Origin of the sequence: Pandoraea sp. XJJ-1, assembly GCF_026802345.1 — a bacterium.
Taxonomy (GTDB): Bacteria; Pseudomonadota; Gammaproteobacteria; order Burkholderiales; family Burkholderiaceae; genus Pandoraea; species Pandoraea cepalis.
This window is the reverse complement of sequence record NZ_CP113827.1, coordinates 1202085-1317427: the sequence shown is the minus strand read 5'-3', so window position 1 is coordinate 1317427 and position 115343 is coordinate 1202085. Positions and strand designations below refer to the sequence as shown.

Below are 115343 nucleotides of genomic sequence, written 5' to 3'. Positions count from 1 at the left end.
CGCCTGAAGACGTTGCGCGCTTTGCGATTCTGAGCGGCCGCATTCTGCCTGAACTTGAGCCGCATCTCGCATCACGAGAGGCGCTCAAGCAAGCCGCGGGTTTCATCGCACACGGGGAGTATGACGACAAGCTGCGCGTGGCGTTCGCAAGTCATGCTGACGAGTGGCTAACAGAACTCGGCGTGCCACATGAAACGCACATCTATCCCATTAACCACACACTAAGTGCCGACGTTGTACGGGATTTTTCAAGCTGGATCAGCCGGCAAATCGAGAGTTAGCAACAGCAATTAGACTGATATGAATGACCTGTAATGCCTGACCTCCTCCTGAAAAACCGTAGCATCCAAAACTGGAGATTTCTGGCAAATTTGAAGCCCTGACGGGCAGGAGATTTGTATGAAGAAATCGAAGTTCACCGATGAGCAGATCACTTTCGCGCTGAAGCAAGCCGAGGTGGGTACCGGTCGATAACGGAAGCGAATTCATTTCGCATGCGCTAGATCACTGGGCGTATGAAAATGGCGTAACCTTGGATTTCTCTCGGCCAGGCAAACCCACGGACAATCCGTTCATCGAGTCGTTCAATGGCAGTTTCCGGGATGAATGCCTGAACGTGCATTGGTTCCTGTCATTGGACGACGCTCGTGAAAAGATCGAGGACTGGCGACGGGACTACAACGACTTCAGACCGCATAGCTCGCTAGGCGATTTGACTCCGGGCGAGTTCCGACTCGCACACCTTGACGCCGGAAATCTCTAGGTCAAGGTGCTCGGTTAAGCGGGGGGAGGTCACCTTGACGCCGGAAATCTCTAGGTCAAGGTGCTCGGTTAAGCGGGGGGAGGTCAGCGTGGTGAATTCCTTCAACCGAGCGCATTAGCTCTACAGAGAAATATCATGAAGATTTTTCTTACCGGTGCAACCGGATACATCGGCGGCACCCTCGCAAAGTATCTGCTCAGGAGCGGGCACTCGGTTCGCGGGCTCGTGCGAAATACCGAAAAGGCCCAGACGCTTAACAGGCTCGGCATAACGCCCGTACTGGGATCCTTGGAAGATACTGCGCTGCTGAGCCGAGAGGCAGCGGCGGCGGACGCCGTTATCAACACTGCAAACGCAGACGACGAGAAGCCTGTCAAAGCTTTCATCGAGGCGCTCCGCGACTCCGGCAAGGCATTTATACATACAAGCGGGTCGAGCGTCATTGCTGACAACGCGCGCGGCGCATCCGCTAGCGAGCGCGTTTTCGACGAAAATTCACCGTTCGTAGTAAATCCCTTCAAGCAGGCCCGATTTGATCTTGATCAATCGATTATCCAGTCCGCCAGTCTAGGCATTAGGTCGATCGTCATTTGTCCTAGCCTGATCTACGGTGTCGGATCGTCGTTGAATCCACGAAGCTTGCAAATTCCGACCCTTGTGGACAATGCCGTAAAAGAAGGGCGCGTCGAAATTGTCGGGGCGGGCGCAAATCGTTGGTCCAACGTACATATACAGGATTTGATCCAACTGTATCGTTTAGCACTTGAAGAATCGCCCGCTGGCGCCTTCTACTTTGCCGAGAACGGTGACGCATCCTTCATCGAACTAGGAAACGCGATTTCCAAGCGACTTGACCTCGATGCCGTTCACTCCTTGTCACCCGAAGCGGCAAAACAAAAGTGGGGAGAGAGAACTGCATTTTTCTCTCTCGGCAGCAACAGCCGAGTTCGTGCGAATCGAGCTAGGGTTTTGGGTTGGCGGCCGCTCCACAACTCAGCTGTCGAGTGGATTCTGAACGACATGCCCATGCCAAATTAAGTCGACGCTTTCATTAGAGGGCGGTCTTAAGAGTCAATTGAATCGCCCCGGCTTTCGAGGAGGCCGGTTGGTTTAAGTTAATGCAGGCGCTTCAGCAGTATTTCTGAGTTGCCCGTAGTAGTCTGCCTCAGCCTCGGCTGGCGGGATATAGCCCAGCGGTTCCATCAGCCGATGATGGTTGTACCAAGCGACCCATTCCAGAGTTGCAAGCTCGACGGATTCCCTTGTTTTCCAAGGCGCGCGCCGGTGAATCAGTTCCGTTTTGTACAGGCCGTTGATCGTTTCCGCCAGGGCGTTGTCATAACTGTCGCCGCGGCTGCCTACCGATGGCTCAATGCCCGCTTCGGCAAGTCGCTCGGTGTACCGAATGGAAACATATTGCGATCCCCTGTCGGAGTGATGGATCAGCGTCCCGTCGCCGCCCGGTTGGCGGGCGTACAGCGCCTGTTCAGGCGCATCAAGTACGAAGTCGGTGCGCATGGTACGACTCACTCGCCAGCCAACGATGCGCCGCGCAAACACGTCGATGACGAACGCCACGTACAGCCAGCCCTGCCATGTTGAAACGTAGGTGAAATCGGAAACCCAGAGCTGATTCGGCCGGTCGGCCTTGAATTGGCGATTGACCCGGTCCAGCGGGCGAGGGGCCGAGACATCGGGAATCGTCGTGCGAACCCGTTTGCCGCGAACCGCGCCGTGCAATCCCAGCCGCTGCATCAATCTCTCGACCGTGCAGCGGGCCACCCTAATTTGCTCCCGATTCATCTGCTTCCAGACCTTGTCTGCGCCGTAGACCCGCATGTTGGCGTGCCAGACACGCTGGATTTCCGGGCACAGCACGTCATCACGCTTTGCTCGGGCGCAGCGCTTCGATGGATCGCGAAGCTGGGCAGCATGGCGCCAGTAACCCGACGGGGCAATCCGCAAGACCTTGCAGATCGGCTCGACCCCGAAGGTGTCGCGATGCTGATCGATGAAGGCCTTCAGGACTTGAAACGGCGGTCGAGCTCCGCCTGGGCGAAAAACGCGCTGGCCAGTTTGAGAATCTCGTTCGTCTTGCGCAATTCCTTGTTCTCGCGCTCCAGCGCCTTCAGGCGCTCACGCTCGCTCGTGGTCAGGCCGGCACGTTCGCCATTATCGATCTCGCCGCGCTTGACCCAATCATTCAGTGTTTGCGGCGTGCAGCCGATCATCGGCGCAATCGACTCGATCGCCGCCCACAGCGAAGGATGCTCGCTACGCTGCTCGCGCACCAGGCGCACTGCGCGCTCCCGGACTTCCGGGGAAAACTTGCTCGATTTCTTGTTCATGGCTCCATTTTCTCAAGAGTTGGAGCCTCCTCCAAATCCGGGGCGGTTCATTCTTCCCGGCCTAGATGCTGCTCGGCTTCCCTCGTCACTGCAACGTTAATGTGGCATCCGCCCGATAACGTACTGCCGCACTGTCATTCTGAGAATGACGGGGCCAGACGCCAAAAAATCCGGACTTAACGTACTGCCGAGAAAGCAAAAACGACAAAGCCCCACCAGTGGCGGGGCTTTGCTCGAACTGGGCACTGTTTCATCAGTGTCCCAAAAGTACTGGCGGAGAGGGTGGGATTCGAACCCACGGTACGGTATAACCGTACACCGGATTTCGAGTCCGGCGCATTCGACCACTCTGCCACCTCTCCAAGCGTTCTTTCTGCTTTGGTTCGCTGCCTAAGTGGCCTCAAGCAGCGAGAAAGAGATTATAGCCGAATTTCTTCAGCCGCCAACCCCCTTTCCAAATTTTTTTACGCAGCCGGCGCAAGACGCTCGATGCCGCCCATGTACGGACGCAGCACATCGGGCACGGTCACCGAACCGTCGGCGTTCTGGTAATTCTCCAGCACCGCGACCAGCGCGCGTCCCACGGCCAACCCCGAACCGTTGAGCGTATGCACCAACTCCGGCTTGCCCTGCGCATTGCGAAAACGTGCCTGCATCCGCCGTGCCTGGAAGCTCTCCATGTTCGAACACGACGAAATCTCGCGGTATGTGTTCTGCGCCGGAATCCAGACTTCCATGTCGTACGTCTTTGCGCTGCCGAAGCCCATGTCGCCCGTACACAGCACAATCGTGCGGAACGGCAGTTCGAGCTTCTTCAGAATCGCTTCCGCATGCCCCACCAGGCTCTCCAGCGCGTCATACGACTCCTCCGGACGCACCACATGCACCAACTCGACCTTGTCGAACTGGTGCTGACGAATCATGCCGCGCGTGTCCTTGCCATAGCTGCCCGCTTCCGAGCGGAAACACGGCGTATGCGCCACCATGCGCAGCGGCAACGCATCGCCCGCCAGCAATTCGTCGCGCACAAGGTTCGTCAGCGACACTTCCGCCGTCGGAATCAAATAGAAGTTCTCGATCCGCTCGCCATCCTCACCGCCCACCTTGCGCGGCACCTTGAACAGGTCGTCCTCGAACTTCGGAAGCTGCCCCGTGCCACGCATCGACGCCGCATTCACGATGTACGGCACATACGTTTCCGTATAGCCATGCTCGCTCGTGTGCGTGTCGAGCATGAACTGCGCCAACGCACGATGCAGACGGGCAATGCCGCCCTTCATCACCGAAAAGCGCGCACCGGCGAGTTTCGCCGCCGCGTCGAAGTCCAGACCCAGCGCAGCGCCCAGATCGACGTGGTCGCGCGGCGTGAAGTCGAACGCGCGCGGCGTGCCCCAACGGCGCACTTCCACGTTCTGCGTCTCGTCGGAGCCCAGCGGCACGCTCTCGTGCGGCAAGTTCGGCACCCCCAGCAACACGTCCGACAGACGCGTCTGAATCTCCTCCAGACGCACCGACGACGCCTTGAGCGTGTCCGCAATGCCGCCGACTTCCGCGATTTCGGCCGAGGCGTCCTCGCCCTTGCCCTTCTTCATGCCGACCTGCTTCGAGAGCGCATTGCGGCGGGCCTGCAGCTCTTCGGTCTGCGTCTGAATCTGCTTGCGCTCCGCCTCGAGCGCAGCAAACGTCGCCACGTCCAGCGTATAGCCGCGCGCCTTGAGTCGCGCCGCAACGCCGTCGAGATCCTTGCGAAGTAGTTGAATGTCGAGCATGGTGGGGTGTCTGTCGTTAGCGGCCCATCGTCGTGGGCCAAAAAATTCGTTCTGGCTGCCCGCTTGCCCATCAAGGCACCGGAGGCAGCATCAAGCCAGGGATTTTACCAAACGCTCACGGCGATTTCGCCATTTGGCGCGTTTGCGACGGCAACTGCAGCCGCGTCAGGCTGATTCATCGTCGGAAGGCTCGACCGGCGCAGGCTTGCCGGAAGACGTCGCCCCCGCGCCCGATGGCTTGGCCGCGGCGTCGGCTTGACGCCCCTTGGTGTTCGCGCGCCGCCACTCGGCATCGAGCGACTTCAGCCAGTTAAGCTTCTCCCCAATCTTGCCCTCCAATCCCCGCGGCACCGGACGGTACCAATGTTGGGCGCGCAAATCGTCAGGGAAATACGTCTCGCCCGCCGCGTAGGCATCGGGCTCGTCATGCGCATAGCGGTACTCGTGGCCGTAGCCGAGTTCCTTCATCAGTTTTGTCGGCGCATTGCGCAGATGGATCGGCACCGCCCGCGACTTGTCCTTGCCGACGAATGCCCGCGCCTGGTTGTATGCGTTATAGCCCGCGTTCGACTTCGGCGCCGCCGCAAGATACAAGATGGCCTGCGCGAGGGCGAGTTCGCCTTCGGGCGTGCCGAGGCGCTCGTAAGTCTCCGCCGCATCGAGCGCGATGCGCGCCGCGCGCGGATCGGCCAGACCGATGTCCTCCCACGCCATGCGCACAATCCGGCGCGCGAGATAGCGCGGATCGGCGCCGCCATCGAGCATGCGGCAAAACCAGTAAAGCGCACCGTCCGGCGAGCTGCCTCGCACCGACTTGTGCAACGCGCTGATCTGGTCGTAGAACGCATCGCCGCCCTTGTCGAAGCGCCGCAGATTCTCGGCGAGCACGCTGGCGAGCAACGCTTCGTCAATCGTCGTGAGGTCCTGCATCGCCGCCGCCTGCGCGACGATCTCAACGTTGTTGAGCAGCTTGCGCCCGTCGCCGTCCGCCGAATCGATCAGGCCCTGGCGCGCTTCGTCGGTGAACCCGATGTCGCCCAGTTCATGCGCCGCGCGCACGATCATCTCGCCGAGTTCGTCGTCATTCAGGCTCTTGAGCACGTACACCGCCGCGCGCGAGAGCAACGCGCCATTCACCTCGAATGACGGATTCTCTGTCGTCGCCCCCACGAAAATGAAGAGCCCCGATTCGACGTGCGGCAGGAACGCGTCCTGCTGCGCCTTGTTGAAGCGATGCACCTCGTCGACGAACACGACGGTTTGCTTGCCCTGCCCGCGCTGGATCTGCGCGGCCTCGACGGCGTCGCGAATATCCTTGACGCCCGAGAGCACCGCTGACAGCGCGATGAAGTACGCCTTGAACGCATCCGCCATCAGGCGCGCCAGCGTGGTCTTGCCCACGCCCGGCGGCCCCCACAGAATCATCGAGTGCGGACGCCCCGCTTCGAACGCCACGCGCAATGGCTTCCCCTTGCCCAGCAAATGGCGCTGGCCAATCACGTCGTCGATGGTACGGGGGCGCAGGCGCTCGGCCAAAGGCACCGAAGCCGACAGAGGGGCGTCGTTGGACATGTTCTCAAGCAGCGCGGCCGGGGAGTCCCCGGCCGCTTTCGGATCGTCAGATGTCCCCATTATGCCAGCCCGGACACCGCCCCGCCGGCAAGTCACGCCACCGAGGACAGGCACAACATGGACTGATGCGGACGAAGCGCGTTCAACCCTTGATCAGATCGGCCCCCTTGGGCATCGTGAACTTGAAGTTGTCCGCCGACATCGGCGGATTCTTCTGGATCTTGTCGAACGTCAACAACGTGACGTTGCCGAAGGCGTCATAGAGCTCCATTGCCGCCAGGTTGCCGTCGCGAAACCCGATACCCACGCGCTGGAACTGCGTGTCTTTCGCCTTCGGTTTCAGTTCCACCCAGTCGATGCCGTTCTTCACGCCGGCGTCCTTGAGGGTGAAATTCTTCTCGATGTCGTTGCTGCCGAACAGGATCGCCGCCGGGCTCGCGCCCAACGAAGCGCCAAGCTTGCGCTCGGTCACCTGGTTCAGATCCTTGTCATAGATGTAGAGCGTCTCGCCGTCGGCCTGCAGCAGTTGGTCGTAAGGCTTGACGTAGCGCCAGATGAAGCGGCCCGGGCGCGCAAACTCGAAGGTTCCCGAGGCTGCGTTCGACACCTTCAAGGCTCCGTCCTGCTGGCCCTTGACCTGCTTCTGCTCAAACTCGCCACGCGCCGACTTCACTTGCGCGACAAACGCCTTGAGCTGCGCCGTGCCGCTGGCATAGGCGGGGGCGACCAGCGCCGCCAGCGTCACACCCACAGCACCCGCGATAAGCGGCAAGCCGCGCTTGAATCCCAACATATTCCTTACTCTCCTTCGCGATTCGGCACCAGAATATCCCGGTTGCCGTTGCTCGCCATCGCCGACACAACGCCGGACTGTTCCATCTGTTCAAGCAGTCGCGCCGCCCGGTTGTAGCCGATGCGCAGATGCCGCTGTACCAACGAAATCGACGCACGGCGCTGCTTGAGCACCACGGCCACGGCCTGATCGTACAGCGGGTCGGACTCGCCGCCGCCCTCGCCGGTTCCGCCGCCCGCGCCACCGGCACCGTCGATGCCGCCGTCTTCACCGTCGACAACGCCGTCCAGAATGCCCTCAACGTAATTCGCCTCACCCTGCTCCCGCAGGCGCTCGACCACGCGATGCACTTCGTCATCGGCCACGAACGCCCCGTGCACCCGCAATGGCAATCCCGTGCCCGGCGGCATGTAAAGCATGTCGCCCATCCCCAGCAACGTTTCGGCCCCTTGCTGGTCGAGAATGGTGCGCGAATCGATCTTCGACGACACCTGGAACGCCACGCGCGTCGGCACGTTCGCCTTGATCAACCCGGTAATGACATCGACCGACGGACGCTGCGTTGCCAGAATCAGGTGGATACCCGCCGCACGCGCCTTCTGCGCGATGCGCGCGATCAACTCTTCGACCTTCTTGCCGACGACCATCATCAGGTCGGCCAACTCGTCGATCACCACGACGATATACGGCAGGCGCTGCAGCGGCTCCGGCGCGTCGGGCGTAAGCGAGAACGGATTCGGGATGTGCTCTTCGCGCTTGGCGGCGTCGTCGATCTTGTTGTTGTAACCGGCGAGGTTGCGCACCCCGAGCTTGCTCATGAGCTTGTAGCGACGCTCCATCTCGGCCACGACCCAATTCAGCGCATGGCCCGCCTGACGCATGTCCGTGACCACCGGGCACAGCAGATGCTGGATGCCTTCGTACATGCTCATTTCGAGCATCTTCGGATCGATCAGGATCAGCCGCACCTGCTCGGCGGTCGCCTTGTAGAGCAGCGACAGGATCATCGCGTTGATCCCCACCGACTTGCCCGAGCCCGTAGTACCGGCCACCAGCAAGTGAGGCATCTTCGCCAGATCGGCCACCACCGGCTTGCCGCTGATGTCCTTGCCCAATGCGAGCGTGAGCAGCGATGCCGAGTCGTTGTAGATCTCGGAGCCGAGAATCTCCGTCAACCGCACCGTCTGACGACGCGGATTCGGCAGTTCCAGCCCCATGAAGTTCTTGCCGGGAATCGTTTCGACCACGCGGATCGACACGAGCGACAGCGAACGCGCCAGATCCTTTGCCAGGTTGACGATCTGGCTGCCCTTCACGCCCGTGGCCGGTTCGATTTCGTAGCGTGTGATGACCGGCCCCGGATACGCGGCCACAACGCTCACATCGACACCGAAATCCTTGAGCTTCTTTTCGATGAGGCGCGACGTGAATTCCAGCGTCTCCGCGGAGACGGTCTCCTGCGCGGCCGGGGCCGCATCGAGCAACGCCAGCGGCGGCAGGATGGAGTCGGGCAGATCGGCAAAGAGCGGCGCCTGCTTTTCCTTCTCGACACGCTCGCTCTTCGCGACGACCTTGACCGGCGGCACGATCTGCACCGGCTCATGCACTTCGGCGCGCACGCGGTTCTGCACGATGGCGCCTTCGCGTGCGATCGCGGCCTCCTCGCCCAGCCGACGGTCCTGACGCGCCTCGCGGCGCCGGCGGATCACGGTGCCGGTGTCGAGAATCAATGCGCCGAACTGCTCGGCAACGCTCAGCCACGAGAAATGGAACAGCAGCGACAGGCCGAAAACGAAGATGAGCAGCAATGCCAGCGTGCCGCCGGTAAAGCCGAGCGCGTGCTGGAAGAAGCCGCCTACGGTCTCGCCGATCACGCCCCCGGAGGCGCGCGGCAATTGGGCTTTGAGGCGATATAGGCGCAGCGATTCGATGCCGGCACTGGAGAGCAACAGCATCAGGGACGAAACGATCTCGACCCATCCGCCACTGGCCAGCCGTTCGCGCAGCGGGGGCGCTTCGCGCTTGGCCGAGATCCGGCGATAGCCGGAAATCACGCGCCGGGCGATGAAGACCACCAGCCAATACGCGGAAAGGCCCAGCATGAGCAGCAGCATGTCGGCCACCCAGGCACCCACGCGCCCCGCCCAATTGGCGATGCGCTCCACGTGCGCCGCATGCGTCCAGCTGGGGTCCAGACGGCTGTAGGACAGCAACGCCATCAACAGGAACACCATCAGCGCGACCTGCGCCATCCAGCGAATTTCATGGAAGAGGTGCGTCACCCGGTTGGGTAACGACGATCCGGCACCAGCAGAGTAGGAAGATTTCGTCGTCATCAAGCCATGCGGTTGGGCGGGCAGACGGGCGGCCTGCCGCGCGGCAAGGCTCCATTGTAAACAACTATTCCCCCACTTAATGCACGAATACGTGACAAGCCGTAACGCCGGGCCTCACCGCGGCCTTCGGCAGACGGCCGCGACCGGGCGCTCGCCCGCCCTGGTGGCGCGCGGGCTATCGCGTCGATTGCAAGAGTCGATCAACGAAACGACGTCGGCCCCTTATAATGGCGGTTTGCGCCAATCCCCGCGCCGCGCCATCGCGGTGCAGGATCGGATCGGGCGCCAGCCCCCATCCCTTTCCGGTGAGTTCTCGTTCATGTCCGTTGCCAAGCACGCCAAAGTCCTGATTCTCGGTTCCGGCCCCGCCGGTTACAGCGCCGCCGTCTATGCCGCGCGCGCCAACCTCAAGCCCGTGCTGATCACAGGCATCGCCCAGGGCGGCCAGTTGATGACCACGACGGACGTCGAGAACTGGCCCGGCGACCCGACCGGCGTGCAAGGCCCCGAGCTCATGGCCCGCATGCAGGCCCACGCCGAGCACTTCAATACCGAGATGATCTTCGATCACATTCACACGGTGCATCTGAATGAGCGTCCGCTGCGGCTGATCGGCGATTCCGGCGAATACACCGCCGATGCCCTGATCATCGCCACGGGTGCCTCGGCACAATATCTCGGCCTGCCGTCGGAAGACGCCTTCTCGGGCCGCGGCGTGTCCGCCTGCGCCACGTGCGACGGCTTCTTCTACAAGGGCAAGGAAGTCTGCGTGGTCGGCGGAGGCAACACGGCCGTCGAAGAAGCGCTGTACCTGTCCAACATCGCCAGCAAGGTCACCGTGATCCATCGTCGCGACAAGTTCCGCGCCGAGCCGATCCTGATCGACCGTCTGCTGGAAAAGGCCAAGCAAGGCGCAGTCGAACTCAAGTACGACACTGTGCTCGATGAAGTCACCGGCGACGACTCGGGCGTGACCGGCATCCGCATCAAGAACGTGAAGACCGGCGCCAGCGAAGCCATCGCGCTGCATGGCGTGTTCATCGCCATCGGCCACAAGCCGAACACCGACATCTTTGAAGGGCAGCTCGAGATGAAGAACGGCTACATCGTCACGCACAGCGGCCTGAACGGCAACGCCACGGCCACCAGCGTGCCGGGCGTGTTCGCGGCAGGCGACGTGCAGGATCACGTCTACCGTCAAGCCATTACCAGCGCCGGCACGGGCTGCATGGCCGCGCTCGACGCCCAGCGTTACCTCGAAAACCTCGACCAGTGACCGCTGAATGACCTGCGACGGCGCCCTCGCCACGTGAAATTTCATACGCTGGGGGCGCCGTTGTCGTTTGATCTCCCACCGACCTTGTTCGCACGACCATGAGCAAGAAGCCTCCCAGACTCGGCCTCGGCGATCTCGCCGGCCTGCGCGACGCGATCGCCAAGGATTCGGCCGCGCGCGAAGCTGAACGCCTGGCCGCAGCCAAACGCGCTGCGCAAGCCAAGCGCGACGCCAACGTGTTCCGCGACAGCGTGGGCGACATCGCCCCGATCGCTCGCAAGGGCGCGACCGATCGCGTGGAGCATCCGCGCCAGCCGCCCGAGCCGGTGGCCCGTCAGACGCAGGAAGACGAAGCGGCCGTTCTGCACGAATCGCTGTCGGACGAGTTCGACCCCGAAGCCCTGCTCGACACCGACGATCGCCTGTCCTATCGCCGCCCCGGCATCAGTCACGACGCCCTGCTCAAGCTGCAGCGCGGCGAATGGGTGGTGCAGGCGCAGATCGACCTGCATGGCATGCGTCGCGACGAAGCCCGCGAGGCGCTGTCCGCCTTCCTGAACGACGCCGTGAAGCGCGGCCTGCGCTGCGTGCGCGTAATCCACGGCAAGGGACTCGGCTCCGTGAACCGCGAACCCGTGCTCAAGGACAAGGTGCGAGGCTGGCTGGCGCAAAAGGACCAAGTGCTGGCCTGGGCGCAAGCCCAAGGACGCGACGGCGGCAGTGGCGCGTTGGTCGTTCTGCTCCAGGGCGCGCAGACGCGAGCACCGCGCGGCTAGTCCACGCGCCCCGGCGCGCGCCGAACACACCACGTCGCACGCCGCCGCACACGCCTCCGCCGTCGCAGGCGTGGCAAATGTCGCAAAGGTCATCGCCGCAACTTACGCGCCATCAACGCCAAAGGGCGACGCCGCCTGCGCAGTCGTCGCCCTCCTCCGTCCAGCCCTTTGCGTCTCGCCCCGCTCGCCGCCGCAACCTCGCGACGACGCCCGAGCCGGCGTCAGACCGCTTGCTCGCCCTCTTCTCCCGTACGAATGCGGATCACGCGCTCGACATCGGTCACAAAGATCTTGCCGTCACCGATCTTGCCGGTGCGCGCCGCGCTCAATACCGCGTCGATGACCTGATCGGCCTGTGCCGAGCCGACCACCACTTCGATCTTGATCTTCGGCAGGAAGTCGACCACGTACTCGGCGCCGCGATACAGTTCCGTGTGACCCTTTTGACGGCCGAAGCCCTTCACTTCCGTGACGGTCAGGCCGGTCACGCCGACTTCGGCCAGCGCTTCGCGGACTTCGTCGAGCTTGAAGGGTTTGATGATGGCAGTTACGCGTTTCATTGTCGCCTCGATATCTTGGTTGGATTGTTCTGAGAATTCGCCGGGCTATTGTACCGGTCCGCGCAAGGCGCGCCGATCACAGTATGCTCAGGCATGCGGGTCGTCGGGCACGGTGTCCAGGTCGGCGAGCCACACCACCGACTCCGAATCGCTCGGTGCCCGCCAGTCGCCGCGCGGTGAGAGCGACCCGCCCGTGCCGACCTTTGGCGCGTTCGGAATGCACGACCGCTTGAACTGACTGGTGCGGAAGAACCTGTCCAGAAAAATGCGCAGGTTTCGCTTGATCGCCACCAGATCGTACGCGTGATGCGCAACGTGTCCTTCGTCCGGCCAGCGTCCCGTCGACGCGTCGTGCCACGCGCTCCACGAGAGAAACGCCACCTTGCGCGGTGCGTAGCCGAAACGCAGCGTGTAGTAGAGGTTGAAGTCCTGCAACGCGTAAGGCCCGATGAAATGCTCGGTGCGCTGTTCCGGCGCGCCGTTGGCCTTGCCCGGTACGAGTTCCGGGCTGATTTCCGTCTCCAGGATATCGATGAGCACGTTGCGACGCGATTCGGCGTCCTTGCCTGCCTTGCTCGCGGGCTTGGCCGACGCCGCGCCGCCCAACTGCCCGGTTTCCGCCACCCATCGCACGAGGTGCATGATGAGCGTCTTGGGCACGCTGGCGTTCACGTTGTAGTGCGACATATGGTCGCCGACGCCGTACGTGCACCACCCCAGTGCCAGTTCGCTCAGATCGCCGGTGCCGATCACGATCGCACCCAGGTGATTCGCGAGCCGGAACAGATGATTGGTACGTTCACCGGCCTGCACGTTCTCGAACGTGATGTCGTAGACTTCATCCCCCCGCGAAAACGGATGGTCGAGGTCTGCCAGCATCTGCATGCAACTCGGGCGGATGTCGATCTCACGCGCCGTGCAGCCTACCGCCGCCATCAGCTCGCGCGCCTGTCGCAGCGTTCGCTCGCTCGTGGCGAAACCGGGCATGGTGTAGGCAAGGATGTTCGTGCGTGGCAGCCCGAGCCGATCCATGACCTTCGCGCACACGAGCAGCGCATGCGTCGAATCCAGGCCACCGGACACCCCGATCACGACCTTCTGAATCTTCGACGAGGCCAGACGCTGCATCAGCGCCTGCACCTGGATGTTGTAGACCTCGTGGCAGCGCTCGTCGCGACGACGCGGGTCGGACGGCACGTACGGGAAGCGTTCGATGGCGCGCGCGAGCGGCAGCTCGGCGTTGCGCGGCATCGCGACATCGACCTTGATGGTGCGAAAGCGCGCCACCTCGTCGGCATGGCGCCGCACCGACACGCCGAACGTCGTCTGATGCATGCGCTCGCGCGCGAGCCGCTCCAGATCGACGTCCGCATAAATCAGATGCGAGTCGCTGGCGAAGCGCGCCGACTCGGCCAGCAGGTCGCCGTTCTCGTAGATGAGCGCCTGGCCATCCCACGCGAGATCAGTCGTCGATTCGCCCTGCCCGGCCGACGTATACAGATAAGCGGCGAGGCATCGCGCCGACTGTTGCCCGACCAGTTGGTGGCGATAGGCCGACTTGCCGACGACCACGTTAGATGCCGACAGGTTCACGAGTACCGTCGCGCCCGCCAGCGCCGCGAACGACGACGGCGGCACGGGCACCCAGACGTCCTCGCAAATCTCGCAGTGAAAGCGCAGCAACGGCTGGTCGGCCGCCTCGAAGACGAGCGCACCGAACGGCACCTCGTCGCCAAGCAGTGTCACCGTGTCGACGCCCGCGTCATCGGCCGCGTTGAACTGACGCGCTTCGTAGAACTCGCTGTAGTTCGGCAGGTAGGTCTTGGGAACCACGCCATGCACGCGTCCGCGCGCGACGACCACTGCGCAGTTGAACAGGCGTTGCTGCACGCGCACCGGCATGCCCACGATCAGCGCGGCACCCAGTTCGCGGCTCGCCGCCACGATGTCGGCCAGCGCCACGTTGCAGGCGTCGAGCAATGCACGTTGCTGGAACAGGTCTTCGCAGCTATAGGCGGGAATGCCGAGTTCAGGGAAGGCGACGAGCACGGCGCCCGCGGCATCGGCCTGCTTCGCGAGCGCAATGGTCTGCGCGGCGTTGTAGGCAGGATCGGCGACACGGCATTGCGGCACTCCGACGGCCACACGCGCGAAATCGTGATTGTAGAGATTGAGAAATCGGTTGGTCATGTCGGCGGCTACGAGGCATCGTCCCTGTGCCGATACGATGGCAGACGAAGGCACCATGGGCCGTCGCCCGCCCGGCGCGAGCGGCGGACGTGAGGATCACCAGTATATTACGCGCGACGCCACCATGCCGGGCGACGGCGCCGGGTGCTACGGCGTCAGGATGCCGGGCGTTTGAACGGCGTGTGGGCCTCCAGCTCGCCGATATGCTCGTCCATCGCCGAGGTCTCCGCATCGAGAAACTCGGCAATGGCGTCGGCGAAGCGCGCATCTGCAATCCAGTGGGCCGACCAGGTAGGCGTGGGCAGGAGACCGCGCGACATCTTGTGCACCCCCTGCGCGCCGCCCTCGAAGCTGCGCAGCCCATGCGCGATGCAATATTCGATGCCCTGCGCGTAGCACGTCTCGAAGTGCATGCCGGACACGAATTCGGTCGTGCCCCAGTACCGTCCATACATCGTGTCGCCACTCACTACATTGAGCGCGCATGCCAACGGCTCGCCGTCGCGCTCCGCCATGACGAGCAACAGCGTGTCGGGCATCGCCGAATGCCACTGATCAAAAAAGGCGCGGGTCAGATACGGCGCATTCCAGTGTTCGCGATACGTGTTGTCGTAGCACTGATAAAAGAAATCGAGCGCGGCTTCGTCGATGTCGGCACCGCGCAGCCACCGGTACGTTACCCCGGCATCGCGCACGCGCCGGCGATCCTGTTTGAGCTTCTTGCGCTTTTCCTGATTCATCTGCGCGAGAAACTCGTCGAACGAGGCGACGCCCGGGTTCTCCCAATGAAACTGCACGCCTTCGCGCAGCGCATAGCCCGCCTCGGTGAGTGCCGCCAGATCGTCGTCATGCGCGAACAGCACATGAATCGACGACAACTCGAGCTGCTTCGCGAACGCGATCGCGCCGCGTGCGAGTGCGACCCGGTCGGCGTGGGTGCGCGCCAACAGACGCGGCCCCGTCACGGGCGAGAACGGCACCGCGCACAGTAGTTTCGGGTAGTAGTTCAGGCCATGACGCGCAAATGCCTCGGCCCATGCGTGATCGAACACGTACTCGCCGCGCGAATGCGATTTGACGTAGAGCGGCATGGCCCCCACGAGGCTATCGCCGGCCTGCATGAGCAGATAAGCCGGCTGCCAGCCGGTGCGTTTCGACGCGCATCCGCTCGTATGCATCGCATGCAGGAACGCGTGCTGCACGAACGGGTTGCCGCGCGCGAGCGCGTTCCACGCGTCGGGCGGCACGTCTTCAATCGATTGCACTACACGGATGACTACGTCGCTGCTCACCGCTCACCTCGTCTGCAAACCCGTGGGCCGACGTTGCGGCCGCCGGCATTGATCCATCGAACTGGCAGCCATTGTCGCCGAACTTGGTGCAGCTTTCAGCGGGCAACAAAAAAACCCGGCACACGGCCGGGCTTCTATAGCGTTGACGAGCGACGCCGCAGGCGAAAATCGCTTACTTCTTGGCGTTGGCCACGCCATCGACGATTTCCTTGTGGGCAGCTTCAACGCCTTCCCATCCCTCGATCTTGACCCACTTGCCCTTCTCGAGCGCCTTGTAGTTCTCGAAGAAGTGCTTGATCTGATCCTTCAGGTAACCCGGCACGTCGTCGATCGACTTCATGTGCGCCGTCATCGGGCAGATCTTGTCGACCGGCACGACCACCAGCTTGGCATCCACGCCCGACTCATCGGTCATGTTGAGCAGGCCCAGCGCGCGGCAGCGCACGATCGAGCCAGCCAGCAGCGGGAACGGCGTGACGACCAGCGCGTCGACGGGGTCACCGTCACCGGACAGCGTTTGCGGAATGAAACCGTAGTTGGCCGGGTAACGCATGCCCGTACCGATGAAGCGGTCGACGACCAGCAAGCCCAGTTCCTTGTCCGCCTCGTACTTCACCGGGTCGCTTTGCGCCGGGATCTCGATGATGACGTTGAAATCGTTGGGGATGTCCTTGCCGGCAGGCACGTGGTTGAAGCTCATGATGGCATTCCTGTGTATGAAAAAGGGCACGCCGCCGCACGGCGTTCGCGCCCGCCAGCCTGCCGGATGCCACGCCGCCCGACGGCAATCGGGCGCGGAACATTATAGCGGGTTTGCCTGATTCGCCTGTATTGACGGCAGCCGGACCAGCCGCTGCGACGTGAGGTCGCGCACGCTTGCACAGCCCAGCAGTTGCATCGTCGTGTGCAACTCGCCCAGCAACAGCGCGAGCACCCCGGCCACGCCCTTGCCGCCACAGGCCGCCACGCCATACAACGGCGCACGGCCAAGCAACACCCCCTTGGCCCCCAGCGCAACGGCCTTGGCCACGTCGGCGCCACGCCGCACGCCGCCATCGACAAACACCGCCATCGCGGACCCGCGAGCGCTCACCGCATCGACGATCGGCGGCAGCGCCTCGAGCGGCGCGAGCGTGCTGCCCAGTTGCCGCCCGCCGTGATTGGACACGACGATGCCATCCGCGCCGTGCGCCTGCGCCAGTCGGGCGTCCTCCACGGTCTGGATGCCCTTGACGAGCACTTCACCGGGCCAGTGACGGCGCACCCAGGCCAGATCGTCCCAGCCGAGCGACAGATCCATCTGACGGCTCAGCACCGCCGCATGTCGCGCCAGATCCGCACGCTCGCCCACACTCCTGGCGACGTTGCACAGTTGCGGCGCGCCATGGGCCAGCATCTGCCAGCTCCAGTGCGGATGCCGCATGCAGTCGGCAATGAGCCGCGGCGTCATGCGCAACGGCAGTTTGAAGCCGTTGCGCGTGTCGTGATCGCGCTTGCCATGCACCGGCGTGTCGACCGTCAACAGCAGCGTGCGGAAACCCGACTCACGCGCGCGGCCCATCATGCTTTCGGCAATGCGACGGTCCTGCTGCACATAGAGCTGGAGCCACATCTCGCCGTCGGGCACCGCCGCGCGAACGTCTTCCAGCAGCGACGTCGATGCCGTCGACAGCACGAACGGCAGCCCGGCATCGGCGGCCGCGCGGGCGAGCCGCTCATCCGCCTTCGGCCAGAACAGGCCGTTCAAGCCGGTCGGCCCCACGGCCATCGGGGCGGCGGCGTCACGTCCCCAGAACGTTGTCGCGCTCGAACATTGCGACGTATCGGTCATCACGCGCGGCGCAAAGCCCCACTGCGCGAACGCATCACGGTTGCGGCGCAGCGCGTCGCCGTCTTCCGCCCCACCCTCCAGGTAATCGAACGCCAGCTTCGCCAGACGCCGCCGAGCGGCCCGGCGGTAATCCTCCACGCAAGAAAACGCGTGCATTGCTCCCCCCTATCCTCAAATGCCCCCGTGGCAGCCGCCACGCGGTCTCAATGCGTGTCCCACAACGCGACGTGCCGGCAATTCGTCACTTGCACACAAACAATTGCATTACAATCACAATCGTTACAATCCGAACATATTGGTGCATTCCATGCCGCGCTTGCCCGCCCGGTCATCCGGCCGTACTGAAGACGCGCCGGCCGCCACGCCAGCCAAATCCGCCAGCGTGTCGGACGCTGCGCCGTCGACGCCCCGCTCGTCGCTCTTCGTCGGATCCACCGAAAAGACGTTTCAGGTGCTGCACGCCTTCGACGGCCCGGCGCGCTATATGACGCTTGGCGACATCGCCAAGGCGGCAGGGCTCGATCGCAGCGCCACACAGCGGCTCGTGCACACCCTCGAAGTGCTCGGCTACTTGTTTCGCGTGCCCGAGACCCGCACCTACGGTCTGACCACCAAGGTGCTTCAGTTCTCATACAACTACATTCGCGCGAACGATCTCGTCGAGAAAGCCGCGCCGTATCTCCTGGACATCTTCCGCCGCGTTGGCGAGACGACCAACCTGCAGGAGCTGGACGGCCATGAGATCGTGTACATCGCGCGCTTTCCCGGTCAGCATCTCGTGAATATCGGCATCGTCGTCGGCGCCCGTCTGCCGGCAATGTTCACCGCCTCCGGCATCGCCATGCTGTCGCGCCTGCCCGACGCACGCGTGCGGGAAATCCTCGCGAATACGTCGCTCGAACCGATGACGCCGTACACCACGACGGACGAGAAGAAGCTCCTCGAACGCATCCAGACGGCTGCGCGACGCGGCTACGCCATCGTCGAAAGCGAAACCGTGATGGGGGACATCTCGGTCGCCGCCCCCATCACCGATCACGATGGATACGCCGTCGCGGCCATCAACATCTCGGTGCCGACCTCGCGCTGGACACGCGAGCGCGTTGAGGCCGAACTCGCGCCGCACGTGCAGGTCGCCGCCACCTCGATCTCGAAGTCTCGAATCTCGACCTTCCGCCGCTGAATCTCGCCAGCGGCGGAAGGTCAAGACCGCGTCCGGCCTCAGCGGCCCTCGAAGATCGCCAGTTGCTTGGCCAGTTCCTCGCGCAATTGGGCCGACAGCGCCGGTGCGGGCGGCACCAGCGGAGCGAGCATCGCCGGCGCGTCGACGCCGATCAGGTCCATCACCGACTTCATCGGCCCCGGGTTGGTCTCGGCAAACGCCAGGTTCATCAGCGGAATCAGCGAGCGGTGCAATTCAAGCGCGTCGGCCGTCCGGCCTTCCGACGCGAGCATGAAGATGCGCTGCCATGCGCTCGGCAATAGCGATGCGGTCACCACGATGCCGCCGCGAGCGCCCGCCGCCACATGCAACGGGAACAACGTGTCTTCGCCACTCAGCACGGCGAACGACGCATCGATGCCCGCGATCGTGCGCAGGAAATGCCACATGTCGGTGTTGCAGGCCTTCATGCCGATGATGTTCTCGTGGCGCGACAGCTCGTGCAGCACTTCCGGGGCAATCGCGATGCGCGTGCGATACGGAATCTCGTAGATCAGGATGGGCACCGGCGACTCGTCGGCATAGCGCAGGAAGTAGTCGCGGATACCGGCTTGCGTCGGGTTGGTGTAGTACGGCGTGAGCACGAGCAGGCCGTCGGCACCCGCTGCCGCGAAGTCGCGACCGGCTTCGATGGCGTCGTGATAGCCCGGGTCGAGCACGCCCGCGATCACCGGCACGTCGCGGCCGTGCGCCTTCACTTCCTGTGCCGTGAGTTCGGCCATGCGCACGCGCTCGGCGCGCGAGAGCGCCCCATACTCGCCGGTGCCGCCGAGCGGCACCACGCCGTCGATGCCCTGCCCCAGCAGATACCGCATCAGCGCGCGCGCCGCATCGGTGTGAATCGTGTCGTCGGCGTTCACCGGCGTGGGAATCGCCGGCAGAATGCCCTTCAGTTGTGCAGAGCGAAGCATGTGTTAAACGTCCGTGAATCGTGAGTTCGGTGAAATCGGATACCGCATCAGGTCGCGAGGCTGCGCCGGCGCAAGCGCTCGGCCACCCAGATGAGTGCGGCGATAAATAGGAACAGGCACGTGGAGACCGCGGCGATCACCGGCGAGATCTGCATCGTGATCTCGTCCCAGAACTGCTTGGGCAGGGTGGTCGACAGGCCGCCCGACGTGAACAGCGCAATCGTGAGTTCGTCGAACGACGTGGCGAACGCGAACAGGAACGACGAAAGCAGGCCCGCGCCGAGAATCGGGAACGTCACGCGGCGCAGCGTCGCCCACGGACGCGCCCCCAGGCTGTAGGCCGCCAGGTCGAGGCGCGTGTCGTAGTTGCGCAGTACCGCCATCATCGTGATGACGACGTACGGCACGGCCACGACGGTATGCGCGAGGGTCAGCCCGACGCTGGAGCCCACCAGACCGATCTTGGCAAAGAAATAGAACACGCCCACGGCCAGGATCATGCGCGGCACCACGATGGGGGCGAGCACGAACGCGAGCATCGCCGACTTGCCGCGCATGCCACCGCGCACCAGCAAGAACGCGGCCGGCGTGCCGATCAGCATCGACAACAGCCCCGCACCGATCCCGACGAGCATCGAGCGCGTGACCGCCTGCATCCACAACGGGGAATCCCAGATCTGCTGATACCACTGCAGCGAGAAACCCTTCGGCGGCCAGGCCAGGCCGGACGCCGAGTCGAACGACATCGGAATCATCAGCAGCGCCGGTGCGGCAAGAAACACCACCAGCAGGACCACAATCGCACGCAGCACGCGCCCGTCGCCCTGCTCGCCCTTGTGACGCGGCATCGCACGCAACAGCAGATCGGTGGCACGGCCCAGCGCCGAGAGCACCGTCTCGCCCAGCGCCCGGCTCCATCCGCCGCGCCGCTTGCCGGTCTTGACGTCGCCCGCGCCGCCGGCCATCGTCGACAGCCCGACCAGGCGGTCGTAGACGAAGAACACCACCAGCACCACGGCGAGCAGCAGCACCGAGATCGCGCCCGCGAAGCCCCAGTTCAATGCCTGCATCACCTGATCGATGATGAGCTGCGTAATCATCGTGTCGTGACGACCGCCGAGCAGCGTCGGCGTAATGAAGAAGCCGATCGACGTGACGAACACCATCAGCGCGCCGGCGGCTACGCCCGGCAGCGACAAGGGGAAATACACCCGCCAGAACACGGTGCCGGGGCGCGCGCCCAGCGTCGATGCCGCGCTCGGCAAACGACGGTCGATGTTCTCCATGACGGAGAGCATCGTGAGCACCGCCAGCGGCATGAGTGCATGCACCATGCCCAGCAACACGGCCGGAAAACTGTAGAGCAGCGAGAGCGGCGCATCGATCAGACCCAGATCGAGCAACGTTCGATTGATCACGCCGTTGCGGCCGAGCAGCACCACCCAGGCAAACGTACGCACGAGAAAACTCGTCCAGAACGACAGCAGGAGCCAGAACAACAACCGCTGCTTGCGCGCGCCGCTCAGTGTCGAGAGCCGATATGCAATCGGATAGCCCGTGAGCACCGCGAAGAAGGTCGTGTATAGCGAGACCTTGAGTGTGATGAGCAACACCTCGACGTACACCGACGAGGCGAACAAGCGCTGATATTCGGCGAGCGTGAAGCCGCTCTCGCCGCGAATGCTCAGTAGCAGCAGTTGACCGACCGGATAAATCAGCATGACCGCCAGCAGAATGACGATGGGCGCGGCCATGAGCAGCGGGCGCAGGCGCGCACGCCAGCGGGCCCGGCGCGGCGCCGGCTGAGCGGGACGGGACGACGAAGGACGAACCACGGCGGATGCACTCATCGCTTACCCCGCGATCGCCACGGCGTCATCGGCACGCCATGCGAGGCCGAGCGTCTGCCCGATCTCGAAACGTTTGCCACGACGATGTGTCGGGAACGACGCCACGAGCGACTTGCCTACGCCGCCCCCCTCGCCCACCGCCCCGCCCATCACCGACGACTGCAGGTACAGCTTCGTCATGCCGCCCGTGACCATGATGTCGGTGAGCTTCGCCGAGATCGTCGCCACGCCATCGCGGTGCGCGCCATCGCCGCCGACGGCGCCATCGTGGATGTGCAGGTTCTGCGGACGCAGCAGCAGCTTGACCGCACGGCCCGGCTCGACCATGGGGTCATAGACCATCGCGCTGGCGCCCTGCGCACCTTCCACGCCCGGCATCGCCACGCGCACCTGATCGCCCGCACGCTCAAGCACGGTGGCGTCGAGCAGGTTGGACTCCCCGAGGAAATCGGCCACGAACACGCTCGACGGACGGAAATACAGGTCGTCCGGCGTGCCCAGTTGCGCAATTTCCCCGGCGTTCATCAGGCAGATGCGATCGGACATCGTCATCGCTTCTTCCTGATCGTGCGTCACGTACACGATGGTGGTGCCGAGTTCGCGGTGAATACGCTTGATCTCGAGCTGCATGTGATCGCGCAATTTCTTGTCGAGCGCGCCCAGCGGCTCGTCCATCAAAATGATCGACGGCCGGTAGACCATGCAACGCGCGAGGGCGATGCGCTGCTGCTGCCCCCCCGAGAGTTCGCGCGGATAGCGCTCTGCCACATGCGGCAGATGCACCATCTCCAGCGCGTTCATGACCATCTTGCGAGCGGCCTGTGCGTCGGTGCGACGCATTTGCAACGGGAATGCGATGTTCTCCGCCACGGTCATGTGCGGGAACAGCGCGTAGTTCTGAAACACCATACCGATGTCGCGCTCGTACGGCGCGCCGTACGTGACATCGGTCCCATTGATGCGGATGGCGCCCGCATCGGGCTGCGACAGACCCGCGATGAGCGAGAGCAAGGTGGTCTTGCCCGAGCCGCTTGGGCCGAGCAAGGTCAGGAATTCGCCCTGGGCGACATCGAGATCGGTCGGGGCAAGCGCGACGAAATCGCCGTAGCGCTTGGACAGACCCGACACTTGGAGATTGGCAACGGTCATGAGATCAGCACCCTAGAATGCATGAAACGGAACGGCAGGTGAGGATCAGGTCAGGATCCAACGGTTGAAACGCTCGAGCGCCACGCTCTGGTTCTGCTGCCAGAACTTCGCGTTGATCTGCACGCCACTCTTCATGTTCTCGGGGAACGTCGGGCAGTGCTTTGCAATCTCGGGCTTGACGTAATTGAACGCCTCGGGCTGCGTCAAACCGGCCGGGAAGAACTTGGTCAGTTCGGCCTGACGCTTCGGATCGCTCACGAACTTGATGAACTCGCGGCAAGCACCGGCATTCGGCGTGCCCTTGAGGATCGACCAGTTGTCACACCCCCAGATGTTCTGGTTCCACACGATCTCCACGGGCGCGCCGTTGGCCTGCGCCGACTGCGCGCGCGAAGCCCACGTGGCCACCATGTCGACTTCGCCCGAGCCCAGCATCTGTTCGAGTTGTGCGCCAGTGGTCCACCACACGTCCACATGCTTCGCAATCTTGTCCAGGCTCTTGAATGCACGGTCGAAGTCGCACGGATAGACCGACGCAGGCGCCACGCCATCGGCCAGCAGCGCTTCTTCGATCGTGTCGAACGGGTACTTGCGGATGGCGCGACGGCCCGGAAAATCCTTCACGTTCCACAGATCGGCCCACGACGCCGGCGCCTTGCGGCCCTTGAACGCATCGGTGCGATAAGCGAGCACCGTCGAGTAAATGTTGGTCCCCACGCCAAACGGCGACATGTACTGCGAGGGAATCTTCGCGATGACGGGGTCCGACTCGAGACCGTGACGCTCCAGGTACTCCTTGCCGCCCCCGGTCAGCAGCAGAATCGCGGGCTGGCTGATCTTGGCCATGTCCCACGTGTAGCTGCCCGCCTCGACCATGCTCTTGATCTGCGCGGTCGGCTCCGCGTTGGCCTGCACGCCCACGACCTCGATGCCCGTCGCCTTGGCGAACGGCTTGTAGAACACGGCGTCGTACGCCTTGTTGTAGATGCCGCCATCGTCGCGCACGACGATGCGCTTGGTGGCGGCGCGCGAGGACGTCCACACGAACGGGAACGCCACGGCGGCGGCACCTACGAGCGCCGTCTTCATGGCCGTGCGGCGGCCCGGCTGTGCGAGCGACGCAGCGTCGTTGTCGGCGTGGGTGTCAGCGAGGTCAACGGTATCGAGCGGGCTTGCGAAGGGCTTGCGTTTCATCTTGGTCTCCGGTCTTGACTGGGAGGGTGGGCGCGGTGGCGGTGTGCGACTTCGGCACAGCCGCCGCGCGCGCGGTTATGGCAAAACAAACAGCAATGCGTGAAATGACTCAGGGAACGAGACGTCCCGGATTGAACAACTGCTGGGGGTCGAGCGCCGCCTTCACGGTGCGCATGAGGGCGAGTTCGGCCGGCGCCTTGTAGCGCTGCATGAGCGGCAAGCCCGTCTGCCCGACGCCGTGTTCGGCACTGAACGTACCGGAGAGCCGTGCGGCCACGTCGTTCACACAGGCGCGCAGGGTGTCGGCCATCGACGCACTGTCGGCAAGCGCCGCCCACGCGGCAAACGAGAACATCGGGATGAAGTGCACGTTGCCGTCGCCCATATGGCCGACGATGGCGATGTCGAGCCCCGGCACGACGGCGTGCACGGCGCGCGTGGCGGCATCGATGAATTCGGACACGCTCGACACTGGCACGGCGCAATCCGTCGTGAGCCCGACGGTGGTCTTTTTGTTGGCTTCGCTCACGCTGTGGCGCACTTCCCAGAGATCGGCGCGCTGCGTGTCGTTCGCCGCGATGACGGCGTCTTCGACCAGCCCTTGCTCGATGGCCTCGCCCAGCGTCTGCGTCAGCACGGCTTCGAGCCCTTCGGCGTCGCGCGTGTCGCTCAGCTCGACCAGCACATGCCAGGCATGCGCGTGCGCGAGCGGATTGCGGCGATTCGGCACGTTGGCCAGCACCAGATCGAGCTGGTGACGATTCATGATTTCAAAGGCCGACAGGCGTGAGCCGCAAGCGCTCTGGAACCTACCGAGAATCTGTTGCGCGGCGGCGGGATCGCGCGGCGCAAACCACGCGAGTGCATGCTGCGTGGGCAACGGATGCAGCTTGAGCGCGGCGGCCGTGATGATGCCCAGCGTGCCCTCCGCGCCGATGAACAGATGCTTGAGATCGATACCGGTGTTGTCCTTGCGAAGCGCGCGCAGTCCCTCCCATACCGTGCCGTCCGCCAGCACGACTTCCAACCCCAGCACGTTCTCGCGCGTGTTGCCATAGCGCAGCACGCTCGTGCCGCCCGCATTGGTCGAGAGCGTGCCGCCAATCTGACACGACCCTTCGGCGCCGAGGCTCACCGGATACAGGCGTCCGACGCCAGCCGCCGTCTCCTGCACAGTTTTCAGGATGCACCCGGCTTCGACGACCATCGACCCGTTGGCCGCATCGACCTGCCGAACGCGACGCATGCGCGCCAGGTTCAGAATGACAGGCGCCGGGCCGTCGGTTGGCGGCACCGCCCCGCCGCACAGGCTCGTGTTGCCGCCCTGCGGCAGAATCGGCACGCCCGCGGCGGCACACAACCTGACGACGTCGCTCACCTGCGCGGTGGTCGAGGGCAGCACGACACACAGCGCCTCGCCCCGGTAACGGCCCCGCCAGTCCTCCGTGTAACCGGCGGTATCGGGCGCATCGCTGAGCACGGCCTGGGCACCCAGCGCGTCTCGCAACCGAGGGATCAGTGTTTCTCGCGTCACTGCGTCGTTCATTGCCTGCGGACTCCTGAATACTTCCGTTCGACGTTGTCGCCACGGCGCGCAGAAGCGCAGGCGGCGAGCGATGGGGGCACGCCAGATGTCCGTCTGGCGATTCATTACGATCAAGGATAGGTGATAAAAAATTGCAATAAAATCTCTTTAATTACAATGCGATCAATTTAGGTGTTTGTGCGGATGTGACGCATGCGACGGTCAACGCCCTCGCGAGTTAAGTGATAATGAGGGCCACCCCCACACGAGGTGACGTTGTCATGCCCGAAGCTACACACTTCATCGGCAACCAATGGGTCGCTCCCGCGAAGAGCCCGACGATTCCCGTTGTTGATCCTTCCGACGGACAAGTCTTTAGCCAGATCGCCCGCGGCGACGCCGAGGACATCGACCGCGCCGTGAGAGCGGCGCGCTCGGCCTTCGACGGCGACTGGGGCCGCACCAGCGCCGCCGAGCGGGGCCGCGTACTCTACGCAATGGCGAACGTGCTGGCCCAACATCACGAGGCATTGGCACAGCTCGAAGCGCGCGACACCGGCAAGCCGCTCAAGCAGGCGCGCGCCGATGCCGCCGCCATCGTGCGCTACTTCGAGTTCTACGCCGGGGCCGCCGACAAGCTGCACGGCGAGTCGATCCCCTACCAGCCCGGCTTCACCGTGTTCACTGTGCGCGAGCCGCACGGCGTGACCGGTCACATCATTCCGTGGAACTACCCGCTGCAGATCTTCGGACGCAGCGTGGCGGCGGCCCTCGCGACCGGCAACGCCTGCGTTGTCAAGCCGGCCGAAGACGCCTGCCTGTCATTGCTGCGCGTCGCCGAGCTGTCGATCGACGCCGGGCTGCCGCCGGGCGCGCTCAATATCGTGACCGGATACGGCGCCGAGGCGGGTGCGTCGCTCGCGCGGCATCCGGGCATCGATCACATCTCGTTTACCGGCTCGCCAGCGACCGGCACGCTGATCTCGCAGATGGCCGCGGAAAACCATACGCCCGTCACGCTCGAACTCGGCGGCAAATCGCCGCAGATCGTTTTCGCCGACGCCGACATGGACGCCGTGCTGCCCGTCGTGGTCAATGCCATCGTGCAGAACGCCGGACAAACGTGCTCCGCCGGCAGCCGTCTGCTCATCGAGCGCGACGCCTACGAGCGCCTGCTCGCGCGTCTGGCCGAGGCGTTCGCACATCTGCGCGTGGGACCGTCTCGGGACGATCTCGATCTCGGCCCGCTGATCAGTGCGCGCCAGCAGCAACGCGTGTGGGACTTCCTGTCCGAAGCGCAGCACGATGGCATTGCGGTGATGTCGCAGGGTGAAGTCGTCGGCAGTGCACCGGAAACCGGGTTCTATCAGGCCCCCACGCTCCTGCGCGACGTTCCCGCCGCCCATCGCCTCGCCCGCGAGGAAGTGTTCGGTCCGGTGCTCGCCGCCATGCCGTTTGTTGACGAGGCCGACGCCGTGCGGCTGGCCAACGGCACGCCCTACGGTCTGGCCGCCGGGGTCTGGACGCGCGATGGCGCACGCCAGATGCGCCTGGCACGCGACATTCGCGCGGGACAGGTCTTCATCAACAACTACGGCGCGGGCGGCGGCGTGGAGCTGCCGTTCGGTGGGCGGAAGCACTCCGGCCACGGACGTGAAAAGGGCTTCGAAGCCCTCTATGGCTTCACGACACTCAAGACCGTGGCCATCCGGCACGGTTGATTCGCAGGACCGGTTGCACACTCCCTGATCTAGATCGCGGCGAAGCATCGAGCGCACGCCCTGTGTCCGACGCTTCGCCATCCCCAGGCACTTCGGGAGACAAGGCATGCGTTTGCAAGAGAAAGTGGCCATCGTCACGGGCGCCGGTTCCGGCTTCGGCGAGGGCATTGCCAAGACGTTTGCGCGCGAAGGCGCCGCCGTCATCGTGAACGATCTGAACCGCGAGGCCGGCGAACGCGTGGCCGCGGACATCGCCAAGGCCGGTGGGCGCGCGGCGTTCGTATGCGGCGATGTGTCCCGAGAGGACGATCACGTCACCCTGCTGGGCGAAGCCGTCACGCGCTTCGGCCATCTCGACATCGTGGTCAATAATGCGGGCACCACGCATCGCAACAAGCCACTGCTCGAAGTCACCGAAGCCGAGTTCGATCGCGTCTATGCCGTGAACGTCAAGAGCATTTTCTGGAGTGCGCGCGCGGTCATGCCGTACTTCCTGCAGCGCGGCGCCGGTGTGATGATCAACATCGCGTCGACGGCGGGTGTGCGACCACGTCCGGGACTCGTCTGGTACAACGGCAGCAAAGGGGCCGTGATTACCGCGAGCAAGGCCATGGCCGCCGAGTTCGGCCCGAAGAACATCCGCGTGAACTGCGTCAACCCCGTCATCGGCGATACCGGATTGACCGCCGAATTCATGGGCGTGCCGAACACCCCCGAGAACCGCGCCAAATTCCTCGCCGGGATTCCGCTCGGGCGCTTCTCCACGCCGCAGGACATTGCCAACGCCTGTCTCTACCTCGCCAGCGACGACGCCGCATTCATCACCGGCGTGTGCCTGGAGGTCGACGGCGGACGCTGCATCTGATCGACCCATCGTTTTTGCAGTCGGTAATCCCGTAGTTGTCGCACTCACACCATAACGACAGACAACACCACGTCAAACCGGAGGAGCTTCCGTATGAACAGCGTTCCCACGCCCCCCTCGCCCATGACCGATGCGTCGTCGGCCGACTTTGAAGCGGCCACCTACCGCAAGGTCGGCTGGCGGCTGATTCCGTTTCTACTGCTGTGCTATGTGGTCGCGTATCTCGACCGGGTCAACGTCGGCTTCGCCAAGCTGCAGATGGTCGGCGACCTGCAATTCTCCGAGACCGTGTTCGGTCTCGGCGCGGGTATCTTCTTCTTCGGCTACTTCCTCTTCGAAGTGCCAAGCAACGTGATCCTGCATCGCGTAGGCGCCCGCGTGTGGATCGCGCGCATCATGATCTCGTGGGGCATCATCTCGGGCGCGACGATGTACGTCACCTCGCCACAGATGTTCTACATCATGCGATTCCTGCTCGGCGTGGCCGAGGCGGGCTTCTTCCCCGGCATCATCCTGTACATCACCTACTGGTATCCGGCCTCGCGGCGCGGACGCATGACCGCCTGGTTCATGACGGCCGTGGCGTTGTCCGGCCTGATCGGCGGACCGCTCTCGGGCTGGATCCTCAAGGACATGAGCGGCGTGAATGGCCTTGCCGGTTGGCAATGGATGTTCCTGATCGAAGCGATCCCGTCGGTGGTGATCGGGCTGATCGTGCTGGTCGTGCTCGACGACCGCATTCGCGACGCCAAATGGCTCAACGATGCCGAGAAGTCCATGCTCGAGCGCAACATCGCCAGCGATGTGCTCAGCAAGGAAGACCTGCCGCTGCGCCGGGTGTTCTCCAGCCCCCGCGTGTGGATGATGAGCCTGATCTACTTCTCGTTCGTGATCGGCCTGTACGGTGTGGGCTTCTGGCTGCCGACGATCATCAAGGGCACGGGCGTGACCGATCCGCTGCAAATCGGCCTGCTTACGGCCATTCCGTATTTCTTCTCGGTGATCGCGATGGTCGTGGTCGGGCGTCGCTCCGATCTGCGCGGCGAGCGTCGCTGGCACATTGCAATTCCGGCGTTCGTTGGCGCTATCGGCCTGTTCCTGTCGACGACCTGGAGCCACAACACCCAGCTCGCCATGGTCGCCCTGACGCTGGCAACGATGGGCATCATGATCGTGCTGCCGCTGTTCTGGAGCCTGCCCACGGCCTTTCTGGGCGGCACCGCCGCCGCGGCCGGTATCGCGATGATCAACTCGCTGGGCAATCTGGCCGGTTTCGTGGGCCCGTACCTGATCGGCTTTCTCAAGGACGCCACGCACAGCACCAACAGCGGCATGTTCCTGCTTACGATCTTCATGATTCTGGGCGGACTGCTTACGCTGGCCGTGCCCGCGCGGCTCGTCAACCAATGACGGGTACGGCGGGATCGGCTGACGAAACCGCATCTCGCCGGGCAAGACCACCCCGCCACGGGGCCGCTGGCCGGGTCGCCACCGTGGCCATCCGTTGGGAGTAATATATTTCGCATCGAAAAGGCCGTCCTTGCCGGGACGGCCTGTTTTTTGCTCCCAAAGATCCGCATGCCCGCCAACGACTCTCAGACGACGCCGGCCGGCGTCTCGCTCACCCCCACCGAGGTCAAGTCGATCCTCTCCGGCCTGCTGCTCATCATGTTTTTGGGCTCGCTCGACCAGACCATCGTCGCGCCCGCCCTGCCGACCATCGCCCGAGACCTCGGTAGCTTCGACGCCGTGTCGTGGGTCGTCACCGCTTATCTGCTCTCATCCACGGCCATCACCCCGATCGTCGGCAAGCTCTCCGATCTGTTCGGACGACGCGTCGTCATCGCCGTGAGCGTGGCCGTTTTCCTCGTGGGGTCGGTGCTGTGCGCGCTGGCGCCGAGCATGCTCGCGCTGATCGTGGCGCGCGGCGTGCAGGGGCTGGGCGGGGGCGGCCTCATCGCGCTGTCCAATACCGTGATCGCGGATATCGTCTCGCCGCGCGAGCGCGGCCGATATCAGGGATATATCTCCGGCATGTTCGCCGTCTCCGGCGTGGCGGGTCCCATCACCGGCGGGGTATTCGCTCAGTACCTGAACTGGACGCTCATCTTCTGGATCAATCTCCCGCTCGGCCTGCTCGCCATCTACCTGAGCGACCGCGCACTGCGCCACCTGCCCCGTCGCGAGGGCAAACCCAGCATCGACTATCTCGGGTCGGCGCTGCTCATCGCCGCGACCGTCTGCCTGCTGCTGGCGCTCACGTGGGGCGGACATCGCTACGCCTGGGTGTCGATGCCCATTGCAAGCCTGCTCGCTGCGAGCGTGATCGTGGGGGCGATCTTTCTGCGCCACCAGCGGGCGGTGCGCGAGCCATTGCTACCGGTGGCGTTGCTTGCCAATCCGGTGTTCCGGATGACATCGACGATGGCCGTGCTTGTGATGATGGTCAACATCAGTATCGGAATCTACGTGCCGCTTTATCTTCAGTTGCAGCGCGGCGAATCGGCCAGCCGTTCGGGGCTGATGCTGATCCTGCCGTTGCTGGGCATCGTGGTGGGGGCGCTCAGCGCGGGACATTACATGCGCGCGACGGGGCATTACAAGCGTCCGCCACAGATCGGCCTGCCCGTGGCGTTGCTGGGACTGACGACGATTGCGCTCGGCGTGCAGTCGCTGCCGCTCTGGGTCGTGGGGCTGTGTCTCGGACTGGTGGGGATCGGCTTCGGCTCGGCCATGCCGGTGATGACCGTGGCGACGCAAAATGCCGTTGCACCGCGCGACATCGGCATTGCGACGGCCGCACACGCGTTCTTCCGGGCGCTCGGCGGGATGATCGGCGTCGCGATGTTCGGCGCGCTCATCGTCGGGCTGTTGGTCTCGGCAGACGGCGGCGCACCGCGCGAACTGACCGACTTCCTTCGCCCAGGCGGCGCACCGCCCGGGATGGAAGATCATGTCCGGCTCGCCTTCGGCGCCTTCTTCGGTGGTAGCGCCCTCATTGCCGCGCTGGCCATCGTCGCGCTCGGCCGCTTGCCGGAACTGCCGTTGCGTCAGAGTTCGGGGAACGAAGCAACGGCCATCGAATGACGATGCGAGCCTGACGGCTCGCTCGCCAGCCATTTACGCGCTCGCGCAGGCCCGATAGTGGCGGTTGGCCAGTTCCATCTGCTCGAGCCCCTCGAAGAGTTGCGCCAGCGCCAGATGCACGCGCTGTTGCAGATGCCGGTCGTCGGTATGACGCAGTGCCCCTTCGAGGAACGTCTGCGCCTTGCCCCACAGCCGCTGGTGCTGGCACAGCTTGCCCAGTGCGAAGAGCAGATCGGGATCGTTCGGATGTCGCTGCTGCCACGCCTCGGCCTTCTGGATGAGCGGCAGGGCATCGCCGCCGGCACAATCGGCATAGCGGCGCAGCAGACGCGGGTCCCAGTGCTCGGCCAGCGCGGCCTCGACGATATCGCGCGCCTCGCGCAGGCGGTCGAGCGAAATCAGCAACTCCGCCGCGACATCGGCGATGCGCGCCGACGTGCGCGCATCGGCCGGCAATTCATTCCAGCACTTGAGCAGCGCGTCGGCATCGTGGCGGTGATCGCGCAGAATGCCCTCGCTGGCCGTCTGCTTGAGCTTGGCCGCCAGCGCCGGATGCAGCGCTTCGCGCTTTTCCAGCACCTTGAGCAGCGCCAGGACCTCGGGCCAATGCTTCAGGTGTTGATGTGCTCGCAGGGCGACCAACTGCGCCTGCATGCGGCGCGCGCCCTGCGCCCGCATCTCGGTCAGGGCTTCGAGCGCCCCTTCCGCATCACGGGTATCGACGCGCAACTCCGCCGTCTGCAACAGACGCGCCTCTTCGAGGTTCGCCCCCTGCGCCTCGGCCAGCCAGCTGTCGCGACGCGCAAACTCGCGCATACGATGCGCCGCGCGCGCCCCGATGATCGCCGCCACGCCGCGATTGTCGTCCTGCTCGGCAGCTTCGCGCGCCGCTTTCTCCGCCCGCGTGTAGCGACCGGCGAAGAGATTCGCCACGGCATCGCGCAACGCGATGTTCGCGCGACGGCTGCGTTGGCGATTGCGGTAAGCGGCCACGCGCTCCGGCATCTTGTAGATGTTGCGCAGAATACGAATGACGACGTACAGCGCAACGAACAAGGCCAGCAACGCCAGCACAAAAAGGTTCAGCGATACGTCCACACGGTACGGTGGCACGAGCATCACCACCTGTCCGTGATTGAATGTCGCCAGCACGGCAAAGCCGGCGGCGACGGCGAACAGGAGCGTTAACCAGATCAGTCCTCGCATGCCCGGCTCCTTACGGCTTGTCCTTGACGTCCTTGACCTGACCGATGGCGGTCAGGCTGGCGTCAAGGGTCGGCAGTTCGATCGTGCGCGAACCCGCGTCGACCTGGTCGAGCAACGTTTTCACGGCGGCGATGCGACGCGACTTGGCGTCGAAATACTTATCGAGCGCGGCCTCCGCGACCACCACGTCGCTATGCACAGCAGACGCGTTGCGCGCAAGCAGCGCCAGTCGCGCATTGAGCAGGCGCAGCTTGAGATTCGCCCGCAGGAACGCGCCCTGCTCCGGCGCCACGAGCATGACGTCCGGGTCGTCCAACCGGCGGACCTGCACCAGTTGCTTGAGGCTGCCCAGCATCTCCGAGGACAGGCGATGCCACGTCGCGATCCAGCCCGCTTCGCTCACGCCGCCCGCACCGGCCGCGCCCCCCGCCGCCGACGTCGGGTCGACGCGCCGCTCCTCGGCCTGCAACGGCAACGTGTCGACCATGGCAATCGCCTGATCGAGCTTGCCGGTCAGTTGCGGCAAATCGGCCGCCGGCACGGCCTTGAGCCGGTCGATGTCCTTCTTCAACGCGTCGCGCACGCCCGCGAGCTGCGGTGCGCCGGAGCGTGCCAGGCGAGCATCGGCACCCTCCAGCGCAATCAGCGCGCCGCGAACGTTGCCGGTGAGCTGCAATTGTTGATTCGCACTCGTGACGATCTGCTCGGTCTCGGCGAGCACCCATTCGTCTCGGTTGTGCGCCAGATCCTGATAGAGCTGTTCGAGTGCGGCCTGCTGGCTGCGCGAATCGGACACCCGCCCTTCGAGCGCCGTGAGCCGGTTTTGCAGATCGCGCTGATTGTCGAGTGCCTGCGCCGTTCGCACCTGCGCCTGCATGACCTGTGCGTCGCCCGTCTGCTGACGGCGCGCCATTTCCTGCTGCACGCGGTCGAGCTTCTGGTTCAGCGACCAGCCGCCGATGCCGGCCCCGGCCGACACGAGCACGAAGAGCAGCCAGGGCAGCGCGGCCCCCGACCCTCGACGCCGAGGCGGCGGCTCGGGCGGCTGCCATGCGGGCGGACTACCCGTCGTGCCATAGGGGGCACCGCCGGCCGTGGTTGCATTCGACGCCGCCGGGCCGGTCGACGCCGACGGGTTCTGGGAAGACTCGGGAACGCGATTATCTGTCGTCATGCTTTGACTTGAATGGGATCCGCCCATGTTTTGAGTGCCGCCAACAAGTTCTCGTCGCCGGGCGTGCATTGCGTAATCCTATCAAACCCCGCAGCCCGCGCGGCATCTGCGATGCGTACATGCGACGTAAAGCACCGCGCCGCCAGGATTTGCGCCAGCACCTGCGGGGTGCCCGGCGTGTGGATGCCATCGCGCGTGCCGTAGCGCGCAGCGAGCTGCGTGGCCAGATGACGCACCGCCTCGGAGCTGGTCAGCACCCAGGCGCAACGCTCCGGCGAAGCCAGCCGGGCTTCCAGCGCGGCCCACGCGGCGGCGTCCGGCGCGGGCGCCCGACGCGTGTAGGCGCTGACGAGGTCCACCTGCGCGCCACGGGCGCGCAAGGTGTCAGCCAGCAGTTCGCGACCGCCGTCGCCCCGCACGATCAGCACGCGGCGCCCTGCCAGCGAAGCGAGGTCGAGTTGCGCGAGGAGCGCTTCCGAGTCGAACCGTGCCGCCGGACCGCCCGGCGGCACGATCACCCGATGTCGTGGCGCGGCGATGCCGGCGTCGGCCAGCGCCTGCGCACTCCCTGGGCCGACCACCGCCACCGGCAATGCCGCGGGCCACAAGTCGCCCACGTGGATACCGACATCGGTGCGGTCGTCGCTCGTTCGATGATCGAGGGATGCCAGAAGCGCCAGCCGAGCCAGGCCATGCGTCACGGCGTTGGGCGAGACGAACACCGCCAGCGCGTAGGACGCCAGCGAGCGCAATGCGCGATCAAGCGCCGCCAATGTGTCCGGGTCGGCCTGCGCGGCAATGTGCAGCAGCGGGAATGCGAGCGTGTCGATGCCTTCTGCGCGCAACGCGCGGGCAAGCGCATGGGCTTGTCCGTCGGGGCGCGTCAGGATGGCGCACGGCGAGCGAGGCGACATTGCCCCACCGGCAAGGCGCCCGCAGACGGACGCTGGCGCAACGCCAGCGGCGGGCGGCAAGGCCGGCGCGCGCGGGCTCAAGCGGGAGGATCCTTGGGCTCGGGCGGCGGCACCAGCGCCAAGCCTCCCGCATCGATCAGTTCCTGCGCGACCCGCTTCCCGAGCGCCTCGGCGCCGGCCACATCGCCGTCGGCGACATTGGCCGTGCCCTGAGCGCGCAGCACCGTCGCGCCGTCCGTCGACGCAATGAAAGCGCGCAGTGCCAGGTCGCCCTGCTGCGTAAATTCGGCAAACGCGCCCAGCGGCACCTGGCACGAGCCCCCCAGCGCACGCGACACGGCGCGCTCGGCGCTCACGGCCAGCGTGGTGTGGCCATGGTGAAGTGCGGCGAGCCATTGCAGGATTTCGGGACGTCCTGCGCGCACTTCGATGCCCAGCGCGCCCTGCCCGGCGGCCGGCAGGCTCACCTCCGGCGCGAGCGTGGCGCGAATGCGCTCGCCCAATCCCAGGCGTTTGAGACCGGCCGCCGCAAGAATGATCGCGGCGAAATCGCCCCGGTCGAGCTTGCCCAGACGCGTATCGAGGTTGCCCCGCAACGGCGCCACCAACAGGTGCGGATACCGGGCACGCAGACTCACTTCACGGCGCAGGCTCGACGTGCCGACCACCGCCCCGGCGGGCAGTGCATCGAGACTGTGGTAATCGTTGCTAACGAAAGCGTCGCAGGGATCCTCGCGCTCTAGCACCGCGGCCAGCGTGAAGCCTTCGGGCAGTTGCATCGGCACGTCCTTGAGCGAATGGACGGCGAGATCGGCCCGTCCATCGGCCAGGGCAAGTTCGAGTTCCTTGACGAATAGCCCCTTGCCGCCGACCTTCGCGAGCGAGCGATCGAGAATTTGGTCACCGCGAGTGGTCATTCCGAGGATACTCACGCGACACTGCGGATATAATTTGTGCAGCGCGTCACGCACGTGTTCGGCTTGCCACATGGCGAGCCGGCTCTCGCGCGAAGCGATCACCAGGGTTTCAGGAGCAGCGAAGTTCATTCAGCAACCGCGTGAAGACCAAAAGAAAAAATGGTAACACGCTTGACCGGCCCGAACGGCGGGTCGTGAGAGGAGCGACATGAAGAGCAGCGCAAAGGTAAAAGCCCCGCAAGAGGGCCTCGCCAAGTCGGTCGGCAAGACTTCCCCCGCGAAGGCAGCAGCCGCGGCCCCATCCACTTCCCGCCTGACGGCAGATGGGCCGGCCAAGGGCAAGGCCCGCCGCTCGCGTGAAGACAAGGACGCCCCGCTGCGCGAGGACATCCGCTTCCTCGGCCGCCTGTTGGGCGACGTGCTGCGCGAGCAACAAGGCAGCGACGCGTTCGATCTGGTCGAGACCATTCGCCAGAATGCGGTGCGCTTTCACCGCGAGGGCGACCGCAGCGCCGCCCGCGCGCTGGGCGCATTGCTCAACGGTCTGACCAACGAGCAAGCCATCGAGGTGGTGCGCGCGTTCAGCTACTTCTCGCATCTGGCCAACATCGCCGAGGACCGCCATCACAACCGCCGCCGTCGCGTGCACGCGCTCGCCGGCAGCCGGGCCCAGCCGGGCAGCCTGCGCGCCGCGCTGCAAAGCCTGAAAGACGCCGGCCTTGCCGATCCCGCCACGCTGCAGGCGTTCTTCGCGAGCGCGCTCATCGTGCCGGTGCTCACCGCCCACCCGACCGAAGTCCAGCGCAAGAGCATTCTCGACGCCGAGCGCGAAATTGCCCGTCTACTCGCGCATCGCGACGACGCCCTCACCGAGCGTGAGGCCTCGCGCAACACCGAATCCATGCGTGCCTACGTCACCACGCTCTGGCAGACGCGCATGCTGCGCAGTTCGCGCCTGACCGTGGCCGATGAAATCGAGAACGCGCTGTCGTACTACCGGAGCACGTTCCTCTCCGAGATTCCCGCCCTGTACGACGACGTGAGCGCCGAACTACACGACGCCGTGCCCGCCGTGCGCGCCGAAGGCCTCGGCCGCTTCCTGCAGATGGGTAGCTGGATCGGCGGCGATCGCGACGGCAACCCGAACGTCACGGCGCAAACGCTGCAACTGGCGATCACGAGCCAGGCCACCGAAATCTTCGCGCACTACCTCGAACAGGTGCACTTGCTGGGCGCGGAGTTGTCCGTCTCGCAACTGCTCGCCGGCGCCAGCGACGCGCTGCTCACGCTCGCGCGCCGCTCGCCCGACGATTCGCCGCACCGCACCGACGAGCCCTATCGACGCGCGCTCATCGGCGTGTACGCGCGTCTGGCCGCTACGGCGCGCGAATGGGTCGGCCATGTGCCGCATCGCGTCGCGGTCGGTCGCGCCAGCCCGTATCTCGACGCGAGCGAATTCATCTCGGATCTGAATACGGTGGTCGCGTCGCTCATGGCGCATCATGGCGGCGCTCTGGTCGCGCAACGCCTCGGCCCGCTCGTACGCGCCGCCGAGGTGTTCGGCTTCCATCTGGCCAGCATCGACCTGCGCCAGAGTTCGGACATTCACGAAGCCGTCATCGCCGAGTTGTTCGCCAAGGCGGGCATCGAAGCGAATTACGCGAAGCTCGACGAAGACCAGAAGCTCGCCCTGCTGCTGCGCGAACTGCGCGAGCCGCGCCCGTTGTTCTCGCCCTATCTCGACTACTCGCAGCGCACGCGCGACGAGCTGGCCGTGTTTGCCGCGGCGCGCGACATCCGCGCCCGCTTCGGCCCCCGCGCGGTGCGCAACTACATCATTTCGCATACGGAAACCGTGAGCGATCTGGTGGAAGTCATGCTGCTGCAAAAGGAGACCGGCCTCTTCCAGGGGGCGCTGGGTGGCAACGGCGCGAAGGCCATCGAGCCCAAGGTCGGTGCGATGGTCATCCCGCTGTTCGAAACGATTGCCGACTTGCGCAATGCGCCGGTCATCATGCGCGCGTTCTTCGACATCCCCGGCATGTCCGAGGTGGTCACGCAGCAAGGCGGCGAGCAGGAAGTCATGCTCGGCTACTCCGACAGCAACAAGGACGGCGGCTTCCTCACGTCGAACTGGGAGTTGTACAAGGCCGAACTCGCACTGGTCCATCTGTTCGAAGAGAAAGGCATTCGCCTGCGCCTGTTCCACGGCCGCGGCGGCACCGTGGGGCGTGGCGGCGGCCCGACCTACCAGGCCATCCTGTCGCAACCGCCGGGCACGGTGAAGGGGCAGATTCGTCTGACCGAGCAAGGCGAGATCATTGCGAGCAAGTTCGCCAACCCGGAGATCGGGCGGCGCAACCTGGAGACCATCGTGGCGGCCACGCTCGAAGCCACGCTGCTGCCGAGCCGCAACCAGCCGCCGCGTCTGGCCGCGTACGAACAGGTCATGCAGACGCTCTCGGACACGGCCTTCGCCGCGTATCGCGACCTCGTCTACGAGACGCCGGGCTTCACCGACTACTTCTTCTCGGCCACCCCGATCGCGGAAATCGCCGAGCTCAACATCGGCTCGCGTCCCGCCTCGCGCAAGTTCTCGGATCCGAAGAACCGTCGTATCGAAGACCTGCGCGCGATTCCGTGGGGCTTCTCGTGGGGCCAGTGCCGTCTGCTCATCACCGGCTGGTACGGCTTCGGCAGCGCCGTGCAGGCATTTCTCGACGGCGGGCAAGGTAAAGCCGCGAAGGCCGACGCCGAAGGTCGCGAAAAGCGTCTCGATACCTTGCGTCAGATGGTCAAGCGCTGGCCGTTCTTCGCGACGCTGCTCTCGAACATGGACATGGTGCTCGCCAAGACCGATCTGGCCGTGGCGTCGCGTTATGCCGAACTGGTGCCGGACGAAAAGCTGCACAAGCGCGTGTTCAATCGCATCGTTGCCGAATGGCAGAGCACGTCGCAGGCGCTCGCGCTCATCACCGGTCACGAGGAGCGACTGGCGGACAACCCGCTGCTCGCCCGCTCGATCAAGAACCGCTTCCCCTACCTCGATCCGCTCAACCACTTGCAAGTCGAGTTGTTGCGCCGGCATCGTGCGGGGGAATCGGACGAGCGCGCGCGTCGCGGCATCCACCTGTCCATCAACGGCATTGCCGCCGGGCTGCGCAACACGGGCTGACGTCCTCGCGGCGTGACCCGGCGCCGGCTCCGCAGTCCGCGGGGCCGGCGCACAACGTCGATGGGCCGAAAACGCCATGTTGGCCGCGCGGTACTCCGCTTGAGATTCTCCCCAACGACAGTGGGCCGATAGAACGGTATATTTCGGGAATTCGATTCGATGGCTGCCGGGGGGCCCATCCATCATGCAATCCGATTCCAACGCAGTCTCCGCGCGAGGTACGCGCTTACGACGGGTCTCCAGACGCTTCACGGCCACCGCGCTTGGCCTGATTTGCGCAGGTGCACAGGCGGGTTCGGCCGTCCAGATGTCACCACACAACGCCAGCACCGGCCTTTCATCTTCCGCATCCTCGCCCCCGCCCGCGCCCGTCTCGCATGCACTCGCTGCGGCGCCGCACGGCGTGCGCGGTTTGGCCGTACGCCTTGTCTCGCAAACGCTCGCGTCGTCGCCCGCGAGTCCACCCAAGCCGCGGCCGATCGTCGATCCCGTGCTCGACCCGCTGATGCACGGGATTCTGGAGCGACTGGCGATCAGCGAAGCGGTTGCGCGGACCAAATACACGTCGGGCAAGCCGGTGCAGGACACCCCACGCGAGCAGGCGTTGCTTGACAGCATGGGAGACCGGGCCACCCAGTACGGCCTGACGCCCGCGCAGGTGCGCACGTTCTTCCGTCTGCAGATCGAGGCGGGCAAGCTGGTGCAGACCGCCTTGCTGGCCCGCTGGAAGCGCGAAGGCAGCGCGCCCGGGGAGCCGGTCGATCTGGCCACGCGTTTGCGTCCGGCGCTCGACCGGCTCGGCACTTCGCTCATGCGCGATCTCGGCCGCCTGTGCGCGTTGCCCGACGATCCATCGCGCATGGCGCGCATTCACCAGGCCCGCGAGCGGATCGCCAAGACGGCGAAGCTCGAAGCGCTGCAACGGGCGGCGTTCGACGAGGCAACGTCGGGTCTGTGCCTGTCGGCGCCGCCGCGCGTCTGGACGCTGTCGATGACGCACTGACCGGCACGCCCTGGCCCGGCCGCGCTCGACGCTGCGCCGACCGAGGCACCCTGCCCTGAGCGCTGGCGATGTTGCGCCGGCTGGGGCGCGCTGGACCCGCCGTCGGCCGAGTCGATGGGCCAACGCCGGGGTTGTATAATCCCGGTTTGCCGTGCTCCGCCACGGTCCGCTTCCATCTGCCCCCGATGGGCCTCGATTAGCCAAGCTACGACAATGACCTCCCAACTCCACAAGAAAGGCGAAGCCTGGTCGGCCCGCTTTTCCGAACCCGTTTCCGAACTCGTCAAGCGCTATACGGCGTCGGTCTTCTTCGACAAGCGCCTGGCGCTGTTCGACATCGAAGGGTCGCTCGCCCATGCGGATATGCTGTCGGCGCAAGGCATCATCAGCGCCCAGGATCTGGCCGACATCCAGCGCGGCATGACGCAGATTCGCGGCGAGATCGAACGTGGCGAGCTCGAGTGGCAACTGGATCTCGAAGACGTTCACCTGAACATCGAAGCGCGCCTGACCGCCCTCATCGGCGATGCGGGCAAGCGCCTGCACACCGGCCGCTCGCGTAACGATCAGGTGGCGACCGACATCCGACTGTGGCTGCGCAGCGAAATCGATCGCATCGGCAATCACCTCGGCGACCTGCGCCGGGCATTGCTGGATCTGGCCGATCAGCACAGCGCCACGATTCTGCCGGGCTTCACTCACCTGCAAGTCGCACAACCGGTGACGTTCGGTCATCACCTGCTGGCTTACTTCGAGATGTTCAGCCGCGACGCGGAACGCATGCTCGACGTGCGCCGCCGCGTGAACCGGCTGCCGCTGGGCGCTGCGGCGCTCGCCGGCACGAGCTATCCGATCGATCGGGAACGGGTCGCGGCGACGCTTGGCTTCGAAGAAGTCTGCGCGAACTCACTCGACGCCGTGTCGGATCGCGACTTCGCGATCGAATTCACGGCCGCCGCCGCGCTCGTGATGACGCACGTCTCGCGCTTCTCGGAAGAGTTGGTGCTGTGGATGAGCCCGCGCGTGGGCTTCATCGATCTGGCCGACCGCTTCTGTACCGGCAGCTCGATCATGCCGCAGAAGAAGAACCCGGACGTGCCCGAACTCGCGCGCGGCAAGACCGGTCGCGTCAACGGCCACCTGATCGCGCTGCTCACGCTGATGAAGGGCCAGCCGCTCGCCTACAACAAGGACAATCAGGAAGACAAGGAACCGCTGTTCGACACGGTCGACACCGTGATCGACACGCTGCGCATCTTCGCGGACATGGTGCCGGGCATCAAGGTACGCGAAGCCAATATGCGCAACGCCGCGCTGCAAGGCTTCTCGACCGCCACCGATCTGGCCGACTACCTCGTCAAGAAGGGTCTGCCGTTCCGCGACGCCCACGAAATCGTGGCGCATGCCGTGAAGATCTGCTCGGATCGCGATATCGATCTGGCCGACCTGTCGCTCGCCGAGTTGCAGAAGTTCTCGCCGCTCGTCGGTGAGGATGTCTTCGATTGCCTCACGCTCGAAGGCTCGGTCGCCAGCCGCAACCACATCGGCGGCACCGCGCCCGCCCAAGTGCAACGCGCCATCGCCGCCGCACGCGCGAAGCTCGCCAAGTAAGTGGCCCTGGCCAGGTCATTCGACTTGGCGGGCGCCAACGAAAATGCCACCCGGATGGGTGGCATTTTTCATGCGCGCGAGATGGACGTACGCGCGGGATCATGTCCCTCGCATCAGAACAGCGGCAGCGACAGGAACCCCTTGATGATGATCGCGTTGAGGATGTCGATGAAGAACGCCCCCACCATCGGCACGATCAGGAATGCGATGTGCGACGGGCCGAAACGCTCGGTCACCGCCTGCATGTTGGCGATGGCCGTCGGCGTCGCACCCAGCCCGAATCCGCAGTGGCCCGCCGCGAGCACGGCCGCATCGTAGTTGCGTCCCATGACGCGGAACGTGACGAAGATCGCATACGCCGCCATCGCGACCGCCTGCACAACGAGAATCACGATCATCGGCAGCGCCAGCGTCGAGAGATCCCACAGACGCAAGGTCATGAGCGCCATCGCCAGAAAGAGCGAGAGACTCACATTGCCAAGCACCGACAGCGAGCGCTCAAACACCTCGTAGCCCACGAGCGACAGCAAATTGCGCACAACGACACCGGTAAACAGCACGCACACGAACGTCGGCAATTCGAAGGCCGTGCCTGCCAGCCAGCGCGCAATGACCTCGCCGCCCAGCAAACAGATGGCAATCATCGCCACCGTTTCGATCAGCGCCTGCGCGGTGATCAACCGCACCGTGTGCGGCTGCTCGAAGCCCTCCGGCGTGGTCTGTTGCGCCGCGGCGGCGCCCGGCACGTTGGTGCCCAGACGCCCCACCAGGTAACGCGCGACCGGCCCGCCCAGCAGCCCGCCAAACACCAGCCCGAAGGTGGCGCAAGCCATCGCGATTTCCAGTGCCGACTGCACACCATAGCGCGCGGTCAGCGTGTCACCCCATGCCGCGCCCGTGCCGTGTCCGCCCGCCAGCGTAATCGACCCGCCCAACAAGCCGACGCCCGGCGCCAGCCCCATCATGGACGCAAGTCCCACGCCGATCGCGTTCTGTACGATCAACATGCCCGCCACCACGCCAAGGAACAACACCAGGCGACGCCCGCCGGCCTTCAGGCTGGCTAGATTGGCCGACAGCCCGATGGTCGCGAAAAAGGCAAGCATGAGCGGCGTTTGCAACGACGTGTCGAACTTCAGCTCAACCTGCCCAAACTGGCGCAGCGCCAACGCGCCCACGGCCACCAGCAAGCCAGCCGCCACGGGTTCAGGAATGCTGTAGGTGCGCAGCGGCCCAATCCATTCGACCAGCTTGCGCCCAAGCAACAACACCAACGTGGCACAGACGAGCGTGCCGTAGGTGCTGAACTCCAGTTGTCCGGTTTCCATGAATTCTCCCGCTCGAAAAAAGTGCGTCGAGTGTAGCAACCGAATCGGCCCAAATTAACGGGAAATCACCCAAATTGGCGCAGTTCGAGCCAAACCACAAATCGGGTACGCCCCGCCGCATCTCGACGATCGTCAGGCATCTTCCGCCATTTAATGGCCAATTTCACGAATTCGGCTACGCATTTTCGTCCGACAACGCTTCGCAACGCGCGATACGTGAAATGCGTCCAGCAAAAACGGGCGTATAAGGCGCGCCGCCACACGCTGGGCATCCGCATGCCGACTTCGTTGAAACAAAAAAAGCCCCGTGCTTTCACACGGGGCCGGATGTCGCCACAGGCGCGCTCGCGTAGCTTACTGGCGCACACAATCCACAAAATACTCGGGGCGTCCGTCCACTTCCTCGACGACCAGACCGTGGATATCGGTATGGAAGCCCGGGAAGCGTTCGTTGAAGTCGCGCGCGAAACGCAGATACTCGATGATCGCGGCGTTGAAGCGTTCGCCGGGAATCAACAACGGAATACCCGGCGGATACGGCGTGAGCAACACGCTCGTCACGCGCCCTTCGAGTTCGTCGATGGGCACGCGGTCGATCTGGCGGTGCGCCAGTTTCGAGAACGCGTCGGTCGGCTTCATCGCGGGCTGCATGTCCGAGAGGTACATCTCGGTCGTCACGCGCGCCACGTCGTTCGCCTTGTACACGCTGTGGATCTGATCGCACAGATCGCGCAGTCCGATGCGCTCGTAGCGCGGGAACTGCGCCACGAACTCCGGCAGTACGCGCCAGAGCGGGCGGTTGTGATCGTAATCGTCCTTGAACTGCTGCAGCTCGGTCACCATCGAATTCCAGCGGCCCTTGGTGATGCCGATGGTAAACATGATGAAGAACGAATAAAGCCCGGTCTTCTCGACGATGATGCCGTGTTCGGCAAGGTACTTGGTAACGATGGCTGCGGGAATGCCGCTCTCGCCGAACTCGCCGTCCACGTCCAACCCCGGCGTGATGATCGTCGCCTTGATCGGATCGAGCATGTTGAAGCCTTCGGCCAGATCGCCAAAGCCGTGCCAGCGCTCGTTGGCACGCAGCACCCAGTCGTCGCGCTGAATCGTGCCCTCGTCGCCCAGATGCTCCGGGCCCCAGACCGAGAACCACCACGAATCGCCGTACTCGGCCGCCACCTTGCGCATGGCACGGCGGAAGTCGAGCGCCTCGACGATCGACTCTTCGACCAGCGCCGTGCCGCCCGGCGGCTCCATCATCGCGGCCGCCACGTCGCACGACGCGATGATCGCGTACTGCGGCGAGGTCGACGTGTGCATCAGGTACGCCTCGTTGAAGCGATACGTGTCGAAGGTTCGCGCTTCCGATTCCTGCACCACGATCTGCGACGCTTGCGAAATACCGGCGAGCAACTTGTGCGTAGAGTGCGTGGCGTAGACCGTGGCCTCCGCCGAGCGCGGGCGCCCTTCGCCGATCGCGTGCATGTCGCGATAGAACTCGTGGAACGCCGCGTGCGGCAGCCAGGCTTCATCGAAGTGCAACGTGTCGATGTTGTTGCCCAGCAATTCCTTGATCATCTCGACGTTGTAGATGACGCCGTCATAGGTGCTCTGCGTAATCGTGAGAATACGCGGCTTGGCGTTCGGATCGCGTTCCAGCACTTCGCGCGCGAACGGGTTCGCTTCGATCTTGGCGCGAATGACTTCCGGCTCGAACTCCGACTTCGGAATCGGGCCGATGATGCCGAGGTGGTTGCGCGTCGGCGTAAGAAACACCGGCACGGCGCCCGTCATCGTGATCGCGTGCAGGATCGACTTGTGGCAGTTGCGGTCGACTACGACGATGTCGCCCGGCGCCACGGTGGCATGCCACACGATCTTGTTCGAGGTCGACGTGCCGTTCGTCACGAAGAACAGATGATCCGCGTTGAAAATGCGCGCCGCATTGCGCTCCGACGCACCCACCGGGCCGTTGTGGTCAAGCAACTGACCCAATTCTTCCACGGCGTTGCACACGTCCGCGCGCAGCATGTTCTCACCGAAGAACTGGTGGAACATCTGGCCCACCGGGCTCTTGAGGAACGCCACGCCGCCCGAGTGGCCCGGGCAGTGCCACGAATATGAACCGTCGGCCGCATAGTGCGTGAGCGAGCGGAAGAACGGCGGCGGCAGCGAGTCGAGGTACGACCTGGCTTCACGGATGATGTGACGCGCCACGAACTCCGGCGTGTCTTCGAACATGTGAATGAAGCCGTGCAGCTCGCGCAGGATGTCGTTCGGGATGTGGCGCGACGTGCGCGTCTCGCCGTACAGGAAAATCGGAATGTCCGGGTTGCGACGGCGCACTTCCTGCACGAACGCGCGCAGGTTGATGATGGCCAGCGCCAGCTCGCCCTCGCCTTCACCGCCCGCTTCGCTCGAAAACGTGCCGAACTCGTCGTCGTCGATGGACAGGATGAAACTCGATGCGCGGCTCGCCTGTTGCGCAAACGAAGTCAGGTCACCGTAGCTCGTGAGACCGTTGACCTCCATGCCCTCGGCTTCGATGGCCTCCGCCAAGGAGCGAATCCCGGATCCGGAGATGTTTTCGGAGCGGAAGTCTTCGTCGATGATGACGATCGGAAAACGGAATTTCATTGGCGTTCCTTCGACAAAAGAACGAGCCACGGTCCGACATGGCCGTGGCTCTTGGGCAGTGCGACGTTGCGGGTGCTCACCGGTGGCGAGTCAAGCCTGCGCAGGCTAGGTTTTCGGCAGCGTGACGCCACGCTGTCCCTGGTACTTCCCGCCGCGATCCTTGTACGACGTCTCGCAGACTTCGTCGGATTCGAAGAACAGCACCTGAGCCACGCCCTCATTGGCGTAGATCTTGGCCGGCAGCGGCGTGGTGTTCGAGAATTCCAGCGTCACATAGCCCTCCCATTCGGGCTCGAACGGCGTCACGTTCACGATGATGCCGCAACGGGCATACGTCGATTTGCCGAGACATACGGTGAGCACGTTGCGCGGAATACGGAAGTACTCGACGGTGCGCGCGAGCGCGAACGAGTTCGGCGGAATGATGCAGACATCGCCGGAGAAGTCGACGAACGACTTTTCGTCGAAGTTCTTCGGGTCGACAATCGTCGAGTTGATGTTCGTGAAGATCTTGAATTCAGCCGCACAGCGAATATCGTAGCCGTAACTCGACGTGCCATAGCTGACGATCTTCTGCCCGTCCTGGGATTGCCGGACCTGCGACGGCTCGAAGGGCTCGATCATGCCGTGCGCCTCGGCCATACGCCGGATCCATTTGTCGGACTTGATGCTCATGTGTGGGCCTGAATGGGCGTGGTACGTGAAAAATTGGGCGTATTTTACGCGATTGTTGCGGTGCGGTGAGGTTTTCGCGCGCACCGCGCTGCACGGGGCTCCCCGGGCCCCTGTGCGCCGTCCTTACGTGTTCTGAACGACGATCGACGGGAACTTGCTCGTCATGTCCTTCTGACGCGCCGCGATCTTCACCGCCATCTTGCGGGCAATGGCCTTGTAGAGCGCCGCGACCCGGCCGTCCGGGTCGCCCACCACGCTCGGCATGCCGGCGTCGGCGTGCACGCGGATACTCATCTCCAACGGCAGCTTGCCCAGCAGCTCGACGTCGAAATCGTGGCTCATGCGTTCGCCACCGCCCACGCCGAAAATCGGCTCCTCGTGTCCACAGTTCGAGCAGATGTGCAGACTCATGTTCTCGATGAGACCGAGGATCGGCACGCCGACCTTCTCGAACATCTTGAGACCCTTGCGGGCGTCGAGCAGCGCCAGGTCCTGCGGCGTGGTGACGATGACCGCGCCCGTGACGGGCACCTTCTGCGCGAGCGTGAGCTGGATGTCGCCCGTGCCCGGCGGCATGTCGACGATCAGGTAGTCAAGGTCGTGCCAATTCGTCTGGTTGAGCAGCTGTTCGAGCGCCTGCGTGACCATCGGGCCGCGCCAGACCATCGGATTGTCCGGCTCGATCAGGAAGCCGATCGAGCTGGCTTGCAGGCCGTGCGCCGTCATCGGTTCGAGCGTCTTGCCGTCTTTCGACTCGGGTTTGCCGTGAATGCCCAGCAGCGTGGGTAGGGACGGGCCGTAGATGTCGGCGTCGAGAATGCCGACGGTGGCTCCCTCGGCCACCAGCGCCAGCGCCAGGTTCACGGCCGTGGTGCTCTTGCCCACGCCGCCCTTGCCCGACGCCACCGCCACGATGTTCTTCACGTTCGGCAGGAGCTTCACCCCGCGCTGCACCGCATGCGCCACGATTTTCTGACTGATGTCGACCGCCACGCGTTCGACACCGGGCAGCTTGCCCACGGCATCGGTGATGCGCGTGCGCATCGCCTCGAACTGGCTCTTCGCCGGATAGCCGAATTCGATCTGGATACCGACGTGACCATGCTCGGCCACGACCTGCTTCACATACTTTCCGGCAATCAGGTCGAGCCCCGTGTCGGGATCGACGATGCCACGCAGCACTTCATTGATTTGGGCGACTTCCATGTGGGTCTCTCGCTCTGTCGAGGCGCGCCGGGAAAGCCCCGGCAAGCGCTAACAACTTGTAACATCCGTGGCGCACGCTCTCGATTAGCATGCGAGGCGCGCGTGTTATGGGGAACCCGCCGGCATGGCAATCTGTCCTTGCCTGCGGTTGACACTCAGCGCTATTGTAAAAGACCGCGCGCCGGCAGGTTCAAAACCCCTGCGACGCACGCGTGCTTCGGCGAAGTGCTCACGCGTTGTTTCACGACTGCTAGCTAATCGATAAGGAGCCTCACATGAATAAGAACTCTCTGCGCGCTTGCGCGCTCGTCCTGACCGCCGCCGCCATGCTGGCCGGTTGCCAGACGCCGCAGGGCACGAACACGGCGGTCGGTACCGGTGTGGGTGCGGCAGTGGGCGCAGGACTGGGCAACCTCATCGGGGGCAACACGACAGGCACGCTGATCGGCGCCGCCGTGGGTGCCGCCGCTGGCGGCGCGACGGGGTATAACTGGAGCGCGATCAAGAACACCTTGGGCGGTCACACGGCCGGCACGGGCACCACCATCTCCGAGCAGCCGGACGGCTCGCTCAAGGTCGCCGTCCCGAGCGACGTGACGTTCGACACCGGCCGCGCCGATATCAAACCGAACTTCCGCGCCGTGCTCGACGACGTCGCCGCGTCGCTCAACCAGAATCCGGGGATTACCGCCAACATCGTGGGCCATACCGACAGCACGGGCGGCGATCGCATCAACATCCCGCTGTCGCAAAACCGCGCGTCCAACGTGATCCAGTATCTGAACAGCCGCGGTATCGCGATGAACCGCATGAGCGGCACGGGCGTCGGGTCGAGCCAGCCGGTCGCCTCGGATGCCACCGCCGCCGGCCGTGCGCAGAACCGTCGCGTCGAAATCCTGCTGCACGCACCGCGCGGCTGATCGCCTCGCGCTTCGCTTTCTGCCCCCGCTTTCTGCCTGACGGGGCATTGGGATTTCGTCGCACAATCGCGGGTCCGGTCCGCCGGACCTGCGTTCTGCCGACGCGCCCGAGCAACATGCTGCGATGCACCATCGAAAGTCGGCACCTCAGTTGAACTAAACCCGCGTCACATCGCTCAGACCTTTCGGAAGTGCTTACTGTGGGCGCTTCCATCTCCTCTTTGTTATTGACGTTACGTGTGCCTAGTTAAGCCGGAACCTGGTTCCGGCTTTTTTTTGGTTCATCGTGGATTGCCGCCCACAGACGTCGCCGGCGCCATCGGCAACGGCCTGCCATTGCCCCGCTCTCGCTCCTCCCTCGCCGTGCCGGATTCATTGACCGAGTCGGGCGGTTGGGCGTCAACTGGCCTCGCCTGCTAGAATCGACCTTTCCCGGTTCCCTCAACGCACAGTCGATCCTCATGTCCCGCCGCATTCTTGTCACCTCCGCCCTGCCGTACGCCAATGGCCAGATTCACATCGGCCATTTGGTCGAATACATCCAGACCGACATCTGGGTACGGTTCATGCGGATGCAGGGCCATGAGGTCTACTACGTCGGCGCGGACGACACGCACGGCACGCCCGTCATGCTGCGCGCCGAGAAGGAAGGCCTCACCCCCAAGCAATTGATCGAGCGCGTCTGGAAGGAACACAAGCGCGACTTCGACAGCTTCGGCGTCTCGTTCGATAACTACTATTCGACGGATTCCGAGGAAAACCGCGAATTGTCCGAAGGCGTCTATCTCGCCCTCAAGGAACAGGGTCTGATCGAAGCCCGCGATATCGAACAGGCGTATGACCCGGTCAAGGAAATGTTCCTGCCGGATCGCTTCATCAAGGGCGAGTGTCCGAAATGCGGCGCCAAGGACCAGTACGGCGATTCGTGCGAAGTCTGTGGTTCGACCTATGCGCCGACCGATCTGCTCAACCCGTACTCGGTGGTCTCGGGCGCCACGCCGGTGCGCAAGACATCCACGCATTACTTCTTCAAGCTCTCGGACAAGCGCTGCGAGCAATTCCTGCGTAAATGGGTGGCCGGACTCGCGCAACCCGAAGCCGCCAACAAGATGAAGGAATGGCTCGGCGAAGACGGCGAGTCCACGCTGGCCGATTGGGACATCTCGCGCGACGCACCCTACTTCGGCTTTGAGATCCCTGGCGCCCCGGGCAAGTATTTCTACGTGTGGCTCGACGCGCCGGTCGGCTACTACGCCAGTTTCAAGAACCTGTGCGCGCAGCGCGGCCTGAACTTCGACGAATGGGTCAAGCCGGGGTCGACAACCGAGCAGTACCACTTTATCGGCAAGGACATCCTGTACTTCCACACGTTGTTCTGGCCGGCGATGCTCGAGTTCTCGGGCCATCGCACGCCGACCAACGTGTTCGCCCACGGCTTCCTGACGGTGGACGGCCAGAAGATGTCGAAGTCGCGCGGCACGTTCATCACGGCACAAAGCTTCATCGACACCGGCCTCAATCCGGAATGGCTGCGTTACTACATCGGCGCCAAGCTGGGCAACACGATGGAAGACCTCGACCTGAACCTCGACGATTTCATCGCCCGCGTGAACAGCGACCTGGTGGGCAAGTACGTGAACATCGCCAGCCGCGCGGCGGGCTTCCTTCTCAAGCGCTTTGACGGTCGCGTGTCGCCGGACGCCATGCAGGCGCCGCTGCTGGGCCAGTTGCGCGCCGTTGCCCCGCAAATCGCTGCACACTACGAAGCGCGCGAGTTCGGCAAGGCGCTGCGTCTGGTGATGGAACAGGCCGACGCCGTGAACGGTTACGTCGACACGGTCAAGCCGTGGGATCTGGCGAAGGATCCGGCGCAGGCCGGCGCCCTGCACGAGGCCTGCTCGGTCTGCCTCGAGGCGTTCCGTTTGCTCACGCTGTACCTCAAGCCCGTGCTGCCCGTGACGGCCGAGGCCGTGGAGCGCTTCCTGACCATCGCGCCGCAAGCGTGGCAGGACGTGAGCCGCCCGCTCACCGCCGACACGGCGATCTCCGCCTACAAGCATTTGATGACGCGCGTCGAAGGCAAGCAGGTTGAAGCGTTGCTCGCGGCCAACCGCGACTCGCTGCAAGCGGCCGCACCGGTGGCCGAGGCGGCAGCGGCGAAGGGCAAGCACAAAGCCGCCGGGGCGTCGGAGAAGGCCGAGAACGGCGCGGAAGACGGCATCATCAACATCGACGACTTCGCCAAGATCGATCTGCGCATCGCGCGCATCGTCGATTGCAAGGCAGTCGACGGGTCGGACAAGCTGCTGCAACTCACGCTCGACGTGGGCGAAGCGCAAACGCGTAACGTCTTCTCCGGGATCAAGTCCGCCTATCCGCAGCCCGAAGCGCTGGTGGGCAAGCTCACAGTGATGGTCGCCAACCTCGCGCCGCGCAAGATGAAGTTTGGTCTGTCCGAAGGCATGGTGCTCGCCGCCTCGGCCGCCGACGAGAAAGCTGAACCGGGCCTCTACATCCTCGAGCCGCACGACGGCGCGAAGCCGGGCATGCGGGTGAAGTAAGGCGCCGACGTCCCCCATCGGGAACACCGGCCGCATCTCGCGACAACGCCTGCGCTTCCCACGAAAAACACCCCGAATGCCAGACATCTCGTCCGGCACTCGGGGTGTTTTTTTATGCTGGCGTCCCGCAACCCGGCGGCCGAGGGTAGCGATGAAACGCCGACAGGCTAACGCAAATGATCCACCGGCAACGCGGTGGTGAATTTCACCGTTTCCATCGAGAAACTCGCGCTGATGTCTTGCAGATCGGCCACGCGAATGAGCTTCTTATAGAAACGGTCGTAGGCAGCGATGTCCGGCAGATACACCTTGAGCAGATAGTCGATCTCGCCCGCCATCCGGTGCATCTCCACAATTTCAGGCAATTCCCGTGCCCCCGCCACGAAGCGGACCATCCAGTCCTCGCTGTGCGCTGCCGCCTTGATGAACACGAACGCGGTGACGCGCAGATCGAGCTGCTGAGGATCGCACAGCGTGACCTGCCCCGTGATGACGCCGTTTTCGCGCAGGCGCTGCACGCGCCGCCAGCAGGGCGTCGGCGACAGATGCACGGCTTCGGCCAGTTCGCCCAGCGAGCGCGAGGCATCGGCTTGCAGATTTTCGAGAATTGCGAGATCGGTTTTGTCCACGACAGCCACCTGAGAGGAAAATTCTTCCAAATCCTACGTCATTCGGCAGAAAATTTGAAACCCTTTACCTCTCATTGGCACGTAAACTTCAGAAACATTCCGAAAACGGGCGGCATCATGAAAATCTTCACTCAGCATCCGGCCTCTGTCGGTGAAAATTACCTCCAACACATGGGATCGGCACTGTCCTTCGCGCTGCCCTTGCTGGGAGCATGTCTGGCGTGTCTCGTGCACGCACTGCTGCCATTTCTGTTCGAGAAGACGGGCAGCCGAATCATCGTTCGCCTGCACGACCGCATGGTGACGCATCGCAACCGCCACGCCGCGCCCGCGACGCCGTCCGAGCAGGCCGAGGGCCAACCATCGCGGGCGATGCCATAAAGCCGAGTCGCCGCGGCCGAGCGACCGGCCGTCGCCTCGCCCCCGGGTCAGGGACGCTCCGACGCCGGATCCGCCGAGCGCGACGTGACCGTTACCCGGCCGTCGGGGCCGAAGTGCGCGTTGAACATGCCCGCCGTGTTGACGCCGTCCTCAAGCCAGCGCCAGCTCCACACCGTTTCCTTCTTCAGTCGGTACTCCGCCACGCTCGTCGGCTTGCCGAGCAGACGCCGCACGTCGTCCTGTGACATGCCCGGGCGTACCTGTTCGAAGTTCTCCGGCGAGAGCGCCTGGCTGACGCCACGCAGCTTCCCGTCGGGCGCGATGTCAACCATGTAGGTCCGCAAGCCGCCCGGCGCACGCGGATACTCCAGCCGCCGCGAGCCGTCGTCGTTCTCCCAGACGATTTCCGGCTTGCCCATCTGCTCGCGCACCTGGGCCTCGGTCGTGACGCCCGGGGTGAGGTTGCGCAACAGCATGTCATCCGGCTTGATCGCATTGACCGTATCGCGCGCTTTTTGACGCACCTTGTCGATCTGCTGCTGATCGCAGCCGAACAAGCCCAACAGACTCGCGAACAATCCCATGGCGACTCCCCAGCGAAGACCCCGGCGCAGCCCCTGCGCCGGGTGAACGAAACTGCGCAACGTTGTCATCGACAACACCTCCTCTTCCCGTATTTTTTCCACGCATTTGGCGCGCCGTGGCGTCCCCGCATCGATCAGTCGAAGCGACGGTTGAACAGCACGTCGAAGCCGGACAGCGAACCGGTGCGCAGCACCAATTGCCAGCGACGCGACACCTGCCAGGTAATCTTCACGATACTCGCGGCGCTGGTCAGACTTTGCTCGTATCCCAGGGCGAAGTTGTCCGAGATTGCCTTGCCCACCTTCACCACCTGCTCGTCGTCCGACAGGCCCGAATCGCTGGTGCCGATGCTGAACTCGTCGATCCCGAGATCCTTGATGATGCGTCTGCCGCCCGTGGCCCCGAGCAGCGCCGTAGCCGCCCCCGCCATCGCCTGACGCTGGCCGAGCCCCGCGCCATCGGGGCCGTGGCCGAACATCAGCCATGAGAGCTTCTCCTCGTCCGACACGTTCGGCTCGGAGACGAGCGACACACGCGGCTGGCGCACCGTGCCCGTCACCAGCACCCCGGCGGCGACTTCCTGATTGCGGCGCATCGCCTGAATGTAGATGTCCGGATTGTCGAGCGGGCCGACGAAGTTGATCTGACCGCGCTCGATCGCGAGCTTCCGGTCGAACGCCTCGTACGTGCCCTCCGCCACCGTGATGGTGCCGGTTGCGCGCATCGTCGTGAGCGGGTCACTCTGCAAGCGCACGCTGCCGCGCAACAGCAGGTCGGCCCCGGCACCGACGAAACGGAAGTCCCGCCCCAGATCCACGTCCACGTTGATGTGCGGCGAGAAGCGGCTGGCCGGCTTCGCGCTGATGCGGGCAGCCTCTTCCTTCGCATCGAGCGGCCGGGTGCGGGCCTGCGCGCCGCCGCGCACCACCACGACATCGTCGCCAAGCTTCGGCGCGCTGGTCGGCGGCAGCGCAAAACGGGCCCGGTCGATGGTGAACTTGCCAGTCACGGCCGTCGCGTCGCCACTGCCCATCGCCTTCGCCTCGCCGGTAAGGGATAACTGCCGGTCCGGCGCGGCGAACAATTGCAGCTTGTCGGCCGTGAGCGTAACGCCAAGCGTCGGCTCGGGCGTGTCGAGCCGGATGTTGCCCGTCGCCCGCGCCGTGCCCCCGCCACCGCCCGTAACGACCACGTCGCGCAGCACGATCTCGGTCGGGGTGAGCGCAATGCGCACCCGCCCGTTCTTGACGCGCACGCCCGTGTCGAACATCTGCATCGACAGATCGTCGGCGGTCAGCTCGCCGGTGGGACGTGGCTTGCCTACCGTGCCCGCGAGCGTCACTTGCAGGTTCGCACGCCCCTTGAAGGCAAATTGCGCCCCGGCCAGACGCTCGAAATTCGAGAGATCGGGAATGGCAATGGCGAGGCGTCCGGCGAGCGGCGCGGTGTCCTGCACCTCGGGAATGCCGCCCTGCACATGCAGGCCCGCCTGTATGTCGGCGTCCAACGTGCCGACCAGCGACGAGACGGCCTTTAGCGTGACGTGCGCTGTCTGCCCCGCCAGGTCGACGCGCGCGCGCAGCGCCGAGATCCCGAGCGGCACGCGCGCCCCCACGCCGCCCTTCTCCGCCGTCAGGCCGGGAACGCCTGTCACCGTCACGTTCACGCTCTCGTTCAACCCGCCGCGGCGCAACGTGACGTCACCACTGCGCCGCACGACTTCGACAAAGCCGTCGGCACGCTGACCGGTGTGCACGTCCCATTTGCCGTCGAGCACGAGGTCGCTGGCGACCGACGGCGACTCGCCCGTGAACGCGTGCATGACGCGCAGCACCTGCGCGACGTCGAGCGTGTCGAGGGTGCCCGCCGTCTTCAGTTGCCCATCGCCGTAGTCGAGGTTTGCCAGCAACGCCGTCCCTGCATCCGTCACGAGTTTGGCCGCGCCAAGATGTACGCGATCGGCACTCACCTGGACCTGCCACGGGGACGCAAGGGTGAGCTTCGGCACGCCCCGGTTCTCGAGCGTCTGGATCGTGCCGCGCCAGCCTGGCTTGCCGCGCGTATCGGTCACAGCGCCGGCGGCATCGAGATTCATGTCGAGCGGCGCTTCGCGAAGCTTGCCGGCCGCCTTCAGATGCAATGTGTGTGCGCCGCGCGTGCCCGCCAGCGCGAGCGAGAGCCGGTCGAGCCGCGCGATGTCGCTGGTCAGGCCCTGGCCCTCGAGCGTCACGTTCAGCCGGTCGCCCGCCGCGCCCGGCAGGCCGCCGCTGACGTCCACCTTCCCGCTCAGATGCTGGAGCTTTTGCGCCCCGAAGACAAGCTTGTCGGCCGCGAGCGTCGCGACCACGACCGGACGCTCGATCGTGCCCGACACCTGCCCGTCCACTTGCAGGCGACCGGCAAGGCCGAAGCCCAGCTTGTCGAGCGACGGCGCGTCGATCTTCACCGCCATCTTGTCGCCCGCGGTGCCGAAGCTGCCGCGCAGTTGCACCTGATTGCCTGCCACGAGCAGGTTGGCGTCACTGGGCAGCAGGCGCGTGCCCGCCAGCCTCACCGTGCCCGACCCGCTCATCGGCAAGTCGGCGTAGACGCTGTCCTGCAATGCAAACTTGAGCGCGAGTCCGAACGCCGGACGCAGCGCCCCCTGCGCATCGACCTGCCCCGTGACGCTCGCCGCCGGTGGCTTGGCACCCCGTTTTTGCGGGCCGTAAAGGTCGTACCAGTCGGCGGGATCGAAGCGCGTGAGCTTGATCTGGGTCCGATAGGCGCCCGCGTCGTCGTTTTCGAGAACGCCGGTGGCCGCAACCTTGCGATCGCCGGCCTCCAGCGAGAGCGCGTTGACGGTGGTGCCCTTAGCATCGAGACCGATGTCGGCCAGCACACGTCGGGCCGCGTCGCGCCAATCGAGGACGATTTGTTGCCCGGTGGCGTCGAGCTTGATGTCGAGCGGCCCGCCGAGCGTCGTCGCAGGCAGCTTGCGGTACAACGCGCGCAGATCGAGATCGCGCATCGTCAAAGCGAAGCCGCCGACGGTCGCCTCGGCATCCGGCGACGTCGGCGGCGCCGCCTTTGCGGCGCTGGCCGCATTCGCCCCCTTCGCCCCCTTTGCCGCCGACGCGACAGGCGCCGTTGTCGCCGCCACCGACACGCCCCCCCTCTCCCGACGCAGCTCGCCACTGCCGGTGAGCCGGCCACCGCCCACAAGCTTCAGCTCGATATCGGTCAGCGCCTGATGCGTCGCATCGAGCAGCACCTGCGTGCGCAGGCTTTCGACCGGCAGCCCGCCGGCATCGATGGCCCCTGGCTTGGCGTTCGTCACGGACACCGGCCCCAGCACGCGGAATGTTTTGGCCCCCGGCGCCGGTCGCAAATCGGCCTGCACCGCGAGATCTGCCTGCGGCGCCGTGGGATCGAAGTCGCGCGGATTGAGGTGATCGAGCGACACCTGCGCGCGCGAGAGCGGCACGGCGCTGAACGGCGACGCGGCAATGTGCGCCGTACCGTTCAGCGTCTTTCCGGTCGCCGTCAAGTCGACGACGAGCGCGTCGAGCGAGCCGGACAGGTCGGCCTGCAGGGCGACCGGAATATCGCCCGCCTTCGCTTGCAAGCCGACGTTGCCGCCCAGCGCGAACGGACGCCGGCCGTTCAACTGCACATTCGCCCGCACGTCGCCGTAGGGCGTGCCGAGATGTTCGACCTGAATCGTGTGTTGCGTGCCGTCGCTGCGCGCGGCGACGCGAACATCTTCCAGCACCAGCGCAGGCGAATGCAGTGTGAGCTTCGCCACACGCACGTCGTTCAGCGTGAGGCCTAGCGGCAGACGCAGGCTCGACGGCATCGTCGCGGGCGTGCTCGACGGTGGCGACGGCGCAAACGCCATCTCCACATCCCCCACCTGCAACTTGTCGACGGTGAAATGCAGCGGGCGCAAGCGCAAGTCCCAACGGCTTTCGAGTCGGCTCACGGTGATGCGCGTCGCACCGTCGAGATAGCGCAGGTCGTTCACGGTGAAGCCGTGCGCGAGGCTTCCGCTGCGCCATTCCCCCGAGAGTTTGCCGCCGAGCGTCGACACGGCTGTCTGCCACAGCCAGCGGCTGCCGCGTTCGCTCGACATCGCCCAGAGCAGCGCGCCAATGACCAACACGACAATGAGCAGGACGGCGAGTACGACGCCCGCCAGCGCTCGCCCCCATCGCCGGCGATGCGCAGGCGGTGATGGGGGCGTTGGAGGCGGCTCGGATGGACGCGGCGGCAGTGAGGTATCGAGCGGCATCGTCATCAGAAAGCCACCCCTAACGAGATGGCCGGACGGAACTGCTTGTTGCGCACGCCGTAGCCCAGATCGAGGTTCACCGGCCCGACCGGGCTGCGCCAGCGCACACCGACCCCCACGCCGTGATACAGCGGCGTGGGATGGCGATAGTCGTCGGTAGCCGTGCCGACGTCCCAGAACACGGCCCCGCCCCAGTCACGCGTGACCCAGCGCTGATATTCGAGACTTGCCGTGCCAAGGTACTTCGTGGGGAACGTGGTGCCGTTCTGCTGACGGCCAATGCTCTGATACGTGTACCCGCGAATCGACGACGTGCCACCCGCGAAGAACAGCAGCGACGACGGAATCCGGTTGCTGTTGCCATTGGTGAGCACGGCGCCAAGCTCCAGGCGCGCGATCACGATGTCACGTTGGCCCACGGGAAAGTACTGACGGATACGGCCATAGAGACGCCCGAAACTCTGATCGGTGAGGACCGGCTTCGCCGCGACGCCGATCTGCGTGTTCACAATGTTGCCCTTGCGCGGAAAGATCAAATCGTCGACATCGCGACGGTTCCACGAAAACGCCGCCACGAGCGCCTTGTTGAGGAAAGGCTGGCCGCCGTCGGGACGTTCGTCCGCGCGGTAAAAGTCGAGCGTATAGGCCCAGTCGTAGCGATCGCGCGAGCGGGCGCGCTTGATGCCGATCTGGGTCGAGCGTTGATCGAGACCATTCAGATAAGTGCGCTCGAACGATCCGCGAAGGCTGTTGGTGTACGCGCTGGTGTCGGGCGGCATGGCGATTTCGGCGTACCCGCCCTGTCGATACTGCTCCAGACGCGCCTGCGTGTCGAACGTCCACGCGCGGCCAAACAGGTTGTAGTACGAATAACGCCCGTTGACGCTCGCGCCGGTATCGGTCGTATAGCCGACCCCGCTTCGCACGCGCTGCGTGGGGAATTCGCGCACCTTGACTTCGACCGGTGCGTTTTCGGCACGCGCCGGGTCCTCCGTGACCGAGATGATGACGTTCGAGAAGTATGGCGTGGCCTGAATCTGACGCTGCAGTTCCCGCAAGCGCTCGGCGTCGAACGGCTCGCCCTCGGACAGCGGATTGACATTGCGGATGATCTGCGCCGGATAGCGCCGCGTACCGGAGATGATGAGCGGACCGAGGGTGAAGGGCGGACCGCTCTCGTACGTCGCGACGAGCGAGGCGGCGTCGTTATCGGCATCGACCACGGCGCGCGCGAAGGCCATTTTCGCCGCGTGATAGCGCTTCTGCCCCAGTTGGAACAGGGTGTCGTCCTTGGCCTTGTCCCAGTCAGCCTGACGGAACGGCGCATCCACCGGCAACGCCCAGGCATTGCGCAACTGCGCGACACGCTGTGGATCTTGCTCGATCACCGGGCCGGTGAACGTGAGATCGACGTTCTTGATATGCGTCCGCGGGCCGGAAGCCACTGCGACGTGAACGTCGCGCTTGCCGTTGATGGTGGCCACGTCCACACGCGTGACGGGCGAGAAATAACCTTCCGTCGACGTGAGTTCCTGCACCTGCTCGCCCACGGTCGCGATCAGATGTTCGAACTGGGCCTCGCCAATGTCGTCGCGCGCGGCGTAGCGCACGAGATCGAGGTTGTCCGTCAGGAGCTTGGCCAGACCGTTGGGGGCGTCGACACGAACGCGATAGTCGGCTTGCGCCGCACCGGGCATTCCCAGGCCCAATGTCAAGCCGGCCAGCGTGATCAGCATGGCCGGTAGCGTGCGCAAAGGGGGCACGACTGGGCAACGACAAACGTCGTCACCGGGTGGGATCTGCGAGACGGTCAAAACCTTCCTTGGCGTGTTGAATATTGCCGCCGGTCGTGCGGCATGCGGTCAATGGCGCTCAATCGCACCCTGGGTGCAAGCATGGCACAGCATTGGCGCGGGCGATGCGCACGTAAGGCGTATATGGGACGTATTTGACCATAACCCTTCCGCCCGTTCACCCGCTTGGCCCAAAACAGCCAAAACGGTGGGCCAGGGACGGGTTTGCGGTAGAATCTGCGTCGATTGGCGCCGCCCCGATGGCGCCGCTGCTGCCTATTTTTCGAGCAATCGACCATGTACGAATCCGACATCACCCAATTCATCAAGCAACTGAAGACCGAGAAGCCGACGCTGGAAGCCGAACAACGTCAAGGTCGCGCCCTGCTGTGGGACAAGCAGCCGATCGATTTGGATGAGCGCCGCCAGGCCCAGCAGTCGCGCGTGGCCCAGCAGCCCTACGTCTATCAGGGCGAGTAAGTCGCCGCTGCCCGGCCGAGTCCCGTCTTGAATCCGAGTCCGCCCGACGATCCGTCGCACACGCCCGAGCCGATCCCCGACGTCGCGCCCGCGTCGGCGCACGTCGATGCGACGGCGTCAGAGGCATCGTACACACCGGAGATCTCGGACCAACCGGAAGCCCCGGACGCGCCGGGGCCAGCATCGCCCCAGCCGCGCCCGGCCGGCAGCGCGACGACGGAGCTGCCCGCGCCGCACAGCGGACAGGACTCCACGCCCGACACGGTTGACGGCGTGGCGCGTGCGCGCCTGTATGGCGAGCCGCTCTTCGCCCTGCCGAACGATCTGTATATCCCGCCGGACGCGCTCGAGATCTTCCTCGAAGCTTTCGAAGGCCCGCTCGACTTGCTGCTGTATCTGATCCGCAAGCAGAACTTCAACGTGCTCGACATCCCGATGGCGCAGGTCACGAAGCAGTACCTGCTCTACGTCGACCAGATCCGCCGGACCAATCTCGAGCTCGCGTCCGAGTATCTGCTCATGGCCGCGATGCTCATCGAGATCAAGTCGCGCATGCTGCTGCCGGTCAAGAAGGCCGACACCGGTGAAGACGCCGAGGACCCGCGCGCGGAACTCGTGCGCAGGCTGCTCGAGTATGAACAGATGAAGCTCGCCGCGCAGAAGCTTGACACGCTGCCGGTGCTCGGCCGCGACTTTCTGCGCTCGCAGGTCTATATCGAGCAAAGCCTGCAGCCGCGCTTCCCCGATGTCGACGCCGAGGACCTGCGCGCCGCGTGGGCCGAAGTGCTGCGCCGGGCCAAGCTCGTGCAGCATCACAAGATCTCGCGTGAAGAGTTGTCCGTGCGCGAGCACATGAGCCAGATTCTGCGACGCTTGCAAGGCGCACGCTTCATGGAGTTCACCGAACTGTTCGACGTCACGCGCGGCGTGCCGGTCGTGGTGGTCAACTTCATCGCCATGCTCGAACTCTCGCGCGAGTCGTTGCTGGAGATCACCCAGGCCGAGCCGTTTGCGCCGATCTATGTCCGCCTGACCTACTCGCCCAACTGAGCGCCCAACGAAGCGCCCAGGAAAACTCGGGGCGGCGCGAGTCCGCCATGCCAGCGCGGTTTTGCGCACGCCCATTGAGATTTCCTCTACAATCGCCCGGACGTTTTGGCGGCCACGCCCTTGCCAGACAAGGCACGCGCCACGCCTGGACGTAACACACACGTACGCCACGCACGGAACCTCAATGAAAGTCATCCCTTCGATTCATGAACTGCGCGACCAACTGCGCGGACAGAATCGCGTCGCCTTCGTGCCCACGATGGGCAATCTGCATGACGGGCATCTGTCGCTCATGCGGCTGGCGCGCCAGCACGGCGACCCGGTCGTTGCCAGCATCTTCGTGAACCGCCTGCAATTCGGACCGAACGAAGACTTCGACAAGTATCCCCGCACCATGGCGGACGACGTCGAGAAGCTCACGCGCGAGAACGTCTACGTGCTGTTCTCGCCGGACGAAAGGGAGATGTATCCGGAGCCGCAGGAATACCGCGTCGAGCCGCCGCACGATCTGGGCGACATTCTCGAAGGCGAGTTCCGCCCGGGCTTCTTCAAGGGCGTGTGTACGGTCGTCACCAAGCTCTTCTCGTGCGTGCAGCCGCGCGTGGCCGTGTTCGGCAAGAAAGATTACCAGCAACTGATGATCGTGCGCAGCATGTGTCGTCAGTTCGCGCTGCCCATTGAAATCATCGCCGCCGAGACCGTGCGTGCCGACGACGGCCTGGCGCTGTCCTCGCGCAACCGCTACCTGTCGGACGCCGAGCGAGCGGAAGCGCCGCAGCTCTATCGTCTGCTGGGCCAGGTCCGCGACGACGTCAACGGGGGCAAAACCGACTATGCGGCGCTCGAAGCCGCAGCCATGCAAACGCTGGCCGAGCGCGGCTGGAAGCCGGATTACGTGGCGATTCGCCAACGCGCCAACCTGCGCGTGCCGGCCCCTGGCGCCGCACCGGCCGAGAGCCTGGTGGTGCTTGCGGCCGCCAAGCTCGGCGCGACACGACTGATCGACAATCTCGAAATCTGAGCGCCGGGCACGCCGCATACGGTCGAACGACCGTTGCCGTGTGCTCCCGACGCAAGCCGCGCGTGCCGGTTGCACGCGCATCTTTCGTCGCGCCGCTCGCGCGACACCGTAATACTAGAGGCAAGCCATGTACCGCACCATGCTCAAGTCGAAGATCCACCGCGCCACCGTGACGCATTGCGAATTGCATTACGAAGGCTCGTGTGCGATCGACGAGAATCTGCTCGAAGCCTCGGGCCTTGTCGAAAATGAGCAAATCGACATCTTCAACGTCAACAACGGCGAACGCTTCACGACCTATGCCATTCGCGGCGAGCGCGGTAGCGGCATGATCTCGCTCAATGGCGCCGCGGCCCGCCGCGCGCAACTGGGCGACGTCGTCATCATCGTGTCGTACGCACAGGTCGAGGAAAAGGAAGTACTGGCCGGGTTCAAGCCCAAGCTGGTGTTCGTCGACGAGAAGAACGTGCAGAAGGGCGAACGCGATCACGTGCCGCTGCAAGCGTGGGAAGAGACACGCGCCTTCGAGGCGGCGCAAGCGGCCAAGTAAGGCCGCGCGTCAACGCCAACGACAAGTGTCGAATGACCAAGGGGCCTGCGGGCCCCTTGGTCATTGTCGTCGCGCCGGCGCATTAACCGCCGCGCAGACGATCACTTCGCGACGAAGGCCGTAATGCCCTCCCACTGCGGCAGATCGCGCTCAACGCGTCCCGGCGCCACGTCCCACAGCGTGAGGCCGTGCGCGGCGAGCTGCACATAGTTCTGCGTGTTGCGCAGCATGCCGAGCACCGGCAAGCCGGCCTCCTCGCAGTAGCGCGAGAGCTGATCGGCCGCGCGAGTGCGGGCATCGACCCGCATGCCGACCACGCCGATACGCACATCGCCCTGACGCACCGCCCGCTCCTCGCCCAGCTTTTGCAGGAAATCGCGTGTGGCGAGAATATCGAAGATCGACGGCTGCAGCGGCACCAGCACGTAGTCGGCGAGTTTGAGGATCGACTCGAGCCGCTTGCCGTGCAAACCCGCGGGGGTGTCGAGCACCGCATGGGTCGTGCCCTTGGGTGGACGGGCGACATCGTTGTGATCGACATCCCAGGTGGCGATCGGACGCAGTCCAGGCGGGCGCAAGCCCAACCAGGCCCGCGACGACTGCTGCCGATCCGTGTCACCGAGCATCACCGCATGCCCCTGCGCGGCCAGATAGCCGGCCAGATTCGTCGCCAGCGTACTCTTGCCCACTCCCCCCTTCGGATTCGCCACCACAATCACCGGCATTGCAGACTCCCCTAGGTCGATTTGCCGTTCATCTTACAACGGCGGGATGGCGGCCTCGCGTCAGTCCACCTTCGCTGTGCACTCATGCAGACATGCCCAGACCCGCGATAGATCCAGATGCGCCGCCAGCGAATCAGCCAACCGGTCGAGCGACGCCTCGCGTAGCGCGTTGTAGTCCTGCGCTTCGACATCACCGGCGCCGGCCCACGTGAGCAGCGCTTGCAGGGACTGTGGCGTATCGAACAGGCCATGCAGGTAGGTGCCCATCACCTGATCGTCGGCCGAGCGGGCGCCGTCGGCGCGGGCGGCCGCTTCACTCGATTGCGCCGCGTGGCTCGCGTCGCCCGCCAACCAGACAGCCGGCCGCTCGAGCGCCGCCCCGTGCGTCACGCCCATGTGGATCTCATAGCCGCTCACGGGGGCATCGCCGACGGCGAGGTGTCCCGTCACGACACGGAGCTGCTTTTGCGGCTGCATCGTGGTCTCGAGGTCGAGCCATCCGAGGCCGGCGGTCGTCCCCGCCTCGCCTTCCAGCCCGAGCGGATCGTGAATCGACGTCCCGAGCATCTGCAAGCCCCCGCAGATACCTAGCACCTTGCCGCCGTAGCGCAGATGCCGTGCGATGGCCGGCGCCCAACCCTGCCCCCGCAGCCATGCCAGATCGGCACGCACATGCTTGCTGCCGGGCAGAATCACGAGATCGCTGTCGGGCCACGACTCGCCCGCACCGACATAGCGGAAATCGACCTGCGGGTGCGCCCGCAAGGCGTCGAAGTCGGTGTGATTGCTGATGCGTGGCAAAGCGGGTACCGCGACGCGCAGGCGCGTCTCGCTGCGCGCGGCCGAGTGGCGCTCGTCGGGCAGCATGTCTTCGCCATCCAGGTGCAGGGCGTGAAGATAGGGCAACACGCCCAGCACCGGGATGCCGGTGCGCGCCTCCAACCAATCGAGGCCACTGGTCAACAGCGACGGATCGCCTCGAAACCGGTTGATGACGAAACCCTTGATGCGTGCACGCTCGCTCTCGGACAGACACGCGAGCGTGCCGAGCAATTGCGCGAACACACCGCCCCGGTCGATATCGGCGACGAGCAACACTGGCGCGTCGACCGCCTCGGCGAAGCCCATGTTCGCGATGTCGCGCGCGCGCAGGTTCACCTCGGCCGGGCTGCCGGCCCCTTCGACGAGCACCGCATCGTAGCCGGTGCGCAAGCGCTGGTAAGCGGCCAGCACGGCGGCCATCGCACGGGGCTTGTACTCGTGATACGCACGCGCATCGAGATCGGCCATGACCTTGCCGCCGATGATGACCTGCGCGCCGCGGTCGCTGCTCGGTTTGAGCAGCACGGGATTGAAGTCGGTGTGCGGCGCGATGCCGGCCGCCTGCGCCTGCAAGGCCTGCGCCCGACCGATCTCGCCGCCGTCGGCCGTCACGGCACTGTTGAGCGCCATGTTCTGCGGCTTGAAGGGTGCCACGCGCACGCCTTCACGATGGAGCAAACGGCACAGACCGGCGACCAAAGTGCTCTTGCCGGCATCGGACGACGTGCCCTGAATCATCAGGGTGCCCCGATAGGCGCGTGCGGGCGCCGCGAAATTGACAGGGAATTCACTCATGACGCGAATTATCGCATCGGCCGCTCGTACAATATTGCCCATGAGTGCCCTCGACCTGACTTTCGTGCTGGGTGGCGCGCGCTCCGGCAAGAGTGCGTTCGCCGAACGTCTCGCCGGACAAAGCGGCCTGCCGGTCACCTACGTCGCTACCGCCGCGGTAAGCGACGAGCCCGAGATGCGCGCGCGCATCGCCCACCATCGCGCCAGCCGTCCGGCGCACTGGCGCACCGTGGAAGTCGGACGCGATCTCACGGGAACACTGCGCGACGTCGCCCGTGACGGCCATTGCGTACTGGTCGACTGTCTGCCGCTGTGGCTGGCCGGTTGGCTCTGCCCGCCCGACGATCATCCCGACGGGCCCGCCAGCGATACGCAGTGGCACGGTGTCGTCGAATCGCTCGACCGGACGCTGGAATCGCTGCCCGGCAAGATCGTTGTCGTCAGCAACGAAATCGGACTCGGCGTGATTCCGATGGGCTCGCTGACGCGCCGCTACGTCGATGAGCTGGGCCGTCTGAACCAGCGTGTCGCGGCACGCGCCCCGCAAGTGCGTTTTGTCGTCGCCGGATTGCCGATGACCGTCAAAGGATAATCGCCAATGCTCACTGCCATCGCCCCCGAATCGCTCTGGCTCGCCGCCCTGATCGGCGTACTGCTCGACGCCTGGCTCGGCGAGCCGCGCCGGTGGCATCCGCTGGCCGGGTTCGGCTACATCGCCAACGGCGTCGAAGCCTGGCTCAACGCGCCCGGCATCCAGGACAAGCCGTTCAGCGCCATGGTGCGCGGCGCCTGGGCGTGGGCGATCATGCTGGTACTGCCCGTCGCGATCGCCTGGGCGCTGACGTTCCTGCCCGGTTGGGGCGGCATTGTCTGGCAGGCGCTCGCGTTGTACGCCGCCCTGGGGGCGCGCAGCCTGCGCGAGCATGTGATGCCCATCGCCCAGGCACTGCGCGACGGCGACTTGGCGCAAGCGCGCGCGCTCACCGCTCGCATCGTCTCGCGCGACACTGAAGACGCGAGTGCCTCCGATCTCGCGCGCGCAGCGGTGGAGTCAACGCTGGAGAACGGCAACGATGCCATCTTCGGCGCGCTGTTCTGGTTCGCCATCGCAGGTGCGCCCGGCGTCGTGCTGTTCCGACTCGCGAACACGCTCGACGCCATGTGGGGCTATCGCACCGACAAGTTTCTGTACTTCGGCCGGCCGGCCGCTCGCATCGACGACGCCCTCAACTGGATTCCCGCGCGGCTGACCGCTGCGAGCTACGCCATCTTCGGCGACGTCGCCCGGGCCATCGACTGCTGGCGCACGCAGGCGAGCGCCTGGTCCAGCCCGAACGCCGGGCCGGTGATGGCCGCTGGTGCCGGCAGTCTCGGTGTCCAATTGGGCGGCCCCGCCCGCTATCACGGCGAGTGGGAAGCACGTCCGGCGCTGGGTTGTGGCATGACGCCGTCGCCGCAGCACATCGAGGCCGCGTGGCGGCTCATCTCTCGCTCGATGTGGATGTGGCTGATCGTCGGCGGCGCGCTGGCGCTTTTCGCGGCCTCACAGGCCGATAGCGTGCCGACGGGAATGTTGTGAACGAGACGGCATTCCCCGCGTTGTACGCGTCACCAGCGCCTCGCCATGGCGGCAATCTCGGCGAAGCCATTGTGCGGTATCAACGGCCGCGCGAAGACTGGCTCGACCTGTCCACAGGCATCAATCCGAACGGCTATCCCGTGCCGATGCCGCCTGCGAGCGTCTGGCGCGACTTGCCCGATGCCTTCGACGATCTGCGCGACGTGGCGGCGCAGTACTACGGCGCGCCTGTCCAGGCCGTGGTGCCGTGCGCCGGATCGCAGGCCGTCATTCGCGCGTTACCCGCGCTGCTGCCGCCGGGACGCGTCGCCGTCGCCTCGCTCACCTACAGCGAGTACGCGCCGGCCTTCGCCCAAGCCGGACACACCCTTGTGCCATGGCTGGGGCCCGAGGCCGGCTTGCCCGACGTCGACTACCTCGTGTGGGTCAATCCCGACAATCCGACGACACGGTGCGTTTCACGCCAGACCCTCTCCCGATGGCAAGGTTTGCTTGTTGAGCGCGGTGGCATGTTGATCGTCGACGAGGCTTTTGCCGACGTGTCGCCCCACGCGTCGATGACATGCCACGCGGGCGAGGATGGCCTCGTCCTGCTGCGCTCGGTCGGCAAGTTCTTCGGGTTGGCGGGCATTCGCGCGGGCTTTGCGCTTTGTCCGCAAGGGGTGGCGACGCGCTTGGCCGAGCGACTTGGCGCGTGGACGGTCAGCGGCCCGGCAAGGTTCGCGGTGCGAACCGCCCTGCGCGATACGGCCTGGCAAGCGGCGACGCGCGTGCGTTTGGAGAAGGACGGCGAGCGCCTGCTCGCGCTGTTGCGAGGGCGGGGCTGGCCCGCGCAAGGCACGCCCCTTTTCGCGTGGACACCGCATGCGATGGCGCCGCGATGGCACGCCCAGTTGGCGGCGCAGGGCATCTGGACACGTCTCTTCGAGGCACGTCCGATCGCCGTGGCGAAAGGGGAAACGCGGACCTTGCCGAGTCTGCGGCTCGGCCTGCCGTCGACCGAGGGCGAATGGCAGCGATTGCAGTTGGCACTCGACGGCTCGCGCCCCGAATGACATTTTAGGGAACTGCGGAAGTGAGGGGCCGTCCAATTTCCTCGTAACGCGCCCGAAGGGTCGCCTCATTTGCGCTTACCTCGTATCAAACGACGTGAGACGCGAGCCCTTTTTCGTTACAAATTGAAGCATTTCTGCAACAAATGCATACAGTCATCGCCGAAGGGCGCCGTTAGACTGAAGGTTCTTTCGCAAGGGCTTTCCCCGATAAAAGGACGACCAAATGAAAAAACTGCCTCTGTTGCTCGCGACCCTCCTGACCGCCGCTGTCGTGACGGTCGGTTGCACCAAGAAGGAAGACCAAACGGCCGCGCCGGCCGCCGACACGTCGGCATCGGCACCGGCGGCAGACACGGCCGCACCGGCCAGCGATGCAGGCGCTGCCATGAGCGCGCCGGCGTCGGACGCAGGTGCTGCCGCCCCGGCCCCGGCGTCCAACTAAGGTCGCCAACCGGTTGGCCGGACACTGCCGCGCAAGCGGTTCTGTTACACGGTGCGCCATCCACCGGTCGCCGGAGTCTCGCTTCAGTAACGCTATAGTCAGGATGTAGTCACGCTTTAGTCACGCCCTGACAACGCGTTAGCGATCGCGCCCCCTGAACTCTCCGGAGTCCGGGGGGCGCGGTCGTTTTCACTTGAGGCGCGATCGCCAGCGTTTTGTCCCGCGAGGCTTCGCACCCTGCGTCTATCGACACGTCCCACTATTTGACCACCGTTACGCCACCGTCGATCACGCCGTAGGCTTGCACCTTGCTCGTGCCGTTCGCGGCGCTCGCACCACCATGTCCGTCCGGCGCCGCACACGCACCGAGCATCATCACCAGTGCGAGCGTCAACGCGCGCCTCATTCCGATATTTCGCTTCACGACTTCCACTCCCAGAATCCCCCGCACGGGCCGTAAGTATTGTCTGCCGATGTCCCGACGCGCTCCAGCCTATCGCGTCACGCATCGTTCGACCTCTCATGCATGACATCGGTTCGCGGGGATCAGCACGCCAGCCCCTTGTCGCGACGACACAACCCGCAGAGAATGGCGAGTCGGCCGGCGGGCCGGTGCGTTTTCGCGACGCTCCACCGTGCCAACCCACGTCCTTCAACCCCAAGCCCGCCCAGATGCCGCTCAATCTTCCGGCCATGCCCCTGCTTTGCCGTCTCCGCGGAATTCGCCGCTATGGAATCGCCCTGGCCGCTGCCTGGCTCGCCACGCTCAGTGCCCACGCCGCCATCTCCGTCAAAGATGACGCCGGTGCCACGGTCACCCTCCCGGCGCCGGCCCAACGCGTGGTGAGCCTCTCGCCGCACGCGACCGAGCTGCTGTTTGCGGCCGGCGCGGGCGACAAGGTGGTGGGCGTGGTCGCTTACTCAGACTACCCCGAGGCCGCGCGTCGCCTGCCGCGCGTTGGCGACAACAGCGCGCTTGATCTCGAACGCATTCTCTCGCTCAAACCCGACCTGCTCGTCGTGTGGATGCATGGCAACTCGCAGCGTCAGGTCGAAGCATTGAGACAGTTGAAAATACCGATTTTCTATTCCGAGCCGAAGCATCTGACGGATCTGCCCGCGGCAATCGAGACGCTGGGCACGTTGACGGGAACACCTGCCAAAGCGCAAGCGTCGGCGCAAGCGTTTCGCGCGCGCTACGAAGCGCTGCGCAAGCAGTACGCATCGCGCTCGCCTGTCGAGGTCTTCTATCAGGTGTGGACGCAACCGCTCATGACACTCAACGGCAACGCCATGGTGAGCGACGTGATCCGGCTGTGCGGCGGTGTGAACGCCTTCGCCGACGAAGCGCCGCTCGTGCCGCGCGTGTCCGTCGAAGCGGTACTGGCCAAACGACCGGAAGCGATGTTCACGGCGACGTCTGGCGCAACGGCGTCCGTCAAGCCGCTCGCCACGCTCGACGCCTGGCGCAAGTGGCCGCAGTTGCCTGCCGTGGCCCACAACAACCTGTTCGGCATCGACGGCGACCTCATCAGCCGGCCCGGCCCGCGCATTCTCGACGGCGCACGCGCGATGTGTGAAGACCTCGATATCGCTCGCGCACGTCGCCAACCTGCCGTGCAGTAATGCCGTCGCGGGGCGGCGCCCGGCCGCTCACGCGTTCCAGCGAATCAATCGCGCATGGCCGTCGTCGGCAACGTGAAGGTGACAGAGCGCGCCGAAGTCGAGCGCCCATGACAGGCATGCCGTGGTCGGCATGCGCAACGCCGTTGCGGTGTGCAGACGAATCGGTCCAGCGTGGGCGACGGCCACATGCACGTCGTTCGCGCCGGCACGCAACGCCCTCGCCCACGCGTGCATGCGCAACACGACGTCGCGCGCGGATTCACCGCCGGGAGGCGAGAATCCATGGATGTCGCGTGCCCACGCATCGAGATCGCGCCGGTCGAGGGTGTCCCACGGCCGCATTTCCCACGCGCCGAAGTCCATCTCCGCAAGACGCGCATCTTCTGTGACCGGCACGCCGAACGACGTCGCCAAGGCGTCGGCGGCGAGACGTGCGCGCAGCAAGGGACTGCTGTGAATCGCCGTCGGCGTGCGGCCATCGAGTTGCGCCGCGAGTCCGGCCCGCATCGCGGCGACACACGCGTCGAAGCGCGCCGCATCGACCGGCAGGTCGGTCTGGCCGTAACAGACGGAAGACGCGACATCGGGCGGCGGATGCCGCATCAGGATCAGATCCATGCGCACACCGTGAGATACAGCGCGAGTTCGCCGAGTTGTTGGGCAAAACCGAGCGTGTCGCCGGTGTAGCCGCCGAGACGGCGGCGCAGATACCGGATGAAGCCCGCGCGCAATGCGATCAGCACCACCGCGCCCGTCACGCCGGCGCGCCAGTCGGGCCACCCCCACCACGGCACGCTGCACGCCACGCCAAACAGCAGCTCGCGCAGATGCAAACGTTGCGCGACCGGCTTGGCCTTGCCTTCCGGGCGCACGTAATCGAGCGAGCGCAACAGACTGATCGCCATACTGCGGCTGGCGGCGTGCGCGCCGATCAGCACGACGGCAAAGCCGCCCCACCCCGTCGCCGCCTGTATGTCGACGAGGGCCTGCCATTTGACGGCAAGCGCCAGCCACAACGCCACCGCGCCGTAGGTGCCGATGCGCGAGTCGTGCATGATCTCCAGCACGCGCTCGCGCGTGAACGCGCCGCCGAATGCGTCGACCGAATCGGCCAACCCGTCCTCATGAAAAGCCCCGGTGAGCAGCACACTGATGCCCAACCCCAATGCGATCGCGAGGTGCGGCGACCACAACCGGCCCATCGCCACCGTCAACAACGCGACGAGCGCGCCGACGAACACGCCGACGAGCGGGAAATAACGCGTCGCGGCATTCAGTTGCTCGGGCGAATGACCGACCCATGGCGGAATCGGCACCCGGGTGAAAAACCCGAGCGCGGTCAGGAAAAGCCGCACCTGTCCCTTGATGCCCCCGAACGCCCCTGCGCAAGCTCCTTCGCGCGCCGGGCGATCCTGCGTTGCCAACGCGCTCGACGGCGCATCGGCATCGCCCGCGGGGCGCGAGGGATCGGGGGACGAGGGGGTCATTGGTCCGACGCCTCGCGCTCACTCACGCCCGCCCCTTCGAACGTTGCCATCTCGCGCAGAAACGCGGCGGCCGCCTGAATGAGCGGCATCGCGAGCGCAGCGCCCGTGCCCTCGCCGAGACGCAGGCCCAGTTGCAGTAACGGCGTCGCCGTGAGGATCTCGAGCATGGCACGATGGCCGGTTTCGTCCGACGCGTGCGCGAAGACGCAATAGTCGAGCACCGCTGGCGACACGCGCGCGGCGACCAACAGCGCCGATGTGCTGATGAAGCCGTCCACCACGATGACGAGTCCCAACTTCGCGGCCGCGAGATATGCACCGGTCATCATTGCGATCTCGAAGCCGCCAAAGGTGGCGAGCGTCTCCAGCGGATCCGGCATCCCATTCCCCACGTGCGGATGCGCCGCCAGCGCACGCTCGAGTATGGCGGTCTTTCGCACGAGACCGGCGTCGTCGACACCGGTGCCGCGCCCGACACATGCCGCGAGCGGCAGGCCGGTCAGCCGCTGCATCAGACATGCCGCCGACGACGTGTTGCCGATGCCCATCTCGCCAAAGCCAATCATGCGCGTGCCGAGCGAGGCGTGCGCCACAACGCGCGCGGCCCCGCCGGCCAACGCCGTTTCGAGTTGCTCGCGGGTCATGGCGGGCGCTTCGAGGAAGTTCTGCGTGCCGCGCGCCACGGGAATGTCGACGAGCGATGCATGCGACGGAAAATCAGCCGCAACGCCCGCGTTGACGACCTCCAGCCCAATGCCGTGAGTGCGGCAGAACACATTGATGGCCGCACCGCCGCGCAGGAAGTTATGCACCATCTGCGCGGTGACGGCTTGTGGATATGGACTCACGCCCGCAGCGACGATGCCGTGATCGCCCGCGAACACCAGCATGGCCGGACGCGCGAGATCGGGCGTCGCGCTCTGCTGAATCCGGCCGACCTGATGGGCCACGCGCTCGAGCGCGCCCAGGCTGCCGGGCGGCTTCGTCTTGATGTCAATGGCGTGCCTGAGCGAGGCGTCCATCGCCGCGGCAGGCGCGGCGATATCGAAAAGCTCGGCGAGCGAGGGGCTGAAAGCATTCATACGGTGACGTCCTGAAACAATGAGGCAGTGGTTACATTTCCACGCCGGCCTGCGCACGGATGCCCTGGGCAAACGCATGCTTGACCGGCGTCATATCGGTCACGGTGTGAGCCACATCGATCAGCGCTTGCGGGGCGCCGCGTCCGGTGATCACCACGTGCTGCATCTCCGGTCGTGCCTGCAAATCGGCGATCACTGTGTCGACGTCGAGATAGTCGAGCTTGAGGGCAATGTTCAACTCGTCGAACAACACCAGACCGAACGACGGGTCGCGCAACATTCGGCGCGCTTGCTCCCAGGCCGCTTCGGCCTTCGCGATGTCGCGCGTGCGGTCCTGCGTCTCCCAGGTGTAGCCCTCGCCCATCACAAAAAACTCGCACTCCGAAGGAAAGCGGCGCAGGAAGGTCTCCTCACCCGTCGGGATCGCGCCCTTGATGAACTGCACGACGCCCGTCTTCATGCCGTGCCCCATCGCGCGCACGACCATGCCGAAGCCGGAGCTCGATTTGCCCTTGCCATTGCCGGTCGTGACGACGATCACGCCACAGTCGCGCTGGGCCTGCGCGATCTTGTCGTCGATCACCTCCTTCTTGCGCGCCATGCGCGTGCGATGGCGCGCGTTGCGCCCGTCGTCGGCTTCCGATTGGGATGGGGATTGCGGGGTTTCTTGTGTCATGAACAGCACCTGTCAAAAGCAGGCGTACGGCGCGAGACGGCCGCACGCGGATGAGAGTGTACGCCCGCCCGTCGGGGCATCATGCGCGCCATTTACAGGCGACGCACGGGCACGAGGGCCTCGTCGTCGCCATCGCGAATGAGGCGCAGCGGATACCCGAAGGCGTGGCTGCAATGCTCGGCGCAGAGCACGTCGTTCACCGGGCCGGCGCGCCATCCGCCACGGCCGTCGAGCAGCAGCGCGTGCGTGGCGAAACGTCGCGCCAGATTCAAATCGTGGCAAGAGAAGATGACGGCGGCATCAATGCCTTCGGCGTGGCGGGCGAGTCGCTCAAGCGCGTCGATCTGGTGATGAAGATCGAGATGCGAGACCGGTTCGTCGAGCAACAGCAACGGCGTGGCCTGCGCCAGCACGGCGGCCAGCGATACGCGCTGGCGCTCGCCCCCCGAGAGCGTGGTGACGTCGCGCGCGGCGAAGCGCTCCAGACCAACCTGCGCAAGGGCGGCCATGGCGGCGGCGATGTCGTCGTCCGACTCCCATGCCCCCCAGCGGCCTCGCGCCAGATAGGGATGACGGCCCGTCAGCACCACTTCGAGCGCGGTGGCGCCGAACGCGTCGCGCGTCTGTTGCTGCATCAGCGCGCGCACCTTGGCGAGCGACGCCGGTCGCCACTGCGCCAACGCCTTGCCGCCAAGCATCACGCGGCCACTGGCGCTGAGCGGGGCGCCGCGCGCCGGTGTCTCGTCCACCTGACGCAGTCCGGCGAGCGTGCCGAGCAATGTCGTCTTGCCCGCGCCGTTGGGGCCGGCCAGACACCAGCACTCGCCCGGCGCGATCACGAGATCGAGCTGGTCCACGAGCACCCGCTCTGCGGCGCGCAGCGTCAGCGCGTGTGTTTGCAGCAGCGGTGCGCTCATTGGATGGCCCGTCGGGAAAGCAGCCACAGGAAAACGGGCACGCCAATCATCGCCGTGATGACGCCAACGGGCAATTGCGTCGGCGCAATGACTGTGCGCGCCACAAGATCGGCGAACATCAGCAACGCCCCACCCCCGAGCGCGGCGGCCGGGAGCAGCATGCGCTGATCGTTGCCGAAGCGCAGACGCAGGATGTGCGGCACGACGAGACCGACGAAGCCGATGCTGCCCGCGGTGGTCACGGCCACGGCGGTTGCCAGCGACGCCGCCAGATAGATGCGGGCGCGCAGGGGGCCGACGGCCACGCCCACGCCATGCGCCACCGCTTCGCCGCGCAGCAGCACATTCAGGCGATGCGCGACCGGACACACGATGAGCAGCGTCGCCGCGAGCGCGATCAGCGGCAACCAGGCGCGGTCGACGCCGTTCAGATCGCCCGTGAGCCAGAACAGCATGCCGCGCAGGCTGGCGTCGGGTGCGAGGGTGAGAATGAGCGTGGCGAGCGCGCCAAAGCCGGCGGCCATCATCACGCCGGTCAACAACAATTGGGTACTGCTGTCGTGATCGTCATGGCGTAGAAAGCTTCGGCGAGACAGCGCCATCACGAGGGCAATGGCCGCAAGCGCGCCAGCGAAGGCGCTCGTCTGCACCCAGAAAAAAGGCAGCATGAGTGCCAGCGACGCCAGCGCGGCAACCCCCGCACCGCCGGAAATGCCCAGCACGTAAGGGTCAGCGAGCGGGTTGCGCAACAGCGTTTGCATCAACGTGCCCGCGACCGCGAGCAGGCCGCCACAGGCGAACGCGGCGAGTGCACGCGGCAGACGCAGACGCCAGACCACGTCGCCGGCAAGACCGGCGTCATGGCCGAGCAGCAACGTGCCGATTTCGCGCAGCGAGACCGGCACGCTCCCTAGCATGAGCGACGCCACGAGAACGGCCAGTGCCACACCGGCCAGTCCCGTCCAGATGGCGAGGGCGCGACGCAGCGTCATGCGACGTCTCGCCCTGCCGGGACGTCGTTAGAACTGCTTCCAGCCGAGCGAGACGTAAATCGCGCGTCCGAGGGTGTTGTAGCCATAGACCGTCTGGTAGTTCTTGTTGAAGACGTTGTCGAGGTGCGCCGAGACGTACCAGGATTTGTCGATATCGTAGCGTGTCTGAAGGTTCACGAGCGTGTAGGCACCGAGATGCTGACCGCCCGTATCGTAACGCTCGCCGCTGTAGAAGACATCGCCGCCGACGGTGAATTTGCCGAACGTCTTCGACAGACCGACCGACCCGAACTGCCGGGCGCGACGCGCCAGTTGCCTGTCGGCATCCAGATCGGTTGGGTTCTGCCGCGTGAACGACGCGCGCACGTCCATGCCGAGGAACGGACGGCCCGCGTAGGTCAACTCCAGGCCCTCGACGCGCGCGTTTGCGACGTTCGCAGCCGTGTACGGAAACACCGTGAGCGACTGGATCAGGTTGGTGTAGTCGGTCCGGAACCCCGTCAACTTGACCAGGCCGAGGCGCTCGCCGCCGTTGAACTGCACGGCGAGTTCCTTCGAAATAGAGCGTTCCGGTTGCAGGTTCGGATTGCCGAACCCCGGATAGAACAGCTCGTTGAAGGTCGGTGCGCGAAAGCCGTCCGACGCATTGGCCATGACCTTCCACTGCGGCGTGAGCGAGTAGCCGTAGCCGGCCCAGTAGCTGTTCGCGCCGCCGAAATCGGAATACACGTCGCGTCGCACGTTGGCCTGAATCTGATGCTTGCCGAATCGTCCCTCATATCCGACGTAGCCCGAATCGAGATGGCGGTTGTTGCGGTCGTAGTTCGTACTGCTCTCGACCGTTTGCTCCAGACGCGTGTAGCCGGCGATCAGCTTCTGATCCGGCATGAACGCATATTCGTTGGCCCAGTCGATCTGGTTGCTCGACGTATGGAAGTTGCCGTTACCGCTGCCGTTCAGATAGTTATAGCTGTAGTCGTCGCCCTGCGTGACGGTAATCCGGGTCTTCCACTTGTCCGTGAGGTTGCCCTTCGCATAACCAGAGATCTGGCGAACGCGGGCGTCGCTGTCGTTCAGGTCGCTGGGCTTGCCGTAGGCATTGTCGTAGCTGCTGCTGCCGTCGCTCTGAAACAGACGCGCACCGACCTCCCACGTGTCGCCGACCTTGCGCGACAGCGATGCGCTCACGCTCGTGTTGTCGTCGCCGTTGCGGTTGGGGTTGACCTTCGGCGCGAAGCGCGGGTCCTGCGCCGAGATGCCGTTGGTGTGAAACCGCGAGACGTCCAGGGAGAAGCGGGTCTTGCCGTCGTCGAACGCGCCGGCAATGCCGGCGTTGGCCTGCGTGGTGTTGTTCGTGCCGTAGCCCACTTCGGCATAGGCGCGGGGCGGGCCGCCGTTGCCCTTGCGCGTGAAGATCTGGATCACGCCACCGACGGCCTGCGAACCATACAGGGCCGAGACGTTGCCGCGCACGATCTCGATGTGGTCGATCTGCGACACCGGGATCTGAGCGATGTTGGTCGTACCGGTCGTGGCTGCGTTGACGGGCACCCCGTCGATGAGCACGAGCGCAGCGTTCGATGCCGCGCCGCGCATGAAGACGCTGGCCGACGTGCCGAAACCGCCGTTCTGCACGATTTCCACGCCAGCCTGTCCGCGCAGCAGCGTCGGCAAATCCTGCGTCTGGCTGCGTTCAATGTCTTCGCGCGTGATGACCGAGGTGGCCGCCAGCGTGTCTGTGAGCGTCTGCTCGGTGCGCGAGGCTGTCACCACGGTCGCCTTGAGTTGCACGGCGGTGGGGCTGTCGGTCGCGGGGTTGTCGGGCGGATTGGCGGCGAGCACTGCCGGCACGGACGACGCCGTCGATGCGGCATCGGCGGACTGGGCCGACTGGGCATGGGCGCCGATGCTGGCGGCCAACAGGGCCGCCGCGATGGCAAGACGGTGCGGGGCGGCAACCGACGTGGCCGGTGAAGACGTAATGCGGGTAGTGCAGGTAGGACGTGGCAAGACAGGCGCGTGCAGCGCCATCGCGCGAACGTGGGTGCGCATGATCGGGTGTGACTTCCGTAGTTTTTTTATTGCCTAGGCCCGTTCCCCCGCAGGCCGCTGGCGCAAGGGGAGCGCCGGTGACACGTCACGGATGCGAAGCACCGACACATGAAAACGACGACTGCCCGCCACCGGCTGCGCCGGATGGCATGGCGTTTCCCCACTCACTCCGGCCGGTATCCGGGCTGGTCATTGTGGCGCCTGACCGGCCTTCCCGCGAGCGGATAGCTCACAGTGGCGATGAAGGTGAAGCGCGTTTTCGGAAACCTTTCGGGCCGAAAGAATGACTTACCGTTGCGGGGGCAGCACAGGTTGACCAGCCCGTGTGGGGGCGCGGCTCCCTGTTTCCCGTTTAACTGCGCATGCCGGGAGGGCGTGCGCGAGCACCGAAGTGCCGCAAGTGTAGGGGCCATTCGAATGAGCGTCAATGCTCGTTCGTCGGGCATTGGCCGCCGATTCCGTTAGAATGTAGGGCAATTAAGAGGACGCAGCCCGATGCTCACCGATCTCGACAATCTCACCGACAAAATTGAACAGTTGGTTGTGATCAGCCAACGTTTTCATCAACACAACCAAGCGCTGCTCGCCGAACTCGATCGCGCGCGTGCTGAATGCGACGACACACGCACCGCCATCGAGCAGTTGCGCGTCGAGCGCGACGCCCTGCGTCTGCAGCGCGATCAGCTTGCTGCCAAGATCGACGAAGCGCAGGTTCGCCTGAATGCCATTCTGGAAAAGCTCCCGACGCAGAACCCCGCTGAAGGTCAAATGGATCTGCTCGGCACCCCCGGTGGAGAAAACGCATGACGATCAAGCAGCTCGAAGTCAATATTCTGGAACAGTCGTACCGGCTCGCCTGCCCGCCGGAACACGAGGCCGACTTGCTGTCTGCGGTGTCGCGCGTCGATGCCGAGATGAGCAAGGTGCGTGCGCAAAGCAACGTGCGCGGCACCGACCGGATTGCCGTCATGGCAGCCTTGAGTCTGGCATCCGAATTGCTTGCGCTGGAAAAAAGTATTGCTGCTGGACAAGCATTCCCCGCGGAAGAAATTCAGAGTAGAATGAATCGCATGAACGAACGACTGAGTGCTGTGATCGATCAGTATCAAAGCTGAAAATTCACTGGCTGCCGTTCGATTCAAAAAGTTAGTTTTCCCTGCCTGGTTCGCGAAAGTCATAGATTCCTTGAACCAATGATCTGTTGCAGGTTGCGGAAGTTTGTAGTGCTGGTGTGATCGTCACTCTGTCTGATGAACCCGAAGCGTTACTAACCGCGACCACCTTGAACCTCACGGTTCAGGATGCCGGCTTAGCGGCTGAGGCGGGGACCCAATACACGGCACTGCGCATGCAGTGCCGTTTTTTTTCGTCCGTTGTGTCCGTTGTGTCCGTTGTGTCGCGTCCATCCGCTGCACTCGCACAAAAAAAAGGCGGCCCGTAGGCCGCCTTCCCATCGATCGCGTCACGCCAGCGTGACAGGCCGATCAGAACTGTGCTTCGCTCAACGACAGGGTCGACGCCGCGCCCTCGGTAATCGCCAGGGCAAGACCCGGCGCTCGCGTGAGAAAGTGATCCGCGAAGAAGCGCGCGGTACCGATCTTGGCATCGTAGAACGACGGGTCCTGATCGCGCAACGTCTGTGCGGCCAGCAACGCGCGGCCCATCTGCCATCCCCCCAGCACGATACCGGCAAGCGTCAGGTACGGCACGCTGCCTGCAAACACTGCATTCGCATTGTCCTGCGTGTTCGCGAGCACATAGTCGACGGCGATCGAGAGCGCTTCGCGCCCCTTCGCCAGACGGTCTGCCACGCCCGGCCCCACGCCGCCCAGCGCACGCAGTTCGTTTTCCGTCACCCTGATCTGCTCGCACAGGGCGCGGGCCACGGCACCGCCGTCGCGCAGCGTCTTGCGGCCGATCAGATCGTTCGCCTGAATCGCCGTCGTGCCTTCGTAGATCGGCAGGATGCGCGCGTCGCGGTAGTACTGCGCCGCGCCCGTTTCCTCGATAAAGCCCATGCCGCCGTGCACCTGCACGCCGAGGCTCGTCACCTCCAGCGACATCTCGGTGCTCCAGCCCTTGACGATCGGCACGAGAAATTCATAGACGGCCTGTGCACGTTTGCGTTCGGCCGCGTCTGCTGCGTGGTGACCGATATCGGCGTGTGCTGCCGCCACGTAAGCGAGCGCACGCGCGCCTTCGGTCAGCGCACGCATCGTCATTAGCATGCGCTTGACGTCCGGGTGATGAATGATGGCTACGGCGTCACGCGACGAGCCATCGACCGGACGGCTTTGCAAACGATCGCGGGCGTACGCCACGGCATGCTGATACGCACGCTCGGCGATAGCCACACCTTGCATGCCGACCGCGAAGCGCGCGGCGTTCATCATAATGAACATGTATTCGAGGCCGCGATTCTCCTCGCCGACCAGGTAGCCCGTTGCCCCGCCGTTGTCGCCGAACTGCAGCACCGCCGTCGGGCTCGCCTTGATGCCGAGTTTGTGCTCGATCGACACACAATGCACATCGTTGCGCGCCCCGAGATTGCCCTCGGCGTCGACGTTGAACTTCGGGACGATGAACAGTGAAATGCCCTTCACGCCGGCGGGCGCATCGGGGGTGCGTGCGAGCACGAGATGCACGATGTTCTCGGCCATGTCGTGTTCGCCGAACGTAATGAAAATCTTCGTGCCGAAGATGCGATACGTCCCGTCGGCCTCGCGTTCGGCGCGCGTGCGCACCATCGCGAGATCGGAACCCGCTTGCGGCTCGGTCAGGTTCATCGTGCCGGTCCACTCGCCCGAAAGCAGTTTCGGGACGTAGAGCGCGCGTTGTGCATCAGTGCCCGCGGTGAGCAACGCCTCGACAGCGCCGTCGGTCAGCAACGGACACAGCGCGAACGACAGGTTCGCGGCATTGAGCATTTCCGTGCACGGCGTGGCCACCAGCTTCGGCAGCCCCTGCCCGCCAAACGCCTGCGGATGCACGACCCCCTGCCAGCCCGCCTCGGAGAACTGACGAAACGCCTCCTTGAAGCCCGGCGTGGTTGTGACGGCGCCATCCTTCCACGTGCTCGGCTGCTGGTCGCCAATGACGTTCAGCGGGGCCAGCACTTCCTGATTGAAGCGCGCCGCCTCCTCGAGCACCGCCTGCGCGAGTTCGGGCGAGGCGTCCTCATAGCCCGGCAGCGCCGAGATGCTCGTCAGATCCGCCAGTTCGTTCATCACGAACTGCATGTCCTTGATCGGGGCCTGATAACTCATGTCGTTCCTCCAACGAATTCCGAGATGCTTGGGATGTTTTTATGTTTTTGTTCGACCGATTCGCATGAAGACGCCACACCATCGCAGGCCAGCCTCCTCATGCGGATCGGCTGCGGGAGACGAGCCCGCAGCCTCACCTCCGAACTCGCTTACAGCGCGCCCGTCAGCTCCGGCACCACCGTGAACAGATCACCCACCAGACCGTAATCCGCCACCGAGAAGATCGGCGCTTCCGGATCCTTGTTGATCGCCACGATCACCTTCGAATCCTTCATCCCCGCCAAGTGCTGGATCGCCCCCGAAATGCCCACCGCCACATACAACTGCGGTGCCACGATCTTGCCCGTCTGACCGACCTGATAGTCGTTGGGCACGTAACCGGCATCGACCGCCGCGCGCGAGGCGCCCAGTGCCGCGCCCAGCTTGTCCGCCAGCGGCTCGAGCACTTTCGTGTAGTTCTCCCCGCTGCCCAGACCCCGGCCGCCCGAGACGATGATCTTCGCGCTCGTGAGTTCCGGACGGTCCAGCTTCGTCACCTCACGACCCACGAACTGCGACACGCCCGCGTCCGGCGTCGCCGCCACGGTTTCCACCGCAGCACTGCCACCGCTTGCCGCGACCGGATCGAACCCCGTCGAGCGCACCGTGATCACCTTCACCTTGTCCGCGCTTTGCACCGTCGCAATCGCGTTGCCCGCGTAGATCGGACGCTCGAACGTGTCGGCACTGTCGACCTTCGTGATGTCCGAAATCTGCGCAACGTCCAGCAGTGCCGCCACGCGCGGTGCGATGTTCTTGCCATACGCCGTGGCCGGCGCCAGGATGTGCGAATACGCCCCTGCGATCGACACCACCTCGTCGGCGATGTTCTCGGCCAGGCCGTCACCGAAGTACGGCGCGTCGGCCAGCAGCACCTTCTTCACACCGGCGATCTGCGCGGCCGCGTCAGCCGCCGCCTTCGCGTTGTTGCCCGCGACCAGCACGTGCACGTCGTCGCCGCATTGCAGCGCGGCGGCCACCGTGTTCAGGGTCGCAGCCTTGATCGATTGATTGTCGTGTTCGGCAATTACAAGAATGCTCATCTCGTCGTCTCCCCTTAGATGACCTTGGCCTCAAGCTTCAGCTTCTCGACGAGCGCTGCCACGTCCGCCACCTTCACCCCCGCGCTGCGCTTGGGCGGCTCCACCACCTTGAGCGTCTTCAGGCGCGGGCTCACGTCCACCCCCAGATCCGCCGGCTTGACCGTCTCCAGCGGCTTCTTCTTCGCCTTCATGATGTTGGGCAGCGTCACGTAACGCGGCTCGTTCAGGCGCAGGTCCGTCGTGATCACCGCCGGCAGCGACAGCGACACCGTCTCCAGACCGCCATCCACTTCGCGCGTGACTTGCGCACGGTTGTCCGCCACCGTCACCTTCGAGGCGAACGTCGCCTGCGGCAGCTTCGCCAGCGCCGCGAGCATCTGCCCGGTTTGATTGGAGTCGTCGTCGATGGCCTGCTTGCCCAGGATCACCAGTTGCGGCTGTTCCTTGTCCACGACAGCCTTGAGCAGCTTGGCCACCGCCAACGGTTGCAGCTCGTCGTCCGACTCGATCAGGATCGCGCGGTCCGCGCCGATCGCCAACGCCGTGCGCAGCGTCTCCTGAGCTTGCGCCACGCCCGCCGACACCGCGATCACTTCGGTCGCCACGCCCGCTTCCTTCAGGCGCACCGCCTCCTCCACCGCGATTTCGTCGAACGGATTCATCGACATCTTCACGTTCGCGATGTCGACGCCACTGCCGTCGCTCTTCACGCGAACTTTTACGTTGTAATCCACTACCCGTTTGACCGGTACCAGGATCTTCATGAACTCGCTCCAAAGTTACGTTAACGTCAATCCGCTGTCATTATAACCACACAGCGAATGACGCATTTGTTGTCGATTCAATGCATTTTGTGGCGTTAATTCGTGATGCCCGTCTGAATTGCCGCAAATGCACAATCCGCAAGTCAGCGACGCCATAACGCGACCGGTACGCGCTGTCACGCAACCGATCTACCCCGAACGATCGTGCTATTTTTATGGAAATCTCGACGGGCAGCCAGTCCCCGTGTGGTGCATTTCCTCTAGAGAAATCACCCCGTCGCTCAGGCGCCTATGATCGAATGGCGCACCCGATAATCGCTGTGCCATCGCACGCGTGACGGCCACTCGGCCAACGCGTCAGGAGGAGACATGACTACGTATTCCGAATCGCGCCTGCACGCGAGCGACGGCCTTTCACTGCACGTCCATTGCTGGACGCCCGATACCGGGGGGGCGCGCTTGCGCGCGGTGGTGGCCATCATCCACGGGATGGGCGAGCACGGCGGGCGTTACGCACGCCTGGCGGAGCACTTCGCCGCGCAAGGCCTCGCCACCGTCACTTACGACCTTCGCGGGCACGGCCGCTCGGACGGCGCGCGCGTCTTTGTGAAGCATTTCGACGAGTACCTCGACGACACTGAAATCTTCCTCACGCACGTGCGCACCCAGTTCGGTCCGGCACCGTTGTTCCTGCTCGGCCACAGCATGGGGGGCGCCATTGCGGCCTTGTACACCATCACCCGGGCACCGGCGAACGTGCGCGCGCTGATGCTGAGCAGCCCGGCGCTCGCGCCCGGTGAGCCCGTCGCCCCATGGATGGTGAAAGCCGGGCGCTGGGTGTCGCGCTGGCTGCCCAAGGTGCCCGTCTTCAAGATCGATCCTGCCATGATCGCGCGCGACAAGGCCGTGGTGGCCGCCGCGAAGCAAGATCCACTCAACGCCTATCGCGGCACGCCGGCGCGCACCGCCGCCGAGCTGCTCGACGCGATGGCGCGCATTCACGCCAACGCCGACGCGCTACGTCTGCCGCTGTACGTCTTCCACGGCACCGCCGACCGGCTCACCGCCCCATGGGCAAGCGAGCAATTCCACGGCAACGCGGGCTCGCAGGACAAGACACTGCGCCTCTATCCCGGGCACTTTCACGAAACGCTCAACGATCTCGATCGCGAAAAGGTCATCGACGAACTGACACAGTGGCTGATGCAACACCTGCCCGACACGCCAGCGGCGCAGCCGACGCAACCGACCGTCGGGGCACACGATAGCGTCTGAGCAATGGCGTCGGCCAGGCACTCGACGCACGCCCGGAACCCCGCACGCGAGCAGGGTCTCGTCACGTGCTGCCCTGCTGCGCGCTACACTGAAGACGTGTGGAACTGCGAGGAGCCTCCGGCATGCAAGCGCAGACGAAATACTCGCCGCAAACGGTCACCGGCATGCATTTCTGGACGCCGACGATCTTCAGTATCAAGACCACGCGACCGCCCGGCCTGCAATTTACAGCGGGACAGTTCGTGCGGCTCGGACTTCCCGACGACGACAGCGAAAGCGGCGAGATGATCTGGCGCCCCTATTCATTGGTGAACTCGCCCAATGAAGATACATTGGAGTTCTACCTGATTACGATTCCCGAGGGGAAACTTACGCCCCGTCTGGCGCAACTCAAGGTCGGCGACACGCTCTTCGTCGATCACATCGCCTATGGCTTCCTGACGCTCGACCGATTCACCGGCGGCGAAGACCTCTGGCTGCTCGCCACCGGTACTGGCCTGGCACCCTTTGTGTCGATCCTGCGCGACCCCGCGGTATGGCACCGCTTCAAACGCCTCTTCGTCGTGCACAGTGTGCGATGGGCGCACGACCTCGCTTATTACGACGAGCTGAAGCATTTCTCGCACCCCGACGTCGATCCGTCGCTGGTCGATAAACTGCATTACGCCGCGTGCGTGACGCGCGAGCAAACGCCAGGCGCGCTGAACGGACGTGTGACGTCGCTGCTGGCGTCAGGCGAGCTGGAGAAGGCGATGGGGGCGACGCTCGACCCGGCCACGTCGCGCATCATGGTTTGCGGTAATCCGGACATGATCAAGGCGCTGCGCGCCTGGTTCACCGACAAGGGATACGCCGTAAGCCGTACGGCGATGCCCGGGCCGCTCGTGCTGGAAAAGCAGTGGTAAGGCGCGAGAACCGCAAAACGATTCGATAAGCACGTTCGGCGCCCAAAACGCATCGGGCGCTTCGGGGCGCCGTCCTCGTCAGTCGGGCCGCTTCGCCCAGTCGGGGGCGCGCTTCTCGATGAACGCTTGCACCCCTTCCAGCGCACAGTCGTCCATCATGTTGCAGGCCATCGTCTGCCCCGCCATCTGATAAGCGGCCTCGATGCCGGTCTCGACCTGCCGGTAGAACAACCCCTTGCCCGCTGCCACCGCCGCGGCGGGCTTCGCCAGGATCGAACGGCATAGCGCCGCCACTTCCGCGTCAAGCCGCTCCATTGCCACCACACGATTGACGAGACCGCGCTCGCGGGCCGTCTGCGCGTCGATGAAATCGCCCGTGAGCAGCATCTCCATCGCCTGCTTGCGCGAGAGATTGCGCGAGAGGGCCACACCCGGCGTCGCGCAGAAAAGGCCGACGTTGATGCCGGAGACAGCGAAGCGCGCCGCCGACGTCGCCACCGCCAGATCGCACATCGCAACCAGTTGACATCCCGCCGCCGTTGCAATGCCATGCACGCGGGCAATGACCGGCTGCGGCATGCGCTGCATCGTCAGCATCACACGCGTGCATTGATTGAACAGCGCGCGGTAGCTGTCGAGCGACGGTTCGGCGCGCATTTCCTTGAGATCGTGTCCGGCACAGAACGCCGGACCGGCGGCCGCCAGCACAACCACGCGCGCGCTGGCATCGCGCTGCGTGTCGTCGAGCGCACGTTGCAGCGCGTCGAGCATCGCTATCGAGAGGGCGTTGAATTGACGCGGGCGATTCAGCGTCAGCGTGACCACACCGGCCAGCTCGCCTTCACCTCGTGTGACGAGAACAAGCGGCTCAGGCGTCGCTGTCGTCGCTTCGGATGCGGTCATGGTCTCTCTCCCGTACCGCGTCGTTTCGCGCGGCATCGCACAGTCGTCAAGCGCGAATTATCAAACGTCGGCGAGCACTTTCAGGTGCGCCACGACACTGCGTCCGAGCGCCGAAAGGTTGTAGCCGCCCTCCAGGCAGCTCACAATGCGCCCCTTCGCATGACGATCCGCCACCGCTTTCACGCGTTCGGTGATCCACGCGAAGTCCGCCTCGGTCAGACCGAGATTGCCGAGGTCATCTTCGCGGTGCGCGTCGAAGCCCGCCGAGAAGAAGATCATCTCCGGACGGAACGCGTCGAGTTGACCCAGCCAGCCGTAGTCGATCGCCTCACGGACCTGCATGCCCGAGGTACGCGCGGCGATCGGAATGTTGAGCATGTTCGGTGCCGGATCGACCGCGCCCGAAAACGGGTAGAAAGGGTGCTGAAAAATGCCGCACATCAGCACGCGTTCATCGTTGCCGAACGCGGCTTCCGTTCCGTTGCCGTGATGCACGTCGAAGTCGACGATCGCCACCCGCGAGAGTCCGTGCACTTCGAGCGCGTGCGCCGCAGCGATCGCCACGTTATTGAACAGACAAAAACCCATGGCGCGCGTAGGCGTGGCGTGATGGCCCGGCGGGCGAACGCTGCAAAACGCGTTGTCGAGCTCGCCGCGCAGCACGGCATCGGTCGCCGCAATCGCCGCACCGGCCGCACGCGTGGCCGCACGCCACGAGTACGGGTTGAGCAACGTGTCGGGATCGATCGGGAAATAGCCGGACTCGGGGATGTTGTCGCGAATGAAGTCGATGTGATCCTGCGTGTGCACGAGCCGCAGGCTGGCCTCGTCGGCGGCTGGGGCTTCACGGCGCTCGAGCAGGCCGTCGATGCGTCCTGCGATCAATTGGTCCTCGATGGCACGCAGCCGTTCGGGACATTCCGGATGCCACTCGCCCATTTCGTGACGGATGCAATCGGGGTGCGTATAAAACCCGGTAGCCATTCGGTGTGTCGCCTATCGCTTCGAATCGTTATGGTGGGACGGGTGGGGGACGCCCGCCGTGCCGTGCGCCTCGCGTCCGGTAGCGGCCGGGCGGAGCGCGTGGCATGCGATGCCGCACTACACTGGCGCTCGCTTGCCGATGGCCGGCATCCCCCATGAGTCCTGTCACGGACAGTGCTCAGGCCTTAAGGTATCACAGCTGCACTCGGTTATACTGCCAAGCAGTCTCCCAGCAGACCCGTGTCAGCCGGCAAGGGCCGTTCACCTGAATTTCGGGACGGCGGGAACCGGCATGAATGGTTGATGCTCTCGTTATCGGCGCGTCTCGGATCACTGACGCACGCCCTGACGAACGCGTCAACGCGACTAACGCGACGGCGGCCAAGGTGGCTGCGTTGCCTTCGGACTTCATACAGGCCTGACAGACAGCATGACATCACCGGTACGGATGTACGATTCGCTCTCGCCGGCGCACACGCGCCCGCCCCATCGACCGGACACTGACCGCCCTCGCGCGGCTGCCCTGCGCAAACGTGCCGACACCCCCTCCCTCTCGCCACTGTTGCGGCTCGCGCAGGCGTTCCGCGTGGCGCTTTGCGTCGGCACGTTCGCGTTGACGTCTGCCGGCGTGCACGCGCAAACACGCGCCAAGCCGATCGCAAAGGCGGAATTCGAGGAAGAGGTCGTACCGCAACGCTATGCGGCGAACCCCGAGGTCGACGCGTTCATCAACGACCTCGTGGCGCGCGACGGATTCGATCGCGCCGAGCTGCAAAATGTCTTCTCGCGCGTGGTGTTCTCGCAGACGGCGGCGCGTCTGGCGGCACCGCCCGCCACGCCCGGCCAGAAGAACTGGACACGGTACGAGCGGAATTTTCTCGATAACACGCGCATCAACGGCGGCGTGCGTTTCTGGAACCAGAATGCGGCGGCACTCGCGCGCGCGGCGAAACAATATGGGGTGCCCGAGGAGATCATCGTCGCGATCATCGGCGTCGAGACCATTTACGGGCGCAACATGGGCAACTTCCGCACCATCGATGCGCTCACCACGCTGGCGTTCGACTATCCGCCCGCCCGCAACCGGTCGGAGCGCATGGCGCTGTTTCGCAACGAGCTGGAAAACCTGTTGCTCTACGCGCGCGAGCGCGGGGTCGATCCGTTCGGCATCTACGGTTCGTACGCGGGCGCCATCGGCATTCCGCAGTTCATGCCGTCATCGATCCGCAACTACGCCGTCGATTACACCGGCGACGGCAAGATCAACCTCACGAACGATGTGGCCGACGCCATCGGCAGCGTCGCCAATTTTCTCAAGCAGCACGGCTGGCAGGCGAAACAACCGGTCGTCTGGAATATCGCCGGGGATCGCGGCAGTCAGGGGTTGGCCGAAGCCGGGGCAGACGGGCAACCTGAGCCGCATTGGAAGCTCGGCGACTTCATCAAGGCAGGCATGCTGATGAACGAGCCGCGGCTCGATGTCGGGGCATCGCTCGACACGCCGGTGCTCATCGTCGATCTGCCTACGCCGGGACAAGCCACCGAATACCGCATGGGTCTGACGAACTTCTACGTGCTCACGCGTTACAACCGTAGCTTCTTCTACGCGATGTCGGTGTACGATCTTGCCGACGCGATCAAGGCAGCGCGCGCTCCGTAAGACAGGATGCCGAGCCGCACTCGCCATGCAAAACGGGACCCACTGGGTCCCGTTGTTCATGATGCGAGGCATCCCGTCACGTGCGCGTGACCGGCACCGCGGCGCATTACGCCGGGAACACCCCGGTCGACAAATAACGATCGCCGCGATCGCACACCACGAACACGATCGTGGCATTCTCGACTTCATGCGCCAGATTCAATGCAATCTGGCAGGCGCCCGCAGCTGAGATGCCGCAGAAAATTCCCTCTTCCGCCGCAAGACGGCGCGCCATGATTTCCGCTTCCGCCTGCGTCACGGGGATGGTGCGATCCACACGTGCCCGATCGAAGATCTTCGGCAGGTAGGCTTCCGGCCACTTTCGAATGCCCGGGATGCGCGAGCCTTCGGCGGGTTCGGCGCCGATGATCTGCACCGCGTCGCTCTGCTCTTTCAGATACTGCGATACGCCCATGATCGTGCCCGTCGTACCCATTGCGGAGACAAAGTGGGTGACGCGCCCTTCGGTATCGCGCCAGATCTCCGGACCGGTGCTCTCGTAGTGCGCGAGCGGGTTGTCCGGGTTGGCGAACTGGTCGAGGATGATGCCGCGTCCGTCGCGCTGCATCTGCTCGGCGAGATCGCGGGCGTATTCCATGCCCCCCTTGACTGGTGTCAGGATGATCTCAGCGCCATACGCACCCATGCTCTGACGGCGCTCGATGGAGAGATCTTCCGGCATGACGAGGACCATCTTGTAGCCGCGAACGGCCGCAGCCATCGCCAGCGCAATGCCGGTATTGCCGGACGTGGCTTCAATCAGCGTATCGCCGGGCTTGATGCGGCCGCGCAATTCGGCGTGCTTGATCATCGACAGCGCCGGACGGTCTTTCACCGACCCCGCCGGGTTGTTGCCCTCGAGCTTGCCGAGAATCACGTTGTTGCGGCGACGGATTTCGTCGTCGGGCAAACGCATCAGTTGTACCAGCGGCGTATTGCCGATGGTGTCTTCGATAGTCTTGTAGGCCATTGCGCTAAGCTGTTTCGGTCGGGAATCGGAACATTCTAATCCACCGGCCATGTCCGCGCTCAGGGGAGGGATTTCGGCCGGACATCGCAATGGCGATGCCCGGCCGCCCGTCGGGGCGTCAGAGCTTCGGTGCGCTAGCCGCCGACGGAGCCTTGGCCTTCTTGGATTTGGAGGGCTTTGCCGGGGCTGCGGCGGGCGCGGCCGCCGGCGCCGATGCCGCGGCAGGGGCCGCGCCCGCCTTGGCCGCCTTGGCATCCTTCGACTTCTTCGACCGGGTCGCCTTCGCGTCCGATGCGCCTGCGGCCGATGCCGCCACCGGAGCCGGCGTCGAGCGCTTGGCCGACATAGTCGCCGCACCTGGCGCCGCAGGCTTCATCGTCGAACCGGCGGCAGGCGTCGGCACAGGCGTCTTTTGAGTCGTCGTCGATGGGACAGGCGCCGCCGGCGTCATGGGCTTGGCGGTCGTCGCAGGTGCCACAGGCGTTTGCGCGGCAGGCGGCATCGGTTTGGCCGGTGCCGCAGGCGCCGCGGCCCCACCCTGCCCGTTGATCGTCATGCCTTCGGACTGAAGCGTGGTCACGGACTTGGCGCCCAGCCCCTTGACGCGTTTGGCAACGTCCGCCGCATCCTTGTAAGGGCCGTGGGCGTTACGCTCGTCGACGATGGCTTTGGATTTGACCGGCCCAATGCCCTTGAGCGATTCGAGCTGCGCCTGGTCGGCGGTATTGATGTCGACGGCAGCCATGGCCAGGCCGCACAGGGTGAAAAAGGCAACAACCGCCAGCAAGAACTTGCGAAGCATGATCTGTTCCTTATGAAGTCACTCGGGCCGATATCGCGGATATCGTGGACATCCTCGACACCCCGATTATGGCTTAACGTCCAGGAACGGCTACGGATGACATCGCACGCCCACAACATCAAACAAAACGGGGAGCCAGTGGGCTCCCCGTCCGTCTTGCGCTGTGACTCGCCATTTACTGCGCGAGCAACCAGCGCACGTACCGCGAGACGCCCTCACCCACCGTGTAGAAAGGCTGCTGATAACCACCCGATTGACGAAGATGATCAATGTTCGCCTGCGTAAAGCATTGGTACTTGCCGCGCAGCGCGTCGGGGAACGGGATGTACTCCACGAGTCCCTGCTTGACCAGTTCGTCGAGCGACAGCGCCGACTCCCCCGCTTCGGCGCGAAGCGTGTTGATCACGGCAACGGCGATATCGTTGAACGGCTGGGCACGGCCCGTGCCGAGGTTGAAGATGCCGCTTCGCTCAGGATGGTCGAAAAAGTGCAGGTTCACCTTCACCACGTCTTCCACCGACACAAAGTCGCGGCTTTGCGTACCGGCAGCGTAGCCGTTGTATTCACCGAAGAGCTTCACCCGACCATTGGCGCGGAATTCGTTGAAGTTGTGGAACGCGACCGAGGCCATACGCCCCTTGTGCGCCTCACGCGCGCCATAGACGTTGAAGTAGCGAAAACCGGCCACCTGACTCGGAAGCTTGCCGCCGGCCTCGCGCATCGCCCGACGCACGATCTGGTCGAACAGAAACTTCGAGTAACCGTAGACGTTGAGCGGTTTCTCGAATTCCCGTGCTTCCACAAACGTTTCCGACGCACCGTACGTCGCCGCAGACGAGGCGTAGAGGAACGGCACGGTCTGCGCCTGGCACGCTTCGAACAACGCACGCGTATAACGGAAGTTGTTCTCCATCATGTAGCGGCCGTCGGTCTCCATGGTGTCGGAGCAGGCGCCTTCGTGGAAAATCGCGCGCACACGGCCGAATTCACGACGCTGGAAGCGCGCGACGAAGTCGGTCTTGTCGAGGTAATCGCTGATCTCACAGTCGACCAGGTTGCGGAACTTGTCGGCGCGCGTGAGGTTGTCGACTGCCACGATGTTGGTTTCGCCGCGCTCGTTGAGGGCTTTGACGAGGTTGGCGCCAATGAATCCCGCGGCACCGGTCACGATGATGGTCATGTCAGTTCGGAAAAGAGTTCGGTGTAGTCCACAGTCGCCGTACCCAGCTTGCCGACGACAATACTGCCCGCGCGATTGGCGAGCACAACGGCCTGCGCGAGCGGCAGACCCGCAGAAAGCGATGCGGCGAGCGTTGCGATCACAGTGTCGCCCGCGCCTGAAACATCATACACTTCGCGTGCCTGCGCCGGCACGTGCAGCGCGCCGCTCGCGGTGAAGAGCGTCATGCCTTCTTCCGAACGCGTGAGCAACAGCGCCTCGAGATCAAGCGACTCACGCAGCGTCTGCGCGCGGGCTGTCAGGTCGTCTTCCGAGCGCCATTCGCCCACGACTTGCTGCAATTCAGAGCGGTTCGGCGTCAGGATGCTGGCGCCGCGATATCGCTCGTAATCACTGCCCTTCGGGTCCACGAGTACCATTTTGCCTGCGGCGCGCGCCGCTTCGATCATCGGCTGCACATGCGTCAGGCCGCCCTTGGCGTAATCCGAGAGCAGCACGACGTCGTAGCTGTCGAGCAGTTGACGATACTGATCAAGCACCGCCAGCAGCACTTCCCGGGCCGGCTGGTTCTCGAAATCGATGCGCAGCAATTGCTGCTGACGCGACACGATGCGCAGCTTGATCGTCGTCGCCAGATCGGCGTCGCGGGTCACAAAGGCCGTCACACCGCTCTCGTCGAGCAGGTCGACGACGCGCTCGCCCGGTTCGTCTTCCCCCAGCACGCAAAGCAGCCCGGCCTGCGCCCCCAGCGACGCGGCGTTGAGCGCCACGTTCGCCGCACCGCCCAGCCGTTCTTCGTTGCGCTTGACGTGCACCACCGGCACCGGCGCTTCCGGGGAAATGCGATTGACGTCGCCGAACCAGTAGCGATCGAGCATCACGTCGCCGACGATCAGCACGCGCGCGCGACCGAACGCCGCGCGAGGCACGGTGGGCACGCCGGGTGCCTGCACCGTGCGCGTGAGCGAAGTTGCCGTCAAAGTCATCTGACGCTCCTCGTGACTCAGGCCGACTCGTGCAACCCACGGCCGATGCCGTGGTACTCGATGCCCAGCTCCTTCATGGCGTCCGGTTCGTACAGATTCCGGCCGTCGAAAATCAGCGGCAGCGAAAGCGCCGCCTTCACCCGCGCGAAGTCCGGGCTGCGGAACGCCTTCCATTCCGTGACGATGACGAGCGCGTCGGCGCCCGTCAGCGTGTCGTTCTGCGTCGCACAGAATTCGATGCGGGCGTGCGCCTCGGCATCGTCTGCAAAGTCGAGCGCGACCACGCGGCGCGCTTCGTCGAGCGCCACCGGATCGTAAGCGCGCACCCGGGCGCCACGACGCACCAGCTCGGCGATGACGCGGCGGCTCGGGGCTTCGCGCATGTCGTCGGTATTCGGCTTGAACGCCAGCCCCCACAAGGCGAACGTCTTGTTCGACAGATCGTCGCCGAGGCGGTTGACAATCTTGTCGATCAGCACGGCCTTTTGCGTTTCATTGACGGCTTCCACTGCGTTGAGAATGCGCAACGGCAGGCCATAGTCCTCGGCGGTGCGCACGAGCGCCTGGACGTCCTTCGGGAAGCACGAGCCACCGTAGCCGCAGCCGGAGTACAGGAAGTGGTAGCCGATACGCGGGTCCGAACCAATGCCCTTGCGCACGTCTTCGATATCCACGCCGACGCGATCGGCCAGATTGGCCATCTCGTTCATAAACGAGATGCGCGTGGCGAGCATGGCGTTTGCCGCGTACTTGGTAAATTCCGCCGAGCGCACGTCCATGTACAGGGTGCGCTCGTGGTTGCGGTTGAACGGTGAATACAGGCGCTTCATCATCGCGCGCGCCTGTTGGCCGTCGGTGTCGCCGTCCACACCGATCACGATACGATCCGGGCGCATGAAATCGTCAACGGCCGCCCCTTCCTTCAGGAATTCGGGGTTCGAAACGACGGAGAACGACACGTTTTCGCCACGCTTGCCGAGTTCGTCAGCCACCGCAGCACGCACCTTGTCGGCCGTACCGACCGGCACGGTCGATTTATCGACGATGACCTTGAAGCTCTTGGCGTAGCGGCCGATGTTGCGCGCCGCGGCCACGACATATTGAAGGTCGGCCGAGCCATCTTCGTCCGGGGGCGTGCCCACCGCGATGAACTGAACGTCGCCATGGGCGACCGAGGCTTCGACATCGGTCGAAAATTGAAGGCGGCCAGCGGCGCGATTGCGCGCGATGACTTCCTGCAGGCCGGGTTCGTGAATCGGCACGCCGCCGTTGTTCAGGATTTCGATCTTGCGCGGATCGACGTCGAGGCAGAACACGTCGTTGCCGACGTCCGCCAGGCACGCCCCAGTGACGAGGCCGACGTATCCGGAGCCGATGATAGTGATCTTCATAATTTGCGAGTTGAGAAAAATTAGGAGGCCGCCGGCACGTCGACACGTCGCGGCGTATAGGTCTCCCAGCCGTTACAGCCGGGGCATTGCCAATAAAACAATCGCGCTCGGAAGCCGCACTGGTCGCAGACATACCGGGGCAACGACTTGGTACGCTGCGTGATGAGCTTGCCCATGAGTTGCAGGTCCGACTGCGTGTCGCCGTGCGCCGTGGCGGCATGGGCTTCGAGCAGGCGCACCATGCCGGGCGCGCTCGGCGCGCGGTGCATCTGTTCGCGCATGAGCTTGAGCGCCGCTTCCGGGCCTTCGAGGGCAATCGACTGCTCGTAGACGATCTCCAGCAGATCGTCCGACGGATTCTTGCGCAGCCCATCGCTCAGCACGGCGAGCCCTTCTTTCGCCCGGCCCAATGCCTCATACGCCCGCATCAGGCGCTTGGCCGCCAGGCCGAGGTACACCGGATTCTGCTGCTCGATGGTGCGAAGCACGCGCAACGCGCCTTCGGCGTCGCCCGCAGCGAGCAGCATGTCGCCGCGCAGCAGCGGCGCACGCACGTTGGCGGGATTGACCGCGAGCGCAGCGTCCAGCGCTTGCGTAACGGCGTCGGCGTCCTTGCGTTGCAGCGCTTCCTGCGCCAGCTCGCAGTGGAACTGCGCGATCTCCTTGCGGTACGACACGGCAGGGTCGAGGTCACTCAGCGCCTCGGCCTCGGTCAGCGCCTTATGCCATTCCTTCTCGATCTGATAGATCGTGAGCTTTGCATGTTGCGCTGCCTTGGCATAAGCCCCAGTGTGCAGTCGGCCGAACGCCTCTTCGGCACGGTCTAGCAACCCCGCCTTGAGAAAATCGTGGCCGAGTTCGTAGAGCGCGTGCTCATGATCGGCTGACGGCAGGTCATGGCGCGAGAGCAGGTTCTGGTGCACACGAATGGCGCGCTCCGTCTCGCCGCGACGACGGAACAGACTACCCAGCGCGAAGTGCAGCTCGGTGGTCTCGGGATCAAGCTTGGCGACTTCGATGAAGGCATCGATCGCCTTGTCGGGCTGCTCGTTGAGCAGGAAGTTCAGACCGCGAAAGTAGGACGCCGGCAGATTACGGCTCTCGGAGAGCAAGCTGCGCAGATCCAGGCGTGCAGCCACCCAGCCGCAGCCAAAAATCACGGGGATGGCCAATAGCCACCAGACCTCGAATTCCATGAATGCGTGTTGTCGTTGAAACAGTCGATGAAGAGGGCGAGCGTCGCGCGCCGTGTCGCCCGAATTAGACCGGCGGTAGCATCGGCGGTTGATCCCCCGCCTCGGGGTCGCGTTGTGCACGGGCCAGATCGCGCCGCGTGCGGCGTAGCTCCAGGCGCTGACGCATCAGGCTCGGCAATGTCGCGAGCACGCCGATGACGCCACCGACCACGAAAAACGCCAGGCCGATCATGATGAGCGGTGCCGTCCACGTATGCCCCAGGAAAAGGTTCAACGTGACTTCGCCCGTGTTGGCGAGCGCGAGACACAGCAACACCACAAACACGATGAGACGAACGATCCAAACAATCAGCTTCATGCCGAAAGGCTCCTGCGGCAGGGTTGCCGTATGTTTTGCGACTTGAGCGGCCACGGGCCACGGCGTCGATGCCGCCGACGCACCCGGGCCGGCACGTGGCCGTATTGTACCGGATGTGCTCCGTCAGGCGCCGTTACTGCAGCAAGCTTCACGTTGGCGTCAGTGGCCCGCACGTCTTGCCGCCAAATGCAAAAAAAGCGCCCGAAGGCGCTTTTCTCGCGTAGTAGATCCCAAAGGGCCTTATTGGTCCGACGCCTTGTGATCAACCCGCTCTCGCAACTCCTTGCCGGGCTTGAAGTGCGGCACGAATTTCTCCGGCACCATCACTTTCTCACCCGACTTCGGATTGCGGCCGACACGCGGTGGCCGACGGTTGAGCCCGAAGCTACCGAAACCGCGGATCTCGATTCGATGACCGCGCGCAAGCGCGTCTGCCATCGCATCGAGAATGGTCTTCACCGCGAAATCGGCATCCTTGAGCACCAACTGGGGAAACCGCGCCGCCAACTGGTTGACCAATTCAGACTTGGTCATAGGCCTTGGACCTTACTGATTCTGGCTGTCCAGCTTGGCTTTGAGCAGGGCACCCAGATTCGTGGTGCCGCTCGCTGCCGAGCTATCCGACGACATCTTGCTGATCGCTTCTTGCTGTTCAGCCGAATCCTTCGCCTTGATCGACAGGTTGATGTTGCGCGACTTGCGATCGATGTTGACGATCATTGCATTGACGGCTTCACCTTCCTTGAGCACGTTGCGGGCATCTTCCACACGGTCGTGCGAAATTTCCGAAGCGCGCAGGTAACCTTCGACGTCTTCACCCAGCGACACGACGGCACCCTTCGGGTCGACCGCCTTGATGGTACCGTCAACGATCGAGCCCTTGTCGTGAATGGCCACGAACGAGTTGAACGGATCGCCTTCGAGCTGCTTGATGCCCAACGAGATGCGTTCCTTCTCGACGTCGATGCCCAGAACCACGGCTTCGACTTCGTCGCCCTTCTTGTACTTGCGCACGGCGTCTTCGCCGGTTTCGCTCCACGACAGGTCCGACAGGTGAACCAGGCCATCGATGCCGCCCGGCAGACCAATGAACACGCCGAAGTCGGTGATCGACTTGATGCCGCCCTTGATCTTGTCGCCCTTCTTGAAGTTGCGCGAGAAGTCGTCCCACGGGTTCGCCTTGCACTGCTTCATGCCCAGGCTGATACGACGACGGTCTTCGTCGATCTCGAGCACCATGACTTCGACTTCGTCGCCCAGCTGGACAACCTTGGTCGGTGCAACGTTCTTGTTGGTCCAGTCCATTTCCGACACGTGAACCAGGCCTTCGATGCCCGATTCCACTTCGACGAATGCGCCGTAGTCGGTAATGTTGGTGACCTTGCCGAACAGGCGGGTGCCTTGCGGGTAGCGGCGAGCAATGCCTTCCCACGGATCGTCGCCGAGTTGCTTGACGCCCAGCGAGACACGGCCCTTCTCTTGATCGAACTTGAGGATCTTGGCGGTGACTTCCTGGCCAACCGACAGCACTTCGCTCGGGTGACGCACACGACGCCAGGCGATGTCGGTGATGTGCAGCAGGCCGTCGATACCGCCGAGGTCGACGAATGCGCCGTAGTCGGTGATGTTCTTGACCACGCCCTTGACGATCGCGCCTTCCTTGAGCGTCTCGAGCAGCTTGGCGCGCTCTTCACCCTGGGTGGCTTCGATCACGGCACGACGCGAGAGCACAACGTTGTTGCGCTTGCGATCGAGCTTGATCACACGGAATTCGAGGGTCTTGCCTTCGTACGGGGTCGTGTCCTTGACCGGACGCGTGTCCACCAGCGAGCCCGGCAGGAATGCGCGGATGCCGTTGACCATGACGGTCAGGCCGCCCTTGACCTTGCCGGTAATCGTGCCGGTCACGAGCTCGCCCGATTCGAGGGCCTTTTCCAGTTGCAGCCACGAGGCCAGACGCTTGGCCTTGTCGCGCGACAGCACGGTGTCGCCGTAGCCGTTTTCCAGGGCGTCGATCGCCACGGAAACAAAATCGCCGGCCTGAACTTCGACCTCGCCCTGATCATTCAGGAATTCTTCGATAGGGATGTACGCTTCGGACTTGAGCCCGGCGTTGACGACCACAAAGTTGTGGTCAACCCGAACGACTTCTGCGCTGATGACTTCACCAGCACGCATGTCTTGACGGGAGAGCGACTCTTCGAAGAGTGCCGCGAATGATTCGTTAGTCGAGGTTTGCAGGTCGGACATAAATGTGGATTACGCCGCTGACGTCCGTCACCCGAAGGGGGGGTTGACGATCACGCACAACGGTTGGGTTAAAGGTTGACAAAGCCACGACGGGTGACTGCATGAAACACCCTGTCAGGCGCCTTGCGGATACTGCACCTGCGCGAACCATTCGAGCACCTGGGCCACCGCCTGATCGACGTTCAGCCCCGACGTGTCGAGTACCCGCGCACCCTCTGCTGGCCGTAGGGGCGCTTCGGCACGGGTACGATCCCGCGCATCGCGCGCCTCAAGATCCAGCATCAGACTGTCTATGTTAGCAGAAAATCCTTTTTCTATCAATTGCTTATAACGCCTCTCGGCGCGCGCCTGCGGTGTGGCCGTCAAAAACACCTTCAGATCGGCCTCCGGGAAGATCACCGTGCCCATGTCGCGACCGTCCGCAACGAGGCCTGGCGCGGTCTTGAAGGCCCGCTGAAGCGACACGAGCGCGTGACGGACCGCCTTGTGCACGGCGATGCTCGATGCCCGGTTGCCGATCGCCTCGGCGCGTATCGCGTCGGTGACGTCCTCCCCGGCCAGCCAGATGCGCTGCTCCTTGAACCGCACATCGAGCGTCTCTGCGAGCACCGTCAGCGCCCCGACGTCGTCCGGATCGATCCCGTGCCGGGCGCTCGCCAGCGCCGTCAGCCGGTACAGCGCCCCACTGTCGAGATAGTGAAAGCCCAATGCATCGGCCACACGGTGTGCCACCGTCCCTTTGCCGGATGCCGTTGGGCCATCCACCGTAATGACCGGAATCGAGTCGTCCACCATCGTGAAATCAGGCATCCCTTCGTCTCTGTGTGTTCAAAACATCAAAAAATGAAATCTCGCGCGCAAATAGTAATGATTACCATTTTTGCGCAGGCACCATTGGCGCGTCCCGAAAACTCGGCCGCCGCGCAAGATCGCGATTATCCCTTAGCCAGTCCGAATGGGGGGTCTCTACGCACGGCAGGGCGACATGCCCCGTGGCTCGCACCGATGAATCGGGCGCCCGGGCGCGCTCAAGGGCACGGGTGAGATAGATCCCGACCACCGGGCCGCGGCGGCCACGAGGGGCGCTATGCGAATTCGCTACCGCACGTTGTCCCGCCTTCAAACTGCCCGGGATTAGGGTGGCAATGGGGGATCGCGACCATCGATTCGGCGACCGGCAGCGAACTCAAGCAACGCTGACCTGACCAGTATAGCCGTCGTGCCTCGCGCACGACTGACGCGCCGCCGGAATCGCGGTCTCGCGGCGGCAGGGGGCGCGACCGGCCGATGGATCCGATCGCTTCCCTTGCCCTGATTTCACTTGAAATCATCGGACGCGATGCCGAGGCGCCGCATCTTGTCGTACAAGGTCTTTCGGGGAATGCCCAGCTTTTCGCAAGCGAGCGATGCGCGTCCGCCGGACGCGCGCAACGCCTCTTCGATGAAACGCCGCTCGAACAGGTTCATCTGCTCGTCGAGCGTGCGCGGCGTCCCCTGCGGGCCGTCGTCCGGATCTCCGGTCCCGAGTCCGAGCGTAAAGCGCTCGGCGACGTTGCACAGTTCGCGCACGTTTCCGGGCCACGGGCGCGCCATCAGCCGATTCAGACGCTCGGCGCCGATCTCCGGCACCGGACGACCGTACGCCGCCGCCGCCCGCAGCACAAAGTGCTCGAACAGCAGCGGAATGTCTTCCCGACGCTCCCGTAGCGAGGGGATCTCGAGCACGATCACCCCAAGCCGATAGTAGAGATCGTCGCGAAACCGCTGCTGGCGGGCGAGCTCGAGCAGATCCGCCTTCGTCGCGGCAATGATCCGGCAATTCATCGGCAGCAGTTCGTTCGAGCCAATCCGCTCGAACTGGCGCTCCTGAAGCACACGCAGGAACTTGACCTGAAGCGCCATCTGCATCGTCTCGATCTCGTCGAGAAAGAGCGTGCCGGCCTGCGCATACTCCAGCTTGCCGATGCGACGTTTCAACGCCCCCGTGAACGAGCCAGCCTCATGGCCGAACACTTCGCTCTCGAATAGCGATTCGGGAAGGCCCGCGCAGTTCAGCGCGGCAAAGGGTTTGTCGCGGCGCGGGCCGAAGTCGTGCAGGCAGCGCGCAACCAGTTCCTTGCCGGTGCCCGTCTCGCCGAACACCAGCACGTTCGCATCGGTATTGGCCAGTTCGAGGATCAGCTTGCGCAAATGCTCCACGGGTCGCGAATTCCCGAGGATCCTCGCATCGATACGATCACGACTCTCGAGCTGCCTGCGCACGGCCGTCAGTTCGAGCGTAAGCCGTCGGTGCTCGAGCGCACGTCGCGCAAGCTCGACGATCCGCTCCGACGCGAACGGCTTTTCAACGAAGTCGTAAGCGCCGAGGCGCATGGCCTGTACCGCCATCGCGATGTCGCCGTGCCCGGTCACGAGAATGACCGGCATCGACGCGCTCATTGCCTTCACGCGTTCGAGCAGTTCGAGTCCCGTCATGCCGGGCAGACGCACATCGCTGACGACAATACCCGGAAAATCGCCGTCGATGTGCTCAAGCGCCTCCTCGGCGCTTCCAAACGCGTCGACCTCGATGTCCGCTAGCTGCAACGCCTGGACAGTACCGAGCCTCACTGCCGCGTCATCCTCCACGAGCAGCACGCGCAAGCTGTCTGGGATCACGGGTTGCCCTCCCTGTACGTACGTAGATAAATACTGAACTCGGCGCCGCCCTCCGGCCGGCCGGAGGCTTTCAGCGAACCGCTGAACTCACGCACGATGCCCTCGGAGATCGCCAACCCGAGGCCCAGCCCCGTGCCCTGCTCCTTCGTCGTGAAGAACGGCTCGAAGAGCCGCGCGCGCACAGCCTCGGAAAGCCCCATGCCGGTATCGCGCACCCGGATCACGGTCGTATTGCCATCCGCCTCGACCGTCACCTCAAGGCGTCGCACCGGGGTGATGGCCATCGCGTCGAGCGCGTTCGTGAACAGGTTCACGAGCACTTGCTCGAGCCGATTGGCATCGGCGAGCACGCGGGCATCGGCCAATTGCGCGTCGAACATGAGCTCGACCCGCTCCTTTCGCAGCCGCTGTCCAACGAGGAACAACGCGTTATTGATCGCCTCGGCGGCAACGACAGGCTGGAGCTGCGTCGGCGCCTTGCGGGCGAAGCGCTTCAGTTGCGACGTGATCCGCCCCATTCGCTCTATCAACTCGCCGATCATCCGAAGATTGGCCTCGGCGTGACTCGGCCGCCCCCGTTCGAGGAATGTCAGCGCGTTGTCCGACAGCGTGCGTAGCGCCGCGAGCGGCTGATTGAGCTCGTGGGTGACGCCCGCCGCCATCTGCCCGAGCGCCGCCATCTTGCCCGCCTGCACAAGCTCCTCGAATGCCGCCTTGAGCTGCGCCTCGGTTTCCCTGTGCATCGCGACCTCGTGCTCCAGATTGCGGTTCGCGCGGCTCAGCGCCGCAGTGCGCCGCGCGACCTTGCGCTCGAGCTCCTCGTTCAGTTGCTGCAGCGCCTCGCGCAGTGCCAGCCGTTGCGCGACAATGCGCCGTCGCTGCCACACCGTCAGCGCCAGCACGACGACGAATGCGAGCCCGAGCGCGGCCGATCGGGCCAATGCACGCGCCACCGCTCGCGCAGGCGCGAGATTCGACAGCACGACAATGTGCCAGTCGGTGCCCGATACGGGACGGGTAACGACCAGGAATTCGGTTGGAAACGGCTGAGGGGTCGGCAGGCTGGCGGCCAGCGGATTGTCGCGCGCCACCGACTCGATCCACGCATTGGGTGCGAGTGTGCGCTCGATGGTGAAGCCAGCGGGCATGAGTGCCCCCGGCGCATCGTACTGGTGCGTACTCACGATCTCGGCGCGCGCGGCCGCCGACAGCGGACGTAGTGTCCTGTATTTGAGCCCCGGCACCGACGACAGCATGATCACGCCATGCGAATCGACGGCGAGCACGGGCTCGGCGCCCTGTCGCCAGACCGATTCGATCCGGTCGAGATTGACCTTGAGCGTCACGACGCCAAGCACGCGATGCGCGTCGTCATAGATCCGTTCGGCCAGAAAATAGCCCGCCTCATTGCTCACGGTGCCCAGCCCGTAGAAACGGCCATGGCCGTCTCGCATGGCGCCGATAAAGTACGGGCGGAACGAAAAGTTCGACCCGACGAACGTCTTCGGCTGGTTCCAGTTGCTCGCCGCGAGCGTGTTGCCTTGCTTGTCCATCACGTAGAACGCGCTGGAGCCCGCGTCTGCATTGACGGTCTGCAGATACGCATTGACCCGCGCGACCAGATCGCGATCGGTCGGATGGCGCAGCATCGAGAGCACGTCGGCATTCAGGCTCGCGAGCGACGGCAGATAGCTATAGTGTCGAACCTCGCTCGTCAGCGCGTTCTCGTAGCCGTCGAGCCGGTGCGCAGCGGTGTCTCGCAGCGTGCGAATCTCCACCTGCTCCGCGTAACGATAGGCCACCCATGCGCCAACCACCGTCAGCAAGGCGAACGCGACCACGAGCGCGAGCAAAACACGCGTGCGACGCGACGTTGCGCTGACGAACTTCACGACCGCCTCCCCGCAAGCCCGCGCCCCGCGGGCCCGCGAACGTCCATTGCCCACCGCCCCATCGCACCGTCTCCTCTGAAGCCATCATTCTAACGGTGCGGCGACCGACGACCATCGGCACAAGCGCTTGTCCGGCGTACCCGATCCCCGTGCTCCGCTCGATCCTCTGGCGGGAGGGGGCCTCATCAGGCCCGCGTCCTGCGTCCGCGACGACAACGCGTCGACATCCCGGACATCGTTCGCCAAACGAACCTTACAGCCCGAAGTAAGTCTCGCGCACGGCGTCGCTCGCTTCGAGCTCCGCGCGCGAGCCCGACACGCGAACCTTGCCGTGATCGAGCAAGTAACCGCGATCGGCAAGATCGAGGAACGCGATATTCTGCTCCGCGATCAGCAACGAGGTTCCGTCGCCAATGGCCGTGCGCAACGCGTCGATCACGTGCTTGACGAACACCGGCGCGAGACCGGAGGACGGCTCGTCCATCAACAGGAGGCGGGGTTCGGCGATTAGCACCTTCGCGATGCCGAGCATCTTGCGTTGCCCCCCCGACAGGCTTGCCGCGGCAGCACGCCGCTTCGCCGCCAGTGCGGGAAAAAGCGCGAACAACACTTCCTTGCGCTGACGGATTTTCGCTTCGGGCATGAAATAGCCGCCGAGCGCGATGTTCTCGTCGATCGACAGCGTCGGAAATACACCGAGCTCCGACATGAATGCGATGCCGCGCCGAATCCGCTGATCAGGCCGCAGCGTGTCAATGCGCTCGCCGTCGAGCGTGATGCGCCCGCCCTTGCACGGCAATAGCCCAATCAGCGTGCGCAGCAGCGTCGTCTTGCCCGCGCTGTTTGCACCGAGCAACAACACGGTTTGCCCGGGCTCGACCCGCATATCGACGCCCCAGAGCACCTGCATGTCCCCATAGCCGGCCTCCACGCCTTCGATTACCAGGGATGCCGTCATCATGCCGCTCCAATGAATGCAGCGATCACCTCGGGGTCGCGCGCGGCCGACGCGAGCGGTCCCTCGAACAACATGCGCCCGGCGCCGAGCACGATCACACGTTCGGTGATGCGGTTGAGAAAATCGAGCAAGTGCTCGACCACGATCATCGCGATGCCACGTGCCGACAGTCGTTGCAGCAACTCGGCAATCACATTCAATTCCGCGGGATTGAGCCCCGCGCCAATCTCGTCGACCAGCAGCAATTGCGGCCGCGTGGCAAGCGCCCGTCCGAGATCGAGCAGCTTCTGTTGATTCACCGTCAGCGAACCCGCGACACGCGACGCCACACTGGCGAGACCGATGTCTTCGAGAATCGGTCCGATCTCGCGGGGATCCAGACGCACGCTGCGCGCCGCGACTTCAACGTTCTCATGCACAGTCATGTCGCGAAACACCTTCGGCACCTGAAACGTACGGTTGATGCCAAGGTGTACACGCCGGTGCATCGGCATGCGGTTGATCGTTTGCCCGAGGAAATCGATCGCGCCCTCGTCCGCCTGCAGGAGACCCGAGATCACGTTGATGGTCGTCGTCTTGCCGGAGCCATTCGGCCCGACGAGACCGACGATCTCGCCGGGCACGACAGCAAAGTTCACATCGTTGAGCACGACCTGTGCGCCGAAGCGCTTGTGAACGCCCACGAGTTGCAACAATTCAGAAGACATGGATACCCCGACGTTGCAGCAGCGACAGGAGGCCACCCGGCAGAAACAGCACGAGCAGCACGATGAGACCGCCATAGATGAACTGGAAGTACTGTGGCGTGGAAATCCCGATCGCCGCGTACAGGACGTAGAGCAGCCCCGCGCCGACAATCGGCCCGATGACCGTGCCGACGCCGCCGAAGAGTGCGAACACGATGGCGAACACCGAGAACTGCAACGTGAACACCGCGTCGGGATAGAACACCGAGATGCCCCATGCGTAGGTGCCGCCCGCGAGCCCGGCGATCAATGCCGACACCAGCCACGCGACGAGACGCGCCTGCACAACGTTGACGCCCGCCATCGCCGCGCTCACCGGATCCTGCTTGACCGCACGCAGCGACATGCCAAAGCCGGACGTGCGGAAGTACGCCGCAAATGCGCACGCGATGAGCAAAACGCCGAGCATGCAGGCGTAGCTTGCGTCCGGACTGTAGACCTGTTCGATCTTGAGTCCGTAGGGGCCGCCGGTCACGTCGGACAGGTTCGGGTTCGACACAACGAAGTAGATGATCTGCGACGCCGCGAGATTTGCGATCGAGAAGTAAGCGCCCGAGAGCCGCAACAGCGGCCCGAGCACCAGCCCGAGCAGTGCGGCCGCGAGGCCGCCGCCCGCGACGCACGCGAGAATGGGCAGGTGCGTATGAAGCACGAGCAGCGACGTTGCATAGGCACCACTGCCGAAAAAGCCCACATAGCCGAACGGCAAATAGCCGGTGAAGCCGTACAGCAGGTTGAGTCCCTGTGCCAGCACGATAAACGTCATGATCGTGAACAGCAGCGACTGGTTGGCGTACACATGAGGTGCCACGAGGAAGATCGCGGCAACCACTGCAAGCGTGATAGCCGGTGCGCGCAAGCGTCGCGGCGCCGTCTGTCCGGTGGGGTTCAGAGTGGTATCAAGCAAGACGCACCGCCTTTCCGAGCAAGCCCGAGGGACGAATGAGCACAATGATCAACAGCAGCGCATACGGCACTACGTTCGACCACGACGAGTAATAGGTTTGCATCAGCATCGTGCCGAGACCGAACACGAGCCCGCCGGCAATCGTGCCAAGCGGATTGCCAAGGGAGCCGATGACCACGATCGCGAACGCGGTCGTGGTGAGGTTGTCGCCAAGATCGGGCGACACCGAGCCGAGGAGATACGGCACGAACACGCCCGCGATACCCGCGAGCGCGAGACCTGCGACAAACGCAATGGTCGACACACGGCGCACGTCGATTCCGGTGGCAACGGCCTCTTCCCGATTGGCCATCACCGCGCGAGTTGCATAGCCGAACCGCGTGCGCGAGAAATACAGCCACAGCACGACCAGCGCCGCAACGCTGATGCCGGCGGCCCACCACCAACTATCGGGAAACTGCTGGCCGAAGGCCCCCAGATTGCCGCTGCCGAGCGCATCGTCGGGCAACGAGCGCTGGTCGGCGCCGAACATCAGTACCGTCAACGACTCGAGCATCTGGCCAATGCCGAAGAACAGGATGAACGACAGCATCTCCGGGTCGTCGCTGCGCTGCAGCCGCGGCACGACGGCCCGATACATCGGCCAGCCAATGATCGTTGCCGCGGCCACCGACACGGGAATGGCCCACAACGGACTCAGGCCGAAATGATGCGAGACCATCCACGCCGCATAGCTGCCCAGCACGATGAACTGCCCGTGCGCGAGATTGATGATACGCATCACGCCGAACACGAGATTGAGTCCCAGGCCGACCAGCGTGAAGAAGATACCGTACAGAATGCCGCCCATGACGGCATAAGCAAGAAGTTCCACGTTCGTCCCTTCGCAAGCGAGGATGTCGTCGCCGGCGCCGTCGTTCGGCGCCGGCCGGTTCCTGATCAGACGATGCGACTGACGATCAGTGCGTCGGCGCCGGATACACCGGCTTGCCGGTCGCATGCGAGTCCGGATACACGACGACGAACTTGAGCCCCTTGTTGCCGTCCGGCACCATCTGGGCGACCGGGAACGGTTGGCCGAGCTGCGCCCCGTTCGCATTGATCTGGAACGGCCCCAGCAGCGTGGTCGTCTTTCCGGACATGTCCATCAAGGCCTGATGGAAGGCCGGTTGTGCAAACGTCGGTGCGTCGCCAAGCATCTTCTCCATGACAATGCCCGTGTTGTAACCGGCCGAGTCGAGGAAGGTCGGATCCTTGTGTTGGTCGGCCTGGAACGCCTGCACAAATTGCGCGGTATTCATCCCGTAAGTGACCTTGTCGTACTTGACCAGCGGCGGCGTGGGGTACGTGTACGTGTAGGCGAGCGCATCGACCCCCGCATTCTTCGTGAGCAGTTGCAGCAGTTGCCCCGGGAAGATCGTGAACGTCATGTCGAAATGCAGGCCGCTTTGCGACAGCGCGCGCAGGAATGCGATGTCGTTCGGCGCGTAGCCGAATTCAAGCAACGCCTGGGGATTGGCGGCCTTCGCCGTGTGCAGCAGCACGTTGTAGTTCGATTCCGTGGTCGGCACGCTGTGGTAGAACACCGGCGTCACGCCTCCCTTCGCGAGTTCCGCCTTCATCGTTTCGGCTTGCGAGGCATCGAAATCGTTCGCGCCGTAGACAATCGCCACGCGCTTGATCTTCTGCTTGAGGAGGAAGTTGGCGAGCGGCACCGGCCAGACCGTCGACGACGGAATACTCACATCGGCGAGGTAATCGGTCTTCTGAGTGAAGAAGTTCGCCCCCGAGCCGGTCGGATCGATCAACAGCATGTGGTGCTCAGCCGCGAGCGGCACCGCGACCGACGTCAGCACCGACCCAAAGTCGGCCACGAGGATGTCGACCTTGTCCTGCGTGATCAACTGGTTATAGAGCGTGGTGGCCGTGGACGTCGAACTCTGGTCGTCGTACGCCACGATCTTCACGGGAATCTTCTTGCCGTATGCCTTGACGAGCACCCCGCCCTGCTTGTTGACGGTGTCGGCCCAGAACTTCAGCCCTTCGTATTGCCCCTGGGAAGCCACCGCGAACGGGCCAGTGCTCGCGTAGAGCGTGCCAATACTGATCTGTGCTGGCGCCTGTGCAGCTTGCGCCCCCAGGCTGGCGAACGCGCAAGCGATCGCGGCGGCGGTCATTTTCAGCGAAGTGGCGGTTTTACGGGTCAGTCGCGCGTGCATTGAAATCTCCTCTGGATCGTTTTGACATCAAGACCTGTCCACGCCGCGCGGCGAAAGCCGCAATGACGCACGTGGTCAGGGTTCTGCTACGTGGGAAGCGAATGGGAACCGACGGCCTGAGGCCGGGCCGGTTGGGCCCGGTGGGTCAGTAAATGGGAAGGCGGGTGAATGTCATGACATGTCTCCTGATGATCGATATTCGATTGTTTGGAGAACGTTATGCAATTCGCATGCCAATCACATCGGCGAACGCAATGCCTTGATGCAGCACGGTGCCCGCGTGTCGCGACATGCGCATTGCGCGAAAATCCGCACAAATGCGCCGACGGGTGGCTGGGAAAAGTGACGTCCGGCCGGCTCGCGCCTGATGCGCCTGATGCGCCTGATGTACCGGATGTGCCGGATGCGCCGGATGTGCCGGATGTGCCGGATGCGCCGGATGTGCCGGATGTGCCGGATGTGCCGGATGTGCCGGATGTGCCGGATGTGCCGGATGTGCCGGATGTGCCGGATGTGCCGGATGTGCCGGATGTGCCGGATGTGCCGGATGCGCCGGATGTGCCGGATGTGCCGGATGTGCCGGATGTGCCGGATGTGCCGGAGAGGCCGAAAGCGCCGGAGAGGCCGGATGTTTCCGGGGCGAGGCAGGCAGAGCACGCCGATCCCGAGCCGCGCGGCACGCGGGGCTATGCAGATAGACAGGAGGGAAATTGAGGTGCACCGGGCGGTCGATCTCGTGCCAGGGGCCTGGCCACGCACACGGCCAGCGTGATCGGCCCCCGAGTGGTCTTCCGACAATCAGGGGCCGATGCGCGTACGTACCGTCAGTTCTGCCCTTTCAACAACGGCGTGCGACCCAGCATTTGCAACGCGCTAGGACGCAACGCGCGCAAACTCGGTGAAATACGTCGGGAACGTCTTGGCAACGCATTTCGGATCGTTGATCGTCACCGGCACGCCGCCCAGGCTCACGAGTGAGAAGCACATCGCCATACGGTGATCGTCGTAGGTGTCGATGGCCGCGTTCGGTGTGAGTGCGGCGGGCGGCGTGACACGCAAATAGTCCGTGCCCTCCTCCACCGTTGCCCCCACCTTGCGCAGTTCGATTGCCATGGCGGCCAAACGATCCGTTTCCTTCACGCGCCAGCTTGCGATATTGCGCAGCGTGGTGGTGCCGTCCGCGAAAAGGGCGGCGACCGCGATCGTCATTGCTGCGTCGGGAATGTGATTGAAGTCCATGTCGAGCGAACGCAGCTTGCCGCTCGGCGTGTCGACGCCGTGCACTTCAATGGCGTCGTCGAACAGTGTGACGCGCGCGCCCATCGCCGCGAGGGCGTCCACGAAACGCACATCGCCCTGAATGCTGTCGCGGCCGACGCCTTCCACCCGCAGCGGTCCGCCCCCAATGGCCCCGGCGGCGAGGAAGTACGACGCCGACGACGCATCGCCTTCGACCCGGACCTCGCCCGGACTCCGATACTTCGCGCCGCCGGCATCCGCCGCCGGCAACGTGAAGCGCGACCATCCGTCTTGCCGGACATCGATGCCGAAGCGCCGCAACAGTCGCAGCGTGATGTCGATGTACGGCTTGGAAATCAGCTCTCCCTCGACTTCAACGACGATCTCGCCCGTTGCCGACGGCAACAGCGGCAACGTGAGCAGCAACGCGGTAAGGAACTGGCTCGACACATCGCCACGCACGCGAATGGGCGCCGACGGTGCGGCCACATCGGCCGGCTGGATATGCAGCGGGGGATAGCCGGCGTTACCGACGTAATCGATATGCGCGCCGAGCTGACGCAAGCCGTCAACCAGGTCGCCGATCGGGCGTTCGTGCATACGCGCCACCCCTGAGACCGCATAGTCGCCGTGGCTAAGCGCGAGCGCCGCCGTCAGCGGACGAATGGCCGTGCCCGCGTTGCCCATGAACAGCTTGGCCGTCTTGACGGGAAATGCACCGCCGCAGCCCTCAACGATGAAATCGCGCGAGTCACCGACCTGCGTACATTTGACGCCAAGCGTCGCCAAGGCGTCGAGCATGACCTTCGTGTCGTCCGACGCGAGCAGGTCGCGCACGCGGGTTGTGCCGTGGGACAACGCGGCGAGCAGCAATACGCGGTTCGAGATACTTTTCGAGCCGGGCAGGCGCAGCGTGCCTTCGGCGTGTCCGTAAGGACCCAGATCGAGCGTTTCCATTACTTTTCCTGTTGCTTGGCCCAGTTCGTGCGCGCCTGGCTGGTGCGCGCGAAGACGGCCTCGAGACCGGCGCCGTCACCGGCATCGATCAATTGACGCAAACCCGCGAGCGTCGCGACGTAGCCATCGAGTTCGGCGAGCAGTGCCTCGCGATTGGCCATACAGATATCGCGCCACATTTCCGGATTCGATGCCGCGATGCGCGTAAAGTCGCGAAAACCACCGCCCGCGAAACCGAATTTCGAGGCAGCGTCGGGGGCTTCGAGAATCTGCGCGATGAGCGCGTACGAGAGAACATGCGGCAGGTGACTGACCGACGCGAATACGCGATCGTGCTGCGTCTCGGACATTTCCGACACACGCGCCCCGGTCGCCTCCCACATCGCGCGCACCCGCGCGACGTCCTCGTGACGATTGTTCGTTTGCGGACACAGCACGACGCGCCGGTCGAGATACAAATCGGCTTTCGCTGCATCGACACCGGACAATTCCGCCCCGGCGATAGGGTGCCCCGGCACGAAGCGCCAGACTTCGTCGCCCAGTGCGGCCTTGGCGGCGGTTACGGCGTCCGTTTTGGTACTTCCCGCGTCGGTCACGATCGTATCGCCACCGAGAAACGGGCGGATCGCCGCGAGCAATGCGGGCGTCTGCGCCACCGGCGCCGCGAGCACGACGATATCGGCCCCCGCCACGGCCTCGGCCATTGACACGGCAGCCCGATCGATCACACCGAGTTCGCGCGCGCGCGCCAGCGACGCCTCGCTGCGCCCGACGCCGACGACTTCCTTCACGGCACCCGCGGCCTTGAGCGCACGTGCGAGCGAACCGCCAATCAGGCCGACGCCGCAGATGACGAGTTTATTCAGACTCATGGTGTTTCGTCCGCCGCCCCGTTATGCGGAGCGCGGGTATGACCCGAGCACTTTGCAATAAGCCGCGTTCTGACGGAGCGCGTCGAGCGCCTTGGCGACATTGGGATCGTCGCGATGACCCTCGAAATCGACGTAGAAGTAATACTCCCACGCGCCGCTTTTGGCCGGACGCGACTCGAAGCGCGTCATCGACACGCCATTGTTCGCCAGCGGTTCGAGTAACGCCACCACGGCACCGGCGCGATTCGGCACCGAGAGAATCAGCGATGTTTGATCGTGGCCGCTCGGCGCCGGATCCTGCGTGCCGACAACGACGAATCGCGTGCGGTTGTGCGGATCGTCCTGCACGTGCGCGTAGGCCACCTGCAGTCCGTACTGGGTCGCCGCGGACTCGCCGGCAATCGCCGCAATGGTCGGATCGGCCGACGCCATACGCGCCGCCTCAGCATTGCTCGACACCGCCTGCCGCTCCAGCAGCGGAAAATGCGCCGTAAGCCAGTGCTGACATTGGGCGAGCGACTGCGCATGCGAGCAGATGCGCTTGACCCCGTCGAGCGTGCCCGAGAGCGACATCAGATTGTGATGAATCGGCAAAGCCACTTCGCCGCTGATCGTCAGCGGACTTTGCAGCAGCAGGTCCAGCGTGCGCGACACGACACCCTCGGTCGAATTCTCGACCGGCACGACGCCGAAGTCCGCGCTGCCGGCCTCGACGGCGCGGAACACCTCGTCGAGCGACGGGCACGGCAAGCCTTTCACGCTTTGTCCGAAGTAGGCAAATGCCGCCTGTTCGCTGTAGGTGCCGGCCGGCCCCAGGTAAGCGACCGTCATGACCTTCTCCAGCGCACGGCTGGCCGACATGATCTCGCGCCAGATCGACGCCAGATTGTCGCCATACAACGGGCCGTCGTTGGTTTGTTGCAGACGCGAAATGACCTGCAATTCGCGCTCAGGCCGGAACACCGGCGCGCCGAAACGCTTCTTGACTTCGCCCACTTCCAGGGCGACGGCGGCGCGTTGGTTGAGCAGTTTCAGAAGCTGCGCGTCGATGTCATCGATTTTCTCCCGCAAGGGGCGCAGCAATGCGTTCAGATCGTCTTCCATGGAGCGTATTGTCGTCATGCAGTGGAACAGGGGCGGGCGATTCGACCGTGCTTGGCGCGATGTCCCGAAGCGCGTCGGGACATTCCTTTTGCGCCGGCCGTTCGCCCTCGTCAGCCGTGGCTGCGCTCGAATTCGCGCAGATAATCGACCAGCGCCTTGACGCCGGCCAGCGGCATCGCGTTGTAAATCGAGGCGCGCATGCCTCCCACGGACTTGTGGCCCTTGAGTTGCAGCAGGCCGCGCTCGCGAGCGCCGGCCAGGAAAGACTCGTTCAATGCGTCGTCGTGCAGGAAAAACGGCACGTTCATGCGCGAGCGGCAATCCTTCGCGACGGGTGTGCGGTAAAACTCGCTGCTGTCCAGGTAACCATAGAGGCAATCGGCCTTGGCCTTGTTCTGCGCCTCCATGGCCACCAGTCCCCCCTGGCGCTTGAGCCACTGGAACACCAGACCGGCGATGTAGATTGCGTAGGTCGGCGGCGTGTTGAACATCGAGTCGTTCTCGGCAACGATCTTCCAATCGAACGCACTCGGCGTGATCGGCAACGCGCGGCCAAGCAAGTCGTCGCGCACGATGACCACCGTCAGCCCCGACGGACCGATATTCTTTTGCGCGCCGCCGTACATCACGCCGAACTTCGACACATCCATCGGACGCGAAAGAATGTGCGACGAGACGTCCGCCACGAGCGGCACGTTCGGCCGCCCGGCGGCGCCCAAATCGGGCGTCCAGAAATACTCGACGCCATGAATGGTTTCATTCGTACAGATATGCACGTAAGCCGGATCTTTGGACAACTGCCATTCGTCCATTGTCGGCAGGCGGGTGAACTTCTCGGCTTCGGTGCTCGCGGCGATATTGACGTCGCAATACTTGCGCGCCTCCTTCTGCGACTTCACCGACCACGACCCGGTGACGACGTAGTCCGCCGTACGACGCTCTCCCGCACGCTCGCCGCCCAACAGGTTCATCGGGATGAGCGCGTTCTCGGCCAGCGCGCCGCCCTGCATGAACAGAATCCGGTAGTTCTCCGGCACGGCGAGCAGCTCACGCAGATCGGCCTGCGCCTGCGCCAGAATGCTCATGAACTCACGTCCGCGATGGCTCATCTCCATCACGCCCATACCGGCGCCGTGCCAGTCGAGCATTTCCTCGGCAGCCTGTGCCAGCACCTCGGCCGGCAGCGCCGCCGGACCGGCCGAAAAATTGAAAGCGCGCGTCATAATGTTTTGCCACGGTAAAAGTGAAACGCAAGCCGACGGACACTGCCCCGTGCGGCTTGCGTTTCACGTCTGACGATGACTCGTTTGCGAGGCGGCGAAGACCCACTATACCGCCAGATGCCTTCGACGTGCGGGTGTCCGCCCCAATTCCGCCGCTGGACGATGGCTTTGCCGGAAAATTCCGAGCAAAACCCGGCAGTTCACACCGTCAATGCAAAATGGCCGTTTGCGATCGCTCGCAAACGGCCATTATCGGTCAATCCCAGCGGGACCGGCCGAAATTTACTTCTTGGCCGGCGCCTTCGGTGCCGACTTGGCAGCCGCGGCAATCTCTGCGTCCGCTTGCTTGCTGGTCGCGTCGATCGATTGCGGCATGTACTTCTGCATCAGACCGCCAACGACTTCCTGGCCAACCTGATCCTGCACCTTGATGTACTTCTGGCCGACCGCGCTCTTGTAAAACGCCGTCAGACCCTTGATTTCGTCGGTGGTGTAGAACTTGCCATAAGCCGCGTATTGCGCTTGCACGGCATCGTTCTTGAACGCGTCGGAAGTGAAGACCTTGCCTGCCCCCTCGACGAGCTTTTGCACCGAGCGCTCTTGCAGCGTCGGCACAATGGCCTGCTTCTGCGCATCGCTCATCGTCTTGTTGGCGACCAGTTGGCGTTCGAGCACTTGCGGCGCCAATTGCTTCGCCTGTTGCTGCGCGCCGTCACCGATGGCAGCGACGAGCTTATTCGCGTCGATGGCGTCGAGCAGGTCCTTGATGGCGGCCTTCTTGTCGGCATCGATCGGGGCGCTTTGTTGAGCCATCGCCATTGCCGGCGCTGCGAGCAGCAGCCACATCCACTTCTTGACGTTATGTTGCATAGTAATAGTCACTCCAAAGTTCGCCGGCTTTGTCCGGCGATAAATAGATGCATCCTCGCCTGGGCACTTCACTGCATCGAGCCAGATTCTACTGACTTTTCGGGGTAATGCGCCCGCAGCTTACATCGCGTTACGTCAGTCATGATTCCGTGACATCCGCTTCCGGCGTCTCGTCGCCATCTTGAGCATCACCGCCATTCTCCGCGATTTCGGCATCGGACTCGACGATGCGTTGCAGGCCCGAAAGCGTCGTGCCTTCGTCCAGGCTGATCAGCGTCACCCCCTGCGTGGCCCGGCCCATTTCGCGAATTTCCGACACGCGCGTACGGATCAGCACCCCGCCGGTCGTGATCAGCATGATCTCGTCATCCGGCTCGACCAGCGTCGCCGCGACCACCCGGCCGTTGCGTTCGCTCGTCTGGATCGCAATCATACCCTTAGTGCCACGGCCGTGGCGCGTATATTCGGTGATCGACGTGCGTTTGCCGTAGCCGTTTTCGGTCGCCGTGAGCACCGACTGCTGCTCGTTCTCGGCAACCAGCAGCGCGATGACCGTCTGCCCGTCTTCGAGCTGCATGCCGCGCACGCCACGCGCTTCGCGTCCCATCGGACGCACATCGTTTTCGTCGAAACGCACCGCCTTGCCGCTGTCCGAGAACAACATGACGTCGTGGGCACCGTCGGTGATGGCCGCGCCGATCAACACGTCGCCGTCATCGAGATTCACCGCGATGATGCCCTTCTTGAGCGGACGGCTGAAGGCCGTCAGCGGCGTCTTCTTGACCGTGCCCAGGCTCGTGGCCATGAACACGAAGCGATCTTCCGTGTATGCCTTGACCGGCAGCACCACGTTGATCTTCTCGCCGTCCTGCAACGGGAACATATTGACGATCGGACGCCCGCGCGAGGTTCGTGACCCCTGCGGCACTTCATAGACCTTGATCCAATACACGCGGCCGCGATTCGAGAAGCACAGAATCGTATCGTGTGTATTGGCAATGAACAGCGTGTCGATCCAGTCGTCGTCCTTGGTCGCGGCAGCCTGCTTGCCTCGGCCACCGCGCTTCTGTGCGCGGTATTCGGACAACGGCATCGACTTGATGTAGCCCGAGTGCGACAGCGTAACCACCATGTCCTGCGGCGTAATCAGGTCTTCGGTGTCGAGTTCGGTGGCGTTGTGTTCGATGGTCGAACGACGCTCGTCGCCGAACTCGGCGCGCACGGCCGTCAGTTCGTCGCCGATGATCGCCGTCACGCGTTCAGGGCGCGCCAGGATGTCGAGCAGGTCGGCGATCTGGGCCATCACTTCCTTGTACTCGGAAACGATCTTGTCCTGTTCCAGACCGGTCAGGCGCTGCAGACGCATCTGCAGAATTTCCTGCGCCTGCGTCTCCGACAGACGGTAGAGTCCGTCGGCCTGCATGCCCACGGCGGCGTCGAGCCCTTCCGGACGGTAGGCCGCACGGCCGCCCTGCGTATCGCTTTCGGCCCGCGCGAGCATGTCGCGCACGACCGACGAATCCCATGCCTTTTCCATCAACGCGGCCTTCGCGATCGGCGGCGTCGGTGCCGCCTTGATGATCGCGATGAAGTCGTCGATGTTAGCAAGCGCTACCGCCAGACCTTCGAGCACATGCCCACGCTCACGGGCGCGACGCAGTTCGTAGATCGTGCGGCGAGTAATCACTTCGCGGCGGTGCGCAAGGAAGTGCACCAGCATTTCGCGCAGGTTCAGCAGCTTGGGCTGGCCGTCGACCAGCGCCACCATGTTCATGCCGAACGTGTCTTGCAGCTGCGTGTGCTTATAGAGATTGTTGAGCACAACCTCGGGCACTTCGCCGCGCTTGAGTTCGATCACCACGCGCATGCCGCTCTTGTCGGACTCGTCGCGAATGTCGGAAATCCCTTCAATACGCTTCTCGTTGACCAGCTCGGCAATACGCTCGAGCAGTGAGCGCTTGTTCACCTGATACGGCAGCTCGTCGACGATGATCGCCACGCGCTGGCCGCGATCGATGTCTTCGAAGTGAGTCTTCGCTCGCATCACCACACGACCGCGACCGGTGCGGTAGCCCTCGCGCACGCCGGAGATGCCGTAGATGATGCCGGCCGTCGGGAAATCCGGGGCCGGAATGATCTCGATGAGTTCGTCGATGGTGGCTTCCGGGTGCTTGAGCACGTGCAGACAGCCTTCCACGACTTCGTTGAGATTGTGCGGCGGAATGTTCGTGGCCATGCCGACCGCAATCCCCGACGAACCGTTGAGCAGCAGGTTCGGGATGCGGGCCGGCAAGATCAATGGCTCTTTCTCGCTGCCGTCGTAGTTCGGACCGAAGTCGACGGTTTCCTTGTCGATGTCCGCGAGCAGCTCGTGGCCGATCTTGGCCATGCGCACTTCGGTGTATCGCATGGCAGCGGCGTTGTCGCCGTCGACCGAGCCGAAGTTCCCCTGCCCGTCGACCAGCATGTAGCGCAGCGAGAACGGCTGCGCCATACGAACGATGGTGTCGTATACAGAGGCGTCGCCGTGCGGGTGGTACTTACCGATGACGTCACCGACGATACGTGCCGATTTCTTGTATGCCCGGTTCCAGTCGTTATTCAACTCGTGCATGGCAAACAGTGCACGGCGGTGCACCGGCTTCAGGCCGTCGCGCACGTCTGGCAGGGCGCGGCCGACGATCACGCTCATGGCGTAATCGAGATACGACCGCCGCATTTCTTCTTCAAGCGAAATCGGGAGAGTTTCTTTGGCGAACTGATCCATTATTCGTATCTATCAAACCCTAATCGCGATAGGCGGTTGCCGGCGATATGATCTTAAGATTCTAACATGCCCGTCATTGGCATCCGAAACGAGCGTGATGCGATGCACAAGACACGTCCGGCATACCAAAACGATCGATGACGACGAAGAATGAAACGGTTGGCGAGGGGCCTCAAAAGGTGTTGCGCTCACGCCACAACTGCGCCACGACGGGCGGCAAACTTGGGGTTTTGCTCACGGGTGGCGGAAGCGCTATGGCAAAATGCCGTGGCATAAGTTAGACATTATTCGAAGTGCATGGGCCATGCTTTGGCGCAAAGGCCGATGTTATACTTCGAGCGATGTAAGACTTTGGTACCGTCGTCTAGGCTCGCAGTAACCCTGCGGTAATCTCATTTCGAGAGGAGAAATATGAATAAATTCGCTAAGCTCGCGATCGTTGCAGCTACCGCAGTGATGGCTGCTTCGGCTATGGCTCAAAATTATGTCCAGACCGCTCCGGGTCCGATCGCGGCCTCGAAACAAGCTGTCAACGACAACTGGGTTAACGGCAGCGGCGAGTGGGTTTGGAAGAACGGCTCGGACGAACTGTGCTGGCGCGATGCCTACTGGACCCCGGCCACGGCCAATGCCAAGTGCGATGGTTCGATCATCGCCCAGGCACCGGCTCCGGCACCGGCTCCGGTTCCGGTCGCTCCGGTTTCGCAGAAGGTGACGTACCAAGCTGACGCCCTGTTCGATTTCGACAAGGCCATCCTGAAGCCGGAAGGCAAGGCCAAGCTGGACGACCTGGCTGGCAAGGTTCAAGCACTGAACCTGGAAGTCGTGGTTGCCACGGGCTACACCGACCGCATCGGTTCGGACAAGTACAACGACCGTCTGTCGCTGCGTCGCGCTCAAGCTGTGAAGGCCTATCTGGTCAGCAAGGGCGTTGAAGCCAACCGCGTCTACACGGAAGGCAAGGGCAAGCGCAACCCGGTCACGACCGGTTGCAACCAGAAGAATCGCGGTCAGCTGATCAAGTGCCTGGCACCGGATCGCCGCGTGGAAGTCGAAGTCGTCGGCACGAACAAGTAATACGGTTCTCACCGACTACGAAAAAACCCCGCCTCGGCGGGGTTTTTTTTCGTCTGCCGTGATCGGATCCGTCATCCGAACCGTCGCGAGGTTCCGACAATCGGCACCCTCACGCCTCGCTGCCCAGTTGCGGATACTGCCGGCGCACCATAAAGCTCAGCAGCGCCTTGACCGGACGGTCGCGCCACCACGATCCCGTCTCCAGCGGCTTGAACATCATGCGCGTGGCCGCCTCGACAGGCATGTACTGCTTCATCACATCGCCCGACATCGCGAGGAACGCGTCCCAGGTCATCGTCTCGAACGGCGGCGGTGTGCGCCAGAATCGATTGAGCGGCTCGAACGCGAACGCAATGTCCTCGTCGCGCACCAGTTCGCTGCGCGCGACCATGGTTCTCAGCCGCCGGATCACCCCGCGCTGCTCCACCGCGTTGTACCGATCGAATGTCTTGCGGAAATAGCGATAGTGGC

General features: G+C 64.3%; 97 protein-coding genes, 1 tRNA gene, 1 other RNA gene, 1 pseudogene, 1 riboswitch and 1 other annotated feature (2 of these 102 cut by a window edge). Of the genes and pseudogenes, 33 read left to right on the top strand and 67 right to left on the bottom strand.

All coding sequences use genetic code 11. The features are described 5' to 3' along the window. The 3 genes and pseudogenes from OYT13_RS06040 to OYT13_RS06030 form a co-directional block, all read left to right on the top strand. Positions 1 to 281: the 3' end of an alpha/beta hydrolase gene (locus OYT13_RS06040; protein ID WP_268567418.1), read on the top strand. 388 nt of this gene lie to the left of the window's left edge; only the last 281 of its 669 coding nucleotides appear in the window; its start codon lies off the left edge, out of view; the stop codon is at positions 279 to 281. Positions 282 to 451: 170 nt separating this feature from the next. Beyond that, positions 452 to 763, top strand: a pseudogene (locus OYT13_RS06035) (integrase core domain-containing protein); the annotation flags it as partial. 135 nt (positions 764 to 898) lie between these two features. Next, on the top strand, positions 899 to 1801 hold the full coding sequence (locus OYT13_RS06030) for an NAD-dependent epimerase/dehydratase family protein (RefSeq protein ID WP_268567417.1): 903 nt from the start codon (positions 899 to 901) through the stop codon (positions 1799 to 1801). A 72-nt stretch (positions 1802 to 1873) separates the two neighbouring features. Here the strand turns inward: OYT13_RS06030 and OYT13_RS06025 are convergent. The 6 genes from OYT13_RS06025 to OYT13_RS06000 form a co-directional block, all read right to left on the bottom strand. Next, positions 1874 to 3111, bottom strand: a protein-coding gene (locus OYT13_RS06025; RefSeq protein WP_268567416.1) for an IS3 family transposase whose coding sequence is annotated in 2 segments (ribosomal slippage) — positions 1874 to 2820 and positions 2820 to 3111 — 1239 coding nt in all. Because the reading frame shifts where the segments join, the coding sequence is not laid out codon by codon here. Next, positions 2714 to 2830: a sequence feature (AL1L pseudoknot), on the bottom strand. Its footprint overlaps the gene before it by 117 nt. A gap of 271 nt (positions 3112 to 3382) precedes the next feature. Then, positions 3383 to 3473 (bottom strand) — tRNA-Ser (locus tag OYT13_RS06020). 102 nt (positions 3474 to 3575) lie between these two features. After that, complete coding sequence (gene serS, locus OYT13_RS06015) at positions 3576 to 4880, bottom strand: serine--tRNA ligase (protein ID WP_150564329.1); 1305 nt, start codon at positions 4878 to 4880, stop codon at positions 3576 to 3578. A 165-nt stretch (positions 4881 to 5045) separates the two neighbouring features. Further along, on the bottom strand, positions 5046 to 6452 hold the full coding sequence (locus tag OYT13_RS06010; protein ID WP_268567415.1) for a replication-associated recombination protein A: 1407 nt from the start codon (positions 6450 to 6452) through the stop codon (positions 5046 to 5048). A 142-nt stretch (positions 6453 to 6594) separates the two neighbouring features. Beyond that, positions 6595 to 7245 (bottom strand): outer membrane lipoprotein chaperone LolA, encoded by a 651-nt coding sequence (lolA, locus tag OYT13_RS06005; protein ID WP_150564327.1) that lies wholly within the window; start codon positions 7243 to 7245, stop codon positions 6595 to 6597. A gap of 5 nt (positions 7246 to 7250) precedes the next feature. After that, positions 7251 to 9581: a DNA translocase FtsK gene (locus OYT13_RS06000; RefSeq protein ID WP_261939002.1), complete on the bottom strand. Its 2331-nt coding sequence runs from the start codon at positions 9579 to 9581 to the stop codon at positions 7251 to 7253. 319 nt (positions 9582 to 9900) lie between these two features. On the opposite strand from OYT13_RS06000, the gene trxB reads away from it, so the two are divergent. Further along, positions 9901 to 10857 carry a thioredoxin-disulfide reductase gene (gene trxB, locus OYT13_RS05995; protein ID WP_026132246.1) on the top strand — a complete coding sequence of 319 codons (957 nt, stop codon included), beginning with the start codon at positions 9901 to 9903 and terminating at the stop codon, positions 10855 to 10857. A 98-nt stretch (positions 10858 to 10955) separates the two neighbouring features. Beyond that, positions 10956 to 11633, top strand: coding sequence for a Smr/MutS family protein (locus OYT13_RS05990; RefSeq protein WP_017235377.1), 678 nt, complete (start codon positions 10956 to 10958; stop codon positions 11631 to 11633). A 221-nt stretch (positions 11634 to 11854) separates the two neighbouring features. Here OYT13_RS05990 and OYT13_RS05985 read toward each other — a convergent pair whose 3' ends face one another. The 5 genes from OYT13_RS05985 to OYT13_RS05965 all read right to left on the bottom strand — a co-directional run bounded on the left by OYT13_RS05985 (position 11855) and on the right by OYT13_RS05965 (position 17662). Next, complete coding sequence (locus OYT13_RS05985; RefSeq protein ID WP_150552012.1) at positions 11855 to 12193, bottom strand: P-II family nitrogen regulator; 339 nt, start codon at positions 12191 to 12193, stop codon at positions 11855 to 11857. A gap of 87 nt (positions 12194 to 12280) precedes the next feature. Then, positions 12281 to 14383: an NAD(+) synthase gene (locus tag OYT13_RS05980; RefSeq protein ID WP_268567414.1), complete on the bottom strand. Its 2103-nt coding sequence runs from the start codon at positions 14381 to 14383 to the stop codon at positions 12281 to 12283. 155 nt (positions 14384 to 14538) lie between these two features. Then, the gene (locus tag OYT13_RS05975) at positions 14539 to 15675 is read right to left on the bottom strand and encodes a GNAT family N-acetyltransferase (RefSeq protein WP_268567413.1); all 1137 of its coding nucleotides are present in this window, start codon (positions 15673 to 15675) and stop codon (positions 14539 to 14541) included. A 172-nt stretch (positions 15676 to 15847) separates the two neighbouring features. Beyond that, complete coding sequence (ppa, locus tag OYT13_RS05970; protein WP_150564321.1) at positions 15848 to 16375, bottom strand: inorganic diphosphatase; 528 nt, start codon at positions 16373 to 16375, stop codon at positions 15848 to 15850. A 102-nt stretch (positions 16376 to 16477) separates the two neighbouring features. Beyond that, positions 16478 to 17662: an alpha-hydroxy acid oxidase gene (locus OYT13_RS05965; protein ID WP_268567412.1), complete on the bottom strand. Its 1185-nt coding sequence runs from the start codon at positions 17660 to 17662 to the stop codon at positions 16478 to 16480. 151 nt (positions 17663 to 17813) lie between these two features. Between OYT13_RS05965 and OYT13_RS05960 the strand changes: the two genes are divergently transcribed. Then, the gene (locus OYT13_RS05960) at positions 17814 to 18689 is read left to right on the top strand and encodes an IclR family transcriptional regulator (protein WP_268567411.1); all 876 of its coding nucleotides are present in this window, start codon (positions 17814 to 17816) and stop codon (positions 18687 to 18689) included. Between the two features lie 38 nt (positions 18690 to 18727). Here the strand turns inward: OYT13_RS05960 and OYT13_RS05955 are convergent, their stop codons facing one another. From OYT13_RS05955 to OYT13_RS05935, 5 genes are all read right to left on the bottom strand, one after another. Beyond that, positions 18728 to 19639, bottom strand: a complete 912-nt coding sequence (locus tag OYT13_RS05955; RefSeq protein ID WP_268567410.1) for a dihydrodipicolinate synthase family protein — start codon at positions 19637 to 19639, stop codon at positions 18728 to 18730. Positions 19640 to 19686: 47 nt separating this feature from the next. After that, positions 19687 to 21393: an ABC transporter permease subunit gene (locus OYT13_RS05950; RefSeq protein WP_261939907.1), complete on the bottom strand. Its 1707-nt coding sequence runs from the start codon at positions 21391 to 21393 to the stop codon at positions 19687 to 19689. A gap of 99 nt (positions 21394 to 21492) precedes the next feature. Then, the gene (locus OYT13_RS05945; protein ID WP_261939008.1) at positions 21493 to 22638 is read right to left on the bottom strand and encodes an ABC transporter ATP-binding protein; all 1146 of its coding nucleotides are present in this window, start codon (positions 22636 to 22638) and stop codon (positions 21493 to 21495) included. Between the two features lie 45 nt (positions 22639 to 22683). Further along, a complete protein-coding gene (locus OYT13_RS05940; protein ID WP_261939908.1) occupies positions 22684 to 23727 on the bottom strand; it encodes an ABC transporter substrate-binding protein in 1044 nt (347 codons plus the stop codon). 214 nt (positions 23728 to 23941) lie between these two features. Next, the gene (locus OYT13_RS05935; protein ID WP_261939009.1) at positions 23942 to 25378 is read right to left on the bottom strand and encodes an FAD-binding oxidoreductase; all 1437 of its coding nucleotides are present in this window, start codon (positions 25376 to 25378) and stop codon (positions 23942 to 23944) included. Positions 25379 to 25638: 260 nt separating this feature from the next. On the opposite strand from OYT13_RS05935, the gene OYT13_RS05930 reads away from it, so the two are divergent. From OYT13_RS05930 to OYT13_RS05915, 4 genes are all read left to right on the top strand, one after another. Beyond that, complete coding sequence (locus tag OYT13_RS05930; protein WP_268567409.1) at positions 25639 to 27078, top strand: aldehyde dehydrogenase family protein; 1440 nt, start codon at positions 25639 to 25641, stop codon at positions 27076 to 27078. Positions 27079 to 27184: 106 nt separating this feature from the next. Beyond that, complete coding sequence (locus tag OYT13_RS05925) at positions 27185 to 27943, top strand: SDR family oxidoreductase (protein WP_150564313.1); 759 nt, start codon at positions 27185 to 27187, stop codon at positions 27941 to 27943. A 93-nt stretch (positions 27944 to 28036) separates the two neighbouring features. After that, positions 28037 to 29353, top strand: a complete 1317-nt coding sequence (locus OYT13_RS05920; protein WP_039830645.1) for an MFS transporter — start codon at positions 28037 to 28039, stop codon at positions 29351 to 29353. A 168-nt stretch (positions 29354 to 29521) separates the two neighbouring features. Beyond that, entirely contained in the window at positions 29522 to 31030 is a 1509-nt protein-coding gene (locus OYT13_RS05915) for an MDR family MFS transporter (RefSeq protein ID WP_268567408.1), read from the top strand. Positions 31031 to 31063: 33 nt separating this feature from the next. On the opposite strand, the gene OYT13_RS05910 is transcribed toward OYT13_RS05915, so the two are convergent. The 4 genes from OYT13_RS05910 to hemC all read right to left on the bottom strand — a co-directional run bounded on the left by OYT13_RS05910 (position 31064) and on the right by hemC (position 35370). Beyond that, positions 31064 to 32236, bottom strand: coding sequence for a heme biosynthesis HemY N-terminal domain-containing protein (locus tag OYT13_RS05910; protein ID WP_150564311.1), 1173 nt, complete (start codon positions 32234 to 32236; stop codon positions 31064 to 31066). 10 nt (positions 32237 to 32246) lie between these two features. Further along, positions 32247 to 33410, bottom strand: a complete 1164-nt coding sequence (locus tag OYT13_RS05905) for a uroporphyrinogen-III C-methyltransferase (RefSeq protein ID WP_261939013.1) — start codon at positions 33408 to 33410, stop codon at positions 32247 to 32249. Beyond that, positions 33407 to 34324: a uroporphyrinogen-III synthase gene (locus tag OYT13_RS05900; protein WP_268567407.1), complete on the bottom strand. Its 918-nt coding sequence runs from the start codon at positions 34322 to 34324 to the stop codon at positions 33407 to 33409. Before OYT13_RS05900 ends, OYT13_RS05905 begins: the two co-directional genes overlap by 4 nt. Before the next feature lie 77 nt (positions 34325 to 34401). Beyond that, positions 34402 to 35370: a hydroxymethylbilane synthase gene (hemC, locus tag OYT13_RS05895; protein WP_261939015.1), complete on the bottom strand. Its 969-nt coding sequence runs from the start codon at positions 35368 to 35370 to the stop codon at positions 34402 to 34404. A 79-nt stretch (positions 35371 to 35449) separates the two neighbouring features. Here hemC and ppc point away from each other — a divergent pair, with 79 nt between their 5' ends. The 3 genes from ppc (at position 35450) to argH (ending at position 41030) form a co-directional block, all read left to right on the top strand. After that, positions 35450 to 38416, top strand: a complete 2967-nt coding sequence (ppc, locus tag OYT13_RS05890; protein ID WP_327198119.1) for a phosphoenolpyruvate carboxylase — start codon at positions 35450 to 35452, stop codon at positions 38414 to 38416. A 412-nt stretch (positions 38417 to 38828) separates the two neighbouring features. Beyond that, a complete protein-coding gene (aroQ, locus tag OYT13_RS05885; RefSeq protein ID WP_261939016.1) occupies positions 38829 to 39419 on the top strand; it encodes a gamma subclass chorismate mutase AroQ in 591 nt (196 codons plus the stop codon). 213 nt (positions 39420 to 39632) lie between these two features. Further along, positions 39633 to 41030 (top strand): argininosuccinate lyase, encoded by a 1398-nt coding sequence (argH, locus tag OYT13_RS05880; RefSeq protein ID WP_261939017.1) that lies wholly within the window; start codon positions 39633 to 39635, stop codon positions 41028 to 41030. 113 nt (positions 41031 to 41143) lie between these two features. On the opposite strand, the gene gltS is transcribed toward argH, so the two are convergent. The 4 genes from gltS to apbC all read right to left on the bottom strand — a co-directional run bounded on the left by gltS (position 41144) and on the right by apbC (position 46879). Beyond that, positions 41144 to 42358: a sodium/glutamate symporter gene (gltS, locus tag OYT13_RS05875; RefSeq protein WP_261939018.1), complete on the bottom strand. Its 1215-nt coding sequence runs from the start codon at positions 42356 to 42358 to the stop codon at positions 41144 to 41146. A 354-nt stretch (positions 42359 to 42712) separates the two neighbouring features. Next, complete coding sequence (locus OYT13_RS05870) at positions 42713 to 44998, bottom strand: arginine/lysine/ornithine decarboxylase (protein ID WP_261939019.1); 2286 nt, start codon at positions 44996 to 44998, stop codon at positions 42713 to 42715. A gap of 105 nt (positions 44999 to 45103) precedes the next feature. Further along, on the bottom strand, positions 45104 to 45673 hold the full coding sequence (gene dcd / locus OYT13_RS05865) for a dCTP deaminase (RefSeq protein ID WP_026132167.1): 570 nt from the start codon (positions 45671 to 45673) through the stop codon (positions 45104 to 45106). Positions 45674 to 45796: 123 nt separating this feature from the next. Beyond that, positions 45797 to 46879: an iron-sulfur cluster carrier protein ApbC gene (gene apbC, locus OYT13_RS05860; protein WP_130025225.1), complete on the bottom strand. Its 1083-nt coding sequence runs from the start codon at positions 46877 to 46879 to the stop codon at positions 45797 to 45799. A gap of 275 nt (positions 46880 to 47154) precedes the next feature. On the opposite strand from apbC, the gene OYT13_RS05855 reads away from it, so the two are divergent. Continuing rightward, positions 47155 to 47799 carry an OmpA family protein gene (locus tag OYT13_RS05855; protein ID WP_017235059.1) on the top strand — a complete coding sequence of 215 codons (645 nt, stop codon included), beginning with the start codon at positions 47155 to 47157 and terminating at the stop codon, positions 47797 to 47799. A gap of 461 nt (positions 47800 to 48260) precedes the next feature. Continuing rightward, positions 48261 to 50360 carry a methionine--tRNA ligase gene (gene metG / locus OYT13_RS05850; RefSeq protein WP_268567406.1) on the top strand — a complete coding sequence of 700 codons (2100 nt, stop codon included), beginning with the start codon at positions 48261 to 48263 and terminating at the stop codon, positions 50358 to 50360. Between the two features lie 167 nt (positions 50361 to 50527). Here the strand turns inward: metG and OYT13_RS05845 are convergent, their stop codons facing one another. Next, positions 50528 to 50989: an Lrp/AsnC family transcriptional regulator gene (locus OYT13_RS05845; protein ID WP_026132166.1), complete on the bottom strand. Its 462-nt coding sequence runs from the start codon at positions 50987 to 50989 to the stop codon at positions 50528 to 50530. A 117-nt stretch (positions 50990 to 51106) separates the two neighbouring features. Here OYT13_RS05845 and OYT13_RS05840 point away from each other — a divergent pair, with 117 nt between their 5' ends. Beyond that, on the top strand, positions 51107 to 51370 hold the full coding sequence (locus OYT13_RS05840) for a DUF6356 family protein (RefSeq protein ID WP_017235056.1): 264 nt from the start codon (positions 51107 to 51109) through the stop codon (positions 51368 to 51370). A 47-nt stretch (positions 51371 to 51417) separates the two neighbouring features. On the opposite strand, the gene bamE is transcribed toward OYT13_RS05840, so the two are convergent. The 3 genes from bamE to OYT13_RS05825 all read right to left on the bottom strand — a co-directional run bounded on the left by bamE (position 51418) and on the right by OYT13_RS05825 (position 57964). Next, entirely contained in the window at positions 51418 to 51954 is a 537-nt protein-coding gene (gene bamE / locus OYT13_RS05835; RefSeq protein WP_017235055.1) for an outer membrane protein assembly factor BamE domain-containing protein, read from the bottom strand. A 134-nt stretch (positions 51955 to 52088) separates the two neighbouring features. Next, entirely contained in the window at positions 52089 to 56234 is a 4146-nt protein-coding gene (locus tag OYT13_RS05830) for a translocation/assembly module TamB domain-containing protein (RefSeq protein ID WP_268567405.1), read from the bottom strand. Then, a complete protein-coding gene (locus OYT13_RS05825; RefSeq protein ID WP_268567404.1) occupies positions 56234 to 57964 on the bottom strand; it encodes an autotransporter assembly complex protein TamA in 1731 nt (576 codons plus the stop codon). The genes OYT13_RS05830 and OYT13_RS05825 overlap by 1 nt, the downstream gene beginning before the upstream one ends. Positions 57965 to 58318: 354 nt before the next feature. Here OYT13_RS05825 and OYT13_RS05820 point away from each other — a divergent pair, with 354 nt between their 5' ends. The 4 genes from OYT13_RS05820 (at position 58319) to panD (ending at position 61122) form a co-directional block, all read left to right on the top strand. After that, positions 58319 to 58501, top strand: coding sequence for a DUF3460 family protein (locus OYT13_RS05820; protein WP_017235051.1), 183 nt, complete (start codon positions 58319 to 58321; stop codon positions 58499 to 58501). Between the two features lie 222 nt (positions 58502 to 58723). After that, the gene (locus OYT13_RS05815; RefSeq protein ID WP_051060282.1) at positions 58724 to 59551 is read left to right on the top strand and encodes a segregation and condensation protein A; all 828 of its coding nucleotides are present in this window, start codon (positions 58724 to 58726) and stop codon (positions 59549 to 59551) included. Between the two features lie 184 nt (positions 59552 to 59735). Continuing rightward, positions 59736 to 60572, top strand: coding sequence for a pantoate--beta-alanine ligase (panC, locus tag OYT13_RS05810; protein ID WP_268567403.1), 837 nt, complete (start codon positions 59736 to 59738; stop codon positions 60570 to 60572). A gap of 127 nt (positions 60573 to 60699) precedes the next feature. Further along, the gene (panD, locus tag OYT13_RS05805; protein WP_017235048.1) at positions 60700 to 61122 is read left to right on the top strand and encodes an aspartate 1-decarboxylase; all 423 of its coding nucleotides are present in this window, start codon (positions 60700 to 60702) and stop codon (positions 61120 to 61122) included. 101 nt (positions 61123 to 61223) lie between these two features. On the opposite strand, the gene OYT13_RS05800 is transcribed toward panD, so the two are convergent. Together OYT13_RS05800 and OYT13_RS05795 are read right to left on the bottom strand one after the other, a co-directional pair. Further along, the gene (locus OYT13_RS05800) at positions 61224 to 61847 is read right to left on the bottom strand and encodes a ParA family protein (RefSeq protein WP_017235047.1); all 624 of its coding nucleotides are present in this window, start codon (positions 61845 to 61847) and stop codon (positions 61224 to 61226) included. 60 nt (positions 61848 to 61907) lie between these two features. Then, positions 61908 to 63464 carry a cobyric acid synthase gene (locus OYT13_RS05795; RefSeq protein WP_026132164.1) on the bottom strand — a complete coding sequence of 519 codons (1557 nt, stop codon included), beginning with the start codon at positions 63462 to 63464 and terminating at the stop codon, positions 61908 to 61910. Between the two features lie 40 nt (positions 63465 to 63504). Between OYT13_RS05795 and cobU the strand changes: the two genes are divergently transcribed. The 4 genes from cobU to OYT13_RS05775 all read left to right on the top strand — a co-directional run bounded on the left by cobU (position 63505) and on the right by OYT13_RS05775 (position 66540). Beyond that, positions 63505 to 64056: a bifunctional adenosylcobinamide kinase/adenosylcobinamide-phosphate guanylyltransferase gene (gene cobU / locus OYT13_RS05790; protein ID WP_017235045.1), complete on the top strand. Its 552-nt coding sequence runs from the start codon at positions 63505 to 63507 to the stop codon at positions 64054 to 64056. A 6-nt stretch (positions 64057 to 64062) separates the two neighbouring features. Next, positions 64063 to 65043 (top strand): adenosylcobinamide-phosphate synthase CbiB, encoded by a 981-nt coding sequence (gene cbiB / locus OYT13_RS05785; RefSeq protein ID WP_017235044.1) that lies wholly within the window; start codon positions 64063 to 64065, stop codon positions 65041 to 65043. Further along, positions 65040 to 66098 carry a threonine-phosphate decarboxylase CobD gene (gene cobD, locus OYT13_RS05780; RefSeq protein ID WP_268567402.1) on the top strand — a complete coding sequence of 353 codons (1059 nt, stop codon included), beginning with the start codon at positions 65040 to 65042 and terminating at the stop codon, positions 66096 to 66098. The genes cbiB and cobD overlap by 4 nt, the downstream gene beginning before the upstream one ends. A gap of 223 nt (positions 66099 to 66321) precedes the next feature. Continuing rightward, complete coding sequence (locus tag OYT13_RS05775; protein WP_017235042.1) at positions 66322 to 66540, top strand: hypothetical protein; 219 nt, start codon at positions 66322 to 66324, stop codon at positions 66538 to 66540. 259 nt (positions 66541 to 66799) lie between these two features. Here OYT13_RS05775 and OYT13_RS05770 read toward each other — a convergent pair whose 3' ends face one another. Continuing rightward, positions 66800 to 66964, bottom strand: coding sequence for a hypothetical protein (locus OYT13_RS05770; protein ID WP_261939025.1), 165 nt, complete (start codon positions 66962 to 66964; stop codon positions 66800 to 66802). 248 nt (positions 66965 to 67212) lie between these two features. Between OYT13_RS05770 and OYT13_RS05765 the strand changes: the two genes are divergently transcribed. Then, positions 67213 to 68166: a cobalamin-binding protein gene (locus tag OYT13_RS05765; protein WP_268567401.1), complete on the top strand. Its 954-nt coding sequence runs from the start codon at positions 67213 to 67215 to the stop codon at positions 68164 to 68166. Positions 68167 to 68193: 27 nt separating this feature from the next. Here OYT13_RS05765 and OYT13_RS05760 read toward each other — a convergent pair whose 3' ends face one another. The 7 genes from OYT13_RS05760 to OYT13_RS05730 form a co-directional block, all read right to left on the bottom strand. Next, entirely contained in the window at positions 68194 to 68784 is a 591-nt protein-coding gene (locus OYT13_RS05760; protein ID WP_268567400.1) for a histidine phosphatase family protein, read from the bottom strand. Beyond that, entirely contained in the window at positions 68775 to 69653 is an 879-nt protein-coding gene (locus tag OYT13_RS05755) for an adenosylcobinamide-GDP ribazoletransferase (protein ID WP_268567399.1), read from the bottom strand. The genes OYT13_RS05760 and OYT13_RS05755 overlap by 10 nt, the downstream gene beginning before the upstream one ends. Further along, positions 69650 to 70735, bottom strand: a complete 1086-nt coding sequence (gene cobT, locus OYT13_RS05750) for a nicotinate-nucleotide--dimethylbenzimidazole phosphoribosyltransferase (RefSeq protein WP_442796457.1) — start codon at positions 70733 to 70735, stop codon at positions 69650 to 69652. The genes OYT13_RS05755 and cobT overlap by 4 nt, the downstream gene beginning before the upstream one ends. Positions 70736 to 70766: 31 nt before the next feature. Further along, positions 70767 to 71411: a cob(I)yrinic acid a,c-diamide adenosyltransferase gene (gene cobO, locus OYT13_RS05745; protein WP_268567398.1), complete on the bottom strand. Its 645-nt coding sequence runs from the start codon at positions 71409 to 71411 to the stop codon at positions 70767 to 70769. A gap of 92 nt (positions 71412 to 71503) precedes the next feature. Beyond that, positions 71504 to 72328 carry an ABC transporter ATP-binding protein gene (locus OYT13_RS05740; RefSeq protein ID WP_268567397.1) on the bottom strand — a complete coding sequence of 275 codons (825 nt, stop codon included), beginning with the start codon at positions 72326 to 72328 and terminating at the stop codon, positions 71504 to 71506. Next, on the bottom strand, positions 72325 to 73320 hold the full coding sequence (locus OYT13_RS05735) for a FecCD family ABC transporter permease (RefSeq protein ID WP_261939028.1): 996 nt from the start codon (positions 73318 to 73320) through the stop codon (positions 72325 to 72327). The genes OYT13_RS05740 and OYT13_RS05735 overlap by 4 nt, the downstream gene beginning before the upstream one ends. Before the next feature lie 27 nt (positions 73321 to 73347). Further along, positions 73348 to 75372 carry a TonB-dependent receptor plug domain-containing protein gene (locus tag OYT13_RS05730; RefSeq protein ID WP_268567396.1) on the bottom strand — a complete coding sequence of 675 codons (2025 nt, stop codon included), beginning with the start codon at positions 75370 to 75372 and terminating at the stop codon, positions 73348 to 73350. Between the two features lie 154 nt (positions 75373 to 75526). Further along, positions 75527 to 75778, bottom strand: a riboswitch (cobalamin riboswitch). 89 nt (positions 75779 to 75867) lie between these two features. On the opposite strand from OYT13_RS05730, the gene OYT13_RS05725 reads away from it, so the two are divergent. From OYT13_RS05725 to ssrS, 3 genes are all read left to right on the top strand, one after another. Beyond that, positions 75868 to 76179 carry a hypothetical protein gene (locus OYT13_RS05725; RefSeq protein ID WP_017235031.1) on the top strand — a complete coding sequence of 104 codons (312 nt, stop codon included), beginning with the start codon at positions 75868 to 75870 and terminating at the stop codon, positions 76177 to 76179. Then, a complete protein-coding gene (locus OYT13_RS05720; RefSeq protein ID WP_017235030.1) occupies positions 76176 to 76487 on the top strand; it encodes a cell division protein ZapA in 312 nt (103 codons plus the stop codon). The genes OYT13_RS05725 and OYT13_RS05720 overlap by 4 nt, the downstream gene beginning before the upstream one ends. Positions 76488 to 76522: 35 nt before the next feature. Then, positions 76523 to 76704: non-coding RNA, 6S RNA (gene ssrS / locus OYT13_RS05715), on the top strand. A gap of 152 nt (positions 76705 to 76856) precedes the next feature. On the opposite strand, the gene OYT13_RS05710 is transcribed toward ssrS, so the two are convergent. From OYT13_RS05710 to OYT13_RS05700, 3 genes are all read right to left on the bottom strand, one after another. Continuing rightward, positions 76857 to 78638, bottom strand: a complete 1782-nt coding sequence (locus OYT13_RS05710; protein WP_268567395.1) for an acyl-CoA dehydrogenase — start codon at positions 78636 to 78638, stop codon at positions 76857 to 76859. Positions 78639 to 78787: 149 nt separating this feature from the next. After that, the gene (locus OYT13_RS05705; RefSeq protein ID WP_130025209.1) at positions 78788 to 79720 is read right to left on the bottom strand and encodes an electron transfer flavoprotein subunit alpha/FixB family protein; all 933 of its coding nucleotides are present in this window, start codon (positions 79718 to 79720) and stop codon (positions 78788 to 78790) included. 14 nt (positions 79721 to 79734) lie between these two features. Then, positions 79735 to 80484: an electron transfer flavoprotein subunit beta/FixA family protein gene (locus OYT13_RS05700; RefSeq protein ID WP_261939031.1), complete on the bottom strand. Its 750-nt coding sequence runs from the start codon at positions 80482 to 80484 to the stop codon at positions 79735 to 79737. Positions 80485 to 80853: 369 nt separating this feature from the next. On the opposite strand from OYT13_RS05700, the gene OYT13_RS05695 reads away from it, so the two are divergent. Both OYT13_RS05695 and OYT13_RS05690 read left to right on the top strand, forming a co-directional pair. After that, positions 80854 to 81759, top strand: coding sequence for an alpha/beta hydrolase (locus tag OYT13_RS05695; protein ID WP_268567394.1), 906 nt, complete (start codon positions 80854 to 80856; stop codon positions 81757 to 81759). A gap of 122 nt (positions 81760 to 81881) precedes the next feature. Continuing rightward, positions 81882 to 82664, top strand: coding sequence for a ferredoxin--NADP reductase (locus OYT13_RS05690; RefSeq protein ID WP_017232009.1), 783 nt, complete (start codon positions 81882 to 81884; stop codon positions 82662 to 82664). Positions 82665 to 82742: 78 nt separating this feature from the next. On the opposite strand, the gene OYT13_RS05685 is transcribed toward OYT13_RS05690, so the two are convergent. Then, positions 82743 to 83567 carry an enoyl-CoA hydratase gene (locus OYT13_RS05685; protein ID WP_017232008.1) on the bottom strand — a complete coding sequence of 275 codons (825 nt, stop codon included), beginning with the start codon at positions 83565 to 83567 and terminating at the stop codon, positions 82743 to 82745. 60 nt (positions 83568 to 83627) lie between these two features. After that, on the bottom strand, positions 83628 to 84551 hold the full coding sequence (locus OYT13_RS05680) for a histone deacetylase family protein (RefSeq protein WP_017232007.1): 924 nt from the start codon (positions 84549 to 84551) through the stop codon (positions 83628 to 83630). A 430-nt stretch (positions 84552 to 84981) separates the two neighbouring features. Here OYT13_RS05680 and mltB point away from each other — a divergent pair, with 430 nt between their 5' ends. Next, the gene (mltB, locus tag OYT13_RS05675) at positions 84982 to 86211 is read left to right on the top strand and encodes a lytic murein transglycosylase B (RefSeq protein WP_268567393.1); all 1230 of its coding nucleotides are present in this window, start codon (positions 84982 to 84984) and stop codon (positions 86209 to 86211) included. A 106-nt stretch (positions 86212 to 86317) separates the two neighbouring features. On the opposite strand, the gene cysM is transcribed toward mltB, so the two are convergent. The 17 genes from cysM to OYT13_RS05590 all read right to left on the bottom strand — a co-directional run bounded on the left by cysM (position 86318) and on the right by OYT13_RS05590 (position 104763). Then, positions 86318 to 87220, bottom strand: a complete 903-nt coding sequence (gene cysM, locus OYT13_RS05670; protein WP_017232004.1) for a cysteine synthase CysM — start codon at positions 87218 to 87220, stop codon at positions 86318 to 86320. A gap of 118 nt (positions 87221 to 87338) precedes the next feature. Further along, the gene (locus OYT13_RS05665) at positions 87339 to 88022 is read right to left on the bottom strand and encodes a ComEA family DNA-binding protein (protein ID WP_261939034.1); all 684 of its coding nucleotides are present in this window, start codon (positions 88020 to 88022) and stop codon (positions 87339 to 87341) included. Positions 88023 to 88197: 175 nt separating this feature from the next. Then, positions 88198 to 89202: an ADP-glyceromanno-heptose 6-epimerase gene (gene rfaD, locus OYT13_RS05660; RefSeq protein WP_261939035.1), complete on the bottom strand. Its 1005-nt coding sequence runs from the start codon at positions 89200 to 89202 to the stop codon at positions 88198 to 88200. Beyond that, a complete protein-coding gene (rfaE1, locus tag OYT13_RS05655) occupies positions 89199 to 90188 on the bottom strand; it encodes a D-glycero-beta-D-manno-heptose-7-phosphate kinase (RefSeq protein ID WP_017232083.1) in 990 nt (329 codons plus the stop codon). Before rfaE1 ends, rfaD begins: the two co-directional genes overlap by 4 nt. A 17-nt stretch (positions 90189 to 90205) precedes the next feature. Beyond that, positions 90206 to 91579, bottom strand: coding sequence for a UDP-glucose dehydrogenase family protein (locus OYT13_RS05650; protein ID WP_261939036.1), 1374 nt, complete (start codon positions 91577 to 91579; stop codon positions 90206 to 90208). Between the two features lie 20 nt (positions 91580 to 91599). Further along, positions 91600 to 92775 (bottom strand): lipopolysaccharide assembly protein LapB, encoded by a 1176-nt coding sequence (gene lapB / locus OYT13_RS05645; protein ID WP_017232085.1) that lies wholly within the window; start codon positions 92773 to 92775, stop codon positions 91600 to 91602. Positions 92776 to 92839: 64 nt separating this feature from the next. Then, positions 92840 to 93133, bottom strand: coding sequence for a LapA family protein (locus tag OYT13_RS05640; protein ID WP_017232086.1), 294 nt, complete (start codon positions 93131 to 93133; stop codon positions 92840 to 92842). Between the two features lie 240 nt (positions 93134 to 93373). Beyond that, positions 93374 to 93667: an integration host factor subunit beta gene (locus tag OYT13_RS05635; protein WP_017232087.1), complete on the bottom strand. Its 294-nt coding sequence runs from the start codon at positions 93665 to 93667 to the stop codon at positions 93374 to 93376. 12 nt (positions 93668 to 93679) lie between these two features. Next, positions 93680 to 95383: a 30S ribosomal protein S1 gene (gene rpsA / locus OYT13_RS05630; RefSeq protein ID WP_017232088.1), complete on the bottom strand. Its 1704-nt coding sequence runs from the start codon at positions 95381 to 95383 to the stop codon at positions 93680 to 93682. 114 nt (positions 95384 to 95497) lie between these two features. Next, positions 95498 to 96193 carry a (d)CMP kinase gene (gene cmk, locus OYT13_RS05625; RefSeq protein WP_017232089.1) on the bottom strand — a complete coding sequence of 232 codons (696 nt, stop codon included), beginning with the start codon at positions 96191 to 96193 and terminating at the stop codon, positions 95498 to 95500. Between the two features lie 507 nt (positions 96194 to 96700). Continuing rightward, positions 96701 to 98041 carry a sigma-54-dependent transcriptional regulator gene (locus OYT13_RS05620; RefSeq protein WP_017232090.1) on the bottom strand — a complete coding sequence of 447 codons (1341 nt, stop codon included), beginning with the start codon at positions 98039 to 98041 and terminating at the stop codon, positions 96701 to 96703. Beyond that, positions 98038 to 99933, bottom strand: coding sequence for a sensor histidine kinase (locus OYT13_RS05615; protein ID WP_017232091.1), 1896 nt, complete (start codon positions 99931 to 99933; stop codon positions 98038 to 98040). Before OYT13_RS05615 ends, OYT13_RS05620 begins: the two co-directional genes overlap by 4 nt. Positions 99934 to 100186: 253 nt before the next feature. Next, a complete protein-coding gene (locus OYT13_RS05610; RefSeq protein WP_232424507.1) occupies positions 100187 to 100894 on the bottom strand; it encodes an ABC transporter ATP-binding protein in 708 nt (235 codons plus the stop codon). Further along, positions 100891 to 101598, bottom strand: a complete 708-nt coding sequence (locus OYT13_RS05605; RefSeq protein WP_017232093.1) for an ABC transporter ATP-binding protein — start codon at positions 101596 to 101598, stop codon at positions 100891 to 100893. The genes OYT13_RS05610 and OYT13_RS05605 overlap by 4 nt, the downstream gene beginning before the upstream one ends. Continuing rightward, positions 101588 to 102544, bottom strand: a complete 957-nt coding sequence (locus tag OYT13_RS05600) for a branched-chain amino acid ABC transporter permease (RefSeq protein WP_017232094.1) — start codon at positions 102542 to 102544, stop codon at positions 101588 to 101590. Before OYT13_RS05600 ends, OYT13_RS05605 begins: the two co-directional genes overlap by 11 nt. Next, positions 102537 to 103418 (bottom strand): branched-chain amino acid ABC transporter permease, encoded by an 882-nt coding sequence (locus tag OYT13_RS05595; protein WP_026131626.1) that lies wholly within the window; start codon positions 103416 to 103418, stop codon positions 102537 to 102539. The genes OYT13_RS05600 and OYT13_RS05595 overlap by 8 nt, the downstream gene beginning before the upstream one ends. 85 nt (positions 103419 to 103503) lie before the next feature. After that, positions 103504 to 104763, bottom strand: a complete 1260-nt coding sequence (locus OYT13_RS05590; RefSeq protein WP_017232096.1) for an amino acid ABC transporter substrate-binding protein — start codon at positions 104761 to 104763, stop codon at positions 103504 to 103506. A gap of 297 nt (positions 104764 to 105060) precedes the next feature. Between OYT13_RS05590 and OYT13_RS05585 the strand changes: the two genes are divergently transcribed. Continuing rightward, a complete protein-coding gene (locus OYT13_RS05585; protein WP_268567392.1) occupies positions 105061 to 105477 on the top strand; it encodes a hypothetical protein in 417 nt (138 codons plus the stop codon). Positions 105478 to 105636: 159 nt separating this feature from the next. Here the strand turns inward: OYT13_RS05585 and aroA are convergent, their stop codons facing one another. The 6 genes from aroA to gyrA form a co-directional block, all read right to left on the bottom strand. Beyond that, a complete protein-coding gene (gene aroA, locus OYT13_RS05580) occupies positions 105637 to 106959 on the bottom strand; it encodes a 3-phosphoshikimate 1-carboxyvinyltransferase (protein WP_017232098.1) in 1323 nt (440 codons plus the stop codon). Further along, positions 106959 to 107831, bottom strand: a complete 873-nt coding sequence (locus OYT13_RS05575; RefSeq protein WP_017232099.1) for a prephenate dehydrogenase — start codon at positions 107829 to 107831, stop codon at positions 106959 to 106961. The genes aroA and OYT13_RS05575 overlap by 1 nt, the downstream gene beginning before the upstream one ends. Before the next feature lie 21 nt (positions 107832 to 107852). Next, positions 107853 to 108935, bottom strand: a complete 1083-nt coding sequence (gene pheA / locus OYT13_RS05570) for a prephenate dehydratase (RefSeq protein WP_017232100.1) — start codon at positions 108933 to 108935, stop codon at positions 107853 to 107855. A gap of 110 nt (positions 108936 to 109045) precedes the next feature. After that, a complete protein-coding gene (gene serC, locus OYT13_RS05565; protein ID WP_261939039.1) occupies positions 109046 to 110158 on the bottom strand; it encodes a 3-phosphoserine/phosphohydroxythreonine transaminase in 1113 nt (370 codons plus the stop codon). A 282-nt stretch (positions 110159 to 110440) separates the two neighbouring features. Beyond that, the gene (locus tag OYT13_RS05560) at positions 110441 to 111028 is read right to left on the bottom strand and encodes a DUF2059 domain-containing protein (RefSeq protein ID WP_017232102.1); all 588 of its coding nucleotides are present in this window, start codon (positions 111026 to 111028) and stop codon (positions 110441 to 110443) included. Positions 111029 to 111167: 139 nt separating this feature from the next. Next, a complete protein-coding gene (gyrA, locus tag OYT13_RS05555) occupies positions 111168 to 113795 on the bottom strand; it encodes a DNA gyrase subunit A (protein ID WP_150563143.1) in 2628 nt (875 codons plus the stop codon). Positions 113796 to 114206: 411 nt separating this feature from the next. Here gyrA and ompA point away from each other — a divergent pair, with 411 nt between their 5' ends. Then, a complete protein-coding gene (gene ompA / locus OYT13_RS05550; protein WP_017232104.1) occupies positions 114207 to 114872 on the top strand; it encodes an outer membrane protein OmpA in 666 nt (221 codons plus the stop codon). 109 nt (positions 114873 to 114981) lie between these two features. Here the strand turns inward: ompA and OYT13_RS05545 are convergent, their stop codons facing one another. Further along, a protein-coding gene (locus OYT13_RS05545; RefSeq protein ID WP_130025188.1) for a hypothetical protein crosses the window boundary here: on the bottom strand, positions 114982 to 115343 show its end. The gene runs 427 nt beyond the window's last position; 362 of the gene's 789 nt are visible here — the last part of the coding sequence; its start codon lies beyond the right edge, outside the window; the stop codon is at positions 114982 to 114984.

Bases quoted from the DNA above. Each gene is read 5' to 3' on its own strand.
- OYT13_RS06030 (WP_268567417.1), top strand. From the start codon at position 899: ATGAAGATTTTTCTTACCGGTGCAACCGGATACATCGGCGGCACCCTC.
- serS (WP_150564329.1), bottom strand. From the start codon at position 4,880: ATGCTCGACATTCAACTACTTCGCAAGGATCTCGACGGCGTTGCGGCG.
- OYT13_RS06010 (WP_268567415.1), bottom strand. From the start codon at position 6,452: ATGTCCAACGACGCCCCTCTGTCGGCTTCGGTGCCTTTGGCCGAGCGC.
- lolA (WP_150564327.1), bottom strand. From the start codon at position 7,245: ATGTTGGGATTCAAGCGCGGCTTGCCGCTTATCGCGGGTGCTGTGGGT.
- OYT13_RS06000 (WP_261939002.1), bottom strand. From the start codon at position 9,581: ATGACGACGAAATCTTCCTACTCTGCTGGTGCCGGATCGTCGTTACCC.
- trxB (WP_026132246.1), top strand. From the start codon at position 9,901: ATGTCCGTTGCCAAGCACGCCAAAGTCCTGATTCTCGGTTCCGGCCCC.
- OYT13_RS05990 (WP_017235377.1), top strand. From the start codon at position 10,956: ATGAGCAAGAAGCCTCCCAGACTCGGCCTCGGCGATCTCGCCGGCCTG.
- OYT13_RS05985 (WP_150552012.1), bottom strand. From the start codon at position 12,193: ATGAAACGCGTAACTGCCATCATCAAACCCTTCAAGCTCGACGAAGTC.
- OYT13_RS05980 (WP_268567414.1), bottom strand. From the start codon at position 14,383: ATGACCAACCGATTTCTCAATCTCTACAATCACGATTTCGCGCGTGTG.
- ppa (WP_150564321.1), bottom strand. From the start codon at position 16,375: ATGAGCTTCAACCACGTGCCTGCCGGCAAGGACATCCCCAACGATTTC.
- OYT13_RS05965 (WP_268567412.1), bottom strand. From the start codon at position 17,662: ATGCACGCGTTTTCTTGCGTGGAGGATTACCGCCGGGCCGCTCGGCGG.
- OYT13_RS05960 (WP_268567411.1), top strand. From the start codon at position 17,814: ATGCCGCGCTTGCCCGCCCGGTCATCCGGCCGTACTGAAGACGCGCCG.
- OYT13_RS05955 (WP_268567410.1), bottom strand. From the start codon at position 19,639: ATGCTTCGCTCTGCACAACTGAAGGGCATTCTGCCGGCGATTCCCACG.
- OYT13_RS05950 (WP_261939907.1), bottom strand. From the start codon at position 21,393: ATGGCCGCGCCCATCGTCATTCTGCTGGCGGTCATGCTGATTTATCCG.
- OYT13_RS05945 (WP_261939008.1), bottom strand. From the start codon at position 22,638: ATGACCGTTGCCAATCTCCAAGTGTCGGGTCTGTCCAAGCGCTACGGC.
- OYT13_RS05940 (WP_261939908.1), bottom strand. From the start codon at position 23,727: ATGAAGACGGCGCTCGTAGGTGCCGCCGCCGTGGCGTTCCCGTTCGTG.
- OYT13_RS05935 (WP_261939009.1), bottom strand. From the start codon at position 25,378: ATGAACGACGCAGTGACGCGAGAAACACTGATCCCTCGGTTGCGAGAC.
- OYT13_RS05930 (WP_268567409.1), top strand. From the start codon at position 25,639: ATGCCCGAAGCTACACACTTCATCGGCAACCAATGGGTCGCTCCCGCG.
- OYT13_RS05925 (WP_150564313.1), top strand. From the start codon at position 27,185: ATGCGTTTGCAAGAGAAAGTGGCCATCGTCACGGGCGCCGGTTCCGGC.
- OYT13_RS05920 (WP_039830645.1), top strand. From the start codon at position 28,037: ATGAACAGCGTTCCCACGCCCCCCTCGCCCATGACCGATGCGTCGTCG.
- OYT13_RS05915 (WP_268567408.1), top strand. From the start codon at position 29,522: ATGCCCGCCAACGACTCTCAGACGACGCCGGCCGGCGTCTCGCTCACC.
- OYT13_RS05910 (WP_150564311.1), bottom strand. From the start codon at position 32,236: ATGCGAGGACTGATCTGGTTAACGCTCCTGTTCGCCGTCGCCGCCGGC.
- OYT13_RS05905 (WP_261939013.1), bottom strand. From the start codon at position 33,410: ATGACGACAGATAATCGCGTTCCCGAGTCTTCCCAGAACCCGTCGGCG.
- OYT13_RS05900 (WP_268567407.1), bottom strand. From the start codon at position 34,324: ATGTCGCCTCGCTCGCCGTGCGCCATCCTGACGCGCCCCGACGGACAA.
- hemC (WP_261939015.1), bottom strand. From the start codon at position 35,370: ATGAACTTCGCTGCTCCTGAAACCCTGGTGATCGCTTCGCGCGAGAGC.
- ppc (WP_327198119.1), top strand. From the start codon at position 35,450: ATGAAGAGCAGCGCAAAGGTAAAAGCCCCGCAAGAGGGCCTCGCCAAG.
- argH (WP_261939017.1), top strand. From the start codon at position 39,633: ATGACCTCCCAACTCCACAAGAAAGGCGAAGCCTGGTCGGCCCGCTTT.
- gltS (WP_261939018.1), bottom strand. From the start codon at position 42,358: ATGGAAACCGGACAACTGGAGTTCAGCACCTACGGCACGCTCGTCTGT.
- OYT13_RS05870 (WP_261939019.1), bottom strand. From the start codon at position 44,998: ATGAAATTCCGTTTTCCGATCGTCATCATCGACGAAGACTTCCGCTCC.
- dcd (WP_026132167.1), bottom strand. From the start codon at position 45,673: ATGAGCATCAAGTCCGACAAATGGATCCGGCGTATGGCCGAGGCGCAC.
- apbC (WP_130025225.1), bottom strand. From the start codon at position 46,879: ATGGAAGTCGCCCAAATCAATGAAGTGCTGCGTGGCATCGTCGATCCC.
- OYT13_RS05855 (WP_017235059.1), top strand. From the start codon at position 47,155: ATGAATAAGAACTCTCTGCGCGCTTGCGCGCTCGTCCTGACCGCCGCC.
- metG (WP_268567406.1), top strand. From the start codon at position 48,261: ATGTCCCGCCGCATTCTTGTCACCTCCGCCCTGCCGTACGCCAATGGC.
- OYT13_RS05840 (WP_017235056.1), top strand. From the start codon at position 51,107: ATGAAAATCTTCACTCAGCATCCGGCCTCTGTCGGTGAAAATTACCTC.
- bamE (WP_017235055.1), bottom strand. From the start codon at position 51,954: ATGGGATTGTTCGCGAGTCTGTTGGGCTTGTTCGGCTGCGATCAGCAG.
- OYT13_RS05830 (WP_268567405.1), bottom strand. From the start codon at position 56,234: ATGACGATGCCGCTCGATACCTCACTGCCGCCGCGTCCATCCGAGCCG.
- OYT13_RS05825 (WP_268567404.1), bottom strand. From the start codon at position 57,964: ATGCTGATCACGCTGGCCGGCTTGACATTGGGCCTGGGAATGCCCGGT.
- OYT13_RS05820 (WP_017235051.1), top strand. From the start codon at position 58,319: ATGTACGAATCCGACATCACCCAATTCATCAAGCAACTGAAGACCGAG.
- panC (WP_268567403.1), top strand. From the start codon at position 59,736: ATGAAAGTCATCCCTTCGATTCATGAACTGCGCGACCAACTGCGCGGA.
- panD (WP_017235048.1), top strand. From the start codon at position 60,700: ATGTACCGCACCATGCTCAAGTCGAAGATCCACCGCGCCACCGTGACG.
- OYT13_RS05800 (WP_017235047.1), bottom strand. From the start codon at position 61,847: ATGCCGGTGATTGTGGTGGCGAATCCGAAGGGGGGAGTGGGCAAGAGT.
- OYT13_RS05795 (WP_026132164.1), bottom strand. From the start codon at position 63,464: ATGAGTGAATTCCCTGTCAATTTCGCGGCGCCCGCACGCGCCTATCGG.
- cobU (WP_017235045.1), top strand. From the start codon at position 63,505: ATGAGTGCCCTCGACCTGACTTTCGTGCTGGGTGGCGCGCGCTCCGGC.
- cbiB (WP_017235044.1), top strand. From the start codon at position 64,063: ATGCTCACTGCCATCGCCCCCGAATCGCTCTGGCTCGCCGCCCTGATC.
- OYT13_RS05775 (WP_017235042.1), top strand. From the start codon at position 66,322: ATGAAAAAACTGCCTCTGTTGCTCGCGACCCTCCTGACCGCCGCTGTC.
- OYT13_RS05765 (WP_268567401.1), top strand. From the start codon at position 67,213: ATGCCGCTCAATCTTCCGGCCATGCCCCTGCTTTGCCGTCTCCGCGGA.
- OYT13_RS05760 (WP_268567400.1), bottom strand. From the start codon at position 68,784: ATGGATCTGATCCTGATGCGGCATCCGCCGCCCGATGTCGCGTCTTCC.
- OYT13_RS05755 (WP_268567399.1), bottom strand. From the start codon at position 69,653: ATGACCCCCTCGTCCCCCGATCCCTCGCGCCCCGCGGGCGATGCCGAT.
- cobT (WP_442796457.1), bottom strand. From the start codon at position 70,735: ATGAATGCTTTCAGCCCCTCGCTCGCCGAGCTTTTCGATATCGCCGCG.
- cobO (WP_268567398.1), bottom strand. From the start codon at position 71,411: ATGACACAAGAAACCCCGCAATCCCCATCCCAATCGGAAGCCGACGAC.
- OYT13_RS05740 (WP_268567397.1), bottom strand. From the start codon at position 72,328: ATGAGCGCACCGCTGCTGCAAACACACGCGCTGACGCTGCGCGCCGCA.
- OYT13_RS05735 (WP_261939028.1), bottom strand. From the start codon at position 73,320: ATGACGCTGCGTCGCGCCCTCGCCATCTGGACGGGACTGGCCGGTGTG.
- OYT13_RS05730 (WP_268567396.1), bottom strand. From the start codon at position 75,372: ATGCGCACCCACGTTCGCGCGATGGCGCTGCACGCGCCTGTCTTGCCA.
- OYT13_RS05725 (WP_017235031.1), top strand. From the start codon at position 75,868: ATGCTCACCGATCTCGACAATCTCACCGACAAAATTGAACAGTTGGTT.
- OYT13_RS05720 (WP_017235030.1), top strand. From the start codon at position 76,176: ATGACGATCAAGCAGCTCGAAGTCAATATTCTGGAACAGTCGTACCGG.
- OYT13_RS05710 (WP_268567395.1), bottom strand. From the start codon at position 78,638: ATGAGTTATCAGGCCCCGATCAAGGACATGCAGTTCGTGATGAACGAA.
- OYT13_RS05705 (WP_130025209.1), bottom strand. From the start codon at position 79,720: ATGAGCATTCTTGTAATTGCCGAACACGACAATCAATCGATCAAGGCT.
- OYT13_RS05700 (WP_261939031.1), bottom strand. From the start codon at position 80,484: ATGAAGATCCTGGTACCGGTCAAACGGGTAGTGGATTACAACGTAAAA.
- OYT13_RS05695 (WP_268567394.1), top strand. From the start codon at position 80,854: ATGACTACGTATTCCGAATCGCGCCTGCACGCGAGCGACGGCCTTTCA.
- OYT13_RS05690 (WP_017232009.1), top strand. From the start codon at position 81,882: ATGCAAGCGCAGACGAAATACTCGCCGCAAACGGTCACCGGCATGCAT.
- OYT13_RS05685 (WP_017232008.1), bottom strand. From the start codon at position 83,567: ATGACCGCATCCGAAGCGACGACAGCGACGCCTGAGCCGCTTGTTCTC.
- OYT13_RS05680 (WP_017232007.1), bottom strand. From the start codon at position 84,551: ATGGCTACCGGGTTTTATACGCACCCCGATTGCATCCGTCACGAAATG.
- mltB (WP_268567393.1), top strand. From the start codon at position 84,982: ATGACATCACCGGTACGGATGTACGATTCGCTCTCGCCGGCGCACACG.
- cysM (WP_017232004.1), bottom strand. From the start codon at position 87,220: ATGGCCTACAAGACTATCGAAGACACCATCGGCAATACGCCGCTGGTA.
- OYT13_RS05665 (WP_261939034.1), bottom strand. From the start codon at position 88,022: ATGCTTCGCAAGTTCTTGCTGGCGGTTGTTGCCTTTTTCACCCTGTGC.
- rfaD (WP_261939035.1), bottom strand. From the start codon at position 89,202: ATGACCATCATCGTGACCGGTGCCGCGGGATTCATTGGCGCCAACCTC.
- rfaE1 (WP_017232083.1), bottom strand. From the start codon at position 90,188: ATGACTTTGACGGCAACTTCGCTCACGCGCACGGTGCAGGCACCCGGC.
- OYT13_RS05650 (WP_261939036.1), bottom strand. From the start codon at position 91,579: ATGAAGATCACTATCATCGGCTCCGGATACGTCGGCCTCGTCACTGGG.
- lapB (WP_017232085.1), bottom strand. From the start codon at position 92,775: ATGGAATTCGAGGTCTGGTGGCTATTGGCCATCCCCGTGATTTTTGGC.
- OYT13_RS05640 (WP_017232086.1), bottom strand. From the start codon at position 93,133: ATGAAGCTGATTGTTTGGATCGTTCGTCTCATCGTGTTTGTGGTGTTG.
- OYT13_RS05635 (WP_017232087.1), bottom strand. From the start codon at position 93,667: ATGACCAAGTCTGAATTGGTCAACCAGTTGGCGGCGCGGTTTCCCCAG.
- rpsA (WP_017232088.1), bottom strand. From the start codon at position 95,383: ATGTCCGACCTGCAAACCTCGACTAACGAATCATTCGCGGCACTCTTC.
- cmk (WP_017232089.1), bottom strand. From the start codon at position 96,193: ATGCCTGATTTCACGATGGTGGACGACTCGATTCCGGTCATTACGGTG.
- OYT13_RS05610 (WP_232424507.1), bottom strand. From the start codon at position 100,894: ATGATGACGGCATCCCTGGTAATCGAAGGCGTGGAGGCCGGCTATGGG.
- OYT13_RS05605 (WP_017232093.1), bottom strand. From the start codon at position 101,598: ATGTCTTCTGAATTGTTGCAACTCGTGGGCGTTCACAAGCGCTTCGGC.
- OYT13_RS05590 (WP_017232096.1), bottom strand. From the start codon at position 104,763: ATGCACGCGCGACTGACCCGTAAAACCGCCACTTCGCTGAAAATGACC.
- aroA (WP_017232098.1), bottom strand. From the start codon at position 106,959: ATGGAAACGCTCGATCTGGGTCCTTACGGACACGCCGAAGGCACGCTG.
- OYT13_RS05575 (WP_017232099.1), bottom strand. From the start codon at position 107,831: ATGAGTCTGAATAAACTCGTCATCTGCGGCGTCGGCCTGATTGGCGGT.
- pheA (WP_017232100.1), bottom strand. From the start codon at position 108,935: ATGGAAGACGATCTGAACGCATTGCTGCGCCCCTTGCGGGAGAAAATC.
- serC (WP_261939039.1), bottom strand. From the start codon at position 110,158: ATGACGCGCGCTTTCAATTTTTCGGCCGGTCCGGCGGCGCTGCCGGCC.
- OYT13_RS05560 (WP_017232102.1), bottom strand. From the start codon at position 111,028: ATGCAACATAACGTCAAGAAGTGGATGTGGCTGCTGCTCGCAGCGCCG.
- gyrA (WP_150563143.1), bottom strand. From the start codon at position 113,795: ATGGATCAGTTCGCCAAAGAAACTCTCCCGATTTCGCTTGAAGAAGAA.
- ompA (WP_017232104.1), top strand. From the start codon at position 114,207: ATGAATAAATTCGCTAAGCTCGCGATCGTTGCAGCTACCGCAGTGATG.